At 71.4% G+C, this 91,771-nt stretch carries 76 protein-coding genes, 2 pseudogenes and 1 riboswitch (1 of these 79 running past the window's edge); of the genes and pseudogenes, 27 read left to right on the forward strand and 51 right to left on the reverse strand.

Annotated features, from left to right (window positions below):
• From AB0F03_RS18380 to AB0F03_RS18405, 6 genes are all read right to left on the reverse strand, one after another.
• Positions 1-569, reverse strand: partial view of a transketolase C-terminal domain-containing protein gene (locus tag AB0F03_RS18380; protein WP_361992621.1) — the 5' portion only. 388 nt of this gene lie to the left of the window's left edge; the window shows 569 of its 957 coding nt (coding positions 1-569); the start codon lies at positions 567-569; the stop codon falls past the left edge of the window.
• The gene (locus tag AB0F03_RS18385; protein ID WP_361992623.1) at positions 566-1,408 is read right to left on the reverse strand and encodes a transketolase; all 843 of its coding nucleotides are present in this window, start codon (positions 1,406-1,408) and stop codon (positions 566-568) included. Before AB0F03_RS18385 ends, AB0F03_RS18380 begins: the two co-directional genes overlap by 4 nt.
• Positions 1,405-2,700: a DegT/DnrJ/EryC1/StrS family aminotransferase gene (locus AB0F03_RS18390; protein WP_361992625.1), complete on the reverse strand. Its 1,296-nt coding sequence runs from the start codon at positions 2,698-2,700 to the stop codon at positions 1,405-1,407. Before AB0F03_RS18390 ends, AB0F03_RS18385 begins: the two co-directional genes overlap by 4 nt.
• Before the next feature lie 43 nt (positions 2,701-2,743).
• A complete protein-coding gene (locus AB0F03_RS18395; protein WP_361992628.1) occupies positions 2,744-3,796 on the reverse strand; it encodes a BtrH N-terminal domain-containing protein in 1,053 nt (350 codons plus the stop codon).
• 1 nt (position 3,797) lies between these two features.
• The gene (locus AB0F03_RS18400; protein ID WP_361992630.1) at positions 3,798-4,349 is read right to left on the reverse strand and encodes a hypothetical protein; all 552 of its coding nucleotides are present in this window, start codon (positions 4,347-4,349) and stop codon (positions 3,798-3,800) included.
• A gap of 152 nt (positions 4,350-4,501) precedes the next feature.
• Positions 4,502-5,233 (reverse strand): sulfotransferase family protein, encoded by a 732-nt coding sequence (locus AB0F03_RS18405; protein WP_361992633.1) that lies wholly within the window; start codon positions 5,231-5,233, stop codon positions 4,502-4,504.
• Between the two features lie 248 nt (positions 5,234-5,481).
• Between AB0F03_RS18405 and lysX the strand changes: the two genes are divergently transcribed.
• Genes lysX through AB0F03_RS18430 form a run of 5 tightly spaced genes read left to right on the forward strand, consistent with a single transcriptional unit; the run spans position 5,482 to position 13,809 of the window.
• Positions 5,482-6,360: a lysine biosynthesis protein LysX gene (gene lysX, locus AB0F03_RS18410; RefSeq protein WP_361992635.1), complete on the forward strand. Its 879-nt coding sequence runs from the start codon at positions 5,482-5,484 to the stop codon at positions 6,358-6,360.
• A complete protein-coding gene (locus AB0F03_RS18415) occupies positions 6,357-7,481 on the forward strand; it encodes a M20/M25/M40 family metallo-hydrolase (protein WP_361992638.1) in 1,125 nt (374 codons plus the stop codon). The genes lysX and AB0F03_RS18415 overlap by 4 nt, the downstream gene beginning before the upstream one ends.
• Before the next feature lie 5 nt (positions 7,482-7,486).
• Positions 7,487-11,569 carry an amino acid adenylation domain-containing protein gene (locus tag AB0F03_RS18420; protein ID WP_361992821.1) on the forward strand — a complete coding sequence of 1,361 codons (4,083 nt, stop codon included), beginning with the start codon at positions 7,487-7,489 and terminating at the stop codon, positions 11,567-11,569.
• Positions 11,570-11,579: 10 nt separating this feature from the next.
• Positions 11,580-12,734 (forward strand): acyl-CoA dehydrogenase family protein, encoded by a 1,155-nt coding sequence (locus AB0F03_RS18425; RefSeq protein WP_361992641.1) that lies wholly within the window; start codon positions 11,580-11,582, stop codon positions 12,732-12,734.
• A gap of 1 nt (position 12,735) precedes the next feature.
• Positions 12,736-13,809 carry an acyl-CoA dehydrogenase family protein gene (locus AB0F03_RS18430; protein ID WP_361992644.1) on the forward strand — a complete coding sequence of 358 codons (1,074 nt, stop codon included), beginning with the start codon at positions 12,736-12,738 and terminating at the stop codon, positions 13,807-13,809.
• A gap of 4 nt (positions 13,810-13,813) precedes the next feature.
• Here AB0F03_RS18430 and AB0F03_RS18435 read toward each other — a convergent pair whose 3' ends face one another.
• The 4 genes from AB0F03_RS18435 to AB0F03_RS18450 form a co-directional block, all read right to left on the reverse strand.
• Positions 13,814-14,527, reverse strand: a complete 714-nt coding sequence (locus tag AB0F03_RS18435; protein ID WP_361992647.1) for a response regulator transcription factor — start codon at positions 14,525-14,527, stop codon at positions 13,814-13,816.
• Positions 14,528-14,665: 138 nt separating this feature from the next.
• Positions 14,666-14,839, reverse strand: coding sequence for a hypothetical protein (locus AB0F03_RS18440; protein ID WP_361992650.1), 174 nt, complete (start codon positions 14,837-14,839; stop codon positions 14,666-14,668).
• A 125-nt stretch (positions 14,840-14,964) separates the two neighbouring features.
• A complete protein-coding gene (locus tag AB0F03_RS18445; protein ID WP_361992653.1) occupies positions 14,965-17,946 on the reverse strand; it encodes a BTAD domain-containing putative transcriptional regulator in 2,982 nt (993 codons plus the stop codon).
• A gap of 198 nt (positions 17,947-18,144) precedes the next feature.
• A complete protein-coding gene (locus AB0F03_RS18450) occupies positions 18,145-19,161 on the reverse strand; it encodes a phosphoribosylglycinamide synthetase (protein ID WP_361992656.1) in 1,017 nt (338 codons plus the stop codon).
• A gap of 508 nt (positions 19,162-19,669) precedes the next feature.
• Between AB0F03_RS18450 and AB0F03_RS18455 the strand changes: the two genes are divergently transcribed.
• Together AB0F03_RS18455 and AB0F03_RS18460 are read left to right on the forward strand one after the other, a co-directional pair.
• Positions 19,670-20,218: a DUF1062 domain-containing protein gene (locus AB0F03_RS18455; RefSeq protein ID WP_361992659.1), complete on the forward strand. Its 549-nt coding sequence runs from the start codon at positions 19,670-19,672 to the stop codon at positions 20,216-20,218.
• Positions 20,219-20,562: 344 nt separating this feature from the next.
• A pseudogene (locus AB0F03_RS18460) lies at positions 20,563-20,694 on the forward strand (LysE family translocator); the annotation flags it as partial.
• Positions 20,695-21,494: 800 nt separating this feature from the next.
• Here AB0F03_RS18460 and AB0F03_RS18465 read toward each other — a convergent pair.
• The 3 genes from AB0F03_RS18465 to AB0F03_RS18475 form a co-directional block, all read right to left on the reverse strand.
• Positions 21,495-22,328, reverse strand: a complete 834-nt coding sequence (locus AB0F03_RS18465) for an alpha/beta hydrolase (RefSeq protein ID WP_361992662.1) — start codon at positions 22,326-22,328, stop codon at positions 21,495-21,497.
• Positions 22,329-22,429: 101 nt separating this feature from the next.
• A complete protein-coding gene (locus tag AB0F03_RS18470) occupies positions 22,430-23,260 on the reverse strand; it encodes an alpha/beta hydrolase (protein ID WP_361992664.1) in 831 nt (276 codons plus the stop codon).
• A 596-nt stretch (positions 23,261-23,856) separates the two neighbouring features.
• Positions 23,857-25,005 (reverse strand): serine hydrolase domain-containing protein, encoded by a 1,149-nt coding sequence (locus AB0F03_RS18475; protein WP_361992667.1) that lies wholly within the window; start codon positions 25,003-25,005, stop codon positions 23,857-23,859.
• Between the two features lie 704 nt (positions 25,006-25,709).
• Between AB0F03_RS18475 and AB0F03_RS18480 the strand changes: the two genes are divergently transcribed.
• On the forward strand, positions 25,710-28,844 hold the full coding sequence (locus AB0F03_RS18480) for a BTAD domain-containing putative transcriptional regulator (protein WP_361992670.1): 3,135 nt from the start codon (positions 25,710-25,712) through the stop codon (positions 28,842-28,844).
• A gap of 118 nt (positions 28,845-28,962) precedes the next feature.
• Here AB0F03_RS18480 and AB0F03_RS18485 read toward each other — a convergent pair.
• Positions 28,963-29,208, reverse strand: a pseudogene (locus AB0F03_RS18485) (peptidase inhibitor family I36 protein); the annotation flags it as partial.
• Positions 29,209-29,754: 546 nt separating this feature from the next.
• On the opposite strand from AB0F03_RS18485, the gene AB0F03_RS18490 reads away from it, so the two are divergent.
• Complete coding sequence (locus AB0F03_RS18490) at positions 29,755-30,336, forward strand: sigma-70 family RNA polymerase sigma factor (protein ID WP_361992673.1); 582 nt, start codon at positions 29,755-29,757, stop codon at positions 30,334-30,336.
• 681 nt (positions 30,337-31,017) lie between these two features.
• On the opposite strand, the gene AB0F03_RS18495 is transcribed toward AB0F03_RS18490, so the two are convergent.
• The 3 genes from AB0F03_RS18495 to AB0F03_RS18505 all read right to left on the reverse strand — a co-directional run bounded on the left by AB0F03_RS18495 (position 31,018) and on the right by AB0F03_RS18505 (position 33,330).
• On the reverse strand, positions 31,018-31,605 hold the full coding sequence (locus AB0F03_RS18495) for a TetR/AcrR family transcriptional regulator (protein WP_361992676.1): 588 nt from the start codon (positions 31,603-31,605) through the stop codon (positions 31,018-31,020).
• 140 nt (positions 31,606-31,745) lie between these two features.
• The gene (locus tag AB0F03_RS18500; protein WP_361992679.1) at positions 31,746-33,137 is read right to left on the reverse strand and encodes an amidase; all 1,392 of its coding nucleotides are present in this window, start codon (positions 33,135-33,137) and stop codon (positions 31,746-31,748) included.
• Complete coding sequence (locus AB0F03_RS18505; RefSeq protein ID WP_361992682.1) at positions 33,124-33,330, reverse strand: hypothetical protein; 207 nt, start codon at positions 33,328-33,330, stop codon at positions 33,124-33,126. The genes AB0F03_RS18500 and AB0F03_RS18505 overlap by 14 nt, the downstream gene beginning before the upstream one ends.
• Before the next feature lie 148 nt (positions 33,331-33,478).
• On the opposite strand from AB0F03_RS18505, the gene AB0F03_RS18510 reads away from it, so the two are divergent.
• Both AB0F03_RS18510 and AB0F03_RS18515 read left to right on the forward strand, forming a co-directional pair.
• The gene (locus AB0F03_RS18510) at positions 33,479-34,753 is read left to right on the forward strand and encodes an MFS transporter (protein WP_361992684.1); all 1,275 of its coding nucleotides are present in this window, start codon (positions 33,479-33,481) and stop codon (positions 34,751-34,753) included.
• 119 nt (positions 34,754-34,872) lie between these two features.
• Positions 34,873-35,751 carry an MBL fold metallo-hydrolase gene (locus tag AB0F03_RS18515; RefSeq protein ID WP_361992687.1) on the forward strand — a complete coding sequence of 293 codons (879 nt, stop codon included), beginning with the start codon at positions 34,873-34,875 and terminating at the stop codon, positions 35,749-35,751.
• 216 nt (positions 35,752-35,967) lie between these two features.
• On the opposite strand, the gene AB0F03_RS18520 is transcribed toward AB0F03_RS18515, so the two are convergent.
• Both AB0F03_RS18520 and AB0F03_RS18525 read right to left on the reverse strand, forming a co-directional pair.
• Positions 35,968-37,296, reverse strand: a complete 1,329-nt coding sequence (locus AB0F03_RS18520) for a TRAM domain-containing protein (RefSeq protein WP_361992690.1) — start codon at positions 37,294-37,296, stop codon at positions 35,968-35,970.
• A gap of 103 nt (positions 37,297-37,399) precedes the next feature.
• Positions 37,400-39,448 carry an APC family permease gene (locus AB0F03_RS18525; RefSeq protein ID WP_361992693.1) on the reverse strand — a complete coding sequence of 683 codons (2,049 nt, stop codon included), beginning with the start codon at positions 39,446-39,448 and terminating at the stop codon, positions 37,400-37,402.
• Between the two features lie 161 nt (positions 39,449-39,609).
• Between AB0F03_RS18525 and AB0F03_RS18530 the strand changes: the two genes are divergently transcribed.
• The 3 genes from AB0F03_RS18530 to AB0F03_RS18540 all read left to right on the forward strand — a co-directional run bounded on the left by AB0F03_RS18530 (position 39,610) and on the right by AB0F03_RS18540 (position 41,161).
• Entirely contained in the window at positions 39,610-39,756 is a 147-nt protein-coding gene (locus tag AB0F03_RS18530) for a hypothetical protein (protein WP_361992834.1), read from the forward strand.
• A gap of 62 nt (positions 39,757-39,818) precedes the next feature.
• The gene (locus AB0F03_RS18535; protein WP_361992696.1) at positions 39,819-40,490 is read left to right on the forward strand and encodes a TrkA family potassium uptake protein; all 672 of its coding nucleotides are present in this window, start codon (positions 39,819-39,821) and stop codon (positions 40,488-40,490) included.
• A complete protein-coding gene (locus tag AB0F03_RS18540) occupies positions 40,490-41,161 on the forward strand; it encodes a TrkA family potassium uptake protein (protein WP_361992697.1) in 672 nt (223 codons plus the stop codon). The genes AB0F03_RS18535 and AB0F03_RS18540 overlap by 1 nt, the downstream gene beginning before the upstream one ends.
• Positions 41,162-41,666: 505 nt before the next feature.
• Here AB0F03_RS18540 and AB0F03_RS18545 read toward each other — a convergent pair.
• The 7 genes from AB0F03_RS18545 to AB0F03_RS18575 all read right to left on the reverse strand — a co-directional run bounded on the left by AB0F03_RS18545 (position 41,667) and on the right by AB0F03_RS18575 (position 48,363).
• A complete protein-coding gene (locus AB0F03_RS18545) occupies positions 41,667-42,422 on the reverse strand; it encodes a DUF3159 domain-containing protein (protein WP_361992824.1) in 756 nt (251 codons plus the stop codon).
• A 54-nt stretch (positions 42,423-42,476) separates the two neighbouring features.
• Entirely contained in the window at positions 42,477-42,875 is a 399-nt protein-coding gene (locus AB0F03_RS18550; RefSeq protein ID WP_361992700.1) for an OB-fold nucleic acid binding domain-containing protein, read from the reverse strand.
• Positions 42,876-42,956: 81 nt separating this feature from the next.
• Complete coding sequence (locus tag AB0F03_RS18555) at positions 42,957-43,646, reverse strand: response regulator (RefSeq protein WP_361992703.1); 690 nt, start codon at positions 43,644-43,646, stop codon at positions 42,957-42,959.
• Complete coding sequence (locus tag AB0F03_RS18560) at positions 43,643-46,246, reverse strand: sensor histidine kinase KdpD (protein ID WP_361992706.1); 2,604 nt, start codon at positions 46,244-46,246, stop codon at positions 43,643-43,645. Before AB0F03_RS18560 ends, AB0F03_RS18555 begins: the two co-directional genes overlap by 4 nt.
• Positions 46,247-46,440: 194 nt before the next feature.
• Positions 46,441-47,211, reverse strand: a complete 771-nt coding sequence (locus tag AB0F03_RS18565) for a DUF3710 domain-containing protein (RefSeq protein WP_361992708.1) — start codon at positions 47,209-47,211, stop codon at positions 46,441-46,443.
• Between the two features lies 1 nt (position 47,212).
• Positions 47,213-47,782 carry a dUTP diphosphatase gene (dut, locus tag AB0F03_RS18570; RefSeq protein ID WP_361992711.1) on the reverse strand — a complete coding sequence of 190 codons (570 nt, stop codon included), beginning with the start codon at positions 47,780-47,782 and terminating at the stop codon, positions 47,213-47,215.
• Entirely contained in the window at positions 47,779-48,363 is a 585-nt protein-coding gene (locus AB0F03_RS18575; protein ID WP_361992714.1) for a PaaI family thioesterase, read from the reverse strand. The genes dut and AB0F03_RS18575 overlap by 4 nt, the downstream gene beginning before the upstream one ends.
• Positions 48,364-48,421: 58 nt before the next feature.
• Here AB0F03_RS18575 and AB0F03_RS18580 point away from each other — a divergent pair, with 58 nt between their 5' ends.
• Positions 48,422-48,886: a DUF3093 domain-containing protein gene (locus AB0F03_RS18580; protein WP_361992717.1), complete on the forward strand. Its 465-nt coding sequence runs from the start codon at positions 48,422-48,424 to the stop codon at positions 48,884-48,886.
• 73 nt (positions 48,887-48,959) lie between these two features.
• Here AB0F03_RS18580 and AB0F03_RS18585 read toward each other — a convergent pair whose 3' ends face one another.
• The 4 genes from AB0F03_RS18585 to AB0F03_RS18600 all read right to left on the reverse strand — a co-directional run bounded on the left by AB0F03_RS18585 (position 48,960) and on the right by AB0F03_RS18600 (position 52,486).
• Positions 48,960-49,874: a hypothetical protein gene (locus AB0F03_RS18585; RefSeq protein ID WP_361992720.1), complete on the reverse strand. Its 915-nt coding sequence runs from the start codon at positions 49,872-49,874 to the stop codon at positions 48,960-48,962.
• Positions 49,875-49,887: 13 nt separating this feature from the next.
• Positions 49,888-50,184, reverse strand: coding sequence for a DUF4193 domain-containing protein (locus AB0F03_RS18590; protein WP_003997302.1), 297 nt, complete (start codon positions 50,182-50,184; stop codon positions 49,888-49,890).
• 394 nt (positions 50,185-50,578) lie between these two features.
• On the reverse strand, positions 50,579-51,826 hold the full coding sequence (locus AB0F03_RS18595) for a HAMP domain-containing sensor histidine kinase (RefSeq protein WP_361992722.1): 1,248 nt from the start codon (positions 51,824-51,826) through the stop codon (positions 50,579-50,581).
• Positions 51,827-51,832: 6 nt separating this feature from the next.
• Positions 51,833-52,486 (reverse strand): response regulator transcription factor, encoded by a 654-nt coding sequence (locus AB0F03_RS18600; protein WP_069778299.1) that lies wholly within the window; start codon positions 52,484-52,486, stop codon positions 51,833-51,835.
• A 415-nt stretch (positions 52,487-52,901) separates the two neighbouring features.
• On the opposite strand from AB0F03_RS18600, the gene AB0F03_RS18605 reads away from it, so the two are divergent.
• Positions 52,902-53,075 (forward strand): hypothetical protein, encoded by a 174-nt coding sequence (locus AB0F03_RS18605; RefSeq protein WP_023546087.1) that lies wholly within the window; start codon positions 52,902-52,904, stop codon positions 53,073-53,075.
• 84 nt (positions 53,076-53,159) lie between these two features.
• Here the strand turns inward: AB0F03_RS18605 and AB0F03_RS18610 are convergent, their stop codons facing one another.
• Positions 53,160-53,975 (reverse strand): inositol monophosphatase family protein, encoded by an 816-nt coding sequence (locus tag AB0F03_RS18610; protein ID WP_361992726.1) that lies wholly within the window; start codon positions 53,973-53,975, stop codon positions 53,160-53,162.
• Between the two features lie 8 nt (positions 53,976-53,983).
• Positions 53,984-55,111, reverse strand: coding sequence for a ferrochelatase (locus AB0F03_RS18615; protein WP_361992728.1), 1,128 nt, complete (start codon positions 55,109-55,111; stop codon positions 53,984-53,986).
• A gap of 172 nt (positions 55,112-55,283) precedes the next feature.
• On the opposite strand from AB0F03_RS18615, the gene AB0F03_RS18620 reads away from it, so the two are divergent.
• The 3 genes from AB0F03_RS18620 (at position 55,284) to sepH (ending at position 59,337) form a co-directional block, all read left to right on the forward strand.
• A complete protein-coding gene (locus AB0F03_RS18620) occupies positions 55,284-56,522 on the forward strand; it encodes an MFS transporter (protein WP_361992731.1) in 1,239 nt (412 codons plus the stop codon).
• A complete protein-coding gene (locus AB0F03_RS18625; RefSeq protein WP_361992734.1) occupies positions 56,482-57,801 on the forward strand; it encodes a D-arabinono-1,4-lactone oxidase in 1,320 nt (439 codons plus the stop codon). The genes AB0F03_RS18620 and AB0F03_RS18625 overlap by 41 nt, the downstream gene beginning before the upstream one ends.
• 495 nt (positions 57,802-58,296) lie before the next feature.
• Positions 58,297-59,337 (forward strand): septation protein SepH, encoded by a 1,041-nt coding sequence (gene sepH, locus AB0F03_RS18630; protein ID WP_361992736.1) that lies wholly within the window; start codon positions 58,297-58,299, stop codon positions 59,335-59,337.
• A 50-nt stretch (positions 59,338-59,387) separates the two neighbouring features.
• On the opposite strand, the gene AB0F03_RS18635 is transcribed toward sepH, so the two are convergent.
• Positions 59,388-60,239, reverse strand: coding sequence for a sulfurtransferase (locus tag AB0F03_RS18635; RefSeq protein ID WP_361992739.1), 852 nt, complete (start codon positions 60,237-60,239; stop codon positions 59,388-59,390).
• 317 nt (positions 60,240-60,556) lie between these two features.
• Between AB0F03_RS18635 and AB0F03_RS18640 the strand changes: the two genes are divergently transcribed.
• The gene (locus AB0F03_RS18640; RefSeq protein WP_361992741.1) at positions 60,557-61,348 is read left to right on the forward strand and encodes a VOC family protein; all 792 of its coding nucleotides are present in this window, start codon (positions 60,557-60,559) and stop codon (positions 61,346-61,348) included.
• 4 nt (positions 61,349-61,352) lie between these two features.
• On the opposite strand, the gene AB0F03_RS18645 is transcribed toward AB0F03_RS18640, so the two are convergent.
• The 4 genes from AB0F03_RS18645 to AB0F03_RS18660 all read right to left on the reverse strand — a co-directional run bounded on the left by AB0F03_RS18645 (position 61,353) and on the right by AB0F03_RS18660 (position 67,031).
• Complete coding sequence (locus AB0F03_RS18645) at positions 61,353-62,003, reverse strand: thymidine kinase (protein WP_361992743.1); 651 nt, start codon at positions 62,001-62,003, stop codon at positions 61,353-61,355.
• 38 nt (positions 62,004-62,041) lie between these two features.
• Complete coding sequence (locus AB0F03_RS18650; protein WP_361992745.1) at positions 62,042-63,232, reverse strand: nucleotide pyrophosphatase/phosphodiesterase family protein; 1,191 nt, start codon at positions 63,230-63,232, stop codon at positions 62,042-62,044.
• Positions 63,232-63,828: a DUF5998 family protein gene (locus AB0F03_RS18655; RefSeq protein WP_361992748.1), complete on the reverse strand. Its 597-nt coding sequence runs from the start codon at positions 63,826-63,828 to the stop codon at positions 63,232-63,234. The genes AB0F03_RS18650 and AB0F03_RS18655 overlap by 1 nt, the downstream gene beginning before the upstream one ends.
• Positions 63,829-64,148: 320 nt before the next feature.
• Complete coding sequence (locus tag AB0F03_RS18660) at positions 64,149-67,031, reverse strand: GNAT family N-acetyltransferase (RefSeq protein WP_361992751.1); 2,883 nt, start codon at positions 67,029-67,031, stop codon at positions 64,149-64,151.
• A 176-nt stretch (positions 67,032-67,207) separates the two neighbouring features.
• Here AB0F03_RS18660 and AB0F03_RS18665 point away from each other — a divergent pair, with 176 nt between their 5' ends.
• Entirely contained in the window at positions 67,208-67,489 is a 282-nt protein-coding gene (locus tag AB0F03_RS18665) for an HPr family phosphocarrier protein (protein ID WP_361992754.1), read from the forward strand.
• A gap of 201 nt (positions 67,490-67,690) precedes the next feature.
• Here the strand turns inward: AB0F03_RS18665 and AB0F03_RS18670 are convergent, their stop codons facing one another.
• The 4 genes from AB0F03_RS18670 to AB0F03_RS18685 form a co-directional block, all read right to left on the reverse strand.
• Entirely contained in the window at positions 67,691-68,377 is a 687-nt protein-coding gene (locus tag AB0F03_RS18670; RefSeq protein WP_361992757.1) for a GntR family transcriptional regulator, read from the reverse strand.
• A gap of 214 nt (positions 68,378-68,591) precedes the next feature.
• Positions 68,592-69,347 carry a M23 family metallopeptidase gene (locus tag AB0F03_RS18675; RefSeq protein ID WP_361992760.1) on the reverse strand — a complete coding sequence of 252 codons (756 nt, stop codon included), beginning with the start codon at positions 69,345-69,347 and terminating at the stop codon, positions 68,592-68,594.
• A 12-nt stretch (positions 69,348-69,359) separates the two neighbouring features.
• A riboswitch (cyclic di-AMP (ydaO/yuaA leader) is annotated at positions 69,360-69,520 on the reverse strand.
• 232 nt (positions 69,521-69,752) lie between these two features.
• Positions 69,753-71,141, reverse strand: coding sequence for a pitrilysin family protein (locus AB0F03_RS18680; RefSeq protein ID WP_361992763.1), 1,389 nt, complete (start codon positions 71,139-71,141; stop codon positions 69,753-69,755).
• A complete protein-coding gene (locus AB0F03_RS18685) occupies positions 71,138-72,541 on the reverse strand; it encodes a pitrilysin family protein (protein WP_361992765.1) in 1,404 nt (467 codons plus the stop codon). Before AB0F03_RS18685 ends, AB0F03_RS18680 begins: the two co-directional genes overlap by 4 nt.
• A 270-nt stretch (positions 72,542-72,811) precedes the next feature.
• On the opposite strand from AB0F03_RS18685, the gene AB0F03_RS18690 reads away from it, so the two are divergent.
• Entirely contained in the window at positions 72,812-75,271 is a 2,460-nt protein-coding gene (locus tag AB0F03_RS18690) for a DNA topoisomerase IV subunit A (protein WP_361992768.1), read from the forward strand.
• 89 nt (positions 75,272-75,360) lie between these two features.
• Here AB0F03_RS18690 and AB0F03_RS18695 read toward each other — a convergent pair whose 3' ends face one another.
• Positions 75,361-76,473 (reverse strand): GTP-binding protein, encoded by a 1,113-nt coding sequence (locus tag AB0F03_RS18695; RefSeq protein ID WP_361992771.1) that lies wholly within the window; start codon positions 76,471-76,473, stop codon positions 75,361-75,363.
• Between the two features lie 134 nt (positions 76,474-76,607).
• Entirely contained in the window at positions 76,608-77,774 is a 1,167-nt protein-coding gene (locus AB0F03_RS18700; RefSeq protein ID WP_361992773.1) for a citrate synthase/methylcitrate synthase, read from the reverse strand.
• Positions 77,775-77,914: 140 nt separating this feature from the next.
• On the opposite strand from AB0F03_RS18700, the gene AB0F03_RS18705 reads away from it, so the two are divergent.
• From AB0F03_RS18705 to AB0F03_RS18720, 4 genes are all read left to right on the forward strand, one after another.
• The gene (locus AB0F03_RS18705; RefSeq protein ID WP_361992776.1) at positions 77,915-79,174 is read left to right on the forward strand and encodes a citrate synthase; all 1,260 of its coding nucleotides are present in this window, start codon (positions 77,915-77,917) and stop codon (positions 79,172-79,174) included.
• Positions 79,175-79,227: 53 nt separating this feature from the next.
• Positions 79,228-80,169, forward strand: a complete 942-nt coding sequence (locus tag AB0F03_RS18710) for a sucrase ferredoxin (protein WP_361992778.1) — start codon at positions 79,228-79,230, stop codon at positions 80,167-80,169.
• Between the two features lie 128 nt (positions 80,170-80,297).
• Positions 80,298-81,992 (forward strand): sensor histidine kinase, encoded by a 1,695-nt coding sequence (locus tag AB0F03_RS18715; protein WP_361992781.1) that lies wholly within the window; start codon positions 80,298-80,300, stop codon positions 81,990-81,992.
• Positions 81,989-82,666 (forward strand): response regulator, encoded by a 678-nt coding sequence (locus AB0F03_RS18720; protein ID WP_361992782.1) that lies wholly within the window; start codon positions 81,989-81,991, stop codon positions 82,664-82,666. The genes AB0F03_RS18715 and AB0F03_RS18720 overlap by 4 nt, the downstream gene beginning before the upstream one ends.
• Before the next feature lie 17 nt (positions 82,667-82,683).
• On the opposite strand, the gene AB0F03_RS18725 is transcribed toward AB0F03_RS18720, so the two are convergent.
• The 6 genes from AB0F03_RS18725 to AB0F03_RS18750 all read right to left on the reverse strand — a co-directional run bounded on the left by AB0F03_RS18725 (position 82,684) and on the right by AB0F03_RS18750 (position 89,838).
• On the reverse strand, positions 82,684-84,279 hold the full coding sequence (locus tag AB0F03_RS18725) for a cation acetate symporter (RefSeq protein ID WP_361992785.1): 1,596 nt from the start codon (positions 84,277-84,279) through the stop codon (positions 82,684-82,686).
• Positions 84,276-84,824 (reverse strand): DUF485 domain-containing protein, encoded by a 549-nt coding sequence (locus AB0F03_RS18730; RefSeq protein WP_361992788.1) that lies wholly within the window; start codon positions 84,822-84,824, stop codon positions 84,276-84,278. Before AB0F03_RS18730 ends, AB0F03_RS18725 begins: the two co-directional genes overlap by 4 nt.
• A 69-nt stretch (positions 84,825-84,893) precedes the next feature.
• A complete protein-coding gene (locus AB0F03_RS18735; RefSeq protein WP_361992790.1) occupies positions 84,894-85,583 on the reverse strand; it encodes a response regulator transcription factor in 690 nt (229 codons plus the stop codon).
• A complete protein-coding gene (locus AB0F03_RS18740; RefSeq protein WP_361992793.1) occupies positions 85,580-86,731 on the reverse strand; it encodes a histidine kinase in 1,152 nt (383 codons plus the stop codon). The genes AB0F03_RS18735 and AB0F03_RS18740 overlap by 4 nt, the downstream gene beginning before the upstream one ends.
• Entirely contained in the window at positions 86,728-87,249 is a 522-nt protein-coding gene (locus tag AB0F03_RS18745; RefSeq protein WP_361992795.1) for a DUF1453 domain-containing protein, read from the reverse strand. Before AB0F03_RS18745 ends, AB0F03_RS18740 begins: the two co-directional genes overlap by 4 nt.
• A gap of 465 nt (positions 87,250-87,714) precedes the next feature.
• Positions 87,715-89,838: a DNA topoisomerase IV subunit B gene (locus AB0F03_RS18750; protein WP_361992797.1), complete on the reverse strand. Its 2,124-nt coding sequence runs from the start codon at positions 89,836-89,838 to the stop codon at positions 87,715-87,717.
• Positions 89,839-90,278: 440 nt separating this feature from the next.
• Here AB0F03_RS18750 and AB0F03_RS18755 point away from each other — a divergent pair, with 440 nt between their 5' ends.
• The gene (locus AB0F03_RS18755; RefSeq protein WP_361992800.1) at positions 90,279-90,509 is read left to right on the forward strand and encodes a hypothetical protein; all 231 of its coding nucleotides are present in this window, start codon (positions 90,279-90,281) and stop codon (positions 90,507-90,509) included.
• Between the two features lie 101 nt (positions 90,510-90,610).
• On the opposite strand, the gene AB0F03_RS18760 is transcribed toward AB0F03_RS18755, so the two are convergent.
• Positions 90,611-91,471 carry a serine protease gene (locus tag AB0F03_RS18760; RefSeq protein WP_361992803.1) on the reverse strand — a complete coding sequence of 287 codons (861 nt, stop codon included), beginning with the start codon at positions 91,469-91,471 and terminating at the stop codon, positions 90,611-90,613.
• 138 nt (positions 91,472-91,609) lie between these two features.
• Positions 91,610-91,771: transposase (locus AB0F03_RS18765; protein ID WP_361992828.1), on the reverse strand; the 162-nt coding region annotated here is incomplete at its 5' end.

Consider the following 91,771-nt stretch of genomic DNA (forward strand, 5'->3'; position numbering starts at 1 on the left):
GCGAGCACCACGTCGCCGCCCTGCCGCAGCGTCTGCGCCTTCCCTATGACGGGCGGCGGGGCCGCGGGCAGGTCCGGCGTCGGTTTGCGGCCGAGTCGGACGTAGAGGGGTCCGGGCAGGTCGAGGCTCTGCTCGACGAACGCCTCCGTGGCGGCGGCGTCGGCGGGCACCACCACGGTCATCCCGGGCAGCACACGCATCACGGCCAGATCCTCCAGGGCCTGGTGCGTCGGACCGAGATGGCCCGCGGCGAGACCGCCGTGGGTGGCCATGACGCGGACCGGCAACCGGTTGTAGGCGATGTCGATCTTGATGGCCTCCAGTGCCCGGGACGTGGCGAAGGCGGCCATCGTGTTGACGAACGGGACCCGCCCGCACGCCGCCATCCCGGCGGCGATGCCCATCAGGTTGTGCTCGGCGATACCGAGGTTGAGGTACTGCTCGCCGGCCGCCTCGGCGTACGCGGCGTTGAACAGACCGGTGTCGGAGTCCAGGCACATCAGCTCGGGATACCGCTTGAGCAGCGGCAGCAGACTGTCCCGGTACGCCTCCCGGGTCGCGCGGCTCATCCGGTCGTGTCCGTGTCTCGCAGGGCGCGGACCGCCCGCGCGTGGTTGCGCGCCGACAGCGTCACGTAGTGACTGGCAGGGCGGCCGGCGAGGAACGGCAGTCCGTGGCCCTTGACCGTGCGGGCGATCAGCACGCTCGGCTTGCCCGGCTCCCACGGCGCGGCGCTCAGGTGCTCCGCCAGCCGCTCCGGGTCGTGGCCGTCCACGTCGCGGACCGCCCAGCCGAAACTGCGCCAGCGGTCGGCCAGCGGTTCCATCGGCGCGATGCCGTCGGTGGAACCGGTCAGCTGGAGTCCGTTGCGGTCCACCACCGCGACCAGCCGGTCGAGGCGCAGCGACGCGGCCCCGACGGCCGCCTCCCAGACCGAGCCCTCCTGGAGCTCGCCGTCGCCGAGCAGGACGAAGGTGCGCGCGTCCCGTCCGGCGTACCGGGCGGCCAGCGCGAAGCCGCAGCCCAGCGCGAGTCCGTGGCCGAGCGATCCGGTCGGCAACTCCACACCGGGCACCGCGCGCACCGGATGGCCCATCAGCCGGCTGCCGGGGCGGCCGTATCCGGCGAGTTCCTCCACCGGGAAGAAACCCCGTTCGGCCAGCGTCGCGTAGAGGCCGACGGCGGCGTGGCCCTTGCTGAGCAGGAAGCGGTCGCGATCCGGGTCGTCCGGCCGCAGCGGATCCACGTCCAGCACCGAGAAGTACAGCGCGGCGAGCACGTCGGCGCAGGAGAACGCACCGCCGAGATGGCCGCCTTCGGGCCCCGCGCACATGTCGACGACATGGGAGCGGATACGTGCGGCGACCGTGCCCAGGGTGTCCCGTTCCAGGACCGGCGTGACGGTCATGAGGCCGCCTTCGCGAGCGTGGCCACCATGTCCCTGTTCGCCCACACCTTCTCGAAGGCGTCCGCGTACATGCCGAGCAGTTCGCCCGCCGCCGGGTGGAGGTGACGCTTCTGGATGGTGAGGGAGTCGGCGATGACCGCCCGGGTCACCGGGTAGCCGGCACCCGCGACCGTTCCACGGGCACCGGTCACGGACCACGGGTAGCCCGAGCCGAAGCCGACGCGGTCCACGAACACGTTCTGGTCGGGCAGCGGCATGAGCTGGTACTGCGACATCGGTACGCCCTCGGCGCGCAGCAGTCGCCGCATCGCCGAGCGCAGCGCCTCCGGCCGCACCCCGTCCAGGCCGAACGCGGCCGGGTCGAACCGGAAGCGCAGGATGTGCCAGGCGTGGGTGGTGTCCGGCAGCGCGGTGGGCACCCGCAGGCCGGGCAGCTGCGCGAGCCGCGCGAGGAACTCGGTGACGTTGTGCTGCCGCGCGCGCTCGTAGCCGTCGTACCGGGCGAGCTGTGCGTTGGTGAACGCGGCCTGGAGGGCGTTCATCTTGTAGTTCCAGCCCAGGCCGTAGGACACGTAGTCGCGCTCCCGGCCGGCCTGGATCACCTCGCCGAACTGTCGGCCGCGGCGCATCGCCTCGGCCAGGTCGGCGTCGCCGGTCACCAGCAGGCCGCCCTCGCCGCAGGTCGGTATGTTCTTGCTGACCTGGAGGCTGAAGGTCCCCGCGTCACCGATCCCGCCGACCGGCCGCCCGCGGTGGGTGGCCCCGGGCGCCTGTGCGGCGTCCTCGATCACCGCGAGGTCGTACCTGCGCGCGATCGCCGTGATCCGGTCCATGTCGGCGGGCGCGCCGTGCAGGTGCACGGGGATGATCGCCTTGGTCCGGGGTGTGATCCGGCGCTCCACGTCGTCCGGGTCGATGTTGAAAGTGACCGGATCGATGTCGGCGAAGACCGGAACGGCCATCTGGTGCACGGGGGCGAGGCCGGTCGCGATGAAGCTGAGCGCCGGCACGATCACCTCGTCACCCGGTCCGACGCCGAGCGCCGCGAGTGCCAGGGCCAGGGCCGCGGTGCCGTTGGACACCGCGACGCAGTGGGCGAAACCGAAACGGCGGGCCCAGTTCTCCTCCAGGTCGGACACCGGGTTCACGCCGTCGGTGTCGGACACCAGCCGTGCGCCGTCGAGCGCGTCGAGGACGGCCTTGCGGTCCTCTTCCTCGACCAACGGCCACTGCACACGGCGCCGGTCTCTCGGCACGGCCGCCGTGCCGCCGAACGCTGCCAGCTTGCTCATCACTCTCCACTCCACAGGGCCACGGTGGTCGATATGTGTGTGGTCACAGCCGCACCGCCGCCCCTCCGACGGCGGCGACCGCACGCTCGTACGCGCCGCGCAGCGTCCTGGCGTGGTGCGCGATGTCGGAGGCGGCCGCGCTCGGGTCCGCCAGTCCGTGTGCACCGGTGAACCGCAGTCCGGTCCACGCGTGCGCGACGGCTTCGACCGCGCGTCCCGCTCCGGCGAGCGCCGGATCGTCCCATGCGCGGCCGCAGCGGCGCAGCAGCTCACCGTGGAGCGACGCCTGCGCCTGCATGGCCCAGCCGAACGGGTACAGCTCGCGCAGCGCGCCGGCGTCCCCGGCCCTGCACCGCTCCAGCAGTTCCGCGGCGAACGCGTCGTATCCGGCGAGACCGGTACGGGCGGAGCCGGCCGTGGTGAAGCCGTCGGTGTCGGTGCGCAGGTAGCCGCCGAGCAGTTCGGGCGTCAACGGCGCCGGCGGAGTGCCGAGGCGGACGTCGAGGCAGCGCCGGCCGATCCGTGAGTCGCTGAAGAACGCGTCCTGGACGTCGGTCGGGTTGGCCGAGCCCCAGCTCAGCAGGAACTTCTCGATCGGGACGGCACCTCGGAACGCGGGCGGCATGGCGTCCGAGACGTGGACCACCCCACGGGTCTCGTCGAGGCCGTAGACCACCACCAGGTGCGCGGCGTGCACGTCTGCGTACGCGGGCCGGAACGGCAGGTGGAAGTTGTCCACGGCCGCGATGACCAGGCGGTCGTCGGCCAGCGCCGCACGCATCTCTCGCCAGACGTCGTTCTCGTCGGAGGGCTGCCACCAGCGCGCGTGCAGGTCGTGGTGGGGTGCCAGCGCGGCACCGAGATCGGTGTCACCGGATTCACCGGTGGGGCACGGGTAGTAGAACTCCTCGGACCTGATGTCACCCGGCAGGTGCAGGAACCGCCACCCCGCGCCGAGCACGGCCAGCGGGTCGGCGCCCTCCCGTATCAGGACCGAACCGAACGTCGACTGGAGGCAGCTGACGAGGTCGCGGTACCACCACTCGGGTTCCGGACCGGTGATCATGTAGGTCCGTGTCGTCACGTCGACGGTCATGTCAGGTCTCCGTCCGCTGGAGGGTGACCGCGAAGACGTGCACCGCGACGTTGCGGGGCAGCAGGATGCCGGTGAGGCCGGCCCGCCGGGTGACCGGCACCCGCTGCGCCCACATCACCGCCGGAACACCACGTTGCACGTGGTGCGGGTAGTGCATGACGAGGCTCTCGAACGCCTTGACCTCGCCGAACCACGCGGGTGCCGCCCAGAAGTCGGAGACCCGCAGCGGTTCCGTGTCGACCGAGCCGTCGGCGAAGCTCAGCTCGACGGTGTCCTCGCAGCGCCGTTCGGACGCCGCCAGGACATGGATCCAGTCGTAGCGGCCCTCGGGCACACGGATGAACTGTCCGGCGCAGCGGACGTTGTCCGGCCCGTCGCAGACCGGAGGAAACTCGAAGGGCACACCGTCCACGTGGACGAGGCTCCCGCCGGCGGGCAGGTATTCGGCCGCGAACGAGTTTCTCCATACATTGAACGCGCCCGCTCCGGTCTCCGTCGCCGCGGAGATGGCCGTGTTGTTGCGATGGCCGGAAATGTCGACCGGTTCGTACATTCTTGTTCTGAGACTCACTGAAACACCGCCTTACATTCCAAACCCAGTCCGGTCGTCCAGACCCTTCGTCCGCACGGTAACTACCCTGAACAGCCGAATCCCCGCCAGGCGCATCCGCCGCCTAATCATGTCGACTGTTCCGGTACGAGCGGTCATGGCCGGAGCGCGACGGCGCGCAGCTTCTCGTAGTACGGCTGGTGGTAATCGCGGTAGGCGCTCAGCACCGGGTCCGCCGCGACCGTCTCGGCTCCGGCGCTCCCGCTCCGGGTGAAGCCGGTGGTCTCACTGGTCGAGCGGTGCCACTTGCTGGTCGATCGCCATTCCGATCGCATGCCCGGCTCCCAGCTCAGGGCGTCCGGAAGGAAGGGGATGCCCACCGCCGCGCAGTACGCCCGCACGGTCTCGGCCGGCCGGCCCAGCAGATCGTCGGAGTCGATCACCACCGGCGTGGTGCCGGTGGCGGCCTGTACCGCGGTGAAGATCTCGTGCAGCCGGGCGAAGCCGATCTCGTCGCGGCCGAGGTCCGGGTTGAGCGCATGGTGCGATGCGATGGCCTCGGCCGGGTCGCGGATGATGAAGGTGTGCGTCGCCGCCGAGAGGAAATCCTCGTCGGCGAGGAGCGCCGGGTAGTGGAAGTCCGTGGTGTCCTTGAAGAACACCGGCTTCTCGGCCGCGACGGCACGCAGCGCCGCGAGCACCTCCCGCTCGTCGCGCGCGATCCGGTCGCCGACCTCCACCTCGCCGAAGTCGACCACGCGCGAGAGCGGTTCATGTACGACGACCCGGTCGTTCCGCTCCGTCATCATCCGTGCGAACGCGGTGGAGCGGCAGCGTGGCGCGCTCCACAGGGCGAGCACCGGGATCCGCTTCGATTCGTGCCCCATATTTGCCCCTCTTCTCTGCCGTCAGTCAACTCTTGCGGCAAGTATTCGAACCCACTCAAGAATGGCACGGCGACCTCCGGAGCCAGGTAATCAGAATTCGCAGCAGCAGCGGGGAGAGCCAACGCAATGAGCACCCGCGCATAAACTTCCCGCGGACGCACCCGGTGCGGCTCCGCGCATAATTTCCTTTCTACGAGGAGGGCCGGTCATGCCGTCCGGCCAACCAGTGATTCCAAAACGGAGGTCACGTGACAGCGACACCGGGGCGCCCAGGTGACCGCAGGATCGCGGTGCTCGCCAGCAGGGTCGGCGCGGACGAGAAGAGGTTGTTCGACGCGTTCGACCGGAGGGGCGTCCCCTTCGACCATGTCGACACGCGCCGGCAGTGGTTCCTGGGCGGTCGGCGCGACCAGCCCTGGAGTCTCGCGCTGAACCGGGAGATCGGTCAGGTCCGCGCGGTGTACGCGGCCCGTTGCCTCACCGCCGCGGGGGTCGACGTGGTCAACAGCGCGGACGCGACCGAGGTGTGCGGCGACAAATGGCGCACCACCCTGGCCCTGGAGGCGGCCGGGGTACCGACTCCGCGCACCGCGCTCGCCCTCACCCCGCAGGCCGCGCTGGCCGCCCTGGACTCCATCGGCTATCCGGCAGTGATCAAACCGCTGGTCGGCTCATGGGGCCGGCTGGTGGTCCGGCTGCCCGACAGGGCCGGTGCGGAAGGGGTGCTGGAGTACGCCGCCGCGCTGCCCGGCCCGCAGTCGCACCTCGGGTATGTGCAGGAGCTGATCCGGAAGCCCGACCGGGACATCAGGGTGATCGTGGTCGGTGGTCAAGTGCTGGGCGCCGTCTACCGGACCGGCGAGTCCCTGCGGACCAATGTGGCACTCGGCGGGCGGACCCTGCCGTGCGAGGTGACACCGGAGATCGACAAGCTCTCCCTCAACGCGGCCGCCGCCGTCGGCGCCGACATCGCCGGGGTCGATCTGATCGAGGACCGCGACGGCCGGCTGCTGGTCCTGGAGGTCAATCACCGGGTCGAGTTCTCCGGTTTCCAATCCGCGCTCGCCGACCGGGTCGACGTCGCGGACCACATCATCGACCACCTACTGGAACGAGCGCAACGATGAACTGGGCGTTCACTTCTTCCGGCACCGTCACCGAGACGTACGCCGCCGGACTGCTGCGCGAGATGCTGGAGATCCCCTCCTCTTCCTACCAGGAACGCGAGCTGGCCGACTACCTGGCCGAAGCGATGACGGGCCTGGGCTTCGGAACGCACATCGACGGCGTGGGCAATGTGATCGGCGTGATCGAGCGCGGTGACGGCCCGACCGTGATGCTCCTCGGGCACCTGGACACCGTCTCGGGCCAGTTCCCGGTCCGCTCCGAGGACGGCCGACTCTACGGCCGCGGCGCGGTGGACGCTAAGGGACCGCTCGCGGCAATGATCTGTGCCGCGGCCGGCGCGGTGGACTTCCCCGGCCGGATCGTGGTGGTCGGCGTGGTCGAGGAGGAGACCCCGCGCTCGCGTGGCGCGATGGCGATCCGCGCCACCCACGCCCGGCCCGACGCGCTGATCATCGGCGAGCCCAGTGGCTGGTCGAGCGTGGTGCTCGGCTACAAGGGCAAGCTGGACCTGCGCTACACCGTCAAGTGTCCCGCCACCCATCCGAGCAACCCGGTGCCGAAGGCGTCCGAAGTGGCCGTCGCCTGCTGGGACGCGCTGGTCGATCTGCTCGGACCGGACGCGAGCCACGGCGTGTTCGACCAGCCGGGTGCGACCCTGTGCCGGATCAACGGCGATCTGACCGCGGCGTCGGCGGACCTCAGCATCCGCATCCCCCCGGGATTCGACGTCGACAAGCTGGTGAGCGGGCTGCGTGAGCGACTGCCGGCCGGCCACCTCGACGTGGTGAACTCGGTGGCGGCCTGCCGGGTGGGCCGGGCCGACCCGGTGGTGCGCGCGCTGGTGTCCGGCATCCGGCACCTGCACGCCCGGCCACGCCTCGTGGTGAAGACGGCCACCTCGGACATGAATACCCTCGCCGAGGTCTGGGACATCCCGATGGCGACCTACGGCCCGGGCGACAGCAGCCTCGATCACGCCGACGACGAGCACATCGTGCTCTCGGAATACGTGCGCGGCATCGACGTACTGACCACCGCCATCTCGGAGTTGGCTCGCGTGCCCGTGCGCTCGGACGATCGGGTGGCCGACGCGCCGCTGCCCGTGAGGAGTCTCAGGTGACCGACATGACCCAGCGCCTCGCCGCGCTGCCCGCAGAGCGCCGCGCGCGCTTCCTCACCCGGCTGAGGGAGCATGCGCAAGCGGTGGCGAGGCGAGGCCCCACGTCGCGGGGCACCACAGGTCCGGCGCCGCTGTCGCCCGCCCAGCAGACCCTGCGGTTCCTCGACCACTGCGTGCCGGACGGCCCGGCCTCCGGCACGCCGCTGTGCCTGCGTCTGCGGGGCGGACTGGACACGGGCGCGCTGCGCTCGGCGCTGGCCGCGGTCGTGTCCCGGCACGAGGCGCTGCGCACCACGATCACGGCGCGTGAGGGCGCCACGATGCAGGTCGTCGCCACCGAGGTCCCGGTCGAACTGCCGGTGGTCGAGGTGGCGGGGGACGACCACGCGCAGCGGCTGGCCGCCGCGCGGGCACTGGTCGAGCGACGGGTCGACGAGCCGTTCGACGTGAGCCGGACGCCGATGTGGCGCGCGATGCTGATCAGGGTGGCGCCGGACGACCACCTTTTCCTGTTCCACGTACCCACCCTCGTCTGCGACGCCTGGTCGCGTGGCGTGCTGATGCGCGACCTCGCCGAGTTCTACCGGTCGTCGCGCGACGGCGACGCACCACGGTTGCCCGCCCTCCCCGTGCAGTACCCGGACTACGCGGTGTGGCAGCGCGACCGGCTCGGCAGCGCGGAACTGGACGAACTCGCCGCGTACTGGCGGGACAGGCTGGCCGGGGCCGAGGTACTGGAGTTCCCGACCGACCGGCCACGGGGCGAGACCCGGACCTTCACCGCCGGCACGGTCCGCCGCACCGTCGGGCACGAGGCCCTGGAGCGGGCAGGGGAACTGGCCCGGCAGGAGGGAGCGAGCCCCTTTGACGTCCTCCTCGCCGCCTTCTTCACGCTGCTGCACCGCTACTCCGGCCTGGACGACCTGGTGATCGGTTCCCCCGACGCGAACCGTCGGCACGACGCCGTGTCCCCGGTGATCGGGCTCTTCACCGACATGCGGGTGCTGCGCGCGGACGTCTCCGGCGACCCGACCTTCCGCGAGTTGGTCCAGCGGGTCAGGCACGTCTCGTCCGAGGCGTCCGAGCGGGGCGGTCTGCCGTTCGACAAGCTGGTCGATGCGGTGGATCCTGTGGTCGACCCGTCGCGCTCACCGGTCTTCCAGATCGTGTTCGGTGTGGAGCCCGCGGACACCACGACCGGCCTGCCCGGTGTCGCCACCTCGCACGAGGACGTCCGGACCGGCACCACCCGGTTCGACATGAGCTGGCACCTGGTGGAGCAGGCGGCCCCCGGAGCCGACACCCCCCTTGCCGTCGAGTTCAACACCGACCTGTTCGACGCCGAGAGCATCGCGCGGTTCGCCCGGCACTACGACGGACTGCTGCACACCCTGACCGCCGCCCCGGATGCCCCCCTGTCCTCCGCCGAGGTGCTGAGCCCGGCGGACAAGGAGTTCCTGGCCGACGTCGGCCGGGGCCCGGTGCGGCCCCTGCGCGAATCGACCGTCGTGGCGGAGTTCGAGGCGCGCGTCCAGGAGTCCCCGGACGGCGTGGCGGTCGTCGTCGCCGGCGTCGAGACCAGCTACGCCGAACTCAACGCCCGGGCGAACCGGCTCGCCGCCCTGCTGCGCGAGCGCGGCGTCGGGGCGGGCGCTCGGGTCGGTCTGTGCCTGCGCAGGAACGTGGACGTGCCGACCGCGATCCTCGCGGTGCTGAAGACCGGCGCGGCGTATGTGCCGCTCGACCCGGCGCACCCCTGCGGACGGGTCGCGGAGATCGCCGCCGACGCGGGCGTGCGGATGGTGATCGCACACGCCGAGACAGGCAGGACCCTGAGCGAGGTCGACGCGCCCGTCCTGACCCTGGACGACGTCCGCGAGGAACTGACGGCGCGGCCCGACCACAATCCCCCGCTCGCGGCCCGGCCCGGCGACGTCGCGTACGTCATCTACACCTCCGGCAGCACCGGCAAGCCGAAGGGTGTGCTGCTCGAACACCGAGGTGTCGTCAACTTCATCGACTCCACCCGGGAGCTGTTCGACCTGACGCCGGCCGACCGGGTGCTCGGGTTCGCCTCGGTGACCTTCGACGTCTCCGTGTTCGAGACGTTCTCGGCGCTGCTGACCGGAGCCCGTCTGTGCCTGGCGACCGACGACGAACGGCTGTCCGTCGAGCGGCTCCAGTCGCTGATGGAGCGGGTCGGCATCACCGTCATCGACCTGCCTCCCACCGTGATGCCGCTGCTGACGCCCGAGAGGTTCACCGACCTGCGGATCGCGTTCGTCGGCGGCGAGGCGTTCAGCGGTGAGCTGGTGAACCGGTGGAACCCGGGCAGGCGGCTGTTCAACGGCTACGGGCCGACCGAGTGCACGGTCACGATGATCGTGGAGGAGTGCCCGGGCAGCTGGGACACCTCACCGCCGATCGGCCTGCCCATGGCCAACCACGTGGCACACGTGCTTGATCGCGACCTGCGCCCGGTGCCGGTCGGTGTACCGGGCGAACTCGTCATCGGCGGCGCCGGGTTGGCGCGCGGCTACCTCAACCGGGAGGAGCTGACCGCCCAGAAGTTCATCGCCGACCCGTTCGGCACCGCACCCGGCGGGCGGCTGTACCGGACCGGAGATCTGGTGAAGCGCCTGGCAGACGGACGGCTCGTCTTCCTCGGGCGGATCGACCAGCAGGTCAAGATCCGCGGACTGCGGATCGAACTGGGCGAAGTGGAGTCGGCGTTGACCGGCTTCGACGGAATGGGGCCGGTCAGCGTACGGGCGTGGACCGACGGCAACGGGGACAAGCACCTGGTCGGCCATCTGACCGGGGTGACCGAGGAGCAGGTGCCGGCGGTGCGCGAGCATCTGGGCACGCTCCTGCCGTCGTACATGATCCCGTCGTTCTTCGTGGTCCTGGACGAGCTGCCGCTCACCAGCAGCGGCAAGGTCGACCGGCGCAGACTGCCCGCACCGCACCTGAGCCGTACGGGCGAGGAAGTCAGCGACGAGACGCTCACCGCGACGGAGCGCCGGCTGCTGCGCGAGGTGGTCGCTCCCCTGCTGCACGACGACCGGATCGGCGTGCACGACGACTTCTTCCTGGCCGGCGGCAACAGCCTCCAGGCCGTGCAGCTGATGTCCGCGATCAACCGCAGGTTCGGGGTGGAGCTCGCGCTCGGCGACTTCTTCGCATCGCCCACCGTCGCCCACCTCGCCGCCACCGTCGACACCGTCCGCGCCGCACGGCGCGACGACGACGGCGATCCGCTCCGTGCGCTGGAGAGCCTGTCCGGACGGCAGGCCGCGCCGGGCGCCGACCGGGCCCCGGTGGTGATGCGTGCATCGGGTCCGGCTCAGGCGATCCTGCTGCACCCGTCGGGCGGTGAACTGTTCTGCTACATACCCCTGGCCAGGGCACTGCGCGAGGACATCGGGGTGACCGGTTTCGCCGCCGATCCACGCGACGCCGTCGTCGCTCCCCAGGACGGACTGGCGGCGACCGCCGCCAGGATCGCGCACTCCCTGCTGGAAGCCGGCCTGCCCCCGTCGTGCTGCCTGGCCGGCTGGTCCTACGGCGGTGTGCTCGCCTTCGAGGTCGCCCGGCAGATCGAGGGGAAGACCGGGGAACGACCGCCGTTGGTCCTCCTGGACGCCGCCTACGACGAGGACTCCGTCCCCCTCGACGAGGCGACGGTACGGCAGCGGTTCGTGCACGACGTCGCCAGGCTGACGGGACGCGACGGCCCTCAGGTACGCGCGGTCCTCGACGATCCGGCCGCCGGCGTGGCCGACGTCAGGGAGACGCTGACCCGCATCGGTGTCGAACTGGAACTCAGCGACCAGGAGTTTTCCTCCCGCTTCGAGACCTTTCGGTCCTCCGCCCTGTCCATGCAGGCGTACCGCCCGCCGGGCACGTACGGCGGACCGGTCACCGTGCTCACCGCCTCACCCCACATCGCCATGGAGGAGCAGTGGCGGACGGTGTGCACGGGCCCGTTCCGGACCGAGAGCGTACCCGGCGACCACTACACCCTGTTCACGGAACCGGCGTTGAGCCGGGTCGTCGCGGCGATCGAAGAGACGCTTGCCTCTTGAGGAGACGTACATGCGGTTCGGATTCACCGAGGATCAACAACGGTTCCGGGCGGAGGTGCGCGAGGCCCTGCGCTCCGCCGAGGTGCGTGCCGCGGCGGCGGAGGCCACCGGCGCCGACGGTGTCGAGCCGGACGCGCGTCCGCTGTACCGGCTGCTCGGCAAGCTGGGCCTGCTCGCCGTGCACTGGCCCGTCGAGTTCGGCGGGGAGGGCCGTCCGCTGACCGATGCCGCGATCGTCGCCGAGGAACTGGTGCGCGCGGGAGTGCCGGACACCTTCCACGTCAACACCATCCAGATCGTCGGCCAGTTCCTGCTGATGGCGGGCAGCGACGAGCAGAAGCGCCGGTATCTGCCCGCGCTGGCACGCGGGGAGAGTTTCGCCTCGGTGCTCTACACCGAACCGGACGCGGCATCGGATCTCGGCGCGCTACGGGCCGTGGCCGAGCCCAACGGAGACGGCTACCGGATCACCGGCACGAAGGTGTTCAGCCTCAAGACACGCTTCGTCGACCTCGGGCTGTGCGCGGCCCGTACGACGCCGGGAGCCGGGAAGTACCAGGGAATCAGCTTGTTCCTGGTCGACATGGGCGCCCCCGGTGTGACCGTGTCGGTGATACCCGGCGTCAGCGACGAGCACTTCCACCGGGTGGACCTCGACTCGGTTCCGGTGCCGGGCGACGACCTCCTCGGTCCGCGCGACGAGGGGTGGCCGCTGCTCAACGAGGCACTGGCCATCGAACGCACCGGTCTCGACTACCACCTCAAGGCGGAGCACTGGCTCCAGGCCGCGCTCGACGCGCTGCTCGACGGGGACCCGGGCTCCTCGCAGGACGACCGCCTGGAGCAGCTCGGCCGCTGGTACGGCGCGCTGACCGCCGACCACGTCCTCGCCTGGGAGGTCCTCACCGGTCTCGCGTCGGACCGGGTCGACCAGGTCTCGACGGCCGTCGCCAAGTACCACAGCAGTGAACTCGCCCAGAGCATCGCGGTGTGGGCCGCCGACATCCCCAGCCCCGAGCAGCGGGCGAACCGCAGCAGGGCCGCCGTGATCCTGGACTCCGCCTACCGGGAGGCGCCCGGGCTGACGTTGTCGGCAGGGACCTCCGAGGTGATGCTCCAGATCATGGCCGCCGCCTTCGACTCCCTCGGACAGGAGGAGCACTGACATGGACCTCACCCCCGATCCGCTCGCCCTCCAGCTGCGCAAGGCGGTGCGTACGGGTCTTGCCGGCGTCCCCGCCCGGATGGAGTTGCACGGCGCACCCGTCACAGACGGAGCCCTCGGCCCCACCCGGACGGTGCTCGACGCACTGGGCGCGGCCGACTTCGAACGGCCGGCCTCCGCCGGCGGCCTGGACCTCGGCCTCACGGCCGGGGTGTTGGTCAGCGAGGAGCTCGGCCGCGCGGCCTGCGGAAACTCCTACCGGGCCGATGCGACGGCAGCCGACGTGGGCGGTCCGGCCGGCGCGGCACTGGCGGGTTGGGAAGCGCTGCCGGTCGGCAGTGGGGTCACCGCGATCCCGCGAGCGGGTGGCTGGGAGCTGACCGGCACGGTCACGGTGGACGACGTGAGCGCCGGGACACTTCTGGTGGCGACCAGGACGGGCGGCGAGCCGGTGGTCGTCGCGGTGGAGCGCGGGGCGCCGGGCTGCACCACGGAGAGCGGGTGCTGGCCACCGGTAGCCCGGTTCGATGCCACGCCGGTCACCTCGGCGGACGTGCTCGGGACTCTGGACGACTCGCCCACCGGTCCGCTCACCCGGGCGCGGCTACGGCAGGCCGCCTACCTGCTGGGCATCGCCGGCGGCGCGCACCGGGCCGCGGTGGAATACACGGGTTTCCGGCGGCAGTTCGGCAGCCGGCTGCGTGATCTGCCCGCGGTCGCGTTCCCGCTGGCGCGAGCCCTGGTGGCGCTGCGCGCGACCCGGGCGGCGGTGTACCGAGCGGCCTGGACGGTCGACGCGGAGCCGGACGCCCTCGGCACCGCGCCGGTCATGGCGCTGGCGATGGCCGCCGAGACCGCGCGCGACGTGGTGCGGGTGAGCATGCAGAGCTGCGGGGTGCGCGCCATGACGGCGGAACTGGGTCTGCACCGGTACTTCCGGCTGGCCGCGGCCGAGTCCGTCCGGTACGGCGCTCCCGCCGCGCTGTGGCGGATCGTCGGCGCCGACCGCGTCCGAGCGGCGCGGCGCGCCGCGGCCGGCACGGAGCTTCCGGCCGCGGCGACGATCCGGGCATAGGGGATCAACCGGCGCGCAGGCTGCCCGTCGACATCACCCTCTCGTCGCCGAGGGGCCGGACGGCCGAGTGGGTGAGTCCGGTGCGGAAGGCCAGTGACACCAGCTCGGCGCGGTCGCGGACGCCGAGCTTGGTCCGCACTCGGTAGAGATGGGTACGGACCGTGGCCTCACCGATGATCAGTTCGCGGGCCACCTCCTCAGTGGACATGCCCAGCGCGACCATCCTGGTCACTTCCCGTTCCCGCGCGGTCAGTTCGGTCAGCTCCGGGCACGTCACGGCCTCCTGGGGCCCCGGCTGCGCACGGAACCAGGTGACCAGGCGTTCCGCGATGTCGGGCGCGAGCATGGTCTGGCCGGCGGCTGCCGCCTGAATCGCGGTGATCAGCTCCTGCGGGCTCGCGTCCTTGCCGAGCAGACAGCTCGCGCCGGCGTGCAGTACGTCGCTCACCGTCTTGTCGGTGGTGGACGCGGTGAACACGACGACGTTGGGCGGCTCGTCCTCCTTGCCGAGTCTGCGGATCATCTCGAGGCCGGAAATGGTCTGGAGGTTCAGATCCGTGACCACGACATCGGGACGCATGGTGCGCACGAGAACGATGGCTTCCATGCCGTTGTGGGTCGTGCCGATCACGTCGATGTCCGGCACCGCGTCCAGGAGGGTCTTGAGACCGTCCGCGATCACGGGCAGCTGATCACAGATGAGCACCCGAATAGTCATGATTTCCCCCTGGTGAGGATTAGGTAGAAGCCTCGCTGTCACGAACGGGATCGCGGCGCCCCGATATCGCGAGGCACGCCCCAGAACAGTGACTCTTCCGGGTGGCTGGGCCGCAACCAGTGGTTGCGGCCCACCCGCTCAGCCGTTGCCGTTGTTGTCCGTCCCGGAAGCGGTCACGTCCGCCGGCGAGACGAAGGCGACGGTGCGCTGCTGGGACGTCCCCGGCGCGGCGGCAGCGGAGGAGACCGTGAACCCCCCCAGAAGCACTCCGAGAGCAAGGGCGGAGGCGGCGGCGATAGGGGCGAAGCGCATCAGTGAACTCCTGTGGCAGAGATGGGCCTTACGACTCCATCGATGTTCGCGATTCACCTTCCCGGCCCGTTCCCCTCCGGACACCCACCCGATCCCTCTGGCGCGGGCCACCGGAATCACGGGGCTCAGCGTGCGCTCTCCGGCACTTTCATGAGGGAGAAGAGGTTGTCCGCCGCCGCGCGGTGCTGCCGGGCCAACCGGGTATCGCCCTGGGCCTCGACGGTACGGCCGAGGCCCCACAGCGCGCATGCCTCTTCGTAGCGCAGCTCCATCCGGCAGGCGATCTCATGAGCCAGGAGCTGCTGGGCCTGCGCCGTGTCGAGGTCCCCCTGCGCGTACCGCACGCGCCCCACCGAGAGGTGCACGGTGGCACGGTGGATGTCGTCGGTGCTTCTGGTGGCCTTGGCGAGGGCGTGGTCGGCGCTGTCCGCCGCCTCGTCCGGCTCCCCCATGCGCGCCAGTACGTCGGCTCTGCGGGCGAGCACGAGCGGCAGCACCGAGGGCATGTTCATGCGCTGGCACCGCTCCAGCGCCGCGTCGGCCCAGGCGAGTGCCTCCTCGAGGCGGCCTAGACGCTCCATCGCCTGGGAGAGATTGCTCAGCGCGTCCACGGAGAGCTGTATCTCTTTGATCGAGTCGAAGATGGCCACCGCCCTCTCTGCCGACGCCGCCGCCTCGTCGAACAGTCCCAGCCGCACCTGGACCAGGCTGAGCGTGCTCAGCGACGAGCCGTCGAGCCGGGTGAAGCCGAGCTCCTGCGCTCTCGCGTTGGCCTCCTGGCACAGTTGCAGCGCGCGTTCCAGCTCACCCATGCTGTTGCATGCCTGTCCCAGCCGGGCCCGGCACTCCGCCTCGCTGTGCACGTCGGCCATCTCCCGGGACAGTTCGACGGCTTCCTCCAGCCGGGCGACGGCCTCGCTCAGCTGCCCCAGCCGCCACTTGCCCATGGCCAGATTCATCAGGTTCAGCCGGGTCAGCGACTGGTCCCCGAGCTGCCGCGACGCGCTGACCCCCTTCTCCAGCGCTGCGTTCGCGCTGGCGTCGTAGGCGCGGATACTGGAGTGGAAGCCCAACTCACGTGGCAGCCGCGCGGCATGCTGCAGCAGTCCCTCGTCGTACGCGGCGTCCACCGCCGCCAGCAGACTGTCGCGGTGCTGGTCGAGCCACTGGAGCGCCTTGTCCTTGTGACGGAACTCGTCGCGCTCCAGACCGTTCGACTCGACGTCCCCGAAACGACGCCGTCCGGGGAACAGCGTGTCGCAGGCACGTTCCGCCGAGATCAGGTAGTGATCGAGCAGTCGCCGCATCGCCTGCCCGGCCTCCGGCTCTTTCTGGCTCTGCGCGACGCGCTGCACGAAACTGCGCACCAGATCGTGCAGCGCGTACACCCCCGGCTCCCTGGCCTCCAAGAGCCGTACGTCCACGAGTTCTTCCAGCACGTCCTCGGCCGCCAGCACATCGGTGTCCAGCAGTGCGGCGGCCTCCTCGGCGTCCAGATAGCGTCCGGGGTGGTGCCCCAGCAGCCGGAAGGCCGTCTGCTGTTCCCGGGCCATGGACTGGTACGACAGCAGCAGGGCGCCCGCCACTCCCCTGCCCTCGCTGGTGAGTTCGTCCAGGCGCCGGTCGTGGTCCCGCAGCCGTTCCACGAGTCGCTGGACCGTCCACTGCGGGCGGTTCGCCAGCCGGGCGGCGGCGATCCGGACCGCCAGCGGCAGTCCACCGCACAGGCGCAGCAGCTCACGGGCCGCGGCCGGCTCCCTCTCGACGCGTTCGGCACCGAGGGCGTTGCGCAGGATCTGGTGGCTCTCCGGCTCCGGAAGGGGACCCAGGGAGAGCCATTCGGCTCCGTCCAGACCGGTCAGCCGCGGGCGGCTGGTGATCAGGACCAGGCTGTCGGACGAGGCGGGGATCAGCTCCCGCACCTGCTCCGACGCGGCAGCATTGTCCAGCACCAGGAGCATGCGACGGCCCCGCATGTACGACTGCCACCGCGCGGCGCGTCCCGCCGGCACCGTGGGCAGCTCGTCGCTGGGGATACCGGCAGCGGCGAGCAGGTCTCCTTGTGCCTGGAACGCGTTGAGCGGCGTCTGACCGGGTGTGAAGCCATGCAGGTCGATGAAGAGACTGCCGTCGGGATACAGCTCGGCCAGTTGATGGGCGGCGCGGACGGCCAGTGCCGTCTTGCCGCCGCCGCCCATGCCGTCGAGGGCCAGGACCGTCGGCGCCCCCTCAGCGGAACGCCTCGCCGCGTCGCAGACCCATTCCAACTCCGAGCTGCGGCCGGAGAAGTCGGGCACGTCGAACGGCAGCGCGTGCGGAACCTCCGTCGCCTGGTGCGGGGCACGGGCCACGGCGGGTTCGGGACGGGTGAGCAACGGGTCCTGGCGCAGGATGCGTTCGTGCAGCCGGGTCAGCTCCGCGCCGGGGTCGATGCCCAGTTCGTCCGCGAGGTACTGTCGAGCACGGGTGAACTCGTCCAGTGCAGCTGCCTGTTGGCCCGAGTGGTAGAGGGCGAGCATCAGCCGGCTGCGCAGCGTCTCGCGCAGCGGATGCTCATCCACCAGGAGACGCAGCTCACTCGTGATCTCGGCGGCCTCACCCGCGTCGATGCACAGGTCGTAGAGCTGCTCGGCGGCGGTCAGCCGCTGCTCCTCCAGCGCCGTAGAGGCTGCGTCGATCACACGGCCGCCGGAACCGGACAGCACGGGCCCCCGCCACAGCGTCAGCGCCTCACGCAACCGTGCCGCCGCGCGCTCGGTCTGCCCCGCCTCCTGTGATGCCCTGGCCTGCCGCAACAGCTGCTGGTGGCGCAGGAGGTCCAGTTGCTCGGTGTCGACGACCGCGCGGTATCCGGGTCCGTCGGTGACGATGATGTCGGGGCCGTGCGGAATGCGGCTGCGCAGTTTGGCGACCGTCTTGCGCACCTGGTGCTCGGCGCTGTCCGGCGGTTCGTCGTTCCACGCGGCCGCCACCAGACGGGAGACGGGCACGACGCGTCCCGCCTCCAGGAGCAGCATCACCAGAACGCGCCGCTGAAGAGCGCCGTTGACCGGTACGAATGCGCTGCCGCTACGGACTTCCAGGGATCCCAGAACGGCGAATTCCAATCCGGGATCCGTATCGTCTTCTATGTCACTCGATGTCGCGGCCCGCACCTTATCCTCCCCCGTTCAGCGATGAGATGGGACGCACGCCACAGAGGGTAGATCATGTCACGGAGCACACGCACCAGGCATGTCGGATCTCGCTTCTCCCCCCTCTGCCTCCGCGTCGCGCAGAAGGAGAACACACTTACCCGGCGCGCGTCACCGGGCGGTTGGCCGGATTTCGGTGACGAGATCCTGTCGCGCCTTGGCGACTCGTTCGCGGGTGACCTCCGGTGTACTCCCCTCCACGACCACGTAGGCGCGCCGGGCGCGCGGATCTCCGATTGACGCGATCCAGTCGCCGGCCGAGTACGGGAAGCGCGCTCCCCGGACCCAGGGGGTCACGGCGATGTCCTCCGTGCCGGTGTATGTCTCCAGCCGCCCTTCGGGCAGCAGCATGAAACCGAGTTCCGCGTACTGGGAGGCCTTCGGCACGACCGGGCGGTCGCCCAGGAGGGCCGTGAACATCGCCGCCTCCAGGTCGAACCCGCGCGCGATCTCGATGAGCAGGGGGATGCGGTCGGCACCCAGGTGCGGGCGGCAGGACACGATCCGCGGCCCGAAGGGCAGCAGCGCCACCTCCGTGTGAGCCGGGCCGAAGCGGTATCCGCTCGCCGTCAGCCGCTCCTCGACCACCGCGGAGATGATCTTTTGTTCGTCGTCGGTCAACGGCGCCGGATGAAGGTAACCCATCACGACGAAGTCCGGTGGGCCCGTGGTGCGTTGAGCCGTCATCCCCACCACGTGATGGGTCCCGTTCACGGTCAGCGTCTCGACGCTCACCCTGGGAGCCTCCGCGGGAGCCCGGTCTCCTTCTTCCCAGGACTGGAGCCGTTCGTACACCGCCGGGGGGTTCGGAGACAGACCCAGCTGCGACGCCTCCCGGACCACCGGCAGGACGGAACTGCCGTGTCCGCAGTGCAGCACGGCGTCGATGTCATGGCGCCGCGCGGTCCGGGCGACGGTATCGCGCAGTCCGGCCTCGTCCGTGAAGTCGGTGAGCAGCAGTTCCTCGGAGACCGCTTCGAGGCGCGGCGCGAACTCGACCTCCAGCTCCGACTCGTCCCACAGCGACCAGATACGGAGCCCCTGCTCGGCTCCTTTGCGCACGAGCTGGTGACTGGGCATCACCAGGAGCAGCCTGAGCTGCGAACTTCTCGGGGTGTATGCACACATACGGCCACTGTGCCGTGCGGTCTTCCCTCTCTGGTCCCCTTCCCTTCCCCCCTGCGGCAATCTCGGCCACCGGCTCGGTGCCGAGGCGACAGGGGTGCGGCTCCAGCCGAGAGTGGCACAGGTGGCTCGGTGACGAGTAAGCGAGATGCGCAGCCGCGGAGGAGGAAGGTCAACGCCACGCGTACCGGCGGTTGAACCTGTCGCGGACGCGCGGAGTGACCGAGTTCCGTAGCGTCCGTTGTACTCGCCGGGGCGGCCGGTCCAAGTCGCCCCCGTACCACCGGCGATGACACGTCGGTCGACATAAAAAACCTGGCGGTGAGATGTCCGAAAACCAGTGGGACGGTGTTGCCGTCCATCACTACCTTGATGCCGAGCCACGTCGTCTAGCCAAGGACACGCCGTTGTACACCGTGTGAAGTCTCCCGAGCGCTGATTCGTCGCGCGTCGCGCCTTTGCGCCGCGCTTCTTTTTGCTGCGAGCTTCTCACTTGAACAGGTGTCCTTCCGTGCTCGAAAACTGGGTAGTCGAACCCGTCTGTCTTCCGCTCATCCGCCGCCGTTGCCACGTGTGTGCGTCCGACAGCTTCCGGACAAGCGGCAAGTTCCGCGTCAACGCGAACCACAAACTCATCGACGTCTGGCTCCTCGCGCTCTGTACCGGTTGCGGGGAGACCACGAAGCTCACGGTCATGGAGCGGATGAACGTGCGCTCCGTACGACCCGAGTTGCTGGACCGACTGCATGACAACGACCGCCTCCTGGCGGCTGAGCTGCTCCAGGACCCGGTCGTGCGGCGACACAATCGCATCGCCCTCGACTGGGACAACGCCTGGCGTCTCGACACCGGCGGATCGAGTCACCTGGACCGCGACGTGATCGACGTGTCGGTCCGCTTCGCGGCGCGGATCCCCGTCCGGCCGGTGCGACTGATCGCTGAAGGCTGCGCTCTTTCACGGGCCGCGGTCGAGAAACTGATCACGGACGGAAGACTCGTTTCGTCGGTCCGGCTGAGCGGCAAGCTCTCCGGCGACTTCGCCTTCACGCTCAAGCGCTGAACCCTGTCGCCACCAGGCGCCTGTCCGGCAAAGTCCGCCGGGCAGGCCCTGGAAGGCTGGTGGATGCGCGTCCGCGAGGAGTTCCGTCGGCCGAGCTGAAGCGCGAGCAGAACCGCGGGTCAGGGGCGTTTCATCGGCTTTCCCGGCAACCACCGGACGCACCGAGCGTCGAATGAGCGTCACGGTCGACGGAAGGGCCCCCGCCGTACATCTGCCGTCCTCACTGTTCGAGGACGGCATGGCCGCGTGAGCTTCGGTCGCCGCCAGGACCGGTCGTCCGTTCCGTCCATGGTCCGATGCGGGGCCGCGATCCGGCACAGGGCCGCGGATGTGAGACCACGAGCATGCTCATACAGTTCGTGACCGCCCTCGGTGTCCTGGCGGCGCTGACCATGGTGCCCGGACCGGACATGGCCGTCGTGACCAAGCGGGCCGTCGCCTCCGGCTGGCGGGACGGGCTCCGGACAGTGGGTGGCAACTGGCTGGGCGCCCGGGTGGTGACCTACCTCGGGCCGAACGCAACGGCGGCTACGCGACATACACCGTGGCGTCGGCCGACGCCCTGCACCACGTCCCGGACGGCGTGGCCGACGCCACCGCGGTCGCCATGATCGGAACGGGTCGTACCGCGGTCGGCGTGGGCCGTCGACTACACGTCGGCCGACTGGGAACGACACCTCGCTGAGGCTCTCAGGGGCAAAGCGTCCACCGTCGTATTCGACGGGGTGGGGGGTCGCCTGGGCCGGGGCGCCGCGGAGTCGCTGGGGCCGGGGGGCAGGCACCTGTACTACGGCTGGGCGTCCGACGAGGGGTCCCGCCGACTACGTGGCCCGGCGCGCGGAGCTGGGCTGGCAGGACCCGGGTCCAGCGGCTGCGCGGCAGGCCGGCCGCCACGGCCTTCTCGGCCTGGTTGCATCCGGAACCCTCCCAGGGACGCGAGCACGATCCGACCGGGCGGACCCGCTGCACCAACGAGTGTCGACGGGAGCATCCACACTGAGTGGTACGACGAACAGGCAAGCGCGGGCGCGGCTACGGCTGTCACTCCTCCCCAACGGGGCGACCAGCACGGGAATGTGGGACCCGAAGGCCTTGCGCAGGCGCTTTCGTGCGGCGCCCGAGTTCGTGCACCCCGCCGCCGTGGGGACGACGGCGGGGTGCACGGTTCACGGTTCTGGCGACGAGTAGCCCGCGGACGAACGAGCGGGCTCAACCGCTTGTCCTCCGCGCGACGGGCCGCGCGCCCGCTTCCGGTCGGAGGGCCGTCAGCCGTCGGTCACTTGGCCAGGAAGGCGAGGAGGGCCTGGGTGACTTCCTGGGCGTGGGTCCACAGCAGACCGTGGGGGGCGCCGTCGATGATGACGTAGTCGGCCTGCGGGAGTGCCTGGTGGAAGAGGTCACCGGTGGCCTTGATGGGCAGGATGCGGTCGGCGGTGCCGTGCAGGATCAGTGCCGGGACGTCGATCTTGGGCAGGTCGGCACGGAAGTCGGTGGACCAGGTCGCCACGCAGGCCAGGGAGGCGTACGCGGAGGCTCCGGCGGCGACGTTCCAGCTGTTGCGGACGGCTTCCTCGCTGATGCGGGTGCCGAGGTTCTCGTCGAGGTTGTAGAAGTCCTGGTAGAACGCGGTGAAGTAGGCGTAGCGGTCGGCGGTGACAGCCTCTTCGATACCCTCGAAGATGGTGCCGTCGACGCCGCCGGGGTTGTCGTCCGTCTTGAGCAGGAAAGGCTCGAGGGAGGCCAGGAAGGCGGCCTTGGCGATCCGGGCGGAGCCGTAGGTGCCCAGGTAGCGGCCGACCTCGCCGGTGCCCATGGAGAAGCCGATCAGCACCACGTCGTTGAGGTCGAGGGTCTCCAGGACCGTGTGCAGATCAGCGGCGAAGGTGTCGTAGTCATAGCCGGTGGTGGGCTGGCTCGAGCGGCCGAAGCCGCGCCGGTCGTAGGTGATCACGCGGTAGCCGGCCGACAACAGGGCGGCGGACTGCTTCTCCCAGGAGTGACCGTCGAGCGGATAGCCGTGGATCAGTACGACCGGCTGCCCGGTGCCGTGGTCCTCGTAGTACAGCTCGATGCTGGTCGAGTTCTCCTGGCCGACGGTGATGTACGCCATGGTGGTTACTGCCCTTCGCTGGGATATGTGTCTGGTGGTGCGGTGCCCGAGTGGGCGTGACGGTGAGGTCGTGTGATGAGGCGACAGGACGGAGCCGTCGGTCAGCGGACCGTGCGGGCCGCCTGCTCCACGATGCGGGTGACGGCCTCCGGGCGGGACACGGAGACCGCGTGGGATGCGTCGACGGTCGTGACGTGGGCCTCGGCGCGGGCCGACATGTAACGCTGGGCGGCCACTGGGATGTTGAGATCCTCGGTAGTGACCAACGACCAGGAGGGGATCGTCTTCCAGGCGGCTTCCGTCGACTTCTCCTCCAGCGCCGCGGCAGCGATCGGACGCTGTCCTGCTGCCATGAGCCTGGCCTTGGCCACCGGCACGTCCGCGGCGAACTGGTGGCGGAACTTCTCCTGCTTGATGTACACGTCTGTGCCCTGACCACCGTCGGGCAGCGTGTAGTTGACGGACTCGATCGCCTGGCCGAGGGTGCTGCCGGGGAACTTGTTCGTCAGCCCGAGTGAGCTCTCGCCCGTGTCGGGCAGGAACGCGGCGATGTAGACCAGCGCCTTCACCTTGCCCTCCAGGCCCACGGCGGCCTGGCTGATGACGGTACCGCCGTAGGAGTGACCGACCAGGACGACGGGCCCGTCGATGTGCTGGACAACGCTGCGCAGGTAAGCGGCATCGGTCGCAGGACCACGCAGCGGATTGGCGGCGGACACAACGGGGTAGCCCGCACGCTGCAGCCGGGTGACGACACCGTCCCAGCTCGCGGCGTCGGCGAACGCCCCGTGCTCCAGCACGATCGTCGGGCGTATCGGATGGTGGGACGCCGCTCCGGCTGTGCCCGGCAGAGTGACGGCGGCCAGGGACACCCCTGCGGCCGCTGTGACACCGAGCAGGGCGGATCTGCGGCTCGGGCGGGTGATGCGCATCTGTGTATCCATTCCCTTGGCAGTCGGCCCCCGTCGGGCCGTACTCGCGAGGTGGTCCGGTGCGTTCGAGGTGCGAGGCACCGCGCTTCCTACGGACGACCGAGTCGGTGTGCGTTCCGTCTGCGCCAGTGACCTGCGCGTCCGGGACAGGTTGAGGGGTGACGCGCCGCAGCGGCCACGAGAGCGGCTGCCGAGCGGCGGCTCCGCCCGGTCTCGGAGCACCACCCGCCCCCGGCTGCCGGGGGCGGGTGTCACGCGTCCTGTCCTACGAGGAAAGGAGGGGATCGGTTCACCCCGAGAACGGGCTGCTCGTGCGCGGGCACCGAACCTGACCGTGGGCACACGTTGTCCGGCCGCTGCCTGGTGAGGTCGGGCCGGTGACGGTGCGCATGCCGTGGGCGTCACACTTCGTGATGGTCCCGGCCACTCACCCGCGGTCCTGGTCTTGCGCCCGTTCTCGGAGCGCTGATCAGCGCTCTGGTCATCGGTTGGTGCGCCCTCGCACCGCGCCGGCACGACCGGCGAACGGCACGTTGACGTGCAACCGGTGAGTCACCGCTCCGCTCATGGCGCTTCCGGGGCCGACCGGGTGGGCCTCAGCCGGTGGAGTCCAGGACTTCGTAGACATGCCTGACATAGCTGTGGGTGCGCTCCGAGCCGAGGATCCCGTCGCCCAGCCGGTTCATCGTGTACGAGAACGTGACGCGCCGATCGAGGTCCATCATGACAATCGAACCGCCCCGGCCGACCCAGAAACAGACTCTCCCGGTGGGCATGTGCGGCATCGTCCTCGCATCGGCGAGCGCGAAGCCGAGGCCCCAGCGCACGGGAACGCCCAGGAACAGGTCGATCCCGTCGGCTTGTACGTCGAGGGCCTTCTCGACCGATTCCGCGGAGAGGAGCTGCAGACCGTTCACCTCGCCGCGCCGTGAGATCACGGAGAGGGCCCGGGCCATGCCTCGCGCATTGCCGTGTCCGTTGACGGCTCCGAGTTCAGCACGGCGCCACTGCGGGGTGTCGACGTGTTCGTCCCGGGCGGGGCTTCCGAGCAGCGTCTTGGTGAAGATCCCTTCGGGATCGAGTCCGTCGGGTATTCCGGAGAGTGGCGCCGGAGCCACCAGCTCGGCGATACGCGGCCAGTCGGCCTCACGCGCACCGATCTGGACATCGGCTTGCGACGGTTTGGCGATCTCGGTGTCGACGAACTCGGTCAGGGTACGTCCACTGACCCGCCGGACAAGCTCTCCCACCAGCTGCCCCTGAGTCTGTACGTGGTAGCCCGAGGCACTGCCCGGCTCCCACCAGGGCGCCTGCGCCGCCAGCCGGGCGCTCGCGGTCGGCCAGTCGTACAGGTCGTCGATGGTGAAGGGCTGCTGCCAGCCGGAGAGCCCCGAGGTGTGTGCCAGGACATGCCGCACTTCGATGTCCTGCTTGCCCTGAGCAGCGAATTCGGGCCAGTAGTACGCGACCGGGCGACGCAGGTCCAGTGCCCCCCGGTCGACGAGGACGAGGGCCGCCAGACTGCTGAGGGTTTTGGTGGTCGACCACAGGCTGACCAACGTGTCCCGGTGCCACGGAACGGTCCGCGCTCGGTCGGCGTGCCCACCCCACAGATCGACTTCCATGACTCCGTCGACATCGACGGCGATCGACGCCCCCAGCTCCTCGCCGGACTCCAGGTGCGCTGCCAGCGCCGCTCGGACCGGTTCGAACCGGGGGGTGCTCATTCCTTCGACCATGACCATGTCTTTTCCCACTCCTGACGACGACCGTTCGCCCCCTCAACGGAATGAAAGTCACGCTGGTTCACGCTTTTTCGCGGGTGGGGACGTCGGGACGGGCCCCTGGGGCAGGAGGCCGTCTGCGGGGATCGCCTGCGTGGGGGGCTCGGTCCCACCGTGCGACACCGTCCTTCGGAACAGAGGTCGTGGCAGCAGGCGAGCGGCCCCCTGTCTGACGGCGGCCGCACTCACGGCGAAGGCGGAGCTTCGGCCCGGCGCCGGCGACAGCGAAGGGCCGGGGGTACCGCGTTCCGAAGGGCCGGGGTCACCGCGTTCCTGTCCCGTGCCGCCGCTTTCGGCCTCGCCCACTGGAACCGCCCGAACGTCTCGACGGCGACGACTAACCCCAGGAACCCGCGGTGCCCCATGTCGGCGGCGAGGACGCTCTGCCGTCGCGTCGCAGACGGAGTCATGGCGCCCGGCGTCCCCTGATAATGTCCTGTCTGATCTGCGGGAAACGGACAACGGGGTCCTCGCCGCTCCGATCACCCGCACCGCCCCGACCCGGCGGACATGCCACCGTGCCGCTGCGCGGGTCCCCGGAGCACCGGCGCCCCATGTGGGTCACCGCGGGAGTGGATCACGCGCATGTCCGCGGGCCATGGTCATGTGCGTGCCCCCGGCGGTGGCGCCGCCGAGCAGGATTCCGGGTGGGTACGGTGACAGCTGTGGAACAGGGTCTCGACTTCGGACTGCTGGGTCCGCTGGTGGTACGGCGGGCGGACGCGGTACTCGATCCGGGCCGGCGCAGGCAGCGGCTGCTGCTGATCCGCCTGCTGGTCGCCGACGGCCGGGCGGTCTCTCCGCAGACGTTGTGCGACGAACTGTGGCCACAGCAGCCAGGACGGAACCCGAGCGGAGCGATGGGCTCCCTGCACGCTCATGTCAGCAAGGTACGCGCGGTCCTCGAACCCCGGCACCTGCGCCGACAGGGCGCCTTCGAGGTGCTGGTCACCGATCCACTGGGCTACGCCCTGCGCGTGCCGCCCGAGAGCCGTGACACCGTGCGTTTCGAGCGGGCCCTGGCCCAGGCCCACAGGTTCATGGACCAGGGGCGGCCCGAACGCGTCGTGGAAGAGGCGGGCAAAGCCCTGGAGATGTGGCGCGGCAGCGCGTTCGCCGACGCCGCGCACCACCTGTTCGCCGTCCATGAGGCCGCACGCCTGGAAGAACTACGGCAGACCACCCGCGAGATCCGCACCACCGCCCTGCTCATGCAAGGACGGATCACCGAGGCCCTGGACGCGGCGCAGGGAATGACCGCAGAACACCCTCTGCGGGAAACCGGCTGGGCACTGCTGCTGCGTGCCCTGTACCTCGCCGGCCGGCACCCCGAAGCGCTTCAGCGTTACACCGACCTGCGCCGGCACCTCGCTGACGAACTCGGCCTCGAACCCGGCCCCTCCCTGCGCGCCCTGCACCACGGCATCCTCCAACACGACCTGCCGCCCCTCCACCCGGCCGATGAGCTGAACGGATTCGGCACCACGTCCGTCCCCGGCGGGGGTACCGGGCACCGCCGTGCCCCGGTCTCGCCGGCCCGGTCCGGAGGGCTGGACGAGGACGCAGCGACAGCGGCCGGTCCGTCCGATGCCAGTCGCGACCCGGCAGCCGCCGCCGAGGGGGCCACGCCGCCGCCTCTGGCGCGTCCAGCCCAACTGCCGCGCGCTCTTCCTGTGTACGTGGGGCGGGCGGCCGAGGGTGCATGGCTGTCGGCCATGAGTGCTGCACCGGACGGTCCCGACCCGACCGCTGCCCCTGTCTTCGTCATCAGCGGTGCTCCTGGTGTCGGCAAGACCACCTTCGTCGTCCACCACTCCCACGGCATCGCCTCCTCCTTCCCCGATGGGCAGCTTTTCGTCAACCTGTGCGGATTCCACCCTCACGCACCCGCCGTCGAACCCGGCGACGCCCTGCACGGCTTCCTCACCGCCCTCGGCGTTCCCGCCCAGCGCATCCCCGAGGGCACCCCCGGCCGTAGCACCCTTTTCCGCAGTCTCCTCGCCGACCGGCAGGTCCTCCTCGTCCTGGACAACGCCCGTGACGAGCAACAGGTGCGCCCTCTGCTCCCCGGCGGAGCGGGCTGCCTCACCCTGATCACCAGCCGTAACCGACTCCCCGGTCTGATCACCACTGACGGTGCCAAACCCCTCTCCCTGCCGCTGCCCTCGCAGACGGAGGCCCGTCAAGCCCTCGAGCGACGCCTGGGAACCGAACGACTGGCTGATGAGCCCGCCGCCGCAGCCGACATCATCCGCCTGTGCGGACGGCTCCCCCTGGCCATGGCCGTGGTCGCCGCCCGCGCCGAACTCGATCCCTCTTTCCCCCTTCACGCCATAGCGGACGACCTGCGACACGCCCACGGCGGCCTCGAAGCGTTCACCGGCTTCGACAGCTCCACCGACGTACGCGCCGTCTTCTCCTGGTCCTATCAGTCCCTGGACGAGTCCACCGCCCGGCTCTTCCGTTTCCTGGCCCTCCACCCCGGTCCGCACATCACCGCTCCCGCCGCCGCCGGCCTGGCCGGCCTTTCCCTCCCCCGAACCCGCCGTGCACTCGCCGGCCTGGTCAGTTCCTGCCTGGTGGAACAGCCGCGGCCCGGCCGCTACAGCCTGCACGACCTCCTGCGGGGCTACGCCACCGAGCTCACCCACACCCACGACAGCGCCCAGGAACGCCACCACGCCACTCTCCGGTCCCTGGACCACTACATGTTCACCGCCTACGAGGCCAACCAACTCCTCAAACAGGACACCTCGTCCGATCTCGACCTCGGTACACCCGTCCCAGGGGCCGCCCCGGAGAACCTCACCACCATCCAGCAGGCGACCCGATGGCTCACCGCCGAACACCGCGTACTGACCGGTCTGCTCCACACCGCCGTCAGCCAGAGGCTGGACCACCACACCACCGGGCTGGCCTGGTCACTCAAGGAGTATCTCAACCGCCAGGAATTCTGGCCCGAAGCCATCACCGCGCTGACCCCCGCCCTCGAAGTGGCCCGACGCCGTAACAACCGCCTCGAAGAAGGCCGTTGCCTACGCCACCTCGGCGGCATCCACGGCTATCTCGGCCACCAGGAGCAGGCTCTCCAGCACCTGCAACAGGCCACCACGATCTTCGAGGAGCTCGACGCGACCGGTGAGCAGGCCCGAGCCCACTACGTCACGGCGTGTGCGCTGTTCCTGTTCGGCCGGACCCAGGAGGCCGTGGCATCCTCCGAGCGGGGGCTGGAGCTGTCCCGGGAGACTGGTGAGGAGTTGTGGCTGGCCGAGTGTCTCATCGAGCTCGCCTGGTTCCACTCCAACCTGGGGCATCTCGAGAAGAGCCTTCTGTACAGCGAGGAGGGCATCGCCCTGTTCCAGCGGCTGGACGCGCCGTGGCAGCTGGCCCAGGCCTGGGACGTTCTGGGCCACAACCTCCGCATGCTCGGCCGTTACGAACAGTCGGTGGCCATCTACCAGCAGGCGACGCGCGCGTTCGAAGAACTGGGTGACCACCGGAACGCCATCGGCACACGGATGCGACTCGGCGACACGCGGCTGGCCATGGGCGACCGGAAAGGGGCACGAGCGGACTGGGTACACGCCCTCGACGGCGCCGACGAGCGCGCCATGCCCCACAGCGCTCAGCAGGTCCGCGACCGGCTCACCGCTCTGGACATGGACGCGGACCCCACGCCCACCGTGCCGGAGAGGGCCGAGGGAAGCCACCGGCTCCCAACGCCGCGGAGTGGTGACTCCGCGCGTCAGGACTCCGAGCGGGACGGTTCGTCGGACGGTCACTCGTCCGCCATCTGCTGAGCTCCAGCGGGCGTACGAGGTTTCTCCCGCGGTCCCGGACCGTTCGGGCCGCTTGGCCGGAGCGTCCGGGACCGTCACCAGCCCCGTGATACCCCATGGCGCATCTGTAGCCCTCGTGCGGGTACATGCAGACGGTGCGGTTGGCCCGGTTCCGGACTCGGTCGTTCATGCACCTGCCCGAATTCGGTGTGCTGTTCAGACTTGAGGAGAAACGGCCTTCATACGCGCTGTGCCGCCAGACACAGAAGTGCCCTGAGGGACACCGGCTGTAGTGAGCCTGCGCCGACGGGGCGCTGAACGTCACCAGGACACCGTCCGGCACCGCTCCGGACAGCAGGACCCGGCGAAGCCGTGAACCGGCCACAGGTGTTCCCCCTTCATCTCGACACCGGCGAGAACGCCGGGGGCATGGTGGATGGAAAAGACACCCGGAAGGCGCGGCGGAGCGTCCGCCGCCGAACCGAGAGCCGTGATCTTCGAATGCGTGTCTCTTTCCTGTGAACGACCGGGACAGGGGGGCGGTTCACCTCGTTCTGCGGACGATGACGGGTGCTGCAGAGAACTGGTCGTCATGGAGGCCGTCGGCACCGGGGCGGGAGCGGGCACCCGGCTGCGCGGCCCCGACGCACGGCGGCGTCACAGACGCGCCGGGTCAGCGGATCCGCAGATGCGGCATCGCGTTGAGTCCCTCGCTCTGGCGAGGGCCCGGTTGCCTGCGCACGATGCTTCGGTGGTTGCCGAGCATCACCCGCCGGCCTCCGACCTCCGCCTGGCCCTTGTCGCTCTCACCCGCAGGCACGACAAGGAAACGACAAGGCTTGGCTAAGGGCTTCCCACGAGTGTTGAGCCACTCGCCCGCAGGTGCGGTAGAGCACGCCATAGAACACTTGAACAGGAATGGGCACCACCCATGAACAGGATCATGGAAGCGGGGACCACCGCCCTCGCTCCGGCTCGGGCGCACGCGTGGCCCGTCGCATCGGAGACCGACTGCGATGCCTTCGTCCGAGACATCTACGATCAGTACGGGCTTCTGATCGTGCGGTACGCCACGCGGTTGCTGGACGGCGACTGGCACAAGGCCGAGGACGTTCTCCAGGAGACCGCGGCCCGCGCCTGGAAGCACGCCCGGTTCCTGGGCGCCCGCGGCGAGCACATCCGGCCGTGGCTCTTCACCGTGGCGAGGAACCTCGTCATCGACCACCATCGAGCCCGGCGGATCAGGCCGCTGGAACTCATGCCGGCCGAGGACCTGGACACCTCCTGGGACAGCACGGAATCAACGATCACCTCCCATGTGGTCCTGAAGGCCCTGCGCGAACTGAACGAGCAGCAGCGAACCGTCATCCGCCTCATGTACCACCTGGAATGCAGCGTCGCCCAGACGGCCGAGCACCTCGGCATCCCGCCCGGTACGGTCAAGAGCCGTGCCTTCTACGCTGTGCGGGCACTGCGTAAGGCGCTGCGGAAGCAGGGTGTTTTCGGGGAATAGTCACGGACTGTGGAACCGTCCGCGCCCTCCGCCGGGTCTGCCTCCGGCCCTCCGTCTGTGCTTTCTCCCACGTCGCCGGTGCGCGGAGCGATCGACCACGCAACGGCACTTCACCGATGTGTCCCTGGGGGCCTCTCGACCATCGACCTGCACGACCTCGAGGGGATGCGACGGCCGACACGCCGACCACTGAGCGAACGGTGTCAGACCGTGCGACGCGGCCCCTGCTGCCCGAATCGACCCAACGCCGGCCCGGGCGAAGCAGACCTTCCCGCCGGAGTGACGCCGTGGCGGTCGGCTCGGAGAGAGATCGCGCGGCACTCGTCATCTCGCGGCGGGAAATCTGAACCTTCCGAGGGCTGTGACCGTCCACAGCCTGGAAGCCGTCGGCGCAGCCGATACAGACGTCTGCCGCTCAGGCTCACGATCGACCAAGTGAACGTCACATGAGCGTCAGGGCCGTGGGCCATTTTCCGTCTCGTCGGAGGGCCCCTTCGTGCGCACGGAGCGTCGAACGGGCGTCACGCCCAAGGGCCGCGTCCTGGTCGGTCATTGCCGGGGATTTCAGAACCCCTGCCAGTACGGCCAGCCGCTTGGCCTCCACGGCCCAGTGGCCGGACCGCCCGATGAGCGAAGCGGTCAGTTGTCGGGTTTCTTCTTCGAGCGCCAAGGGGCGGCGGCTTAAGTGGGGCGATCGCCGGCCTCCATCTGCTGGGCGTACACGGCGTTCGTCACGAGCTCGCGCGCGTATGCGGCGTCCAGTCGGCCAGGGCGGAAGAGGATGCGGTACATGATCGGGGCCACGACACGGTCGATCAGCAGTTCCGTCCCGGGCACCGCCTCCCCCCGCTGCACCGCACGGGCCAACACGGCATCGATCTGCTCTGCGGCATACGCCGAACACTGACCGGCATTGGTTCCGTCGGGGTCGCCGAGCAGGGCGTCCCGGATGTAGGCGCGCCCGGGCGGCGAGGCCATCTCGTCGAGGAACTGTTCCGCCCACGCGTCGAGATCGGCCCGCAGGCTTCCGAGATCGGCCGGATCCGTTTCCGGGCGCAGTCGTTCGACGGCCACGTCGGACAGGAGTTCCTGCAGGTCGCCCCAACGACGGTAGATCGTGGAGGGGGTCACGCCCGCCCGAGTGGCCACCATCGGGACCGTCAGCGCGTCGCGACCCACCTCCCCTACGAGTTCACGTACCGCCGTATGGACGGACTCCTGTACGCGTGCGCTGCGCCCGCCGGGGCGGGCCATGGGCTTGGGACTCATGCGATCCACCTTAATGCGATTTTGTTGCTTCTAGGCGGTGGCCGGCGTCGGCGACCCGCGGGGCCCTGTCCGGGCGCCCGAGCACGGCGGACGCCCCTGCATCGACGCGACCGCATGCCGGCCGGAACGTCCGCCTTCCCTCAGGCAGCGAGGGGAGCAAGCCGCCCCGCGCCGGCCACCGACTCCTCGTGGACCCGGCCCACACGGAGCACCGTCGCATCGTGGAAGGGGCGCGCCATCAGCTGCATACCGATCGGCAGTCCGGCTCGGTCGTGACCGACCGGCAGCGTGAGGGCCGGGACGCCGGTGATGTTGGCTGGGGCACAGAGGCGGACGTAGCTGTCCGACACGGCCTCGGTCGTGCCATCGGCCCACTCGACGGCTTCCTGCCCCGCCTCGACGGCGGTCATCGGCACCGTCGGCGCGGCGAGGACGTCGATTCCGTCGAACATGCGAGCCCAGGCGTCTCGCATCATGGTGCGGGCCCGCTGGGCGCGGAGGTAGTCGCCCGCAGAGGTGAGTTCGCCGGCCTCCAGCAGGATGCGAACGTCCGCCGCGTACAGGTCGGGGGTGGCCCGCAGCGACCGCTCGTGGTAGGCGGTGGCCTCGGGAACCATCAGCCCCCACTGAACGGCCTGGATGTAACGCGCCATCGGGATCTCGACGTCGACGAGCTCCGCCCCCAGCTCCGCCAGCCGCTCGATCGCGCCGCGTACGGACTCCTCGACCTCGGGCGTGACCCGGTCGAAGTAGTGGTTGCGCGGTACGCCGACCTTCAGTCCTCGCAGGTCGCCCCCCGGGAAGCGGTCCAGCATCGGGCCGGACACGCTCGCCGGGTCGCGCGGGTCGTGGCCGGCGGTCGCCGACAGCACCAGCGCGGCGTCCTGGACGGTGCGGGTGAGGGGGCCCACGTGGTCCAGGGACCAGGACAGCGAGGTCACGCCTGTGCGTGGGACCAGGCCGTAGGTCGGCTTGAGGCCCACCACGCCGTTCAGGGCCGCGGGGACCCGGATGGAACCGCCCGTGTCCGTGCCCATGGCGAACGTCGCCCCGCCGGCGGCGACAGCTACCGCCGAGCCGCCGCTCGACCCGCCCGCAACCCGGCTGTGGTCCCAGGCGTTGTTTGTCTGCGGAGTGGTCAGGCCGTAGGCGAACTCGTGCGTGTGCGTCTTGCCCAGGAGGACGGCCCCGGCGGCGCCGAGCCGTTCAGCCACCCGGCTGTCGCGTTCCGCCACGTGCCCTGCCCGGACGTGCGAGCTCGCCGTGGTGGGTATCCCCTCTGCGTCGATCAGATCCTTGAGCGCCATGGGGATCCCGTGCAGCGGCCCGCGCGGTCCGCTTCCAGAGATCTCCCGTTCGGCGCGGACCGCTGCGGCCAGGGCCTCGTCGGCGGCGACGGTGACGTAGGCGCCCAGCCGTCCTTCGACGGCGGCAATACGGGCAAGCACCGATTCGGTGAGTTCGACGGGGGAGAGCTCCCGTGCGCGCACCGCACGGGAGGCTTCGGTCAGCGACAGCTCAAACGGTTGCATCGGCGTTCCCCTGTCCGGCTCGGTAGAAGGACGCGGGAGGGGTCTCGCCGAAATCGAGCTCGCGCAACGTGCTGATCACGGAGTGGATGTAGTTGGCCGTCATGGCCACGCCTTCGTGTCGGCCGTCCCCGAGGGAGAGCCCCGCTCGCACCAACCCTCGGGCTGCCTCCTGGGGGGTGAGTTCGCTGGTCATGGCTTCCTTCCGGATCTGTGCGGCGCGGCGGGCCGGGGCTGGTACAGGACCTCCGACCACCGTAAAAGCGAATCGTTTGCTTTAGTCGACCGTAGGGCCTACGGTGCCTTAAAGCAAACCAATCGCTTTTAGCACGGGAAGGACCCTCATGCAGAGCGTCCCCGCGGGCCTCGCGCCTCCCCGCACCTCCCCATCCGGACGCCTGCCGTTCGCCTTGCACGCCTCGATCCTGATCGCGCTGCTCGCCGCATCCAGCGCACCGACCCCGCTGTACCCCCACTACCAGGCTCAGTGGCAGTTGTCGTCCCTCGACATCACCGTGGTCTTCAGCGCCTACGCTCTGGCGCTCCTGATCGCACTGCTGACGACCGGAACCCTTTCCGACCATGTCGGACGCCGCCCCGTGCTCCTGGGCGCGCTCGCGGTCCAGGTGTCCTCCATGGCACTGTTCGCGACGGCCGGCGGCCTGACCACCCTGATCGGCGCCCGCGTGCTGCAGGGCATCGCGACCGGCGCGGCGACCGGCGCAGCAGGTGCGGCTCTCCTCGACCTGGAAGACCCCGCCCGGCCGGGTCGCCCCGCTCTGGCCAACAGCGTCGCGCCGGTGACGGGCATGGCGGCCGGCGTCCTGGCAGCCACCCTCATGGTGCGCTTCGCCCCCGTTCCGACGATCACGGTGTACGCGACCCTGATCGCCGTGTTCGCCGCGCAGGCCATCGCCCTCGTCTCGACGTCCGAGACCGTCCGCCGCCGTCCCGGAGCACTGCGCTCGACGCGGCCCCACCTGGCGCTGTCGTCGGCGGCCGCCCACGCTCTCCTGCTCAACGGCGCCGGCGTCGTCGCCGTCTGGGCACTCGGCGGCCTCTACTCGTCCCTGGGACCGGGCTTCACACGGCTCATCTCCCCCGGCGGACCCGAATACGCCGGCGGCATGGTCTTCTTCACGCTGACGGCCGTCGCCGCCCCGACGGTGTACTTCACGCGCAGGATGCGTGCCGACGTCTCCGCTCTTCTCGGGAGCTGTGCGGTGATTCCGGCGGCTGTCCTGACCCTGGGTGCCCTCTATCTCGCCGGCCCCGTACTTCTCTTCGCCGGGGCGGCGCTGGCCGGGTTCGGCTTCGGAGCCGTCTCCCAGGGTGCGCTGCGCGCGGTCGTCGACTCGGTCCCGGCCCGGGAGAAGGGCGGCACGCTCGCCTCCTATTACGTACTCAGCTACCTCGCGATGAGTCTGCCCGCCATCGGCGCCGGCGCCCTCACCGCCGGCTTCGGGCTGCGTGCGGCAGCACTGGCCTATGCCGGCTGCGTGGCCGTACTGGCGACCGTCGCAGTCGCGACGCTGACCGCGCCGCTGCGCAGTCGGCGCCGGACGCCGTCCCCGGACGCCCGCTCCTGCCCGGCAGCGAGCAACTACACATCCGCCTGACCCGATACACCTGCTCCCGACATCTCCGTCCTCGCGCCCCATGACGGGTAAGGAAGGTCGCCGTGTTCACCTCATCGCAAACGACCAAGGCCTCTACTCCCCCCATCTCTTCCTGGACGGTGGGCAACCACACCGTGCGACGCATCGACGAAGTGGTCCTGCCCGCCCGGACCGGTCCGTGGCTGCTGCCCGGGGCAACCACCGACCTCGTGAGCCGGACTCCCTGGCTGAGCCCCGAATTCGCCGACGAACAAGGCGTCCTGCGCCTGGCGAGTCACAGCTTCGCCGTCGAGGTGGACGGCATGCGGGTGCTGGTGGACACCGGCATCGGAAACGGGAAGCGGCGCGCCAACCCCGCCTGGCACAACCTGAACAGCGACTACGAAGCACGGCTGCGGGCGGCGGGCTTCGCGCCGGAGAGCGTTGACGTCGTGGTCCTGACCCACCTCCACGCCGACCACGTGGGGTGGAACACGCGTGCCGAGGGCGACGCCTGGGTGCCCACCTTCCCGAACGCGCGCTATCTCACCTCACGCACCGAGTGGGACTACTGGGCGGGTGTCGACATGGAGGAGGCCCGTCGGCAGATGTTCCGGGACTCGGTCCATCCCGTCCGGGAAGCAGGTCTGTTCGACCTCATCGATGTCGCGGACGAGGGCACGGACGTCGCGCCGGGCATCCGTCTGCTGCCCACCCCCGGCCACACACCGGGGCAGGTAGCGGTGGAACTGAGCAGCCGTGGCGAGACCGCATTGGTCACCGGCGACAGCATCCACCACCCGGTCCAGATGGCGCATCCGGAGCTCTGCAGTTGTGTGGACGTCGCTCCCGAACTCGCGGCCAGGACCCGGAATCAGGTGCTCGGCTCAGTGGCCGGTACGTCGACTCTCCTGCTTGGGAGCCACTTCCCGCCGCCGACCGCCGGACACGTGCTACGAGAGGACGGCGGGTACCGACTCGTCCCGGCTCCCTCAGGAGTCACGCCCAGCAGCGGCTGAAGCGGACCGGAGCAGCCGGGACGTGCCGCGCACCGAGTCGCACCGAGTCCGTGCGGCTGACGTCCTGGGCGTCCGTGACCGGACGGCCCGGGAGCGGCTATGAGACTCCTCCGGCATGCGCTCCATCGTCACCGATGGGGCCGGACGACGTTATGCCTGACCCGCTGTACGGAGGAAAACAGGTCGAGCGACCCCCCTGAGCCGCGCAACCGCAAGTCAGACGCCCTTTGCGGCCGGTTCAAGGATCGCGACGCACTCCACGTGGTGCGTCATCGGGAACAGATCGAACGCCCGGAGCGTCCGCACCCGGTAGCCGCCCTCGCGGAAGTAGCCCAGGTCGCGGGCCAGCGCGGCGGGGTCGCAGGCGACGTAGGCGATGCGGCGGGCGCCGAGGGAGGCGAGGTGGGTGACCGTGTTGCGGCCGGCGCCGGCGCGGGGCGGGTCCAGGACGATGAGGTCGGCCTCGGTGATGCCGGTGCGGGGCAGGGCCGACTCGACCTTGCCCTGCTCGATACGGACCCGGGGGAAGCCGGCCAGGTTGTGCCGCGCGTCCTCCACCGCCCGCTTGCCGGACTCGATGCCGAGGACCGCGCCCTGCTCGCCGAGGCGGTCGGCCAGGGCGCCGGCGAACAGGCCCACGCCGCAGTACAGGTCCAGGGCCATTTCGCCCTTGCGCGGCATCAGGCCCTGCATGACGGCCTTGACCAGCGTGTCGGCCGCCTTCGGGTGGACCTGCCAGAAGCCGCCGCTGCCGACGCGGTAGGTGCGGTCGTCGGCACGTTCACGCACGAAGGCGCGGCCGTGGACGCGGTGGATGCCGCCGTCGTTCTCCTCGACGCGCATGACGGAGACGGGCCTGTCCAGCTCGACGAGCGGCAGTCGTGCCCCGGGCCGCGGCTCCAGGATCACCATGCGGTCCTGGGATCCCGTCGCGGCGATCGCCTCGACGGAGGCCATGCCGGACCAGTCCCGGTCCTCGATGCCGAGTTCGCTGACGCCGGCCGCCGCGATCATGCAGTGGTCGATCGGTTCGACCTCGTGCGAGCGGTGGCGGCGCAGTCCGGCGTTGCCGTCGGCGTCCACCGCGTACTGCACCCGTGTCCGCCACTGCGGCACCTGGCCCGCCGGCAGCTTGTCGCCCTCGGCCGGGAGGACGGTGCCGTCCCAGCCCGCCTCCTCGGGGGTGAGGCCGGCGAGCCGCTGGAGCTGTTCGGCGATGACGTCGGCCTTGAGCCTGCGCTGGGCGCCCGGCTTGGCGTGCTGCCAGTCGCAGCCGCCGCAGCGACCGGGCCCCGCGAAGGGGCAGGGGGCCTCGATGCGGTCCTTGGAGGCCTCGACGATGTGCACCGCGTCGGCGCGCAGGTAGCGGGCGCCCTGCTCGCCCTCCGTGACCCGGGCCACGACCCGCTCGCCGGGCAGCGCGTGCCGGACGAACAGCACCTGTCCCTCGGACGTACGGGCGATGCAGTGGCCGCCGTGGGCGACGGGGCCGATCTCGACCTCGTACTCCTCACCCACCAGGGACGTGCTCGGTTCTGCCTGCATGGTGGGGTGACTCCAGATCGGGAAGCGGGAAGGCGGTGCGAGGAAGGCCGCACACCGGTGGGCCGGACAACAGCCCACCAGTCTACGGCCTTCCCGTCGCGCCTCAGTCCTTGCCCGACGGCTCCTTGGGCCGCATCACGGCCGGGCCGCGCCGGACCGCGCCCGGTGCGTTCCACTCCTGCCGCTTACGGGCCCGCAGCTTGGCCGCCTCCGAGGACTGGAGCTGGTACGGCACCGAGGTCACCATGACGCCCGGGGTGAACAGCAGGCGGCCCTTCAGGCGCAGGGCGCTCTGGTTGTGCAGCAGGTGCTCGTACCAGTGGCCGACGACGTACTCGGGGATGATCACGGAGACCGCGTCGCGCGGGGACTCCTTGCGCAGGCTCTTGACGTACTCGATCACCGGGCGGGTGACCTCGCGGTACGGCGAGTCCAGGACCTTCAGCGGTACGTCGATCCCGCGCCGCTCCCACTCCTCGCGCAGCGCCTTGGTCTCGGCCGGGTCCACGTTGACGGTGAGCGCCTCCAGGGTGTCGGAGCGCATCAGCTTGGCGTAGGCCAGGGCGCGGAGCGTCGGGCGGTGGATCTTGGAGACCAGGACGACGGAGTGGACGCGGGAGGGGCGGACCATGTCGTCGCTCGGGCCCTCGGGGGCGGCGATCTCCCCGGCGACGCGGTCGTAGTGCTTCCGGATCGCGGTCATCGTGGCGTAGAAGATGCACATGCCGAGCAGGGCCACCCAGGCGCCGTGGGTGAACTTGGTGACCAGCACGACGACGAGCACCAGGCCGGTGAAGAAGGCGCCGAACGTGTTGATCGCGCGGGAGCGGATCATGTGGCTGCGCTTGGCCGGGTCGGTCTCGGCCGCGAGGTGGCGGTTCCAGTGCCGGACCATGCCGGTCTGGCTGAGCGTGAAGGACACGAACACGCCGACGATGTAGAGCTGGATCAGGCGGGTGGAGTCGGCGCCGTAGAGGAACACGAGCAGCATCGCCGCTCCGGAGAGCAGCACGATGCCGTTGGAGAAGGCGAGGCGGTCGCCGCGGGTGTGCAGCTGGCGCGGCAGGTAGCGGTCCTGGGCGAGGATCGAGCCGAGCAGCGGGAAGCCGTTGTAGGCCGTGTTGGCGGCCAGGAACAGCACCAGCGCGGTGGCGGCGGCCAGGACGACGAACAGGAAGCTGCCCTTGCCGAAGACCGCCTCGGCGACCTGGGAGATCACCGGGTTCTGCACGTAGCCACCGCCGAGCGGGACACCGTGGTGCAGCAGGTCGGTCGCGGGGTTCTCGGCCATGCGGACCTTGGTGGTCATGGCGAGCGCGATGATGCCACAGAACATGGTGACGGCCAGCAGGCCCATCATGGCGAGCGTGGTGGCGGCGTTCTTCGACTTCGGCTTGCGGAAGGCGGGGACGCCGTTGGAGATCGCCTCGACGCCGGTGAGGGCCGCACAGCCGGAGGAGAAGGCGCGCAGCAGCAGGAAGACGAGCGCGAAGCCCGCGAGCCCCTGATGCTCGGCCCTGATGTGGTAGTCGGCGGTCGGGGCGCGCATGGTGTCGCCCAGGAACAGCCCGCGGAAGGCGCCCCAGGCGATCATGATGAAGACGCCGCCCACGAAGACGTACGTCGGGATCGCGAAGAGTTTGCCGGACTCCTTGACGCCGCGCAGGTTCATCAGCGTCAGCAGGATGATCACGGCGGCGGCGCAGAGCACCTTGTGCTGGACCACGTAGGGGATCGCGGAGCCGAGGTTCTCGATGCCGGAGGCGATGGAGACGGCGACGGTCAGCACGTAGTCGACGAGCAGGGCGCTGGCCACGGTGAGGCCGGCCTTGGGGCCGAGGTTGGTGGTGGCGACCTCGTAGTCACCGCCGCCGCTCGGGTAGGCGTGCACGTTCTGCCGGTAGGAGGCGACCACGGTGAACATCAGCACCACGACCGCGACGGCGATCCAGGGGCTGAAGTGGTACGCCGACACGCCCGCGATGGACAGGACCAGCAGGACCTCCCCCGGCGCGTAGGCGACGGAGGACAGCGGGTCGGAGGCGAAGACGGGGAGTGCGATGCGCTTCGGCAGGAGCGTCTCGCCCAGCCGGTCACTGCGCAGTGCGCGCCCGATCAGGATCCGTTTGGGCACGTCGGTCAGTTTGGACACGAGAGAGGATCGTAAGCCTTCGAACTGGCACCCGCCCACCCGGCATGCTCGATATGCCTCACGAGTGAATTCGGGGGCGCACGGAACTGCGGATTCCGTAGTCCGGGTGCCCTGCGTGCCTAGATGGCAAACCCCGCCAGTCATCGCACTCCGGAGGTGCCATGCCCGCGACCGCGGAGCTGATCGGGGCGGCGCTCGCCCTCGCCGCCCTCGGAATCCTCACCCTGTGCAGCGTGCGCAGCATCACTCGCCGGCGACTTCCCCCGGTCCCGGCACAGGGGTGCCGCCCGGGCAGCGCCCGTGTGTAGCTTTGGGCGTCGGTCTGAGACCCTGATGCTCAGCAGCAACTTTGGACACCGGAAGGACGGTCGTGCACATCGTCATCATGGGCTGCGGGAGAGTGGGTTCCGCTCTCGCCCAGACCCTGGAGCAACAGGGACACACGGTCGCAGTGATCGACCAGGATCCCACCGCCTTCCGCCGGCTGGGCCCGGGATTCGGCGGCCGCCGGGTCACCGGCGTCGGCTTCGACCAGGACACCCTGCGCGAGGCGGGCATCGAGGAAGCCGGTGCCTTCGCCGCCGTCTCCAGCGGTGACAACTCCAACATCATCTCCGCGCGCGTGGCCCGTGAGATGTTCGGCGTGCAGAACGTCGCCGCCCGCATCTACGACCCCCGTCGCGCCGAGGTCTACCAGCGCCTGGGCATCCCCACCGTGGCCACGGTCCGCTGGACCGCGGACCAGATGCTGCGCCGCCTGCTGCCCTCCGGGGCCGAGCCGCTGTGGCGCGACCCCACCGGCGGGGTGCAGCTCGCCGAGGTGCACGCCTCCCCGAAGTGGGTCGGTCACAAGATCAGCAGGCTCCAGGACGAGACGGGCGTGCGGGTGGCGTTCCTGACCCGGCTCGGCGAGGCGATCCTGCCCACCTCGCAGACGGTGCTCCAGGAGGGCGACCTCGTGCACGTGATGATGCGGACGGACGACGTGGAGAAGGTCGAGGCGGCGTTCGCCGGTGGCCCGGAAGAGGAGAGCGGTCACTGATGAGGGTCGCCATTGCCGGGGCCGGCGCCGTCGGCCGCTCGATCGCGGGCGAACTGCTCGAGAACGGCCACGAAGTCCTGCTGATCGACAAGGCGCCGACCGCCATCTCGGTCGAGCGCGTCCCGCAGGCGGAGTGGCTGCTCGCCGACGCCTGCGAGATCACCTCCCTGGACGAGGCGGCGTTGCAGCGCTGCAACGTCGTGATCGCCGCGACCGGCGACGACAAGGTGAACCTGGTCGTCTCGCTGCTCGCCAAGACGGAGTACGGCGTTCCGCGCGTCGTGGCCCGCGTGAACAACCCCAAGAACGAGTGGCTGTTCAACGAGGCCTGGGGCGTCGACGTCGCCGTCTCCACCCCGCGCCTGATGTCCGCCCTGGTCGAGGAGGCGGTGAGCGTCGGCGACCTGGTCCGCCTGCTCCGCTTCAGCCACGGTGACGCGAACCTGGTGGAGCTGACCCTGCCGGAGGAGTCGGCCCTGGCCGGCACCCAGGTCGGCGACGTGGAGTGGCCGCAGGACACCTCCCTGGTCACGATCATCCGCGGCACCCGCGTGCTGACCCCGTCCGGGGAGGACTCCCTGGAAGCGGGCGACGAACTCCTCTTCGTGGCCGCACAGGCCCGGGAGGAGCAGCTGGAGGAGCTGCTGTCGGTACGCCGGGAAGAGGCCTGACCGTCTCCCGCGGCAGGCGGCCCGGCCACCAGCGCCTGTCCGTCAGCTGGCGGTACGGCACAGGCGGCGTACGGCCCGCGGCAGGCGGCGGGGCGTAGGCGGCGGGTACGGTCGGCGGCGGTACGTCCGCAGCAGGCGGCAGGCAGCTGTCGTAGGCGACCGGCCACAGGTGGTGGTCGGCCCGGTGGCAGGCCAGCGGCAGCAGGCGCCCGGCCGACCGGCGGCCGTACCGCCCGGCAGACAACAGCCGGCCACAGGCGCTGGTCGCCCCGGCAACAGACGCAGACGCAGGCGACCAGCCACAGCCGGCGGCCGGGCCCGGCAGCAGACGGCAGGCAGCGGCGGCAGTGCCCGGCCACCCGCGGCGGTACCACCCCGCAGCAGGCAGCCGGCCGCAGGCGCTGGTCGCCCCGCCAGCGGGCGCAGGCCGCACGCACGCAGCGGTGGTACGGCGAAGGGCGCTCCTGGATGGCCAGGGGCGCCCTTCGCCGTCGTAGGACCTCGCTCACGCCTCCCGGCGGTGCCGTCCACCCGTCGGCTCGCCGCTCTCCGCGGCCAGGGCGGCCGCGCGCTCCTTCGCCGCCTTCTCGGCCTTCTCCTCGGCCTCCATCTCCGCGAAGACGTCGATGGGAGCCGGCGCCTTGGCGAGGAAGACCCAGGTCAGCCAGACCGCCAGCAGGAACGGCGGGATCTTCAGGGCGATGAGGATCCAGCCGAGCTGGGTGGTGTCGGCCCACCAGTACAGCGGGAAGAGGATCGCGCACTTGGCGAGCAGGATCAGGCCCCAGGCCCAACTGGCCTTGGCGTACGCCTTTTTTCGGCCCGGGTTACGGGTGCGCCAGGAGAGGTTCTCCTTGAACACCGGGCCGAGGATCAGGCCGATCAGGGGCACACCGGCGAGGGTCGTGACGATGTACGCCACCGCCAGGCCCAGTGTGTAGATCATGCCGGGGAGGTAGAAATCCTTGGCGTTGCCCGTGAACATCGCGAACACGACGCCGAAGGCCACGCCGAAGACACCGCTGAAGGCGTGCTTGACGGTGTCCTTCATGGCCAGCCGGACCACGACCAGCACCAGCGACACGACCAGCGCGGCGATCGCCGAGAGGTGCAGGTCCTTGTTGATCGTGAAGATCGTGACGAAGAGCAGGCCCGGCACGACCGTTTCGACCATGCCACGGACACCGCCGAACGCCTCGAACAGCGCGGCCTCCGTCACCGCGCGGGCGTCGTCCGGTCGGGGGCCACCTGGCTCGGTCACGCCCGACGGGGGCTGGTCGGTGTCTTCGGTCGGCTTGTCGAGGGACGTCACCGGCTACTCCCGTCCGAGGGGTCGCAGTTCGTATTTCGGGTTGAACAGCACCCGGCGGCCCCGGCTCATCGAGATCCGGCCCGATGCGATCAGCTTGCGCCCCGGTTCTATGCCCACGATGGAACGCCTGCCGAGCCACACCACGTCCAGCGCGGCGGAGCCGTCGAACAGCTCGGCCTCCAGGGCCGGGACGCCGGCGCGCGGGCGCAGGGTGACCGTGCGCAAGGTACCAGTTACCGTGACGATCTGCCGGTCGCGGCAGTCGTCGATCTTCGTGCACCCCGCCGTCTCGGCGTCCTCGCGCAGCTCCTCGGACTCCAGGTCCTCCTGCGACGAGGAGAGCCGGTCGAGCATGCGCCGGAACCGGCCGGCCGGCTTTTCGGAACGAGGAACAGCACTCATACCTGAAGCGTACCGGGGTGCACGGACAGGACCGCGGCGCAGCTCACTTCCCCACGGCCGCCGCGGCGAACGACCGCCGCCTCACTTCTCGAACCGGTAACCCATGCCCGGCTCGGTGATGAAGTGCTTCGGGTGCGAGGGGTCCGCCTCCAGCTTCCTGCGCAGCTGGGCCATGTACACCCGCAGGTAGTTGGTCTCGGTGCCGTACGACGGCCCCCACACCTCCTGGAGCAGCTGCTTCTGGCCGACCAGGCGGCCGGTGTTGCGGACCAGCACCTCCAGCAGGTGCCACTCGGTGGGGGTGAGCCGCACGTCCCTGCCGCCGCGGTGCACCTTCTTGGCGGCCAGGTCGACGGTGAACCCCTCGGTCTCCACGGTCGTCAGGTCGTCCCCGCCGGGCCCGGCCGGCTCGGCCCGGCGGACGGCGGCGCGCAGCCGGGCCAGCAGCTCGTCCATGCCGAAGGGCTTGGTGACGTAGTCGTCGGCGCCGGCGTCCAGCGCCTCCACCTTCTCGTCGGAGGAGTGCCGCGCGGAGAGCACCAGGATCGGTACGCGGGTCCAGCCGCGCAGGCCCCTGATCACCTCGACGCCGTCCATGTCGGGCAGGCCGAGGTCGAGGACGACGACGTCGGGGTGGCGGGAGGCGGCGAGTTCGAGGGCGGTCCCGCCGTCGGAGGCGGCGTCGGCCTCGTACCCGCGCGCCTTGAGGTTGATCACGAGGGCCCGCACGATCTGCGGCTCGTCGTCGACCACGAGCACCCGGGTCGTCATAGGACCTGCCTTTCCGGTTGTGCGATGTCCGTGCCCGCGCCTGCCTCGGTGCCGGGCTCCCCGCCGTCCGCCGTCCCCGCGCCGCCGTCGCAGGCACCGGAACGCGGTCCCGCCGCGCGCAGGGTCAGCACCATGGTGAGCCCGCCGCCCGGCGTGTCCTCGGCGTCGAGGGTGCCGCCCATGGCCTCGGCGAAGCCTCGGGCGACGGCGAGGCCGAGTCCGACGCCGGCGCCGCGCGGGGCGTCACCGTAGCGCTGGAACGGCTCGAAGATACGGTCCTTGGCCTCGTCCGGCACGCCCGGCCCGCAGTCCACCACCCGTACCTCCACGCGGTCGGCGAGGGCACTGGCGGCGACCAGGACGCGCCGCCCGCGCGGGCTGTACTTGACGGCGTTCTCCACCAGGTTGGCCACCGACCGCTCCAGCAGCCCGGGGTCGACGGCGACCATGGGCAGCGTCTCGGGCACGTCCAGTCCGACGCTGTCCTCGGGTACGCCCCCGAGCGCCATCGGTACGACCTCGTCGACGTCGATCTCCCGGATCAGCGGGGTGACCGTACCGGTCTGGAGGCGGGACATGTCGAGCAGGTTGCCGACGAGGTGGTCGAGGCGGTCCGCGCCCTCCTCGATGCCCGCCAGCAGTTCCGCCTCGTCCTCCTCGGACCAGGCCACGTCGGCCGAGCGCAGGGAGGACACGGCGGCCTTGATGCCGGCCAGCGGAGTGCGCAGGTCGTGGCTGACGGCGGCCAGCAGGGCGGTGCGGATGCGGTTGCCCTCGGCGAGCGCGCGGGCCCGGTCGGCCTCCTCCCGCAGACGCCTGCGGTCCAGCACGACGGCTGCCTGGGCGGCGAAGGCGGCGAGCACCCGGCGGTCCTCGGCGGGCAGCACCCGGCCGGTGAGGGCGAGCGCCATGTGGCCGCCGACGGGCATGTCGACGTCGGCGTCCTCCGGGCGCTCCAGCGGGGGCCCGAAGCCGGCGCGCCCCGCACAGGTCCAGGGCGCGACGTCGCTCTCCCGTTCCAGCAGTGCGGCCGACTCCATGGCGAAGGTCTCGCGGACCCGCTCCAGCAGCTCCTCCAGGCCGGTCTCGCCGCGCAGCACGTTCCCGGCGAGGAAGGAGAGGATCTCCGCCTCGGCGCGCAGCCGGGCGGCCTGGTGGGTGCGCCGGGCGGCGAGGTCGACCACCGAGGCGACCGACATGCCGACCCCGAAGAAGATCGCGATGGCGACGATGTTCCTGGGGTCGGCGACGGTCAGCCGGTGCAGCGGCGGGGTGTAGAAGTAGTTCAGCAGCAGCGAACCGAGGGCCGCCGAGGCGAGGGCGGGCAGCAGGCCGCCGAGCAGGGCCGCGGCGACGGTGACGGCCAGGAACAGCAGCATGTCGTTGGCGAGGCCGAGGCCGACGGTGTTCAGCAGCACCGCGAGGACGACCGGGCCGGCCAGGGCGACGGCCCAGCCCCGCACGACCCGGGTGCGCCCGAGTCGCCCGCCGCGCGCGACGGGCAGCCCACGGCCCTTGGCGACCTCCTCGTGGGTGACGATGTGCACGTCCAGGTCGGAGCCGGAGTCCCGGGCGACCGTCGCGCCGACACCGGGTCCGAAGACGTACTGCCAGGGCTTGCGGCGCGAGGAGCCCAGCACGATCTGGGTGGCGTTCACCCCGCGCGCGAAGTCGAGCAGGGCGGCCGGTATGTCATCGCCGGCCACGTGGTGGAAGGTGCCGCCCAGGTCCTCCACGAGGGTGCGCTGGACGGCCAGCTCCGTCGGAGAGGCGGAGGTCAGGCCGTCGCTGCGGGTGATGCAGACGGCGAGGACCTCGCCGCCGGCGCCCTTCTCGGCGAGCCGGACCGCCCGGCGGATGAGGGTGCGCCCCTCGGGGCCGCCGGTCAGGCCCACCACGATCCGCTCCCGCGAGCCCCATATCGTCGACACCCGGTGCTCGCTGCGGTAGGCGGTGAGGTGCTCGTCGACCCGGTCGGCCACCCACAGCAGCGCCAGCTCGCGCAGGGCGGTGAGGTTGCCGGGGCGGAAGTAGTTGGAGAGGGCCGCGTCGACCTTGTCCGGCTGGTGGATGTTGCCGTGGGCCATGCGGCGGCGCAGGGCCTGCGGGGACATGTCGACCAGCTCGATCTGGTCGGCCCGGCGTACCACCTCGTCGGGGACGGTCTCGCGCTGCCGTACCCCGGTGATCGACTCCACGACGTCGCCGAGTGACTCCAGGTGCTGGATGTTGACGGTGGAGACGACGTCGATGCCGGCGGCGAGCAGTTCCTCCACGTCCTGGCGGCGCTCGGCGTTGCGCGAACCCGGGACGTTGGTGTGGGCGAGTTCGTCGACGAGGGCGACGGCGGGCCGGCGGCGCAGCACGGCCTCGACGTCCATCTCGCCGAAGGTGGCACCCCGGTGGTCCAGCTGCCGCGGCGGCACCACTTCCAGGCCGTGCAGCATCATCTCGGTGCGCGGCCGGCCGTGGTGCTCGACGAACGCGACGACGCAGTCGGTGCCCCGCTCGATCCGGCGGTGCGCCTCGGCGAGCATCGCGTAGGTCTTGCCCACGCCGGGTGCCGCGCCCAGGTAGATCCGTAGCTTGCCGCGTGCCATGGCCTCATTGTCTTCCCGTGCCCGTTGCCTACGCAGCGTCGACCCTATGGCCCGGACTCCCGGCCGACCGGACGGAATCGGGGGCGACGGGCAACTTTGACGCAACCCTGACGAGCACGCCGCGGCGCACCACGCACACCGGGCCGTACCCCCGCGGGGGTACGGCCCGGTGTCACGGCAAAGGCGTGGAGCGGCTAGCGGACCTCGGTGATCTCCGGTCCGCGCTGGAGCTGTCCCATACCGCCGCCGAAGCGTGAGCCCTCGTCCTCCTGCTGGACGCCCTCGGGGACCATCTGGGCGTCGTTGGGCAGCTTCAGGACGATGGGGTCGCGCGGGGCCATCGGGCCCTCGCCGCGGACCACGACCGTGTCGCGGAAGATCTGCTCCAGCAGCCCGGCGGCCTGCGGCTGCACGGCGCCCTGGCCGGAGATCACACCGCGCAGGAACCAGCGCGGGCCGTCCACACCGACGAACCGGACGACCTGGAAGCCGCCGGTGCCGTCGGGCAGCTGCACCGGCACCTGGGCGCGCAGCTCCCAGCCGAGCGGGCCCTCGACCTCGTCGACGATGCCACCCTGCTGGGTGATGCCGCTGCCGATCTCCTCGCGGACCTCGCCCCAGATGCCCTCGCGCTTGGGCGCGGCGAACGCCTGGAGCTGGATGGCGCTGTCGCGCAGCACGACGGTCGCGGCGACGATCGCGTCACCGGCGACCTCGACCCGCAGCTCCATGCCGTCGACGCCCGGTACGAACAGACCGCCGAGGTCGACGCGGCCCTCGGCCGGGTCCCGCACCTCGCTGCTGTCCCAGGGCCCGTCGGGCCGGGGCCCGGGCTCCAGCCGGACGCGCTCTCGCTCGCGCTCGGCCTCCTCTACGTCCGCCTCGGTGTCGACGCTGTCGACGACCTGCTCGGCCTCGCCGGCCGCTTCCTCGGCGGCACCCTTCGTCTTGCGACGTCCGAACACGTCACTGTCCTTCCCGGTCGGATACGACCGAAGCGTATCGATTCCCACCCGTCGGACCGCCTTCGGCGGCCTGACCGCTTGCGCCGCTCTCGCCGCCCACCGCGGCATGGCCACCGGTGGACCCGAAGCCCCCTTCGGCCCGCGCCGAGCCGGGAAGTTCCGCGACCTCCTGGAAGCGGACCCTCTCGACCTGCTGGACGACCAGTTGGGCAATCCGGTCGAAGCGCTCGAACCGCACGCTCTCGCGCGGGTCGAGATTCACCACGATCACCTTGATCTCTCCACGGTACCCGGCATCGACCGTCCCCGGGGCATTCACGAGGGCGACACCGCAGCGGGCGGCGAGGCCGGAACGCGGATGCACGAAGGCCGCGTACCCCTCGGGCAGAGCGATCGACACCCCCGTGGGCAGGACGGCCCGTTCGCCGGGGCCGAGCACGCATGCCTCGGTGGTACGCAGGTCGGCTCCGGCGTCCCCGGGATGCTCGTACGCCGGAAGCGGCACGTCCGGATCGACGCGCCGGATCTGCACATCAAGGGGGCCGCGGCCGGCCGGGCCCGCCGCGGTCACGGGTTCACCTCGAAGGCACGGGTACGGCGGATCTGATCGGGGTCCTCCATGGCCGCCCGGATCTCCTCGCCGCGGCCGTGGTCGATGAAGTGGTCGACCTTGACCTCCACGAAGAGGGCGTCGGCGCGGACGGCGACCGGTCCGTCGGGGCCGCCGATGCGTCCGGTGGCGGTGCAGTAGATCTTCCGCCCGGCGACGGCGGTCACCTCGGCCTCCAGGTGCAGCGTGGTGCCGACCGGGACGGGCCGGACGAAGTCCGTCTCCAGCCGTCCCGTCACGGCGATGGTGCGCAGCAGCCAGTTCAGCGAACCGAGGGTCTCGTCCAGGGCCGTGGCCAGCACTCCGCCGTGCGCGAGGCCGGGGGCGCCCTGATGGGCGGGCTGGACGGTGAACTCGGCGGTCAGCGTGACGCCCTCGCCGGCGCGGGCCTCCAGGTGCAGTCCGTGCGGCTGCCCGGGACCACAGCCGAAGCAGTGTTCGTAATGGGCGCCGAGAAGCTCCCCGGGCGCGGGCGCGTCGGGGTGCCGTACCGGTTTCACCGCGTCGGCGGGAGGCTGAAGAGCTGCGGAACTACCACTCACAGCCGCAGACCTTACCCGTGCGTCGGGCCTGTGCGGATCCCGTGCCAAGCTTGGCCTCATGCAGCTCTCCGCCACCCCCTACGAAGAACGCCTCACCGCCCCCCGTTCGTGGTGGCTGATCAGCTTCCTGGTCGGCGTCTCCTTCGCCCTGATCCTGCTCCCCTTCGGCACTCTGCCGCTGCTCGGCGGGCTGGTCGGCGGGACGGCCGCCGCGGCGGTGGTGGCCAGCGCCTACGGCTCGCCGCGCATCCGGGTCGTGGGCGACTCCCTGGTCGCGGGCGAGGCGAGGATCCCGGTGTCGGCGCTGGGCTCGGCGCAGGTGCTGGACGCGGAGGAGGCGCGCGCCTGGCGTACGTACAAGGCCGACACCCGCGCCTTCCTGCTGCTGCGCGCGTACATCCCGACGGCGTTGCGCGTGGAGGTCACGGATCCGCAGGACCCGACGCCGTACCTGTACCTGTCGACGCGTGAGCCGGAGAAGCTGGCGGCGGCGATCGAGGCGGCCCGCACGGCGAACGCCTGAGGCGGTACGGGGCGCGTCCGAGAGGTCCGGTCCGCCTCGGGCCCAGCCGCCGGGGGCGCCCTGACCGTGGCTCCTACAGCCCCTCGGGAAGCTCGCGCAGCGACAGCGGATCCGCCGGCTTCTCCAGCGGCGGCAGCTCCGCCAGCTCGTCCCAGGGCACCTGGATGCGGCGCAGGTCGGCCCGGATCCGGGCCGCGAGCTTTCTGGTGTCCCGGCGGTTCATGACCGCTCCGACCGCGGCTCCCACCATGAACGGCGTCAGGTTGGGCAGGTTGCGGACCATCCGCTTCATGATCTGCCGGCGCAGTTCGCGTTTCATCCGGCCGCCGAGGGCCGTGTCGTACGTCGACGGTTTCGTCACGTCGATGCCGCGCTCCCCCGACCAGGAGGACAGATACGCGGTGCTGCGGGCTCTGAGCCCGCCCGGCGCACGGACGCCGTAGACCTCGTGCAGTTCGGCGATGAGTTTCAGCTCGATCGCGGCGACCCCGGTGATCTCCGCGGCGAGTTCGGTCGGCATCGCCGGCGGCACGGGCAGCATCGCCGCCGCTCCGATCCCGGCTCCGACCGTCGAGGTGCCGGCCGCCGCGCCCGCGACCAGCTTGTCGGCCAGCTCCTCGGGCCCGAGTCCGGGGAACTGCCTGCGCAGGGTCGTGAGGTCGCGTACGGGCACCCGGGGCGCGATGTCGATGATGCGGTCCGCGACGTACGCCAGCCCCGCGCGGGCGTGGCCGCCGCCCTTGCGGGCCCCTTCCCGGGCGAGGTCCCGGGCCCTGCGGCGCGCGACCACGGCCCGGTGCCGTGCGACGGGCGTGGGCTCCCGCACCGGCACCGGCAGGTCGTCCCTGTCGGCCACCGGTCCGGGCGAGGCCCCCGCCCCGGGTGAGCCCCGCTCGTCGTCACGCGCGCCGTGCGAGCCGTCGGACGGCCCTTGGTCCGCTTTCCGGAAGGAGAAGCGGCGCTTCCGCGGAGGGGTCGAGCCAGACACGGCCGACCCGTCCTCAGTCGCAGTCGCGGCAGATCGGCTGACCGTTCTTCTCCCGGGCCAGCTGGCTGCGGTGGTGCACCAGGAAGCAGCTCATGCAGGTGAACTCGTCCTGCTGCTTGGGCAGCACCCGGACGGCCAGCTCCTCGTTCGAGAGGTCCGCTCCGGGCAGTTCGAGGCCCTCGGCGGCCTCGAACTCGTCGACGTCCACCGACGAGGTGGACTTGTCGTTCCGCCTGGCCTTCAGCTCTTCAAGGCTGTCCGAGTCGACGTCGTCGTCGGTCTTGCGTGGAGTGTCGTAATCGGTTGCCATATCGCTCTCCCCCTCTGGGTGGTCTGCGGTGTCTCCAGCGCACGTAACGCGTGAGAGGCCGGACTTGTGCCCGACCTGAGGCGGAGATTTTGCCTCACATCAAGGTCTGTTACTCAATCGACACCCGATCCGACCCGTCGAGCGTGATCGGCTTGGATGGCGGTGAGGACCGTACACGGTTCGGATGCCGCACCTCAAAGGCGCCTCACCGTGTACTTCCCGTGATCAAGTGCCCTGAAAACCAGGACGTTCCCGGCTTTCCACCTACGGCCATGATCACTCTGCGTACATGAACGGAATTTCGTCCATGTGATCGAACACACAAGGAGAACCCTGCGCGGTGGTCGGAAAATTCCGCGCGAAGCGAACAACCTCCGCGCGTGTCGGTCGCCCGTCACACCGGCAGGGCGACACGCATCACCAGGCCACCGCCTTCCCGGGGCCTTGCCAGGATGTGCCCGCCGTGCGCGCGGGTCACCGACCGGACGATCGACAGACCGAGACCCACGCCCTTGTCGCTGCCCGTGCGCTCCGTGCGCAGCCGCCGGAAGGGCTCGAAGAGGTTGTCGATCTCGTACGCGGGCACCACCGGGCCGGTGTTGGAGACGGTGAGCACAGCCTGCCCGTGCTCGACCTCGGTATGCACCTCGACCCAGCCGTGCTCGGCCACGTTGTAGCGCACCGCATTCTGCACGAGATTCAGGGCGATCCGCTCCAGCAGCACGCCGTTGCCCCGCACGACGGCCGGTTTGCGCTCACCGCGGATCTCGACCCCCTTGGCCTCCGCCTCGGCATGCACCTGATCGACGGCCTGCGTCGCGACCTCGGCCAGGTCGACGGGCTTGCGCTCGACGATCTGGTTGTCGCTGCGGGCGAGCAGCAGCAGTCCCTCGACCAGCTGCTCGCTGCGCTCGTTGGTGGCGAGCAGGGTCCTGCCGAGCTGCTGGAGCTCGACGGGCGCGTCCGGATCCGACAGATGCACCTCCAGGAGCGTGCGGTTGATCGCCAGCGGGGTGCGCAGTTCGTGCGAGGCGTTGCCGACGAAGCGCTGCTGGGCGGTGAAGGCCCGTTGCAGCCGTTCCAGCATGTCGTCGAAGGTGTCGGCCAGCTCCTTCAGCTCGTCGTCCGGGCCGTCCAGCTCGATCCGGCGGGACAGGTCCGAACCGGCCACCTGCCGGGCGGTACGGGTGATCCGGCCGAGCGGGGAGAGCACGCGGCCGGCCATCGCGTAACCGAACGCGAAGGCGATCACGGCGAGCCCGAGCAGGGCCAGCAGCGAGCGGCTGAGCAGGTTGTCCAGGGCCTCCTGGCGCTGGTGGCCCACACACCGGCTGATCGCGTCCTTGAAGTCCTCCAGGGGCAGGCTCGTGGTGTTGATCGCGGGGCAGTTGTCGCTGGAGACCTGGAGCTTCTGGAAGCTGACGATCTTGAAAAGCGGCTGGTTCCCGGTGCTGATCGCCTGGGCGGCCAGCAGATAGATGATCGACAGCAGCAGGATGCCGGCGATCAGGAACATGCCGCCGTACAGCAGTGTGAGCCGTATGCGGATGGTCGGGCGCAGCCACGGGAAGGGGGGCTGTGCCCTGCTGGGGTCCCAGGTGGGTTTCGGCGGCGCCTGCGGGGGCGCGGGGGAGGCGGCCACGGCCGGTCAGATCCGGTAGCCGGAGCCGGGGACCGTGACGATGACGGGCGGCTCGCCCAGTTTGCGGCGCAGGGTCATGACCGTCACGCGCACCACGTTGGTGAACGGATCGGTGTTCTCGTCCCACGCCTTCTCCAGCAGCTGCTCCGCGGAGACCACCGCGCCCTCGCTGCGCATCAGCACCTCCAGGACCGCGAACTCCTTGGGCGCGAGCTGGATCTCCCTGCCGTCGCGGAAGACCTCGCGGCGGTTGGGGTCGAGCTTGATGCCGGCCCGCTCCAGGACCGGGGGCAGCGGCACGCTGGTCCGGCGGCCGAGGGCACGCACGCGCGCGATCAGCTCGCTGAACGCGAACGGCTTGGGCAGATAGTCGTCGGCGCCGATCTCCAGACCCTCGACCCGGTCGCTGACGTCACCGGAGGCGGTGAGCATGAGCACGCGCGTGGGCATGCCCAGCTCGACGATCTTGCGGCAGACGTCGTCGCCGTGCACGAGCGGGAGGTCGCGGTCGAGCACGACCACGTCGTAGTCGTTCACGCCGATGCGTTCCAGGGCGGCCGCACCGTCGTACACGACGTCGACGGCCATGGCCTCCCGGCGCAGTCCGGTGGCCACCGCATCGGCGAGCAGCTGCTCGTCCTCGACGACGAGTACGCGCACGTCGCTTGTCCTTCCTGTGTCCACCCGCGCGGCGCGCCGTGGGCGCCCCGCGGGCAGGAGTGTTCGTGGAATGTGGCCCCCATCCTGCCCTTTTCGGCCGTAAGTCGGCTGTAAGACGAGGTCCGGACCGCAGGAATCCGGGTGCCGGCGGAGAAACGCGAGACTTTCTGCTCCGTCCGAGGTTTCCGGGGAACGGCGTGGGGGGAGGACGGCTTTACACCCCGCGATCACGCTCTGCATGTGCCGCAGCACCATGTGGTACTTCTCGGTCCGCTTCGCAGAGTGGGCGTGGGTGTCCGGCACCGTCGCCGCCCGGCCGGGCAGCGCTGGGCACCTGCGAGAGACGTGATCACCCCTTCCACACCCGGCACACCCCCGTGCCACCGACCCACGACCCATGACGAGGGGGCGCAGCATGGACGCTTTCACCGCGGGACTTCTCCAGCGCATAAGGGCGACGGAGTCCGATCTGTCGCGGGCTCGTGACGAGGGCGACGACTTCCTGGTCGAGGTGGAGCAGGCAGAGCTGGACGACCTGCGACGCCTCGCCGCCGAACACGGCGTGGAGGTCGGCGCGTCACGCGTCTGACCTGCTCGAGAGTGCGACAGCGGGGCCCCCGGCGAATCCAGCGCCGGGGGCCCTCGCTTTCCCCGGGCCCTTCCGGGCCGGGCGTCAGTCGTGCCAGGCGCCGAAGTCCTCCAGCAGCCGCTGGAGGGGCTCGAAGACCCCTGGCGCGCCCGCCACCGTCAGGTCACGTGAGGGGCGCTCTCCGGGGCGGCCACCGGTCAGGGCGCCCGCCTCCCGGGCGATCAGGTCCCCCGCCGCGACGTCCCACGGGTGGAGTCCGCGTTCGTAGTACCCGTCGAGCCGGCCGCAGGCCACGTCGCACAGGTCGACCGCCGCCGAGCCGCTGCGCCGGATGTCCCGCACCAGCGGGATCAGCCGGCCGGCCACCTCGGCCTGGTGGGCGCGGACCTCGGTGACGTAGTTGAAGCCGGTGGAGACCAGTGCCTGGTCCAGCGGGGGTGCGGGGCGGCAGGCGAGCGCCCGCTCGCCCTGCCACGCGCCGGTGGCCCACGCGCCGCCGCCGCGCACGGCGTGGTACGTCTCGCCGCGCATCGGCGCCGCCACGACCCCGGCGACGGTCTCGCCGTCCTGCTCGGCCGCGACGGACACCGCCCAGGTCGGCAGTCCGTACAGGTAGTTGACGGTGCCGTCGAGGGGGTCGATCACCCAGCGGATGCCGCTCGTGCCCTCGGCGGAGGCGCCCTCCTCGCCGAGGAAGCCGTCGTCGGGGCGCCGCCCGGAGATCAGATCGGTGATCAGTTTCTCCGCCGCGATGTCCATCTCGGTGACGACGTCGATGGGGCTGGACTTGGTCCTGGCCACGGCCAGGTCGGCGGGGCGGCCGTCGCGCAGCAGTTCGCCGGCGCGGCGGGCGGCCTCCTGGGCGAGGGCGAGCAGGTCCCGGTGCAGGGCGTCGGTCACGGGTCTCCTCACGCGTAGGGGCTGTCGGCGCCCGCGGCGGCCGGTCGGGGGGCGCGGGCCGGGCAGCAGCCGGCCGGGCACACGTGGTGGCTCGGGCCGAGGGCACCCAGGGCGCAGGGGGTGACCCGGCCGCCGCGTTCCACGGTGGCCCGTTCCAGGACCAGCTCGCGGACGGCCGCCGCGAACCGCGGGTCGGCGCCCACGGTGGCCGAGCGGCGCACCGGCAGGCCCAGCTCCTCGGCCTTGGCCGTCGCCTCGGTGTCGAGGTCGTAGAGGACCTCCATGTGGTCGGAGACGAAGCCGATGGGGGCCATGACGACGGCGGGGACGCCCGCCGCGTGCCGCTCCTCCAGGTGGTCGCAGATGTCGGGTTCCAGCCACGGGATGTGCGGGGCGCCGGAGCGGGACTGGTAGACGAGCCGCCAGGGGTGGTCGACGCCGGTGCGCTCGCGGACGGCTTCGGCGATCAGCCGGGCCACGTCCAGGTGCTGCGCGACGTAGGCTCCGCCCTCGCCGTGGGCCTCGGCCGGACCGGAGGTGTCGGCGGCGGCGGTCGGCACGGAGTGGGTGGTGAAGGCGATGTGGGCGCCCGCGCGGACGTCCTCGGGGAGGTCGGCGAGGGAGCGCAGCACGCCGTCGGTCATGGGCTCGACGAAACCGGGGTGATTGAAGTAGTGCCGCAGCTTGTCGACCGCCGGCAGCGGAACACCCTCGGCCTCCAGGGTGGCCAGTGCGTCGGCCAGATTCTCACGGTACTGGCGGCAGCCGGAGTAGGAGGCGTAGGCGCTGGTGGCGAGGACCAGGACGCGGCGGCGGCCGTCGGCGGCCAGCTCGCGCAGGGTGTCCGTCAGATAGGGCGCCCAGTTGCGGTTCCCCCAGTACACCGGCAGGTCCAGGCCGTGATCGGCGAAGTCCTTGCGCAGGGCGTCCAGCAGGGCGCGGTTCTGGTCGTTGATGGGGCTGACCCCGCCGAAGAGGAAGTAGTGCTGTCCGACTTCCTTGAGGCGTTCCTTCGGGATGCCGCGCCCGCGCGTGACGTTCTCCAGGAAGGGGACCACGTCGTCCGGGCCTTCGGGGCCGCCGAAGGAGAGCAGGAGCAGGGCGTCGTAGGGGCTGGCATCGAGCGCGTCTGGCATGTCTCGATCCTGCCACCCGGCACCGGCGGCGGGGAAACAGCGGGACGTAGAGTCGTGTTGCGGGTGTTTTGATCCGCTTTCCCCGGGCCTGACGCACGGTGCGATTAGGAGAACCTAACTTGTAAGCTGTATCAGCCGTCATGGCGCCTTACCGAGCCGCTCCGGAGACCACGTGCCCAGCCCCTACAGAGCCCTGTTCGCCGAGCCCGGCACCAAGGCCTTCTCCGCCGCGGGATTCCTCGGCCGGATGCCGCTGTCGATGATGGGCATCGGCGTGGTCACGATGGTCTCCCAGCTCACCGGGCGCTACGGCCTCGCGGGCGCGCTGTCGGCCACCATCGCGCTCTCCGCCGCCGCGCTGGGGCCGCGGATCTCGCGGCTGGTGGACCGGCACGGGCAGCGCCGGGTGCTGCGCCCCGCGACCCTGGTGGCGCTGGCCGCGGCGGCCGGGCTGCTGCTCGCCGCGCACCTGCGGTGGCCGGACTGGGTGCTGTTCGTGTGCGCCGCCGGGATCGGCTCGGTGCCCAGCCTGGGCGCGATGATCCGGGCCCGGTGGGCGGCGCTGTACCGGGGCACCCCGAAGCTGCACACCGCCTACTCGTTCGAGTCGGTCGTGGACGAGATCTGCTTCGTCGTCGGGCCGATCCTCTCCATCGGCCTGTGCACGGCGTGGTTCCCGGAGGCGGGCCCCCTGCTGGCCGCCTGTTTCCTGGCGGCCGGCGTCTTCTGGCTCACCGCCCAGCGCGCCACCGAGCCCGAGCCGCATCCGCGCGAGCGGCACGCCGACGGCAGCGCCCTGCGCTCGGCGGGGCTGCGGGTACTGGTGGCGACCTTCGTGGCGACCGGCACGATCTTCGGAGCGGTGGACGTGGTCACGGTCGCCTTCGCCGACGAGCGCGGCCACAAGGCCGCGGCGAGCCTGGTCCTGGCGCTGTACGCGGCCGGTTCCGGTACGGCGGGCGCCGTCTTCGGGCTGCTGCGCTTCACCGGGGCGCCGGAACGCCGCTGGCTGCTGGGCGTCACGGCCATGGCCGTGAGTATGATCCCCCTCCTACTGGTCGGAAACCTGCCGCTTCTGGCCGTGGCGCTGTTCGTTTCGGGGCTGTCCATCGCACCGACGATGATCACGACGATGTCCCTCATCGAAGAGCACGTACCTCGCGCGCAGCTCACCGAGGGCATGACCTGGGTGAGCACCGGTCTCGCGGTCGGTGTCGCGCTCGGCTCCTCCCTGGCCGGCTGGGTGATCGACGCAGCCGGGGCGCGGGCCGGGTACGGGGTCCCGGTGGCGTCCGGGGCCGTCGCGGTCGTGGTGGGTTTCCTCGGGTACCGCCGGCTGCGCAGGCCGGCCTCGGGTCGGGGAGGCACCGTTGGTCAGCACAACGAGCGGGAAGAACGGCACCTGGCGTAACTGGGGCGGCAACGTCTCCGCCCGGCCCGCCCGGCAGGTCGCACCGGCCTCGGTGGAGGAGCTGGCCGCGGCGGTGCGCCGGGCCCGCGAGGACGGCCTGAAGGTGAAGGCGGTGGGAACCGGCCACTCCTTCACGTCGATAGCCGCCACCGACGGTGTGTTGATACGTCCTCAACTGTTGACGGGCATACGTGACATCGACCGTGCGTCCATGACCGTCACGGTGGAGGCGGGCACCCCGCTCAAGAGACTCAACGCCGCCCTCGCGCGCGAGGGCCTGTCGCTCACCAACATGGGCGACATCATGGAACAGACCGTCTCCGGGGCCACCAGCACCGGCACGCACGGCACGGGCCGCGAGTCGGGCTCGATCGCCGCGCAGATCAAGGCACTGGAACTCGTCACGGCGGACGGCTCGGTGCTCACCTGCTCCGAGCAGGAGAACCCGGACGTCTTCGCGGCGGCCCGCGTCGGCCTGGGCGCCCTCGGCATCGTCACCGCCCTCACCTTCGCCGTGGAACCGCTCTTCCTGCTCACCGCGCGCGAGGAACCGATGCCCCTCGAGCGCGTCCTCGCCGAGTTCGACCAGCTGTGGGCCGAGAACGAGCACTTCGAGTTCTACTGGTTCCCGCACACCGGCAGCACCAACACCAAGCGCAACAACCGCAGCGCGGGTCCCGAGCGGCCGGTGGGCCGGCTGGCCGGCTGGTTCGAGGACGAGTTCCTCTCCAACGGCGTCTTCCAGGTGGCCCAGTGGGCCGGCCGCGCCGCTCCCGCCACCGTCCCGGCGATCGCCCGGGTCTCCAGCAGGGCGCTGTCCGCGCGGACGTACACGGACATCCCGTACAAGGTCTTCACCTCGCCGCGCCGGGTCCGGTTCGTGGAGATGGAGTACGCCGTCCCGCGCGCGGCGCTGACCGAGACGCTGCGCGAACTGAAGGCCGTGGTCGACCGCTCGGGCCTGCGGGTGAGCTTCCCGGTGGAGGTGCGCACCGCGCCGGCCGACGACATCACCCTGTCGACCGCGTCGGGCCGGGACAGCGCCTACATCGCCGTGCACATGTTCCGGGGGACGCCCTATCAGGCGTACTTCACCGCCGCCGAGCGCGTCCTCACCGCGCACGAGGGACGCCCGCACTGGGGCAAGGTCCACACGCGGGACGCGGATTACCTCGCCCGGGTGTACCCGCGCTTCGGCGAATTCACCGCGCTGCGGGACCGCCTCGACCCGGAGCGGCTCTTCCAGAACGACTACGTGCGCAGGGTGCTCGGCGCGTAGGCACCGAACCACGTGCCCAGGGCACTCGGCACGTAGGCGCCGAACTGGCCCGGCGGCTCTGGCACTTGACTGCCCCCGGAGCCACGGGCGAAACCATGGAATCGTTTCCGGGGAAGCGCGTGACGTTCGCCACGTACGAGATCGAGTGAAGCGGTTGCGCGCGGCCAAGTCGCAGCCCTCGCGAGAAGTTGGGCGGCGCGCCGATCCACGCACTTGGCCCGAATGGAGTACTGTGGCGAGCCCTGGGTCCGGCCTCCCACCAGGGTGCCCGCGGGCTTGCAGGACCGCCGGGAGGAGGCTGGTTGCACAGGGTGACCGCGATTGGTCACTTAGCGTTGCGAACAGGTAACCGTGCCATAACGGCGGCCCCGGGCCCGTGCCCGACACGCCGGGCAACTCGGCAAGGTTGTGGCAGGCTGAACCCGGGCAGGCCACACTCGACTAGCGGAAGCAGCGACGCACGTGACGTCGGCAGGCACCACCCGGGAGGTCCCCATGCCCGAACTGCGTGTCGTGGCCGTCTCGAATGACGGCACACGGCTGGTGCTGAAGGCTGCCGATTCCACGGAGTACACACTTCCGATCGACGAGCGGCTGCGCGCCGCCGTGCGCGGCGACCGGCCACGCCTCGGGCAGATCGAGATCGAGGTCGAGAGCCATCTGCGCCCGCGTGACATCCAGGCGCGGATACGGGCCGGTGCCACCGCGGAGGAGGTCGCGCAGCTCGCCGGCATCCCCGTCGACCGGGTACGGCGCTTCGAGGGCCCCGTGCTGGCCGAGCGCGCCTTCATGGCGGAGCGGGCCCGCAAGACCCCGGTCCGCCGCCCCGGTGAGAACTCCGGCCCGCTGCTCGGCGAGACCGTCCAGGAGCGGCTGCTGCTGCGCGGCGCCGAGAAGGACACCGTGCAGTGGGACTCCTGGCGCCGCGACGACGGCACCTGGGAGGTGCTGCTCGTCTACCGGGTCGCGGGCGAACCGCATTCGGCCAGCTGGACGTACGACCCGCCCCGGCGGCTCGTCCAGGCCATGGACGACGAGGCGCGCTCGCTGATCGGCGAGTCGGACGACCTCGCCGTACCCGAGCCGAGCTTCCCGTTCGTCCCGCGCATCGCCCGGCTGCCGCGCGAGCGGTCGATGGACCGCGCGCTCGAGCGGGTCGACCGGGAGCGGCTCAGCCTGCCCTCGCAGGCGTCCGAGCCGGCCGAGGAGAGCACGGCCGAACGCGACTCGCTGACCAGCCTGCTGGAGGCCGTGCCGAGCTTCCGGGGCGACCTGGTGGTCCCGGAGAGCCCCGCGGAGTCCGTGGAGGAGACCGACGACGAGCCCGTCGCCGAGGAACCCCCGGCGCCCGCCGCGTCGGCCGGTTCCGCCTACGCGGACGTCCTCATGCCGCGCTCCGTCGGCAGTCACCGCGACCGGCTCGTCGGCGCGACCGACCGGCAGGCCGAGGCCGACGGCGTCCGCCCCGGCCGCCGCGCCGCCGTACCGAGCTGGGACGAGATCGTGTTCGGTACCCGCCGCAAGAAGCAGGAGTAGGTTTCCGTACCGGGTGAGGGGGCGCGCGCGTGCCCCCTCAGCCGGCTGCCCTACTGCGGGTCCGCGCCCACCGCCACCGGGCGGGACGGGTCGGAGGACCACTCCGACCAGGAGCCCACGTACAGGGCCGCCGGAACACCCGCCACCGCCAGGGCGAGCACCTCGTGGGCTCCCGAGACGCCCGAACCGCAGTACACACCCACCTCGGTGTCGTCCGAGACGCCCAGGGCCTTGAAGCGGTCCTTGAGTTCCGCCGCGGGCAGGAAGCGGCCGTCGGGACCCACGTTCTCCGTCGTGGGCGCCGACACCGCACCCGGGATGTGCCCGCCGACCCGGTCGACCGGCTCCACCTCACCGCGGTACCGCTCCCCCGCGCGCGCGTCCAGGAGCACGCCCGCGCGGGCCAGGGCCGCGGCCGCCTCCGCGTCCAGCAGCCCCGCGGCCGCCGGCGCGGGCCGGTAGTCGCCCTCGGCCGGGACGGGCGTCTCGGTGGACAGCTCACCCCGCCAGGACGGCAACCCGCCGTCGAGCACCCGCACGTCCGGGTGACCCGTCCAGCGCAGCAGCCACCACGCGCGCGCGGCGGCCCAGCCCTGCCCGCCGTCGTACACCACGACCGGCCGGTCCGACGACACGCCCGCGCGGCGCATCGCGGCACCGAACTCCGCGAGGTCGGGCAGCGGATGGCGGCCGTGCACGCCGGGCGCGGCGGCCAGCTCCCGGTCCAGGTCGACGAAGACCGCGCCGGGGATGTGCCCGGCCGCGTACGCGGCCCGGCCGTCGAAGGCCGGCGCGCCCGCCGCCTTCGCCAGGCTCAGCTGCCAGCGGACGTCCAGCAGGACGGGCGGGTTCGCCCCGGTCAGCTCGTCCGCGAGTCGGGTCGCGGTGATGATGGCTCTCATGGCGTCCATCCATACGCCAGGGGTGGCCGCGGCGTCCAGGTCCGGCTACTCTGCTCCGCCGGACAGGTTCGGTCACATGGCGTATGCGATCGGGCACGGGACGTACAGTCGGCGGACACCGGCCGGCCCTCGTCAGGAAGCACAGAAGACGGCAATCGGGCATCCTTCCGGAGGAAACGCCGGGCGGCGCGGTACGGCCCCGCGGCACCGCGGAGGATGCGGGTACCGGCACGGGCGTGCGCGCCGGCGGCGCGGACACCCTTCCGGGGAGCGGAAGCGACACGGCCACCGTGAAGGGGCCGGGGAGAGAGTGATCGATGACCGAGGCACGGGAACCGGCCGGTCCGCACGCGCGGCGCGCGCCCGGCACACCCTGCTGGGTGAGCCTGATGGCGCACGGGCTGGACGCCACCGAGGAGTTCTACGGTGAGCTGTTCGGCTGGGAGTTCCTGCCGGGCCCGCAGCAGCTCGGCCCGTACGTGCGGGCGCTGCTCGACGGGCGGGAGGTGGCGGGCATGGGTCAGCTGCCGCCGGACCGCCGGCTTCCGGTCGCCTGGACGCCGTACTTCGCCTCGGACGACGTGGACCGGACGGCCGACACGGTGCGGCTGTGCGGCGGGACGGTGGCCGTCGGCCCGCTCGACGCCGCCGAGGCGGGCCGTATGGTGATCGCCTCCGACCCCTCCGGGGCGGTGTTCGGGATCTGGCAGGGCTCCGCGCATCTCGGCACGGCGATCACCGGCGTGCCCGGCACCCCCGTCTGGAACGAGCTGCTCACCTACGAGACGGAGAGCGTCGCCAAGTTCTACACGAGCGTGTTCGGTTACGAGGAGGAGCCGGTGGTCTCCCCCGACTTCGACTACGTGACCCTGCGCCTGGGCGACCGGCCGGTGGCCGGGCTGCACGGGGTGGGCCACGCCATGCCCCGGGACCGGGGGCCGCACTGGCGGACGTACTTCGAGGTCGCCGACGTCGACGAGACGCTGCGGCAGGTGACCGGGCTGGGCGGCCGGATCCTCAGGCCGGCCCACGACGGCCCGCACGGGCGGGTGGCGACGGTCGCGGACCCGGAGGGCGCCGAGTTCTCGGTGGTCCGCGACCCGGGCTGATCCCTCAGGCGGACGCGACCGGCAGGACGTCCGGGGACAGGGCCGCCGCGCGGGCCGACGCGGCGGTCATCCGGCGCCGGTGGTGGCGGCGGCACAGCACCTCGTAGCCGACCTCGCCCGCGGACTGGTTGACATCGCCCACGACGACCTGGGCGCCCTCGACCACCATCGCGCCCCCGACCGTGCGGGCGTTGTGCGTGGCGCGGGCGCCGCACCAGCACAACGCCTCCACCTGGAGCACCTCGATCCGGTCGGCCAGCTCCACGAGCCGCTGGGAGCCGGGGAAGAGCTTGGAGCGGAAGTCGGTGGTGATGCCGAAGGCGAACACGTCCAGGCCGAGGTCGTCCACCACGCGCGCGAGCTGGTCGATCTGCCCGGGCGCGAGGAACTGCGCCTCGTCCGCGATCACATAGTCGGCCCGGCCGCCCTGGGAGAGGTGGTCCACGAGGTACGCGTACAGGTCCTGGCCGTCCTCGACCTCCACCGCGTCGGTGACCAGGCCGAGCCGGGAGGACAGCTTGCCCTCGCCCGCGCGGTCGTCCCGGGTGAAGATCATCCCGGCGAGGCCGCGCGCCGAGCGGTTGTGCTCGATCTGGAGAGCCAGCGTCGACTTCCCGCAGTCCATCGTTCCGGAGAAGAAGACCAGCTCGGGCATGAGGGGTGGAACACCTTTCGGTGAGGGGCGGGGGGCCGTCAGGAGCGTACTTCGAGGAGCGGGACCAGTTGCTCGGCAGGGGTCATCGAACCGTGGTTGCCGACCAGCGCCGACTCCTTGGGCTCCCGCTCGGAGGCGATCAGCAGGACGTCGTCGTGCGCGGCGGCGACCACGTCCCCGATCCGCGGGTACACGCGCTCGTCCACGTGCGGCCCGAACCAGCCCGCCGCGACGGCCTCGTCGCGCGAGGCCACCCAGAACTGCTCGCCGAGCACCTCGCGCCAGCAGGTCAGGACGTCGTTCTCGGCGCCCGGCACCGCGTACACGTGCCGGGCCCGGCCCTCGCCGCCCAGCAGGGCGACCCCGGCGCTCAGCTCCCAGTCCTCGTCGAAGTCGATGCGGTGCCGCTCGTCGAACGGGATGTCGACCATGCCGTGGTCGGCGGTCACGTACAGCGCGCTGCGCGGCGGGAGTTGCTCGGCGAGGCGCTGGACGAGCCGGTCGACGTACATGAGCTGGCCGCGCCAGGTGTCGGAGGCGATGCCGTAACGGTGTCCGGAGCCGTCCAGTTCGGCGTAGTACGTGTACACCAGTGCGCGGTCCCCGGCGGCGAGCTGCGCGGCGGCGAGGTCCATGCGCTCCTCGCCGGTGAGCCGGCCGTGGAAGGTGCCGCCGCTGAGCGCCACCTTGGTGAGCGGGGTGTGCTGGAAGGCGGGCGAGGACACCTGGGCGGCGTGCACCCCGGCCTGCTGGGCCAGCTGGAACACGGTGGGGTACGGCTGCCAGGGGCGCGGCGGGGTGTACGGGTGCCAGCGGAGCTGGTTCATGAGCTCGCCGGTGGCCGGGTTGCGAACCGCGTACCCGGGCAGGCCGTGGGCGCCGGGCGGCAGCCCGGTGCCCACGGAGGCGAGGGAGGTGGCGGTGGTGGCGGGGTAGCCGGCAGTGAGCGGGCGGCCGGTGCCGCCGCGCGAGCTGCCGAGCAGGGAGGTCAGGTACGGGGCCTCGTCCGGGTGGGACCTGAGCTGTTCCCAGCCCAGCCCGTCGATCAGGAAGACGCAGACCCGGTCGGCCGCGGTCAGTTCCGTGATCGTGGCGGTCAGGCCGGGGACGCCCATACCGGCGGCCACGGTGGGCAGCAGGTCGGCGAGGGAGCCGGTGCCGTACTCGGGCAGCGGCGCGGTGTCCAGGGCGAGGGGTTCGAAATCGTCCCAGGTCGAGAACTGGGACATCAGCGGGTGAGGTCCGCGGTCGCCTCCGAGATGGCCTGCGCGAAGGCGAGCGCCTGGCGCACCGTCTCCGGACCGTCCCCGGCCTCGCTGACGCGCAGGCTGAGGTCGTCCGCCGTGGAGTTGCCCGTGTAGCCGTGGTCGGCGTCGCACTGGGGGTCGCCGCAGGCGGCGGGCTCCAGGTCGATGCGGCTGACCGCGCCCCAGCCGATGGTCAGCACGACCTCGCGGGGCAGTGTGCCCGGCGTGTACTGCTCGGGGTTGGCCACCACCCGGCTGACCACGACCGACGAGATCCGGCCGATCTTGACGGACTCGGTGGAGGTGGTGGCGTACGGCGTCGGGGAGGTGGTGTCGGCGGCCTGCTCGTCGGTGTGGCTGACGATGAACCGGTTGCCGGTGAGGACCAGGACCGTCACGTGCCGGCGCACCTCGTTCTGGTCGAACGTCGTCTCCTGGTGGACCAGGTACGACCGGATGGGTTCGCCGCCCACGGCGGCCTCCACCGCGTCGGCCACGAGGGCCGGGTAGTAGCCGCTGCGCTCGATCGCCGCGCGCAGCCCCTGGGTCGTCGTACTGGTCTTGGCCATGGCGTCCATCCTAATCCGTGGGCGGAGGCGGTCCGGGCCAGTCGCGCGGACGGGCGGCGGCCGGTACGCCCCGCCCGCGGGGCCTCGGCACGAGCCCCGGCCGGACCGCCGGCCGCTCGGCGGCGATCGGGCAGGAGGGGGGCTCCGGTCCGCCGGCGTCCGCCTCGAACGCGACGAGGAGCAGCGGTTCTTCGCCCGGTGCCCGCGCGAGCCAGGCCGTCCCGGCGGTCGTGGGCGGGCGGAGGGCGGGTCCCGGAAGCTCTGCGGGCGGGAGACGAGGACGGGACCGACGGAGATCAGCTCCAGGCCGCGATCTCCACGCGCCCCCCTCAGTAGGCCGGCAGCGTGCGCGGGCCCAGGTCGTCCCGGGCGGGCGGGGGCGCGAGCCGTACGGTGGCGCCGAGGACGCTCACGCCCTGCGGGGCGACGACGACGGGCTCCAGGGTGACCGCGACCACCTCCGGATGGTCGTCGACCAGCCGGGACAGCCGCAGCAGCAGCTCCTCCAGCGCGGGGGTGTCGACGGGCGTGGAGCCGCGCCAGCCGAACAGCAGCGGTGCGGTGCGGATGGACCGCACCAGCGAGGCCGCCTCCCGGTCCGTGACGGGAACCAGCCGGTGGGCCATGTCCCCGAGCAGCTGCGAGGCCGCCCCGGCGAGCCCGAAGGACAGCACGGCCCCGGCCGCCGGATCGATCACGGCCCGTACGACCGTGTCGACCCCGCGCGGCGCCATCCCCTGCACCACCGGCCGCAGCTCCTCCGGCTGCCCGAACAGCTCGGCCAACTCGGCGTACGCCCGGCGCAGTTGCTCCTCGTCCGCGAGGTCCAGGCGTACGCCGCCCAGGTCGGCGCGGTGTCTGAGGTGCGGGGCGGTGGCCTTGAGGGCCACGGGATAGCCGAGTGCGCGGGCGGCTTCGGCGGCGGCGTCCGGAGTGGGCGCGGGGAGCGCCCGGCGGACGTGGACGCCGTACTTCTCGAGCAGCTCGCAGGTCTCGGCGTCCGGGATCGTCAGCCCCTCCCCGCGCGCGAGCAGCTCGCCGATCAGGCGGGCGGCGCCCTTCTCGTCGATGTCGTCGCACTCCGGCACCTTCCCGGGGTCGGTCGCCTCCCGGCGCCACTGCGCGTACTTCACGGCTTCGGAGAGCGCGCGGACGGCACGCTCGGCGGCGGGGTAGGCGGGGATGAGGCGGGTGCCCTCCGGCGGGACCGGCGGGGTGTCCCCGCCCGCCGGCGCCGCGGGGGCCGCCGTGCCCGCCGGCGCGGTGGGCGGTCGTTCCGCGAGGCGGTGGACGGGGTGCGCGCCGCCCTGGGGGCCGGGCGTCCGGTCGGCGGCCCCGGGCGCGGTGCTCGCCGCCGCCGACAGCGCTTCGGCCAGCCCTCCGAGTTCCACGTGCACCACCAGGACCGGCTTTCCGGGCACGGCGGCCGAGGCCGACCGCAGCGCCGCCGCCAGCTCGGCGTCCCCCGGCGACGCCTCCCCGATGGCGGGGATGGCGGTGACCACGACGGAGTCGCAGGTGTCGTCCGCCAGCGCGGCCGACAGCGCCCGGTGGAAGTCCTCCGCCGTCGCGCCGGTCGTCAGGTCCACCGGCCGCGCCGGCCGCAGCCCCTCGGCCAGGCACCGGTCGTACGTCAGTACGCCCAGCGACTCGGAGTTGCCGAGGATCGCCACGCGCGGCCCGTCGGGCAGCGGCTGCCGGGCGAGCAGCAGGCCGGCGTCGACCAGCTCGGTGATCGTGTCGACCCGGATCACCCCGGCCTGCCGGAGCAGCGCGGAGACGGTCGCGTAGGGCAGCCGCGTGGCCCGTACCGCGTGCCCCTGCGGGGCCGTCCCGGTGCCCTGCACCACCACCAGCGGCTTGGCCGCCGCCGTCCGCCGGGCGAGGCGGGTGAACTTGCGGGGGTTGCCGATCGACTCCAGGTACATGAGGACGACATCGGTCTCGGGGTCGTCGTACCAGTACTGGAGGACGTCGTTGCCCGAGACGTCCGCGCGGTTCCCGGCGGAGACGAAGGTGGACACGCCCGTGACCCCGGTGACCCCTCCACCGCGCCGGTGCAGCCGGGACAGCAGGGCGATGCCGATGGCCCCGGACTGGGCGAACATCCCGATGCGGCCGGGGCGGGGCATCTCCGGGGCGAGGGAGGCGTTCAGCCGGACGTCCGCGGCGGTGTTGATGATCCCGAAGGCGTTGGGGCCGATGATCCGCATGCCGTACGCGCGCGCGGCCCGCACCAGGGCGCGCTGCCGTTCCCGTCCCCCGGGACCGCTCTCGGCGTATCCGGCGGAGAGCACCACCAGCCCCTGGACGCCGTGTTCCCCGCACTCGGCGACCACGGCGGGCACGTGCTCGGCCGGTACGGCGACGACGGCCAGGTCCACGGGCCCCTCGATGTCCCGCACCGACCGGTACGCGGGAACACCGTCGACCTCCCCGGGATCCTCGGGGAAGGCCGTGTTCACGGCGTGCAGCCGGCCCGGGAAACCGGCGTCGCGGATGTTGCCGAGGACGCTGCGGCCCACCCCGCCGGGGGCGCGGCCCACGCCGACGACCGCCACGGACCCGGGCGCGAGGAGCCGCCGTACCGAGCGGGCCTCGGCGCGCTGCTCCCGCGCGCGCTGCACGGCCAGTGAGCGGTCGGTGGGTTCGAGGCCGAACTCCAGGCGGACGACGCCGTCCTCGAAGCTGCGCTTCTGGGTGTATCCGGCGTCCGTGAACACCTTGATCATCCGGCTGTTGGCGGGCAGCACCTCGGCGGCGAAGCGGCGGATGCCCCGCTCGCGCGCGACCGCCGCGACGTGCTCCAGCAGGGCGGAGGCGACGCCGCGGCCCTGGTGGGCGTCCTGGACGAGGAAGGCGACCTCGGCCTCGTCGGCGGCCCCGGAGGCGGGCATGCCGTCGGCGCCGATGCGGTCGTAGCGTACGGTGGCGATGAACTCGCCGCCGATGGTGGCCGCGAGTCCCACCCGGTCCACAAAGTCGTGGTGCGTGAAGCGGTGGACGTCCTTGGCGGACAGCCGTGGGTAGGGCGCGAAGAAGCGGTAGTACTTCGACTCGTCCGAGACCTGCTCGTAGAAGCTGACCAGGCGGTCGGCGTCATCGACGGTGATGGGCCGGATGCGCGCGGTACCCCCGTCGCGCAGCACCACGTCCGCCTCCCAGTGGGCGGGGTACTCGTGCCGGTCCTGCCGGTCCGCCGGGGTCTGCATGGGCCCCAGAGTACGGCTCGCGTACGACAACGTCGCGAGGCAGTCTGTGGAGGGCGACACGCCGGACCGAGGCCGCGGTCCGACGGCACACGGAGGGGACGAAGGTCCGCTCCGGGCACGCTTCGCGATATGGGAAACTGGTCTAGACAACCCTGAGTACTGAAGGGCAGCATCACATGGCTGAGCGCCGCGTCAACGTCGGCTGGGCCGAGGGCCTCCACGCCCGCCCCGCTTCCATCTTCGTCCGAGCCGCCACGGCCACAGGCGTCCCGGTGACGATCGCCAAGGCCGGGGGCGACCCCGTCAACGCGGCCTCCATGCTGGCCGTCCTGAGCCTGGGCGCCCAGGGTGGCGAGGAGATCGTCCTCGCCTCGGACGCCGAGGGCGCGGACACCGCCCTGGACCGTCTGGCCAAGCTGGTCTCCGAGGGCCTCGAGGAGCTCCCCGAGACCGTCTGAGCCTCACCGCGCAGAGTGCCGGAGCCGCGTTCGTCCGTCGGGCGAACGCGGCTCCGGCGTTTCCGCGCACGCTCCGCACGAAATTCCGCCGGTTCACGGCCGGCCCGCGCCGGAACTCTCTCGCGAATTCACAGGGAGCGGAATTGAGGCAGCGGAAAATATCCGCCCCACAATGCCTCTCCTTTGTATACGGCGTCCGTGTTAATTCCGCGGGCCCGCCATGTTTACGGCCCGTTGCGAAGTCCTCACACGCTCCTGGGCCCCGGAGACGCGCAGCCGGTGGCCGCTGGTGACGCGCTCGGTGTGCAGCGCGGTGAGCGTCCGCGCGCGCTCGCCGTCCCCCCGCGCCACCGCGTCCACGATCGCCCCGTGCTCCGCCCACGACTCCACCGGGACGAGCGGCGTCGCCACCGCGTACATCCAGGCGATCTTGTGCCGCAGCTGGGTGAGCACCGAGGTCAGCGAGGGACTGCCGGAGGCCTGGGCGAGCGTCTCGTGGAACCAGCCGCCCAGCGCGCGCAGATCCTCGCTGCCACCCCTCCTGGCCCGCTCCTGGCCCAGCCGGACCAGTCCGCGCAGCACCTTCAGATGGGCCTCGGTGCGCCGCTGCGCGGCCCGGGCGGCCCCCAGCGGCTCCAGCAGCAGCCGCATCTCCAGCAGGTCCGCGGCCTCCTGCTCGGTCGGTTCGGCCACGCACGCGCCCGCGTGCCGGCGTGTCACCACGAAGCCCTCCGCCTCCAGGGTGCGCAGGGCCTCGCGGACGGGGACGCGCGAGACGCCGTAGCGGCGGGCCAGGACTTCCTCGGTGAGGCGGCTGCCGCGTTCGTGGACACCGGCGACGATGTCGTCCCGGACAGCGGTGCACACCGAGTGCGCCGGAATACGCATGACCGACCTCCGCCTTAATACCCGTGAAACGCCGACGATGGACGCGTGTTCCCGTGACTCTATTCCAATGGACCTGAATTTCCGACGGCCGGGCGTCATCCATGGATATATTTTGGTCAGCGGGTCCGGCGGACACCGGAAGGAAACCACGGAAAATGGCGAAAGCCCCGGCTCGATGAGCCGGGGCTTGGCAGGCGTGCGGGTGTCCGTCGGGTCAGACGTTCACGCCGTGCTTGCGGAGGTAGGCGACGGGGTCGACGTCCGAGCCGTAGTCGGGCGTCGTACGGGCCTCGAAGTGCAGGTGCGGGCCGGTGACGTTGCCGGTCGCGCCCGACACGCCGATCTGCTGCCCCGGGACGACCTTCTGGCCCACCGTGACACCGATGGACGACAGGTGGCCGTACTGGGTGTACATGCCGTCGGCCATCCGGAGCACGATCTGGTTGCCGTACGCGCCGCCCCAGCCCGTGGAGACGACCGTGCCGGAACCCACCGCGTGGACGGAGGTGCCGCTGGCCGCGTGGAAGTCGATGCCGGTGTGCGAACCGGAGGACCACAGGGAGCTGCTGGCCTGGTAGGCCGTGGAGACGTACGAGTGCGCGATCGGGATGACGAAGGCGTTCAGCCGCTTGCGCTCGGCCTCACGGGCGGCGCGGATCCGCGCCTCGCGGACCTCCTGGGCCCTCTTGGCGGCCGCCTTCTCCGCGGCCGCCTCGGCCGCCTTCTGCTCGGCGGCCTGCTGCTGGGCGGCGGCCTGCGCGTCGATCTGCTCGGCGACGTCGTCGTTCACGGTGAGGACCGGGGTGAGGCCGGTCTGCTCCACGGAGCTGTCGGCGGCGAGCGCCGGGGACGCGGCGAGGGTGCCGATGACGCCGGTGGTGGTGAGGGCCGCGACACCCGCCGCCTGAGCGGTGGTGCGCTTGACCCGGCCGGGCTTGCGGTGCTTCCCGGTGGCGCACATGAACGCCATGAAGTGGCTGGTCCTTTCCTTCCCTCTCGCCTACCGGGTTAGCTGACGGGTTCGGAGCAGGAAGGTCTCCTACGGGCCCCCTCGCTCACGCGCGGGCGCCCGATTCACCCCAGGGACGATGGGTCCCCGGCTCCCCTGGCTCGCGCCGTACGGGGACTCGGCGATGACTGTCCGGTGCCGCGGGTGCGGCGCACTGCCTGACGAACAGCCCGCATGACGGTACGGCGGCCCGCTTCCCCTCCTCAAACAGATCCGGGTTTTTGTAGCGCATCCCACAGGGCAGACAGGCAACCTCCGCCCCAAAACGGGCATCTGAGTGACTGAGTGGAACAGCAGGGGCCCTGACGACCCGTAGGTCGGCAGGGCCCCACGCGCGCGCGTACGCCTTCGCGTCCGCCGGTGCGTCTACTCCGCGGCGACGACGGTGACTTCGCCGATACCGAGCGCCTCGACCTGCTCCTTGATCTGGGACGCGTCACCGACGAGGACCGTCACCAGGCGGTCCACCGGGAAGGCGTTCACGACGGCAGCGGTGGCCTCCACCGTGCCCGTGGCGGCCAGCCGCTGATACAGCGTCGCCTGGAAGTCGTCGGGCAGGTGCTGCTCGACCTGGTCGGCCAGCGTGCTCGCGACGGCCGCCGCGGTCTCGTACTTCAGCGGCGCCACGCCGACGAGGTTCTGCACGGCGACGTCCCGCTCCGCGTCGGTCAGGCCCTCCGCCGCGAGGGTGCGCAGCACCTTCCACAGGTCCTCCAGCGCGGGGCCGGTGTTCGGCGTGTCCACCGAGCCGCTGATGGCGAGCATCGCCGCGCCCGTGCCGTCCGGGGCCGAGCGCAGGACCTGGCCGAACGCGCGCACGCCGTAGGTGTAGCCCTTCTCCTCGCGCAGGACGCGGTCCAGGCGGGAGGTGAGGGTGCCGCCGAGGCAGTACGTGCCGAGCACCTGGGCGGGCCAGACCCGGTCGTGCCGGTCGGCCCCGACGCGGCCGATGAGCAGCTGCGTCTGGACGGCACCGGGCCGGTCCACGACGATCACGCGCCCGGTGTCGTCGGCGGTCACCGGCGGCACGGGCCGGGGCTCGCCCGGGGTGCCGGTCCAGGCGCCCAGGGTGTCGGCGAGCAGCGCGTCCAGGTCGGCGCCGGTCAGGTCGCCCACGACGACCACGGTGGCCGTGGCGGGTCGCACATGGCGGTCGTAGAAGGCACGTACGGCCGCCGCGTCGATCTTCGCGACCGTCTCCTCCGTGCCCTGGCGGGGGCGGGACATGCGCGAGTCCGCCGGGAACAGCTCCCTGGACAGTTCCTTGGCGGCCCGGCGAGCCGGGCTGGCCAGCTCGTGCGGGATCTCGTCCAGGCGGTTGCGGACCAGCCGCTCGACCTCGCTCTCGGCGAAGGCGGGCGCACGCAGGGCGTCGGCGAGCAGGCCGAGGCCCCTGGCCAGCCGGGAGGCCGGGACCTCCAGGCCGAGCCGGACGCCGGGGTGGTCGGCGTGCGCGTCGAGCGTGGCGCCCGCGCGCTCCAGCTCGGCGGCGAACTCCTCGGCCGAGTGCCTGTCGGTGCCCTCCGAGAAGGCCCGCGCCATGATCGTGGCGACGCCGTCCAGGCCGGCGGGCTCGGCGTCCAGCGGGGCGTCCAGCAGCACCTCGACGGCGACGACCTGCTGGCCGGGGCGGTGGCAGCGCAGCACGGTCAGGCCGTTGCCGAGGGTGCCGCGCTCGGGCGCCGGGAACGCCCAGGGCCTGGCCTCACCGGGCTGCGGCTGGGGATGGAACTCCATGGTGGCGAGCTCGGTCACTTGGCCGTCTCCTCGTTCTCGGTCTCGTCGCGGCCCGCCTCTACGGTCGCTTCCTGCTCCGGGTCCCCGGGGACCGGGGTGTCCTCCACGGCCTCGGGGGACTTCGGCTCGTAGACGAGGACCGCGCGGTTGTCGGGGCGCAGGCGGGCCTCGGCGACCTCCCGCACCTCCTCGGGGGTCACCTCCAGGACGCGCCGCACCGCGGTGAGGGCGAGCTGCGGGTCACCGAAGAGGACGGCGAAGCGGCACAGTTCGTCGGCGCGGCCCGCGACCGTGCCGAGCCGGTCCAGCCACTCGCGCTCCAGCTGGGCCTGGGCGCGCTCCATCTCCTCGGGCGTGGGGCCCTCCTCGGCGAACCGGGCCAGCTCCTCGTCGATGGCGGCCTCGATGACCGGCACCTCGACGTCACCGGACGTCTTCACGTCCAGCCAGCCCATCGAGGGCGCGCCGGCCAGGCGCAGCAGACCGAAGCCGGCCGCGACGGCCGTACGGTCGCGGCGCACCAGCCGGTTGTACAGCCGGGAGGACTCGCCGCCGCCGAGGACGGTCAGGGCGAGGTCGGCCGCGTCGCACGCGCGCGTGCCGTCGTGCGGCAGCCGGTAGGCGGCCATCAGTGCGCGCGCCGGGACCTCCTCCACGAGGACCTCGCGCAGCTGCTCACCGATGACGTCCGGCAGGGAACCGTCGCGGGGCTCGGGCTTGCCGTCGTGGGCGGCGATGGAACCGAAGTACTTCTCGACCCAGGCGAGGGTCTGCTCGGGGTCGATGTCGCCGACCACGGACAGCACCGCGTTGTTCGGCGCGTAGTAGGTGCGGAAGAACCGGCGCGCGTCCTCCAGGGTGGCCGCGTCCAGGTCCGCCATCGAGCCGATCGGCGTGTGGTGGTAGGGGTGGCCCTCCGGGTAGGACAGGGCGGTCAGCTTCTCGAAGGCGGTGCCGTAGGGCACGTTGTCGTAGCGCTGGCGGCGCTCGTTCTTGACGACGTCCCGCTGGTTCTCCATGGACTCGTCGTCCAGGGCGGCCAGCAGGGAGCCCATGCGGTCGGCCTCCAGCCAGAGCGCCAGCTCCAGCTGGTGGGCGGGCATGGTCTCGAAGTAGTTGGTGCGCTCGAAGCTGGTGGTGCCGTTGAGCGAGCCGCCCGCGCCCTGCACCAGCTCGAAGTGGCCGTTGCCCTTGACCTGCCCGGACCCCTGGAACATCAGGTGCTCGAAGAGGTGAGCCAGGCCGGTTCGCCCCTTGACTTCGTGGCGGGAACCGACGTCGTACCAGAGGCAGACCGCCGCCACGGGGGTCAGGTGGTCCTCGGAGAGCACCACGCGCAGACCGTTGGCCAGGCGGTGCTCGGTCGCTGTCAGGCCCCCGGAGCCTGCCTCGGCTGTGGTCGTGTGACCCATGGGCATGTACGTCCCTTCGCGAGCGGAGGCGGTCGTAGAAACCGCGGTTTTCCTGCCGTTCCTGCCACTGTATGCAAAGCGTGCGGGGCCCCGGCGAAGTTCCCGCGGGACGTACGCCCACAGCGGATCGCGTAGCCTGCGTGCGACCCGTCTCCGGAGGGCTTCCCGGCACCGGCCGGGCCGACGGAGACCGGGTCGTGGCCCGGGCTGTCGGTGCGGCGGTCCACAATGGTCCGCGTCAGATCAGTCAGTCGCTTCAGCAAGGAGCCGGCAGCGATGGCCCGCCGCAGCACGAAGACCCCGCCGCCCGACGATTCGTACGAGGAGCGGATCCTCGACATCGACGTCGTGGACGAGATGCGTGGCTCCTACCTCGAGTACGCCTACTCGGTCATCTACTCGCGTGCCCTGCCGGACGCCCGTGACGGCCTCAAGCCGGTGCACCGCCGCATCGTGTACCAGATGAACGAGATGGGCCTGCGCCCCGAGCGCGGCTACGTGAAGTGCGCGCGCGTGGTCGGCGAGGTCATGGGCAAGCTGCACCCGCACGGCGACGCCTCGATCTACGACGCCCTGGTGCGCATGGCACAGCCGTTCTCCATGCGCGTGCCGCTCGTCGACGGCCACGGCAACTTCGGCTCGCTGGGCAACGACGACCCCCCGGCGGCCATGCGGTACACCGAGTGCCGGATGGCCGAGGCGTCGAGCCTGATGACCGAGTCGATCGACGAGGACACGGTCGACTTCGCGCCGAACTACGACGGCCAGGAGCAGGAGCCGGTGGCGCTGCCGGCCGCCTTCCCGAACCTGCTGGTCAACGGCTCCTCGGGCATCGCGGTCGGCATGGCGACGAACATGCCCCCGCACAACCTGCGCGAGGTCGTCGCCGCCGCCCGCCATCTGATCCGCTACCCGAACGCCGACCTCGACGCGCTGATGAGGCACGTGCCGGGCCCGGACCTGCCCACCGGCGGCCGGATCGTCGGACTCGGCGGCGTCCGTGACGCCTACGCGACCGGCCGCGGCACGTTCAAGATGCGCGCGACGGTCACCGTCGAGACCGTCACCGCCCGGCGCAAGGGCCTGGTCGTCACCGAACTGCCGTTCACCGTCGGCCCCGAGAAGGTCATCGCGAAGATCAAGGACCTGGTCAACGCGAAGAAGGTCCAGGGCATCGCCGACGTCAAGGACCTCACCGACCGCGAACACGGCCTGCGCCTGGTCATCGAGATCAAGAACGGCTTCGTGCCCGAGGCGATCCTGGAGCAGCTGTACAAGCTGACGCCCATGGAGGAGTCCTTCGGCATCAACAACGTCGCCCTGGTCGACGGCCAGCCGCTCACCCTGGGCCTGAAGGAGCTGCTGGAGGTCTACCTGGACCACCGCTTCGAGGTGGTCCGGCGCCGCAGTGAGTTCCGCCGTGCCAAGCGGCGGGACCGGCTGCACCTGGTCGAGGGTCTGCTGACCGCGCTGGTCGACATCGACGAGGTCATCCGGATCATCCGCTCCAGCGACAACTCCGCGCAGGCCAAGGGCCGCCTGATGGAGCGGTTCTCGCTGAGCGAGGTGCAGACGCAGTACATCCTCGACACGCCGCTGCGCCGGCTCACCAGGTACGACCGGATCGAGCTGGAGTCGGAGCAGGACAGGCTCACCGCGGAGATCGCGGAACTGACCCGCATCCTGGAGTCGGACGCGGAGCTGCGCAAGCTGGTCTCGGCCGAACTGGCCGCCGTGTCGAAGAAGTTCGGCACCGACCGGCGCACGGTCCTGCTGGAGTCCGCGGGCTCCCCGGCGGCCACCGTGCCGTTGCAGGTGGCCGACGACCCGTGCCGGGTGCTGCTGTCCTCGACGGGACTGCTGGCCCGTACGGCGAGCGTCGACACGTCCCCCGAGGGAGCGGACGCCAGGCGCGTCAAGCACGACGTGATCGTCTCGGCGATCTCGACGACCGCGCGCGGGGTGATCGGCGCGGTGACGTCGGCGGGCCGGCTGCTGCGGATCAACGTCGTCGACCTGCCGCAGCTGCCGGAGACGGCCTCCGCGCCGAACCTCTCCGGAGGCGCTCCGCTGGCGGAGTTCGTCTCCCTGGAGGGCGACGAGACGGTGGTCTGCCTGACCACGCTGGACGAGTCGTCCCCGGGGCTGGCGATCGGCACCGAGCAGGGCGTCGTCAAGCGCGTGGTGCCCGACTACCCGTCCAACAAGGACGAGTTGGAGGTCATCACCCTCAAGGACGGCGACCGGATCGTCGGCGCGGTGGAGCTGCGCACCGGCGACGAGGACCTGGTGTTCATCACGGACGACGCGCAGCTGCTGCGCTTCCAGGCCTCCATCGTGCGTCCGCAGGGCCGTCCGGCGGGCGGCATGACCGGCATCAAGCTCACCGAGGGCGCGAAGGTGATCTCGTTCACGGCGGTCGACCCGGCCGTCGACGCGGTGGTGATCACGGTGGCCGGATCGCGCGGCACGCTGGACGACTCGGTGCAGACGACGGCCAAGCTGACCCCGTTCGACCAGTATCCGCGCAAGGGCCGTGCCACGGGCGGCGTGCGCTGCCAGCGGTTCCTGAAGGGCGAGGACTGCCTGTCGCTGGGCTGGGCGGGCCCGGCTCCCGCGCGCGCCGCGCAGAAGAACGGCACCCCGGCGGACCTGCCGGAACCCGACCCCCGCCGGGACGGCTCGGGCACATCGCTGCCGAAGACGGTGGCGGTGGTGGCGGGGCCGGTGGTCTAGGACCGCCTCGGGCGGGTGGCGGGGCCGGTGGTCCAGCACCGCCTCGGTGACGGGGCGGGGCCCCCGGACCTCGGTGACCGGGCCGGTGCTCACGCCCCGGTAGCGACGCCGGTGTCCCAGGCCTCGTCCGCTTCCGCGGCCGGCTCCTCCTCGGAGCCCGGCACATACCGCAGGACGCCCCACATGCCGTGCTCGTCGGCGTGCGGGGCGTCGTTCCTGCACGCTCGGAGTGCCTTGTCGAGGGCGTCGATGTCGATCCCGGAGCCGATCAGCACGAGCTGGGTGAGACGGTCGGCGCCGGCCGGCCAGGGCTCGGGGTAGAAGCGCAGGAACCGGCCGACGGCGTGCACGGCGTAGCGGTTGAGCGGGTCGTACGGCCCGAAGTCGACGTACCCCTTGATCCGGTACAGCCCCTCGGGGCGGCTGTCCAGGAACTCCATGAGCCGGCGGGGTTCCAGGGGCACGCCGGAGGTGAAGGACAGGCTGTCGTAACCGGTGTGCAGGTGGCCGGCGCCGGCATGCTCGTCGTCCGCGCCGGGCTCGTGCAGGTCGTCGAAGGACAGCTGCCCGACGCGCTCCCCGACGGGCTTGCAGTCGAAGAGGAACTCCGGGTCGATGCGGCCGTAGGTGGCGGGGACGACGGCGGCGCGGTCGGTGAGCGAGTGGACGAGGTCCAGGACCCGGCCGGCGTCGTCCGCGCGATCGAGCTTGTTGACGACGACCAGGTCGGCCAGGGCGAGGTGCCGGTCGATCTCGGGGTGCTTCGCGCGCGTGTCGTCGAACTCGGCGGCGTCGACGACCTCGACGAGGCCGCCGTAGACGATGCCCGGATGCTCGCTGGCCAGGACCATCCGCACGAGTTCCTGCGGCTCGGCGAGCCCGCTGGCCTCGATGACGATCACGTCGATGCCGGCGGCGGGCGCGGCCAGCCGGTCCAGGTAGAGGTCAAGTTCACCGGCGTCGACGGCACAGCACAGGCAGCCGTTGCCGAGCGAGACGGTCGAGTCGCCGAGAGCGCCCGCGACGGCCATCGCGTCGATCTGGATGGCCCCGAAGTCGTTGACGATCGCCCCGATCCGGCTGCCTCCGCTGCGGTGCAGCAGGTGGTTGAGGAGCGTGGTCTTCCCGGAGCCCAGGAAACCGGCGAGCACGACGACCGGGATCTGCCGCGCACCGCGGCTGTTCCCTGAGCTGTTCCCCAACGGGCGACCTCTCTGACGCACCAGCGCGCACCGGCGGCTCGGAGCCCGGCACGCGGACGAGCATGGACCGAGGGTCCAGGATACGAGCGGGCGGCAGCGCGGGGGAAAGGCACGTCGGCCCGCCCTCCCGGCGACTACCCGGCTGCCGGCACCGCGGCCACCGGCTCGGGTCCCACGTACCGCGCCGCCGGGCGGATGATCTTCGAGTCGGCCGCCTGTTCCAGGACGTTGGCGCTCCAGCCCACCACCCGTCCCGCGGCGAAGGTGGGCGTGAACATCTCCCGGGGCAGGCCGCACAGTTCCATGACCACGCCGGCGTAGAACTCGACGTTCGTGTGCAGTTCACGGCCGGGCTTCAGCTCGGCGAGGATCGCCTCCACCCGACGCTCGACCTCCACCGCGAAGTCCACCCGGGGACCGCCGAAGCCGAGGGCGATCTCGCGCAGCATCCGCGAACGAGGGTCCTCCGTACGGTAGACGGCGTGCCCGAAGCCCATGATCCGGTCGCCCGCGAGCACCCGCTGCCGTATCCAGGAGTCGATCCGGCCGGGCGTCCCGATCGCGTCCAGCGTGTCCAGGGCCCGGCTGGGCGCACCTCCGTGCAGCGGCCCGGACAGCGCGCCGACGGCACCGGTCAGGCAGGCCGCGACATCGGCACCCGTGGACGCGATGACACGGGCCGTGAACGTTGACGCGTTGAATCCGTGATCAATGGTTGAGATCAGGTACTGCTCGATCGCACGGGCCCGGCGCGGTTCGGGTTCGGAACCGGTGAGCATGTACAGGTAGTTGGCCGCGTGGGAGAGGTCCGTGCGCGGCTCAACGGGGTCCAGTCCCTGGCCGAGCCGGTACAGAGCGGCCAGCAGGGTGGGTGCGGCCGCACAGACCGCCAGGGTGTCGGTGCGCCGCCGGTCCGCGTCGATGTCGTACACCGGCCGGAAACCCCGCGTGGCGCCCAGCAGCGACAGCGCGGTGCGCAGGCCGGCCAGCGGACCGGAGACGCGACCGGCCTCGGCGATCGCGGGCAGGACCGCGCTGACCTCCTCGGGCAGGCGTCGCAGCGCCGCGGTCTGCGCGGCGAAGGCGGCACCGCGCTCCGCGTCGGGGAGCGCGCCGTGCACCAGGAGATGCCACACGTCCTCGAAGCCGCGGGTACGGGCGAGGTCGACGGCCGAGTACTGGCGGTAGTGGTAGAAGCCCTCGCGGCCCCGGACGTCACCGATCTCGGTCTCGGTGACGACGACGCCCGCGAGGCCGCGCGGGGCGTCGATGAGGGGGGTGGCGGTCCTGTCGACGGTCATGTTTTTCCTCCCTGGACTTGCTGGATCCTGTGGACCTGCTGAACTTGATGCGACTATCCACAGTTGATTTGAACTCTGTCAATATTGATTGAATCAATATTGAGGCGTCAACGTGTGCAGAGACCGCTACGGTGGCCTCCATGCGCGATCACGAACCCGCTCCGCCGCACCGGCCCGGGCGCCGGCTGACCACCAAGGAGGCCGCCGAGCTGCTCGGCGTGAAGCCCGAGACGGTCTACGCGTACGTGAGCCGCGGCCTGCTCAGCAGCAGACGCGAACCCGGCGGCCGGGCCAGCACCTTCGAGGCCAAGGAGGTGGAGGCCCTCGCCCGCCGCAACCGGCGCGACGCGGCCGGTGGCCCGGGCACCGGCGGAGACCTCTCCGTGCGCACCCGGATCACGTTGATCGAGCAGGACCGGTACTTCTTCCGGGGCGTGGACGCCGTCGAACTGGCCGTCCGCCACTCCTACGAGGAGGTCGCGGAGTGGCTGTGGACGGGCCGGCTGATCCCGGGGGTGACGTTCTCCGCGCCGCCGACCACCGTCGAGGTCGCCCGCCGCGCGGTCGACGCCCTCTCCGAGCACGCCTCCCCGACCGACCGGCTGCGGGTGGCGGCGATCGCCGCGGCGGCCGAGGACCCGCTGCGCTTCGACCTGTCCGAGGAGGCCGTGCTGAACACGGCACGGACCCTCATCCCCACCCTCGTCGCCGCGCTGCCGCCGGCCCGGCACGACCACAAGGACGACGGTCCGCTCGCCCACCGCCTGTGGGGACGGCTCACCGGCCGTCCGGCCGACGACGCCTCCCTGCACGTCCTGGACACCGCGCTGGCCCTGCTCGCCGACCACGACCTGGCAGCGTCCACGCTCGCGGTCCGGGTCGCGGCCTCCGCCCGGGCGCACGCCTACGCGGCCGTCTCGGCCGGTCTGGGCGTCCTGGAGGGCCCCCTGCACGGCGCCGCCAGCGGTCTGGCCCACCGGATGCTGCTCGACGTGCTCGACCAGGGCGCGGCGGTCCCGGTGATCGCCGACGAGCTCCGCGCGGGCCACCGCGTACCCGGGCTCGGCCATCGGCTCTACACCGGCGAAGACCCCCGCGCGCGCGTGCTGTTCGATCTCCTGGAGAAGGTCCCGCGCGCGGAGTCCGCGCTGCTCGCCGCCCGCGACATCGTCGCCACGACCGCCCGGCACACCCCGCTGCACGCCAACGTCGACCTGGCCCTCGCCGTGTTCACCGCCTCCAGCGGCATGCCCGCCACGGCCGGCGAGACCGTCTTCGCCGTCGCGCGGACGGCGGGCTGGATCGCGCACGCCCTGGAGGAGTACGGCGAGCGCCCGCTGCGCATGCGCCCCAGCGGCCACTACGTCGGCCCGCGACCGCCGCAGCCCCTCCCGGGCTAGGACACGGCCCGGCCGGAAGTCACCTCGAAGGGACTCAGGTTAGGCTCACCTCTGTGAGTAGGTGTGCGACTGTCTCCCGGACCCTCGACGAGCCGCTCTCCGGCACGGCGGCCACGGCGACGACGTGGCTGCTGCTGGAGCAGCCCGGCCCGTGGGGTGCCAAGGCGCTCACTGCCAGTCACCTGGACCCCGTGCTGGGCCGGGCCCTGGAGGCCGCCGCCGAGGGAACAGGCGTACGCGTCGCCCTGATCCGGCGCCCCGGGCCCCACGCGGACTACGGCACCTCACCGGTCCGCCAGGTGTACGCGGCCCACACCGTTCCCGGACGCGTGTGGTTGCACGGCGCCACCACCCGCGATCCGCAGCGGCTCCTCGGACTCGACTTCGCCGCCCTGGGAGCGGGCGACCCCCGTTCCCTCGGCGCCGTCCTCGGCGGACGGCCGCATCACGGCGACCCGCTCGCGCTCGTGTGCACCAACGGCAAACGCGACCGCTGCTGCGCCCTCCTCGGCCGCCCCCTCGCCGCCGAGCTGGCCGACTCGGGAGTGCGCGGGGTGTGGGAGGTCACCCATCTGGGTGGACATCGTTTCGCGCCGACGGTGCTCGTCCTGCCGTACGGCTACGCCTACGGCCGCGCCGGGGCCCACACCGTCAAGGAGGCCCTGCACGCTGTGCGGGAGGGGCGGGTGGTCGTCGAGGGATGCCGCGGGTGCTCCGCCTGGGGCCGGCCCGGCCAGGCGGCCGAACTGGCGGTCCGGTCGGCCGCGGCCGAGTACCGGGCAGGTGTGCTCAGCGTCGTACGGACCGACGGCGCGGCCCCGCGCTGGGAGGTCACCGCCGTCCACGCCGACGGCCGCCGGTGGCGCGTCACCGTGGCTCAGGGCGCGTCGCTGCCGCCCCGCCCGGAGAGCTGCGGCGCGGCGGTGCTCGGTGCGCCCGCGCGGATGGACGTGACGGACGTGCGCGCACTGAGCCGGACGGCACTGGCCAGCTAGGCAGGCGGGCGCGACGGGCGGCAACGGCCGACTGGCTGTCAAGCATTGATCAGCACGTCAAGAATTGATCAAGAGATCCACACCACACCCGCTGGGGCTCTCACGGCCGCCCCCCGTACCGTCGGGGTATGAGCCCCACTCCCCCCGCCCGTCGTCTGCGCCTCGGTCTGCCCCGGCGGATGTTCTCGCAGGTGCTGCTGATGCAGGTGGCGATCGCCGCGGGAGTCGCGGTGCTCGCGACCGGGCTGTTCCTGGCACCGCTGAGCAAGCAGCTGGACCAGGAGGCGATGCGCCGGGCGCTGGCCATCGCCGAGACCACCGCCCAGGATCCGCAGATCGCCGAAGGCGTCCTCACCGCCCCGCCGGACAGGACCGGTCCCGTGCAGAGGGAGGCCGAGCGAATACGGCGGGCCACTCACGCCGAGTACATCGTCGTGCTGGACCGGGACTGGGTGCGCTGGTCGCACCCCACGGCCTCGGAGATCGGCCGGCGCGTCTCCACCGACCCCACCGACGCCCTGGCCGGCAAGGAGGTCATGGAGATCGACAAGGGCACCCTCGGGCGCTCGGCCCGTGGGAAGGTTCCGCTGTACGACGCCGGCCACCGCGTCGTCGGCGCGGTCTCGGTCGGCATCGCCTACGACAGCGTCCGGGCGCGGCTGATCAGTGCGATCCCGGGGCTGTTCGCGTACGCCGGCGGCGCGCTCGCGGTGGGCGCACTGGCCGCCTGGCTGATCTCGCGCCGGGTCCAGCGGCAGACCCGGGACCTGGCGTTCTCCGACATCTCCGCGCTGCTCGCCGAGCGCGAGGCGATGCTGCACGGCATCCGTGAGGGCGTCGTCGCACTCGACCGCGGCGGCCGGATCCGGCTGCTCAACGACGAGGCGCGGCGGCTGCTGGGCATCGGCGACGAGGCGGTCGGACGTGCCCCCGACGAGGCGCTCGGCGCGGGCCGTACGACGGACGTGCTCGCCGGCCGGGTGACCGGGACCGACCTGCTCACCGTGCGCGGCCAGAGGGTCCTGGTCGCCAACCGGATGCCCATCGACGACGGGGGCGCCGTCGCCACCCTGCGCGACCGCACAGAACTGGAGCAGCTGGGGCGCGAACTGGACTCCACCCGCGGGCTGATCGACGCCCTGCGCGCCCAGGACCACGAGCACGCGAACCGCCTGCACACGCTGCTCGGGCTGCTGGAACTGGAGCTGTACGACGACGCCGTGGAGTTCGTCGGTGAAGTGGTCGGCGACCACCGGGCCACCGCCGAGCAGGTCACCGAGAGGATCCAGGACCCGCTGCTGGCCGCGCTGCTGGTCGGCAAGGCGACCGTGGCGGCCGAGCGCGGGGTCGCCCTGTGGGTGTCGGAGCGCACCCGGCTCCCGGATCGGCTGATCGATCCGCAGGGGCTGGTGACGGTCGTGGGCAACCTCGTGGACAACGCCGTGGACGCGGTGGCGGGCGCCCCGCACGCGCGCGTGGAGGCCGAGTTGCGCACGGAGGGCCGTACGGTCGTCCTCCGGGTGTGCGACACGGGCCCCGGCATCCCGGCGGACCAGCGGGAGCTGGTCTTCACGGAAGGGTGGTCCACCAAAAAGCCGCCCGCGCACGGGAAGCGGGGCATCGGGCTCTCCCTGGTACGCCGACTCGCCGAACGGCAGGGCGGCAGCGCGACCGTGGGCACGGCGGCCGGTGGCGGCGCGGAGTTCACCGTGGTGCTGCCCGAGGCGCTGACCGAGCCGGAACGCGATCCGGCGGTACGCGAGGAGCAGCCCGGGACCACCGGCGTCGCCGTCACCGCCGAGGCCGAGGAGGAGGCGCGATGATCGAGGTCCTGATCGTGGACGACGACATCCGCGTCGCCCGCGTCAACGCCGCCTACGTGCGGAAAGTGCCCGGCTTCCATGTGGCCGGCGAGGCCCACAGCGCGGCCGAGGCGTTGCACCGGGTGGAGACCCTGCCGAGGCTGGACCTCGTCCTGCTGGATCACTATCTGCCCGACGGCACGGGGCTCGCGGTCGTCCGGGAGATGCGCCGTCGCGGCCACCAGACGGACGTGATCATGGTGACCGCGGCACGGGACGTGTCGACCGTGCAGGCGGCCATGCGGCACGGAGCGCTCCAGTACCTGGTGAAACCGTTCGCCTTCGCGGGGCTGCGGGCCAAGCTGGAGGCGTACGCCGAGCTGCGGCGGACCCTGGACGGCGGCGGTGAGGCCGAACAGGCGCAGGTGGACCGCATCTTCGGTGCCCTGTCCGCCCCGTCGGAGCCCCGGTTGCCCAAGGGTCACTCCCCCACCACGGCCGAGCTGGTGCGCCAGGCGCTGATCAACGCCGAGGGACCGCTGTCCGCCCAGGAGATCGCCGAGCGGACAGGGGTGAGCCGGCAGACCGCCCAGCGGTATCTGAAGCTCCTGGAACGCACCGGACGGACCCGCCTGACCCTCAAGTACGGCGACGCCGGCCGGCCCGAACACCGGTACGCCTGGGTGGCGCCGTAGCGCCGGGCGCGGCCCGGTCAGACGGCCCCGGCCCCGGTCAGCGAGCGCACCTCCGTCTCCGCGTACTTGGCCTCGTCCGCGACCTCGTCCGAGGTGACCGTGCCCAGCCAGCCGGCGAGGAAGCCGAGCGGGATGGAGACGATGCCCGGGTTCTCCAGCGGGAAGTACTGGAAGTCGACGTCCGGGAACAGGGAACCCGGACTGCCGGACACTACCGGGGAGAGCAGCACGAGCCCGATCGCCGGGAACAGTCCGCCGTACACCGCCCACACCGCCCCGCGTGTGGTGAAGGCCCGCCAGAACAGCGAGTAGAGCAGGGCCGGCAGGTTCGCCGACGCGGCCACCGCGAAGGCGAGACCCACCAGGAAGGCGACGTTGAGATCGCGGGCCAGCAGACCGAGTCCGATCGCCACGACACCGACACCGACCGCCGCCCACCGGGCCACCGTCACCTCGCTGCGCGGGGCCCCGCGGTGCGGTCGGCGCAGTGAGGCGTAGAGGTCATGGGCGACCGAGGCCGAGGAGGCGAGCGTGATGCCGGCGACCACCGCGAGGATGGTGGCGAAGGCGACGGCGGCGACGATCGCGAGCAGGACCGTCCCGCCGGTGGAGCCCGCTCCGCCGCCCAGGTCGAGGGCGAGGAGGGGCACCGCCGTGTTCCCCGCCGCGTTGGAACCGCGCACGGCCTGCGGCCCCACCAGCGCCGCCGCTCCGAACCCGAGGACGATCGTCATCAGGTAGAAGCTGCCGATCAGGCCGATGGACCACACGACGGAGCGGCGGGCCGCCCGCGCCGTCGGTACGGTGTAGAAGCGGGACAGGATGTGCGGCAGCCCCGCCGTGCCCAGCACCAGCGCGATTCCCAGGCTGATGAAGTCGAGACGGGCGGTCCAGTCCCCGCCGTACTTCAGACCCGGCGCCAGGAACGCCCTCCCGTGCCCGCTGCGCTGCGCGGCCGTGAGCAGCAACTGGTCGACGTCTCCGTGGAACCGTACGAGAACGAGCACGGTTAGCGTGACCGTCCCGCCGAGCAGCAGGACCGCCTTCACGATCTGGATCCAGGTGGTGGCCCGCATCCCTCCCAACGACACATAGATCACCATGAGCGCACCGACGCCGATGACCGTCCAGGCCTGGGCGGCACCGCTGGTCCGCCCCAGCAGCAGTGCCACCAGGCTGCCGGCGCCCACCATTTGTGCCACCAGGTAGAGAACGGACACGGTGACCGAGGAAGTTCCCGTGGCGATCCGCACCGGCCGCTCGCTCATCCGCGCGGCCACCACGTCGGCCAGGGTGAACCGCCCGCAGTTGCGCACCAGTTCGGCAACCAGCAGCAGCACGACCAGCCACGCCACGAGGAATCCCACCCCGTACAGCAGCCCGTCGTACCCGTACAGCGCGATGAGCCCGCTGATGCCGAGGAAGGAGGCCGCCGACATGTAGTCGCCCGCGATGGCGAATCCGTTCTCCATCGGGGAGAACAACCGCCCGCCGACGTAGAACTCCTCCGCCGAACCGTGCCGCTTGCGGCTCACCCAGGTCGTGATCCCGAGGGTGACCGCCACGAAGCCGCTGAACAGCAGCAGGGCCAGGGTCTGATGGCCACCGGTCACAAGGCACCCCTCCGTACTCCGCGGGTCAGCTCCTGGGTGTCCCAGCGCAGCTCCAGTGCGGCCCGGTCCCGGCGGAGCCGCGCGTGCCGGGCGTAGGCCCAGGTCAGCAGGAACGTGGTGAGGAACTGTCCGAGTCCCGCGAGCATGCCCACGTTCACCGCCCCGACCACGGGCCGGGCCATGAGCCGGGGCGCGGTCGTCGCGGCGATCACGTACGCCACGTACCAGGCGAGGAAGGCGGCGGCTCCCGGCACCACGAACCGGCGGTACCTTCCGCGCACTTCCTGGAACGCCTCGCTGCGCTGGACCTCGACGTACACGTCCCGGGCACGGACCGCCGCCGCGTCCGGCTCCCGGCGAGCGGGCGGCACGGTCGGCGTCGGCCTGCCGGTGCCGTCCAGTTCACCCCAGCCCGCCGCCGGCGCGTCGTACCAGGGGTCTGCATACCTCACGTCACGGGCGGGCGCGCCGTGGTCCTGCTGGTTCCCGGCCGGACTGTCGGGACCGTCCCCGACTCCGCGGGAGCGACCTTTGCTTGACTGCATGCCCAAGCATGGACAGACCGGGAGCATCCGCGACTCTTCTTCCCCGGGCTCTTCACCCCATCAGGTGACTCATCCGATGGGTGGCCGCACCAGCCCTTTGCCATAGGCGTACCGCACCGCCTGCGCCCGATCCTTGAGGCCCGTCTTGGCGAAGAGGTTGTTGATGTGGGTCTTCACGGTCGCGGTCGACACATGCAGCCGGCGCGCGATCTCCTGATTGCTGAGTCCTTCGGCGATCAGCACCAGGACCTCGCACTCACGCGTGGTCAGCCCGTCGGGTGCCCCGGCGGGCGCCGGCGCCGGTGCGGGCTCCGGCTGCGAGAGCCGCTCCAGCAGCCGACGCTGAACGCTCGGCGACAGTCCCGCGTCCCCCGACAGCACGCTCCGCACGGCGCGCACGATCTCGTCTCCACCGGCGTCCTTGGTCAAATACCCGCGGGCACCGGCCCGCAGGGCGGGGAACAGCGACTCGTCGTCCGCGTACGTGGTGAGCACCACCACCTGCGTGCCGGGGTACTGGGCCCGGATCCGCCGGGTCGCCTCCACGCCGTCGCAGCGGGGCATCCTGAGATCCATCAGGACGACGTCCGGGGCCAGTTCCCCGACCAGCCGTACCGCCTCCTCACCGTCCCCCGCGGCGCCGACGACCTCCACACCGGGCAGCAGCCCGAGGAGCATCACGATGCCCTCCCGGACGACGGTCTGGTCGTCGACGACCACCACGCGTGCCGGCTTCTTCTCCCCCTCCGTATCCGTCATACGGGCACCTTCAGCGTCACCATGAACCCCTCTTCGTCCGGTCCCGCGTCCAGCGAACCGCCCAGCAGCTCGGCACGCTCACGCATGCCCAGCAGACCGTACCCAGCTCCGGCCGCTCCGAGTTCGCCCGGCCGGCCGCCCGAGTCCCGCACGTGGAGCGCCACTTCGTGCTCCCTGTAGTCGAGCCGCACCCGGACCCGGGCGCCGTGGGCGTGTTTGCGGACGTTCGTCAACGCCTCCTGCGCGACCCGCCGCACCGCCTGGGACGCCTCGGCCGGCAGCGGTCTGCGCTCACCCGTGACGGTGACCTCGGCGCCGTCGGCCGCGCTGACGAGTTCGCTGAGGAAGTCCTCCAGGGGGGTCAGCTCGCCCCGCAGGGCCGACAGCGCCTGCCGGGTCTCGGTAAGGCCGTCGCGGGCCATTCCCCGGGCGGCCACCACCCGCTCCAGGATGCGCTCGCGGTCGGCGCCGTTCTCGATCAGCAGTCGAGCCGCCTCCAGGTGCACCAGTTGCGCCGAAAGGCTGTGGGCCAGCACGTCGTGGATCTCCCGTGCGATGCGGGCCCGCTCGGCCAGCGCGGCGGACTCTGCCTCGGCCGTGCGTGCGGCCCGCTCCTGGGCGAGCAGCCGCTGCGCACCGCCTCTCGCTTCGGCGTCCAGCCGCAGGACGTATCCGGCCAGGGCCATGCCCGCCACGGTGGCGGCCGTGGTCAGCCAGACGTCGTTGGTGAACGCGGAGTACGAGGCCAGCGCCACCGAGGCCACCGGGACGGCGGCCCCGAGCGGCAGTCGCTCCAGCGCGGTGACCCCGCAGCCGCACCAGATCACGAGGGCGGGCCCTGTGAACCCGGTGGCCTCGGCGGCGACCGCGATGCACAGGAGTACGGCCATGAGCGCGAGGGACCGCACCAGCCGGTGTTCGTAGGTGGTGGTGAAGAAGGCCCAGGAGACGAGAGCGGCGAGGACGATCGCCCCCGCTGCCGCGAGCGCTTCCCAGACGCCGATGTGTTTCTGGCTGAACGCACCCCACAGGAGCATGGCGAGCACGAGCAGTCTGACCGCCCAGGCGAGCAGGCGGCGGGACACGGTGGTGCCCGCGCGGCCGAGCGCTTCGCGTGACGGCCATCGTGTCCAGGCGTTGTCCGTCACACCCGCTCCTTCCAGGCCGAACGCATCTCGTCACCGTAGGCCGGGGCCGGACGGCCGGCGACGCCGAACGACTGGGCCCGCCAGGCCAGGATCCCGCCGCGGACCAGCAGGGTGCCGGCCAGGCCGAGCATCAGCGCGGAGCTGTCCTGGTGCAGCCCGAGTGCGGAGCCGAGGGCGAAGAGCCCAGCGCGCAGAGCTATGCCGACGCCCCATACGGCGACGCTCGCTTTCGTGCTTCTGGTCCAGACGGTCCCGTCCGGAGCCGTCCAGATGCGGGTGGTCCAGCCCCAGCCGGCGCCGGTGGCCAGGCCGATGAGCAGTTCCACCGCGAGCAGGGCGGCGGACTCCACGCGGTGATGGGCGTCCAGGATTCCGGGCTCGCGCAGGGCGACGACGGCCAGGACCAAGGGCAGCAGCCACCAGCGCCGGTCCGTGTCGAGCGTGTGGGCACGCAACTGCCGCGCGAGCACTGTGCCGACGACGGCCACGATCACCAGCGCATTGACGAGCCCGGACATCGGTGCCTCCCTGACCGTGAAGGTGATGCCGGCCGCGAGCGCTGCCGACGCCTTCGAAGTTACGGAAAGGAGCAGGTCACGGGATCGGAGCTGGGGTGGATCACGGGTGGAACCTCCCAGCGCCTTGCCTCCACCCCCGGGTGGAGAAGCCGTCCGGGTCGGCTGGAGTGACGGCTCGGGGTGACCCGAGTGACCCGAGGTGGTGGGGGTGGCGGGAGGAGTGCGTCGGGGGTGCGACCGGGCGGTCCGGCCGACCGGCCATGACACTGCGGCCGGACACCGGTGTCGTGGCGGGGCCGGTGGCGGCGGCGATGGCGGCGGCGGTGGAATCCGCCTTCCGCCGCCACCGATCCCGTACCGCCCTCCACGACACGCCGAGAGGCCTCAGCCTCCGGCCCGTCCGCCGCCTCTACGCGCAGCCGCCCCGGCCTCGGGAAACCGGTGAGCCCGAGGCCGGCGCAGCGGTCACGCGTCGATGCGCGACCGGTCGAGCGTCGCCGCCGAGCTGGAGATGAACTCCTTGCGGGGCGCCACGTCATTGCCCATCAGCAGGTCGAAGACCTGTTCAGCGGCGTCCAGGTCGGCCAGATTGATGCGGCGCAGGGTGCGATGGCGCGGGTCCATGGTGGTCTCGGCCAGCTGGTCGGCGTCCATCTCGCCCAGACCCTTGTAGCGCTGGATGGTGTCCTTGTACCGGACGCCCTTGCTCTGGAACGCCATGAGCGTGTCCCGCAGCTCGCGGTCGGAGTACGTGTAGACGTACTTGTCCTGCCCCTTCTTCGGCTGGATCAGCTCGATGCGGTGCAGCGGCGGCACCGCGGCGAAGACCCGGCCCGCCTCGACCATGGGCCGCATGTAACGCTGGAACAGCGTGAGCAGCAGGCAGCGGATGTGGGAACCGTCCACGTCGGCGTCGGTCATCATGATGATCTTGCCGTAGCGAGCCTGGTCGATGTCGAACGTCCGGCCCGAGCCCGCTCCTATGACCTGGATGATCGCGCCGCACTCGGCGTTCTTGAGCATGTCGGTCACGGACGAGCGCTGCACATTGAGGATCTTGCCGCGGATCGGCAGCAGCGCCTGGAACTCGGAGTTCCGTGCCAGCTTGGCCGTGCCGAGCGCGGAGTCACCCTCGACGATGAAGAGCTCGCTGCGGTCGACGTCGTCGCTGCGGCAGTCCGCGAGCTTGGCCGGCAGGGACGAGGACTCCAGCGCGGTCTTCCGGCGCTGGGCGTCCTTGTGCTGGCGTGCCGCGACACGGGTGCGGGCGGCGGCGACCACCTTCTCCATGACCACTCGGGCCTGCGCGGCGGCATCCCGCTTGGTGGAGGTCAGGAACGCCTTCAGTTCCTTGGAGATCACGTTGAACACGATGCGGCGGGCCGCCGAGGTGCCGAGCACCTCCTTGGTCTGGCCCTCGAACTGCGGCTCGGCCAGACGCACGGTGACGACCGCGGTCAGGCCTTCCAGCGCGTCGTCCTTGACGATGTCGTCCTCGGCCACGCGCAGCAGCTTCTTGGCGCGCAGCATCTCGTTCATCGTCTTGGCGATGGCCTGTTCGAAACCGGCCACATGGGTGCCGCCCTTGGGGGTGGCGATGATGTTGACGAAGGAGCGCAGGGTGGTGTCGTAACCCGTGCCCCAGCGCAGCGCCACGTCCACGCCCAGCTCGCGGGTGACCTCGGTGGGGGTCATCTGGCCGTGCTCGTCCAGGACCGGGACCGTCTCCTTGAAGCTCCCCTGGCCCGAGAAGCGGAGGATGTCGCAGACCGGCTTGTCTTTAGCCAGATACTCGCAGAACTCGCTGATGCCGCCGTCGAAGCGGAAGGACTCCTCGCCCTTGCTCCCGCCCTCGCCCAGGCCGAATTCGTCGCGGACGACGATGGTCAGGCCGGGGACCAGGAACGCGGTCTGCCGGGCGCGCTGGTGGAGGTTCTCCAGGGAGAGCTTGGCGTCCTTGAGGAAGATCTGCCGGTCGGCCCAGTAACGCACGCGCGTGCCGCTGCGGGTCTTGGGGATCTTCTTGGTCCTGCGCAGGCCGCTCTTGGCCTCGAACTTCGCGTCGGCACCGGCGGAGGCGAAGGCGCCGGGTACGCCACGCCGGAAGCTGATGGCGTGGGTGTGGCCGTTCCGGTCGACCTCGACGTCGAGACGGGCGGAGAGCGCGTTGACCACGGAGGCGCCGACGCCGTGCAGGCCACCGGAGGCGGCGTAGGAGCCGCCGCCGAACTTGCCGCCCGCGTGGAGCTTGGTCATGACGACCTCGACACCGGACAGGCCGGTCTTCGGCTCCACGTCCACGGGGATACCGCGGCCGTTGTCACGCACCTCCACGGAGCCGTCGTCGTGGAGGATCACCTCGATGTGGTCGCAGTAGCCACCGAGGGCCTCGTCCACGGAGTTGTCGATGATCTCCCAGAGGCAGTGCATCAGACCGCGGCTGTCGGTCGAGCCGATGTACATGCCCGGGCGCTTGCGCACGGCCTCAAGGCCCTCGAGGACGAGCAGGTGCCGCGCGGTGTAGTTGGAACCGTCCCGGTCTGCTCCTGCCAGCAGCGCTGTGGACGGCACGGACGTATCGGCGGTCACGCGGTTCGCTCCTCGCTGAATTTCAGGTGGCCCCCTTTTGGGTAAGGGGGCGGCTTCGGTCGCCGCACAGAGGGTACCGAGGCCTGGTAGAGCCGGTGTAACGCCACCCTCGTGGGGAACTCACACTAGACCAGACTCGTAAGCATGTTCGATCCCTCGATGGGGTGAAGTGCACATCACGTTCCCTTGGAGGCATGAACCATTTAGGCTCCGGGCACGTCCTCATGAACAACCGGCAACCCGGCCGGGAGGATCGAGACCGCAAGACAGCGCGAACCCGTACGCACTTAGAGACGCACTACGGCACATTCGCCGCCAACCGGCAGCAGACAGCCGCCCCGGAAAACTTTTTTCGAGGAAAAGCCACGAGCGGGAACGTTTTGGGGCTGGTTGGATGTTGACCCTGGTACGACAGCTCGTCGAGCTAGAGAAGAGGCGACGTGACTACTGTTCTGACCCCCGCGAGCCCACTGACGGCCGCCGATCGCTGCGACCGCTGCGGCGCCCAGGCATACCTGCGCGTCGTCCTGCTGAGCGGCGGAGAACTGCTCTTCTGCGCCCACCACGGTCGCAAGTTCGAGCCGGAACTCAAGAAGATCGCCGCTGAGATACAGGACGAGACGGAGCGGCTGACGTCCGTTCCGGACACCACTCCTGAAGAAGAACGCTGAATCTCGCACACACGACGAGCCAGCCCCGGCACAGGCCGGTGCACGGGCGGCTGCTCCTCCCCCGGGAGCGGCCGCCCGTGCTCATGCTCTCCCGCAGGCGCTCACGAGCGCCTGTAGGGCCCTTGTACGGCCCCTGTGGCCGGTTGCAGCACCCGCGTGACCTCCGAGACCCGTGTGTAGACACCGGGCCTTCCTGGCCGCCCACAGCCGCTCCCCCATGACACGAGGCCGATCAACCGCCCTCCCGCCACCAGGGGCCCGCCACTGTCCCCCTGGCAGCCGTCGGGGCCACCGGTGATCTCGCCGGCGCACAGCATGGTGGCGGCCCGGTACGTGCCCTCCGGGCCGCCCGGATAAGCCCGGGCGCACGAGGCGTCGGGCAGTACGTGCACGCGTGCGGCACGCAGCCGGCGTGCGTAGTGACCCTCGCCGGTCGTGTCACCCCAGCCGGACACGAAGGCCTCGGTGCCCGCCGTGTAGGCCGGGTCGCCGGCACTGGCCATGCCGACGACCGCGCTCTGCGGCAGTTCCCCGGCGAGGGTGACGAGTGCGAAGTCGCCGGAATTGGTCGTGGCCTCGAAGGCGGGATTGACCTGGACGTCCCGTACGGCGATCTCCTCTCCCTCGCCCGACAGCAGGTCCGTACGGCCCGCGATGACTCTGAGATCACGTACCCGGTTCGGTGGCACCCCGAGGGCCTCCTCGGACAGACAGTGGGCCGCGGTCAGCACGACGGTGCGAGCCACGGCCACACCGCCGCAGAACTGGCCCGCCCGCGTACCTCCGAACCGGTCACGGCTGGCCAGCGCCACCGTCCACGGAGCCTGGGAGACATCTATCGGGAAGCCCCCGACCACCACGCTCCCGGCTACGGCCGGGACGGCGGTCACCAGGGATATACCGCTGATGGCGGCCGCCAGGGCGAGCGGCCGGATCAGTGCCCGGGCAAGGGAACGGCGCATAGGGACTCCTCACTCTGCGATGCTGCTGGGACACCCAGAGTCAGCCAACCGCCCGCCGCACGCAGCACGAAGGCCCGGCCTCCGCGAGGAGGACCGGGCCTTCGCCGTACGACCGCGACCTAGGTTCTGTCTCTTTGGTCAGCGTCGGGTCCAGATGAGGATGCCGGCGAGGTGGAGTGCGGCCTGGTAGGCGATGGCGAGTTTGTCGGTTCGTGTGGCCAGGCCGCGCCACTGCTTGAGCCGGTTGATGCACCGCTCGACCGTGTTCCGCTGCTTGTAGACCTCGCGGTCGAAGCCGGG

The sequence above is a fragment of the Streptomyces sp. NPDC028722 genome, from assembly GCF_040637655.1.
Taxonomy (GTDB): Bacteria; Actinomycetota; Actinomycetes; order Streptomycetales; family Streptomycetaceae; genus Streptomyces.

Excerpts from the sequence above, each read along its gene's own strand:
- AB0F03_RS18385 (WP_361992623.1), bottom strand. The coding sequence starts at position 1,408 with ATGACCGTCACGCCGGTCCTGGAACGGGACACCCTGGGCACGGTCGCC.
- AB0F03_RS18390 (WP_361992625.1), bottom strand. The coding sequence starts at position 2,700 with ATGAGCAAGCTGGCAGCGTTCGGCGGCACGGCGGCCGTGCCGAGAGAC.
- AB0F03_RS18395 (WP_361992628.1), bottom strand. The coding sequence starts at position 3,796 with ATGACCGTCGACGTGACGACACGGACCTACATGATCACCGGTCCGGAA.
- AB0F03_RS18400 (WP_361992630.1), bottom strand. The coding sequence starts at position 4,349 with ATGTACGAACCGGTCGACATTTCCGGCCATCGCAACAACACGGCCATC.
- AB0F03_RS18405 (WP_361992633.1), bottom strand. The coding sequence starts at position 5,233 with ATGGGGCACGAATCGAAGCGGATCCCGGTGCTCGCCCTGTGGAGCGCG.
- AB0F03_RS18415 (WP_361992638.1), top strand. The coding sequence starts at position 6,357 with ATGAACTGGGCGTTCACTTCTTCCGGCACCGTCACCGAGACGTACGCC.
- AB0F03_RS18420 (WP_361992821.1), top strand. The coding sequence starts at position 7,487 with ATGACCCAGCGCCTCGCCGCGCTGCCCGCAGAGCGCCGCGCGCGCTTC.
- AB0F03_RS18425 (WP_361992641.1), top strand. The coding sequence starts at position 11,580 with ATGCGGTTCGGATTCACCGAGGATCAACAACGGTTCCGGGCGGAGGTG.
- AB0F03_RS18430 (WP_361992644.1), top strand. The coding sequence starts at position 12,736 with ATGGACCTCACCCCCGATCCGCTCGCCCTCCAGCTGCGCAAGGCGGTG.
- AB0F03_RS18435 (WP_361992647.1), bottom strand. The coding sequence starts at position 14,527 with ATGACTATTCGGGTGCTCATCTGTGATCAGCTGCCCGTGATCGCGGAC.
- AB0F03_RS18440 (WP_361992650.1), bottom strand. The coding sequence starts at position 14,839 with ATGCGCTTCGCCCCTATCGCCGCCGCCTCCGCCCTTGCTCTCGGAGTG.
- AB0F03_RS18450 (WP_361992656.1), bottom strand. The coding sequence starts at position 19,161 with ATGTGTGCATACACCCCGAGAAGTTCGCAGCTCAGGCTGCTCCTGGTG.
- AB0F03_RS18465 (WP_361992662.1), bottom strand. The coding sequence starts at position 22,328 with ATGGCGTACATCACCGTCGGCCAGGAGAACTCGACCAGCATCGAGCTG.
- AB0F03_RS18470 (WP_361992664.1), bottom strand. The coding sequence starts at position 23,260 with ATGCGCATCACCCGCCCGAGCCGCAGATCCGCCCTGCTCGGTGTCACA.
- AB0F03_RS18475 (WP_361992667.1), bottom strand. The coding sequence starts at position 25,005 with ATGGTCATGGTCGAAGGAATGAGCACCCCCCGGTTCGAACCGGTCCGA.
- AB0F03_RS18490 (WP_361992673.1), top strand. The coding sequence starts at position 29,755 with ATGAACAGGATCATGGAAGCGGGGACCACCGCCCTCGCTCCGGCTCGG.
- AB0F03_RS18495 (WP_361992676.1), bottom strand. The coding sequence starts at position 31,605 with ATGAGTCCCAAGCCCATGGCCCGCCCCGGCGGGCGCAGCGCACGCGTA.
- AB0F03_RS18500 (WP_361992679.1), bottom strand. The coding sequence starts at position 33,137 with ATGCAACCGTTTGAGCTGTCGCTGACCGAAGCCTCCCGTGCGGTGCGC.
- AB0F03_RS18505 (WP_361992682.1), bottom strand. The coding sequence starts at position 33,330 with ATGACCAGCGAACTCACCCCCCAGGAGGCAGCCCGAGGGTTGGTGCGA.
- AB0F03_RS18510 (WP_361992684.1), top strand. The coding sequence starts at position 33,479 with ATGCAGAGCGTCCCCGCGGGCCTCGCGCCTCCCCGCACCTCCCCATCC.
- AB0F03_RS18520 (WP_361992690.1), bottom strand. The coding sequence starts at position 37,296 with ATGCAGGCAGAACCGAGCACGTCCCTGGTGGGTGAGGAGTACGAGGTC.
- AB0F03_RS18530 (WP_361992834.1), top strand. The coding sequence starts at position 39,610 with ATGCCCGCGACCGCGGAGCTGATCGGGGCGGCGCTCGCCCTCGCCGCC.
- AB0F03_RS18540 (WP_361992697.1), top strand. The coding sequence starts at position 40,490 with ATGAGGGTCGCCATTGCCGGGGCCGGCGCCGTCGGCCGCTCGATCGCG.
- AB0F03_RS18550 (WP_361992700.1), bottom strand. The coding sequence starts at position 42,875 with ATGAGTGCTGTTCCTCGTTCCGAAAAGCCGGCCGGCCGGTTCCGGCGC.
- AB0F03_RS18555 (WP_361992703.1), bottom strand. The coding sequence starts at position 43,646 with ATGACGACCCGGGTGCTCGTGGTCGACGACGAGCCGCAGATCGTGCGG.
- AB0F03_RS18560 (WP_361992706.1), bottom strand. The coding sequence starts at position 46,246 with ATGGCACGCGGCAAGCTACGGATCTACCTGGGCGCGGCACCCGGCGTG.
- AB0F03_RS18580 (WP_361992717.1), top strand. The coding sequence starts at position 48,422 with ATGCAGCTCTCCGCCACCCCCTACGAAGAACGCCTCACCGCCCCCCGT.
- AB0F03_RS18590 (WP_003997302.1), bottom strand. The coding sequence starts at position 50,184 with ATGGCAACCGATTACGACACTCCACGCAAGACCGACGACGACGTCGAC.
- AB0F03_RS18605 (WP_023546087.1), top strand. The coding sequence starts at position 52,902 with ATGGACGCTTTCACCGCGGGACTTCTCCAGCGCATAAGGGCGACGGAG.
- AB0F03_RS18615 (WP_361992728.1), bottom strand. The coding sequence starts at position 55,111 with ATGCCAGACGCGCTCGATGCCAGCCCCTACGACGCCCTGCTCCTGCTC.
- sepH (WP_361992736.1), top strand. The coding sequence starts at position 58,297 with ATGCCCGAACTGCGTGTCGTGGCCGTCTCGAATGACGGCACACGGCTG.
- AB0F03_RS18635 (WP_361992739.1), bottom strand. The coding sequence starts at position 60,239 with ATGAGAGCCATCATCACCGCGACCCGACTCGCGGACGAGCTGACCGGG.
- AB0F03_RS18640 (WP_361992741.1), top strand. The coding sequence starts at position 60,557 with ATGACCGAGGCACGGGAACCGGCCGGTCCGCACGCGCGGCGCGCGCCC.
- AB0F03_RS18645 (WP_361992743.1), bottom strand. The coding sequence starts at position 62,003 with ATGCCCGAGCTGGTCTTCTTCTCCGGAACGATGGACTGCGGGAAGTCG.
- AB0F03_RS18650 (WP_361992745.1), bottom strand. The coding sequence starts at position 63,232 with ATGTCCCAGTTCTCGACCTGGGACGATTTCGAACCCCTCGCCCTGGAC.
- AB0F03_RS18655 (WP_361992748.1), bottom strand. The coding sequence starts at position 63,828 with ATGGACGCCATGGCCAAGACCAGTACGACGACCCAGGGGCTGCGCGCG.
- AB0F03_RS18660 (WP_361992751.1), bottom strand. The coding sequence starts at position 67,031 with ATGCAGACCCCGGCGGACCGGCAGGACCGGCACGAGTACCCCGCCCAC.
- AB0F03_RS18665 (WP_361992754.1), top strand. The coding sequence starts at position 67,208 with ATGGCTGAGCGCCGCGTCAACGTCGGCTGGGCCGAGGGCCTCCACGCC.
- AB0F03_RS18670 (WP_361992757.1), bottom strand. The coding sequence starts at position 68,377 with ATGCGTATTCCGGCGCACTCGGTGTGCACCGCTGTCCGGGACGACATC.
- AB0F03_RS18675 (WP_361992760.1), bottom strand. The coding sequence starts at position 69,347 with ATGGCGTTCATGTGCGCCACCGGGAAGCACCGCAAGCCCGGCCGGGTC.
- AB0F03_RS18685 (WP_361992765.1), bottom strand. The coding sequence starts at position 72,541 with ATGCCCATGGGTCACACGACCACAGCCGAGGCAGGCTCCGGGGGCCTG.
- AB0F03_RS18690 (WP_361992768.1), top strand. The coding sequence starts at position 72,812 with ATGGCCCGCCGCAGCACGAAGACCCCGCCGCCCGACGATTCGTACGAG.
- AB0F03_RS18700 (WP_361992773.1), bottom strand. The coding sequence starts at position 77,774 with ATGACCGTCGACAGGACCGCCACCCCCCTCATCGACGCCCCGCGCGGC.
- AB0F03_RS18705 (WP_361992776.1), top strand. The coding sequence starts at position 77,915 with ATGCGCGATCACGAACCCGCTCCGCCGCACCGGCCCGGGCGCCGGCTG.
- AB0F03_RS18715 (WP_361992781.1), top strand. The coding sequence starts at position 80,298 with ATGAGCCCCACTCCCCCCGCCCGTCGTCTGCGCCTCGGTCTGCCCCGG.
- AB0F03_RS18720 (WP_361992782.1), top strand. The coding sequence starts at position 81,989 with ATGATCGAGGTCCTGATCGTGGACGACGACATCCGCGTCGCCCGCGTC.
- AB0F03_RS18730 (WP_361992788.1), bottom strand. The coding sequence starts at position 84,824 with ATGCAGTCAAGCAAAGGTCGCTCCCGCGGAGTCGGGGACGGTCCCGAC.
- AB0F03_RS18735 (WP_361992790.1), bottom strand. The coding sequence starts at position 85,583 with ATGACGGATACGGAGGGGGAGAAGAAGCCGGCACGCGTGGTGGTCGTC.
- AB0F03_RS18745 (WP_361992795.1), bottom strand. The coding sequence starts at position 87,249 with ATGTCCGGGCTCGTCAATGCGCTGGTGATCGTGGCCGTCGTCGGCACA.
- AB0F03_RS18760 (WP_361992803.1), bottom strand. The coding sequence starts at position 91,471 with ATGCGCCGTTCCCTTGCCCGGGCACTGATCCGGCCGCTCGCCCTGGCG.